At 72.3% G+C, this 112,919-nt stretch carries 109 protein-coding genes, 1 tRNA gene and 1 riboswitch (2 of these 111 cut by a window edge); of the genes, 53 read left to right on the top strand and 57 right to left on the bottom strand.

Going from position 1 to position 112,919, the window contains the following annotated elements:
- Positions 1-589, bottom strand: partial view of an ABC transporter ATP-binding protein gene (locus tag RLT58_RS15970; protein WP_311311053.1) — the 5' portion only. The gene continues 548 nt to the left of window position 1, outside the view; 589 of the gene's 1,137 nt are visible here — the first part of the coding sequence; the start codon lies at positions 587-589; its stop codon lies off the left edge, out of view.
- A gap of 178 nt (positions 590-767) precedes the next feature.
- On the opposite strand from RLT58_RS15970, the gene RLT58_RS15965 reads away from it, so the two are divergent.
- A tRNA-Thr gene (locus RLT58_RS15965) sits at positions 768-841 on the top strand.
- A 17-nt stretch (positions 842-858) separates the two neighbouring features.
- Here the strand turns inward: RLT58_RS15965 and RLT58_RS15960 are convergent.
- Positions 859-1,071 carry a hypothetical protein gene (locus RLT58_RS15960; protein WP_311311052.1) on the bottom strand — a complete coding sequence of 71 codons (213 nt, stop codon included), beginning with the start codon at positions 1,069-1,071 and terminating at the stop codon, positions 859-861.
- Positions 1,072-1,093: 22 nt separating this feature from the next.
- On the opposite strand from RLT58_RS15960, the gene RLT58_RS15955 reads away from it, so the two are divergent.
- Positions 1,094-2,104 (top strand): amidase family protein, encoded by a 1,011-nt coding sequence (locus RLT58_RS15955; protein ID WP_311311051.1) that lies wholly within the window; start codon positions 1,094-1,096, stop codon positions 2,102-2,104.
- Complete coding sequence (locus tag RLT58_RS15950; protein ID WP_311311050.1) at positions 2,101-3,510, top strand: HAL/PAL/TAL family ammonia-lyase; 1,410 nt, start codon at positions 2,101-2,103, stop codon at positions 3,508-3,510. Before RLT58_RS15955 ends, RLT58_RS15950 begins: the two co-directional genes overlap by 4 nt.
- Positions 3,511-3,526: 16 nt before the next feature.
- Here the strand turns inward: RLT58_RS15950 and RLT58_RS15945 are convergent, their stop codons facing one another.
- Positions 3,527-4,927, bottom strand: a complete 1,401-nt coding sequence (locus tag RLT58_RS15945) for an NAD(P)/FAD-dependent oxidoreductase (protein WP_311311049.1) — start codon at positions 4,925-4,927, stop codon at positions 3,527-3,529.
- A gap of 46 nt (positions 4,928-4,973) precedes the next feature.
- Positions 4,974-5,651, bottom strand: coding sequence for a rhomboid-like protein (locus tag RLT58_RS15940; RefSeq protein ID WP_311314534.1), 678 nt, complete (start codon positions 5,649-5,651; stop codon positions 4,974-4,976).
- A 33-nt stretch (positions 5,652-5,684) separates the two neighbouring features.
- On the opposite strand from RLT58_RS15940, the gene RLT58_RS15935 reads away from it, so the two are divergent.
- Positions 5,685-6,596, top strand: a complete 912-nt coding sequence (locus RLT58_RS15935; RefSeq protein ID WP_311311048.1) for an aminoglycoside phosphotransferase family protein — start codon at positions 5,685-5,687, stop codon at positions 6,594-6,596.
- 31 nt (positions 6,597-6,627) lie between these two features.
- Entirely contained in the window at positions 6,628-7,110 is a 483-nt protein-coding gene (locus RLT58_RS15930; RefSeq protein WP_311311047.1) for a GNAT family N-acetyltransferase, read from the top strand.
- A 34-nt stretch (positions 7,111-7,144) separates the two neighbouring features.
- Here the strand turns inward: RLT58_RS15930 and RLT58_RS15925 are convergent, their stop codons facing one another.
- Positions 7,145-8,146 carry a zinc-binding dehydrogenase gene (locus RLT58_RS15925; RefSeq protein WP_311311046.1) on the bottom strand — a complete coding sequence of 334 codons (1,002 nt, stop codon included), beginning with the start codon at positions 8,144-8,146 and terminating at the stop codon, positions 7,145-7,147.
- 46 nt (positions 8,147-8,192) lie between these two features.
- Positions 8,193-9,392 (bottom strand): NAD(P)-binding protein, encoded by a 1,200-nt coding sequence (locus RLT58_RS15920; RefSeq protein ID WP_311311045.1) that lies wholly within the window; start codon positions 9,390-9,392, stop codon positions 8,193-8,195.
- 110 nt (positions 9,393-9,502) lie between these two features.
- Between RLT58_RS15920 and RLT58_RS15915 the strand changes: the two genes are divergently transcribed.
- On the top strand, positions 9,503-10,204 hold the full coding sequence (locus tag RLT58_RS15915) for a pentapeptide repeat-containing protein (RefSeq protein ID WP_311311044.1): 702 nt from the start codon (positions 9,503-9,505) through the stop codon (positions 10,202-10,204).
- A 27-nt stretch (positions 10,205-10,231) separates the two neighbouring features.
- Here the strand turns inward: RLT58_RS15915 and RLT58_RS15910 are convergent, their stop codons facing one another.
- The 3 genes from RLT58_RS15910 to RLT58_RS15900 all read right to left on the bottom strand — a co-directional run bounded on the left by RLT58_RS15910 (position 10,232) and on the right by RLT58_RS15900 (position 12,683).
- A complete protein-coding gene (locus RLT58_RS15910) occupies positions 10,232-10,729 on the bottom strand; it encodes a hypothetical protein (protein WP_311311043.1) in 498 nt (165 codons plus the stop codon).
- A 71-nt stretch (positions 10,730-10,800) separates the two neighbouring features.
- Positions 10,801-11,442 carry a response regulator gene (locus tag RLT58_RS15905; RefSeq protein WP_311311042.1) on the bottom strand — a complete coding sequence of 214 codons (642 nt, stop codon included), beginning with the start codon at positions 11,440-11,442 and terminating at the stop codon, positions 10,801-10,803.
- Entirely contained in the window at positions 11,439-12,683 is a 1,245-nt protein-coding gene (locus RLT58_RS15900; protein WP_311311041.1) for a sensor histidine kinase, read from the bottom strand. Before RLT58_RS15900 ends, RLT58_RS15905 begins: the two co-directional genes overlap by 4 nt.
- A 256-nt stretch (positions 12,684-12,939) precedes the next feature.
- Here RLT58_RS15900 and RLT58_RS15895 point away from each other — a divergent pair, with 256 nt between their 5' ends.
- From RLT58_RS15895 to RLT58_RS15880, 4 genes are all read left to right on the top strand, one after another.
- A complete protein-coding gene (locus RLT58_RS15895; RefSeq protein WP_311311040.1) occupies positions 12,940-13,491 on the top strand; it encodes a GlcG/HbpS family heme-binding protein in 552 nt (183 codons plus the stop codon).
- A gap of 32 nt (positions 13,492-13,523) precedes the next feature.
- Positions 13,524-14,120 carry an ankyrin repeat domain-containing protein gene (locus tag RLT58_RS15890; protein WP_311311039.1) on the top strand — a complete coding sequence of 199 codons (597 nt, stop codon included), beginning with the start codon at positions 13,524-13,526 and terminating at the stop codon, positions 14,118-14,120.
- On the top strand, positions 14,117-15,247 hold the full coding sequence (locus RLT58_RS15885) for a hypothetical protein (RefSeq protein ID WP_311311038.1): 1,131 nt from the start codon (positions 14,117-14,119) through the stop codon (positions 15,245-15,247). Before RLT58_RS15890 ends, RLT58_RS15885 begins: the two co-directional genes overlap by 4 nt.
- A gap of 75 nt (positions 15,248-15,322) precedes the next feature.
- The gene (locus tag RLT58_RS15880; protein ID WP_311311037.1) at positions 15,323-16,753 is read left to right on the top strand and encodes a M1 family metallopeptidase; all 1,431 of its coding nucleotides are present in this window, start codon (positions 15,323-15,325) and stop codon (positions 16,751-16,753) included.
- An 80-nt stretch (positions 16,754-16,833) separates the two neighbouring features.
- Here the strand turns inward: RLT58_RS15880 and RLT58_RS15875 are convergent, their stop codons facing one another.
- Both RLT58_RS15875 and RLT58_RS15870 read right to left on the bottom strand, forming a co-directional pair.
- Positions 16,834-18,417 (bottom strand): M4 family metallopeptidase, encoded by a 1,584-nt coding sequence (locus tag RLT58_RS15875; protein WP_311311036.1) that lies wholly within the window; start codon positions 18,415-18,417, stop codon positions 16,834-16,836.
- Between the two features lie 294 nt (positions 18,418-18,711).
- On the bottom strand, positions 18,712-19,287 hold the full coding sequence (locus RLT58_RS15870; RefSeq protein ID WP_311311035.1) for a TerD family protein: 576 nt from the start codon (positions 19,285-19,287) through the stop codon (positions 18,712-18,714).
- A 180-nt stretch (positions 19,288-19,467) separates the two neighbouring features.
- On the opposite strand from RLT58_RS15870, the gene arfB reads away from it, so the two are divergent.
- Entirely contained in the window at positions 19,468-19,893 is a 426-nt protein-coding gene (gene arfB / locus RLT58_RS15865) for an alternative ribosome rescue aminoacyl-tRNA hydrolase ArfB (protein ID WP_311311034.1), read from the top strand.
- Positions 19,894-19,918: 25 nt separating this feature from the next.
- Here the strand turns inward: arfB and RLT58_RS15860 are convergent, their stop codons facing one another.
- Complete coding sequence (locus RLT58_RS15860; protein WP_311311033.1) at positions 19,919-20,425, bottom strand: flavin reductase family protein; 507 nt, start codon at positions 20,423-20,425, stop codon at positions 19,919-19,921.
- A gap of 313 nt (positions 20,426-20,738) precedes the next feature.
- Here RLT58_RS15860 and cdgB point away from each other — a divergent pair, with 313 nt between their 5' ends.
- The gene (gene cdgB, locus RLT58_RS15855; RefSeq protein ID WP_311311032.1) at positions 20,739-22,376 is read left to right on the top strand and encodes a diguanylate cyclase CdgB; all 1,638 of its coding nucleotides are present in this window, start codon (positions 20,739-20,741) and stop codon (positions 22,374-22,376) included.
- 152 nt (positions 22,377-22,528) lie between these two features.
- Positions 22,529-23,509, top strand: coding sequence for a carbohydrate-binding protein (locus RLT58_RS15850; RefSeq protein WP_311311031.1), 981 nt, complete (start codon positions 22,529-22,531; stop codon positions 23,507-23,509).
- A 75-nt stretch (positions 23,510-23,584) separates the two neighbouring features.
- On the opposite strand, the gene RLT58_RS15845 is transcribed toward RLT58_RS15850, so the two are convergent.
- The 5 genes from RLT58_RS15845 to RLT58_RS15825 form a co-directional block, all read right to left on the bottom strand.
- Positions 23,585-24,436, bottom strand: a complete 852-nt coding sequence (locus RLT58_RS15845) for a class II fructose-bisphosphate aldolase (protein ID WP_311311030.1) — start codon at positions 24,434-24,436, stop codon at positions 23,585-23,587.
- A gap of 59 nt (positions 24,437-24,495) precedes the next feature.
- Positions 24,496-25,431 (bottom strand): 1-phosphofructokinase family hexose kinase, encoded by a 936-nt coding sequence (locus tag RLT58_RS15840; protein WP_311311029.1) that lies wholly within the window; start codon positions 25,429-25,431, stop codon positions 24,496-24,498.
- 163 nt (positions 25,432-25,594) lie between these two features.
- Positions 25,595-26,752 carry an N-acetylglucosamine-6-phosphate deacetylase gene (gene nagA, locus RLT58_RS15835; protein ID WP_311311028.1) on the bottom strand — a complete coding sequence of 386 codons (1,158 nt, stop codon included), beginning with the start codon at positions 26,750-26,752 and terminating at the stop codon, positions 25,595-25,597.
- The gene (locus tag RLT58_RS15830) at positions 26,752-27,645 is read right to left on the bottom strand and encodes an ROK family protein (RefSeq protein ID WP_399131891.1); all 894 of its coding nucleotides are present in this window, start codon (positions 27,643-27,645) and stop codon (positions 26,752-26,754) included. The genes nagA and RLT58_RS15830 overlap by 1 nt, the downstream gene beginning before the upstream one ends.
- 202 nt (positions 27,646-27,847) lie before the next feature.
- Positions 27,848-28,774: an SIS domain-containing protein gene (locus RLT58_RS15825; RefSeq protein WP_311311026.1), complete on the bottom strand. Its 927-nt coding sequence runs from the start codon at positions 28,772-28,774 to the stop codon at positions 27,848-27,850.
- Positions 28,775-29,084: 310 nt separating this feature from the next.
- On the opposite strand from RLT58_RS15825, the gene RLT58_RS15820 reads away from it, so the two are divergent.
- From RLT58_RS15820 to otsB, 3 genes are read left to right on the top strand one after another with little or no spacing between them, the layout of a single operon-like run.
- Positions 29,085-30,308 carry an extracellular solute-binding protein gene (locus tag RLT58_RS15820; protein ID WP_311314533.1) on the top strand — a complete coding sequence of 408 codons (1,224 nt, stop codon included), beginning with the start codon at positions 29,085-29,087 and terminating at the stop codon, positions 30,306-30,308.
- Positions 30,309-30,338: 30 nt separating this feature from the next.
- On the top strand, positions 30,339-30,608 hold the full coding sequence (locus RLT58_RS15815) for a DUF3263 domain-containing protein (protein WP_311311025.1): 270 nt from the start codon (positions 30,339-30,341) through the stop codon (positions 30,606-30,608).
- 55 nt (positions 30,609-30,663) lie between these two features.
- Positions 30,664-31,518 (top strand): trehalose-phosphatase, encoded by an 855-nt coding sequence (otsB, locus tag RLT58_RS15810; RefSeq protein WP_311311024.1) that lies wholly within the window; start codon positions 30,664-30,666, stop codon positions 31,516-31,518.
- Here otsB and RLT58_RS15805 read toward each other — a convergent pair.
- Both RLT58_RS15805 and RLT58_RS15800 read right to left on the bottom strand, forming a co-directional pair.
- Positions 31,495-32,886, bottom strand: a complete 1,392-nt coding sequence (locus tag RLT58_RS15805; RefSeq protein WP_311311023.1) for an alpha,alpha-trehalose-phosphate synthase (UDP-forming) — start codon at positions 32,884-32,886, stop codon at positions 31,495-31,497. The two genes, otsB and RLT58_RS15805, sit on opposite strands and share 24 nt — an antisense overlap.
- Before the next feature lie 53 nt (positions 32,887-32,939).
- The gene (locus tag RLT58_RS15800) at positions 32,940-33,884 is read right to left on the bottom strand and encodes a glucosyl-3-phosphoglycerate synthase (RefSeq protein ID WP_311314532.1); all 945 of its coding nucleotides are present in this window, start codon (positions 33,882-33,884) and stop codon (positions 32,940-32,942) included.
- Between the two features lie 153 nt (positions 33,885-34,037).
- A riboswitch (SAM riboswitch) is annotated at positions 34,038-34,164 on the top strand.
- 17 nt (positions 34,165-34,181) lie between these two features.
- Here RLT58_RS15800 and thrC point away from each other — a divergent pair.
- The 4 genes from thrC (at position 34,182) to groL (ending at position 38,397) form a co-directional block, all read left to right on the top strand.
- Complete coding sequence (gene thrC, locus RLT58_RS15795; RefSeq protein ID WP_311311022.1) at positions 34,182-35,477, top strand: threonine synthase; 1,296 nt, start codon at positions 34,182-34,184, stop codon at positions 35,475-35,477.
- A 29-nt stretch (positions 35,478-35,506) separates the two neighbouring features.
- Entirely contained in the window at positions 35,507-35,785 is a 279-nt protein-coding gene (locus RLT58_RS15790) for a MoaD/ThiS family protein (protein ID WP_311311021.1), read from the top strand.
- 420 nt (positions 35,786-36,205) lie between these two features.
- Positions 36,206-36,412, top strand: a complete 207-nt coding sequence (locus tag RLT58_RS15785; RefSeq protein WP_003967346.1) for a cold-shock protein — start codon at positions 36,206-36,208, stop codon at positions 36,410-36,412.
- 359 nt (positions 36,413-36,771) lie between these two features.
- The gene (gene groL, locus RLT58_RS15780; RefSeq protein WP_311311020.1) at positions 36,772-38,397 is read left to right on the top strand and encodes a chaperonin GroEL; all 1,626 of its coding nucleotides are present in this window, start codon (positions 36,772-36,774) and stop codon (positions 38,395-38,397) included.
- Between the two features lie 87 nt (positions 38,398-38,484).
- On the opposite strand, the gene RLT58_RS15775 is transcribed toward groL, so the two are convergent.
- The 3 genes from RLT58_RS15775 to RLT58_RS15765 form a co-directional block, all read right to left on the bottom strand.
- Positions 38,485-38,967 (bottom strand): hypothetical protein, encoded by a 483-nt coding sequence (locus RLT58_RS15775; protein ID WP_311311019.1) that lies wholly within the window; start codon positions 38,965-38,967, stop codon positions 38,485-38,487.
- A gap of 145 nt (positions 38,968-39,112) precedes the next feature.
- Positions 39,113-39,883, bottom strand: a complete 771-nt coding sequence (locus RLT58_RS15770) for an N-acetyltransferase (RefSeq protein WP_311311018.1) — start codon at positions 39,881-39,883, stop codon at positions 39,113-39,115.
- A 53-nt stretch (positions 39,884-39,936) separates the two neighbouring features.
- The gene (locus RLT58_RS15765; protein WP_311311017.1) at positions 39,937-40,653 is read right to left on the bottom strand and encodes a TetR/AcrR family transcriptional regulator; all 717 of its coding nucleotides are present in this window, start codon (positions 40,651-40,653) and stop codon (positions 39,937-39,939) included.
- Between the two features lie 118 nt (positions 40,654-40,771).
- Here RLT58_RS15765 and RLT58_RS15760 point away from each other — a divergent pair, with 118 nt between their 5' ends.
- From RLT58_RS15760 to RLT58_RS15725, 8 genes are all read left to right on the top strand, one after another.
- Complete coding sequence (locus RLT58_RS15760; RefSeq protein ID WP_311311016.1) at positions 40,772-42,484, top strand: CocE/NonD family hydrolase; 1,713 nt, start codon at positions 40,772-40,774, stop codon at positions 42,482-42,484.
- Between the two features lie 9 nt (positions 42,485-42,493).
- Complete coding sequence (locus RLT58_RS15755; RefSeq protein ID WP_311311015.1) at positions 42,494-43,249, top strand: DUF6333 family protein; 756 nt, start codon at positions 42,494-42,496, stop codon at positions 43,247-43,249.
- Positions 43,250-43,399: 150 nt separating this feature from the next.
- Complete coding sequence (locus RLT58_RS15750) at positions 43,400-45,751, top strand: hypothetical protein (RefSeq protein ID WP_311311014.1); 2,352 nt, start codon at positions 43,400-43,402, stop codon at positions 45,749-45,751.
- Positions 45,752-45,998: 247 nt separating this feature from the next.
- Complete coding sequence (locus tag RLT58_RS15745; RefSeq protein WP_311311013.1) at positions 45,999-48,056, top strand: glycosyl hydrolase family 28-related protein; 2,058 nt, start codon at positions 45,999-46,001, stop codon at positions 48,054-48,056.
- Positions 48,057-48,147: 91 nt separating this feature from the next.
- A complete protein-coding gene (locus RLT58_RS15740; protein ID WP_311311012.1) occupies positions 48,148-48,804 on the top strand; it encodes a maltokinase N-terminal cap-like domain-containing protein in 657 nt (218 codons plus the stop codon).
- A gap of 150 nt (positions 48,805-48,954) precedes the next feature.
- Entirely contained in the window at positions 48,955-49,197 is a 243-nt protein-coding gene (locus tag RLT58_RS15735; RefSeq protein ID WP_311311011.1) for a hypothetical protein, read from the top strand.
- Positions 49,187-49,429, top strand: a complete 243-nt coding sequence (locus RLT58_RS15730) for a hypothetical protein (RefSeq protein WP_311311010.1) — start codon at positions 49,187-49,189, stop codon at positions 49,427-49,429. Before RLT58_RS15735 ends, RLT58_RS15730 begins: the two co-directional genes overlap by 11 nt.
- Before the next feature lie 32 nt (positions 49,430-49,461).
- Complete coding sequence (locus tag RLT58_RS15725; protein WP_311311009.1) at positions 49,462-50,289, top strand: inositol monophosphatase family protein; 828 nt, start codon at positions 49,462-49,464, stop codon at positions 50,287-50,289.
- A gap of 99 nt (positions 50,290-50,388) precedes the next feature.
- Here the strand turns inward: RLT58_RS15725 and RLT58_RS15720 are convergent, their stop codons facing one another.
- The 3 genes from RLT58_RS15720 to RLT58_RS15710 all read right to left on the bottom strand — a co-directional run bounded on the left by RLT58_RS15720 (position 50,389) and on the right by RLT58_RS15710 (position 53,926).
- Positions 50,389-51,918 (bottom strand): PTS transporter subunit EIIC, encoded by a 1,530-nt coding sequence (locus RLT58_RS15720; protein WP_311311008.1) that lies wholly within the window; start codon positions 51,916-51,918, stop codon positions 50,389-50,391.
- Positions 51,919-51,965: 47 nt separating this feature from the next.
- Positions 51,966-52,928: an N-acetylmuramic acid 6-phosphate etherase gene (murQ, locus tag RLT58_RS15715; protein ID WP_311311007.1), complete on the bottom strand. Its 963-nt coding sequence runs from the start codon at positions 52,926-52,928 to the stop codon at positions 51,966-51,968.
- A gap of 80 nt (positions 52,929-53,008) precedes the next feature.
- Positions 53,009-53,926, bottom strand: a complete 918-nt coding sequence (locus tag RLT58_RS15710) for a MurR/RpiR family transcriptional regulator (protein ID WP_311311006.1) — start codon at positions 53,924-53,926, stop codon at positions 53,009-53,011.
- Positions 53,927-54,029: 103 nt separating this feature from the next.
- Between RLT58_RS15710 and RLT58_RS15705 the strand changes: the two genes are divergently transcribed.
- Complete coding sequence (locus RLT58_RS15705) at positions 54,030-54,398, top strand: DUF8819 family protein (RefSeq protein WP_311311005.1); 369 nt, start codon at positions 54,030-54,032, stop codon at positions 54,396-54,398.
- Positions 54,395-54,667 (top strand): DUF4031 domain-containing protein, encoded by a 273-nt coding sequence (locus RLT58_RS15700; RefSeq protein WP_311311004.1) that lies wholly within the window; start codon positions 54,395-54,397, stop codon positions 54,665-54,667. Before RLT58_RS15705 ends, RLT58_RS15700 begins: the two co-directional genes overlap by 4 nt.
- 4 nt (positions 54,668-54,671) lie before the next feature.
- Here the strand turns inward: RLT58_RS15700 and RLT58_RS15695 are convergent, their stop codons facing one another.
- From RLT58_RS15695 to RLT58_RS15670, 6 genes are all read right to left on the bottom strand, one after another.
- Positions 54,672-55,904, bottom strand: coding sequence for a Cmx/CmrA family chloramphenicol efflux MFS transporter (locus tag RLT58_RS15695; protein ID WP_311311003.1), 1,233 nt, complete (start codon positions 55,902-55,904; stop codon positions 54,672-54,674).
- A gap of 109 nt (positions 55,905-56,013) precedes the next feature.
- On the bottom strand, positions 56,014-56,682 hold the full coding sequence (locus RLT58_RS15690; protein WP_311311002.1) for an HD domain-containing protein: 669 nt from the start codon (positions 56,680-56,682) through the stop codon (positions 56,014-56,016).
- Between the two features lie 10 nt (positions 56,683-56,692).
- A complete protein-coding gene (locus RLT58_RS15685; protein ID WP_399131590.1) occupies positions 56,693-57,223 on the bottom strand; it encodes a substrate-binding domain-containing protein in 531 nt (176 codons plus the stop codon).
- Between the two features lie 80 nt (positions 57,224-57,303).
- Entirely contained in the window at positions 57,304-57,852 is a 549-nt protein-coding gene (locus RLT58_RS15680; RefSeq protein WP_311311001.1) for a hypothetical protein, read from the bottom strand.
- Positions 57,849-58,400 carry a hypothetical protein gene (locus RLT58_RS15675; RefSeq protein WP_311311000.1) on the bottom strand — a complete coding sequence of 184 codons (552 nt, stop codon included), beginning with the start codon at positions 58,398-58,400 and terminating at the stop codon, positions 57,849-57,851. Before RLT58_RS15675 ends, RLT58_RS15680 begins: the two co-directional genes overlap by 4 nt.
- A gap of 93 nt (positions 58,401-58,493) precedes the next feature.
- Positions 58,494-60,767: a heavy metal translocating P-type ATPase gene (locus RLT58_RS15670; protein WP_311310999.1), complete on the bottom strand. Its 2,274-nt coding sequence runs from the start codon at positions 60,765-60,767 to the stop codon at positions 58,494-58,496.
- Positions 60,768-61,029: 262 nt separating this feature from the next.
- On the opposite strand from RLT58_RS15670, the gene RLT58_RS15665 reads away from it, so the two are divergent.
- On the top strand, positions 61,030-61,719 hold the full coding sequence (locus tag RLT58_RS15665) for a copper homeostasis protein CutC (RefSeq protein WP_311310998.1): 690 nt from the start codon (positions 61,030-61,032) through the stop codon (positions 61,717-61,719).
- A 329-nt stretch (positions 61,720-62,048) separates the two neighbouring features.
- Positions 62,049-64,697: a glycoside hydrolase family 9 protein gene (locus tag RLT58_RS15660; protein ID WP_311310997.1), complete on the top strand. Its 2,649-nt coding sequence runs from the start codon at positions 62,049-62,051 to the stop codon at positions 64,695-64,697.
- A 42-nt stretch (positions 64,698-64,739) separates the two neighbouring features.
- Here RLT58_RS15660 and RLT58_RS15655 read toward each other — a convergent pair whose 3' ends face one another.
- Positions 64,740-66,812 carry a HelD family protein gene (locus RLT58_RS15655; RefSeq protein WP_311310996.1) on the bottom strand — a complete coding sequence of 691 codons (2,073 nt, stop codon included), beginning with the start codon at positions 66,810-66,812 and terminating at the stop codon, positions 64,740-64,742.
- A gap of 374 nt (positions 66,813-67,186) precedes the next feature.
- Between RLT58_RS15655 and RLT58_RS15650 the strand changes: the two genes are divergently transcribed.
- Positions 67,187-67,375, top strand: coding sequence for a hypothetical protein (locus tag RLT58_RS15650; protein ID WP_311310995.1), 189 nt, complete (start codon positions 67,187-67,189; stop codon positions 67,373-67,375).
- A gap of 26 nt (positions 67,376-67,401) precedes the next feature.
- On the opposite strand, the gene RLT58_RS15645 is transcribed toward RLT58_RS15650, so the two are convergent.
- From RLT58_RS15645 to RLT58_RS15635, 3 genes are all read right to left on the bottom strand, one after another.
- On the bottom strand, positions 67,402-69,045 hold the full coding sequence (locus RLT58_RS15645) for a DNA repair helicase XPB (RefSeq protein WP_311310994.1): 1,644 nt from the start codon (positions 69,043-69,045) through the stop codon (positions 67,402-67,404).
- 160 nt (positions 69,046-69,205) lie between these two features.
- Positions 69,206-69,748: a hypothetical protein gene (locus tag RLT58_RS15640; protein ID WP_311310993.1), complete on the bottom strand. Its 543-nt coding sequence runs from the start codon at positions 69,746-69,748 to the stop codon at positions 69,206-69,208.
- Positions 69,749-69,807: 59 nt separating this feature from the next.
- Positions 69,808-72,252, bottom strand: coding sequence for a helicase-associated domain-containing protein (locus RLT58_RS15635; protein WP_311310992.1), 2,445 nt, complete (start codon positions 72,250-72,252; stop codon positions 69,808-69,810).
- Between the two features lie 75 nt (positions 72,253-72,327).
- Between RLT58_RS15635 and RLT58_RS15630 the strand changes: the two genes are divergently transcribed.
- A complete protein-coding gene (locus tag RLT58_RS15630; RefSeq protein ID WP_311310991.1) occupies positions 72,328-73,374 on the top strand; it encodes a hypothetical protein in 1,047 nt (348 codons plus the stop codon).
- A gap of 264 nt (positions 73,375-73,638) precedes the next feature.
- On the opposite strand, the gene RLT58_RS15625 is transcribed toward RLT58_RS15630, so the two are convergent.
- Genes RLT58_RS15625 through RLT58_RS15610 form a run of 4 tightly spaced genes read right to left on the bottom strand, consistent with a single transcriptional unit; the run spans position 73,639 to position 77,666 of the window.
- Positions 73,639-74,613 (bottom strand): ABC transporter substrate-binding protein, encoded by a 975-nt coding sequence (locus RLT58_RS15625; RefSeq protein ID WP_311314531.1) that lies wholly within the window; start codon positions 74,611-74,613, stop codon positions 73,639-73,641.
- A 1-nt stretch (position 74,614) separates the two neighbouring features.
- Positions 74,615-75,574, bottom strand: coding sequence for an ABC transporter ATP-binding protein (locus RLT58_RS15620; RefSeq protein ID WP_311310990.1), 960 nt, complete (start codon positions 75,572-75,574; stop codon positions 74,615-74,617).
- Positions 75,571-76,659 carry a FecCD family ABC transporter permease gene (locus tag RLT58_RS15615; RefSeq protein ID WP_311310989.1) on the bottom strand — a complete coding sequence of 363 codons (1,089 nt, stop codon included), beginning with the start codon at positions 76,657-76,659 and terminating at the stop codon, positions 75,571-75,573. Before RLT58_RS15615 ends, RLT58_RS15620 begins: the two co-directional genes overlap by 4 nt.
- Complete coding sequence (locus tag RLT58_RS15610; RefSeq protein ID WP_311310988.1) at positions 76,656-77,666, bottom strand: FecCD family ABC transporter permease; 1,011 nt, start codon at positions 77,664-77,666, stop codon at positions 76,656-76,658. The genes RLT58_RS15615 and RLT58_RS15610 overlap by 4 nt, the downstream gene beginning before the upstream one ends.
- A 113-nt stretch (positions 77,667-77,779) precedes the next feature.
- On the opposite strand from RLT58_RS15610, the gene RLT58_RS15605 reads away from it, so the two are divergent.
- Entirely contained in the window at positions 77,780-78,394 is a 615-nt protein-coding gene (locus RLT58_RS15605) for an HAD family hydrolase (protein ID WP_311310987.1), read from the top strand.
- Positions 78,395-78,586: 192 nt separating this feature from the next.
- On the opposite strand, the gene RLT58_RS15600 is transcribed toward RLT58_RS15605, so the two are convergent.
- Positions 78,587-78,838, bottom strand: a complete 252-nt coding sequence (locus RLT58_RS15600) for a hypothetical protein (RefSeq protein WP_311310986.1) — start codon at positions 78,836-78,838, stop codon at positions 78,587-78,589.
- Positions 78,839-79,046: 208 nt separating this feature from the next.
- Here RLT58_RS15600 and RLT58_RS15595 point away from each other — a divergent pair, with 208 nt between their 5' ends.
- Positions 79,047-79,430: a cold-shock protein gene (locus tag RLT58_RS15595; RefSeq protein WP_311310985.1), complete on the top strand. Its 384-nt coding sequence runs from the start codon at positions 79,047-79,049 to the stop codon at positions 79,428-79,430.
- Positions 79,431-79,445: 15 nt separating this feature from the next.
- Here RLT58_RS15595 and RLT58_RS15590 read toward each other — a convergent pair whose 3' ends face one another.
- The 4 genes from RLT58_RS15590 to RLT58_RS15575 are packed head-to-tail and all read right to left on the bottom strand — an operon-like array spanning position 79,446 to position 82,970.
- The gene (locus RLT58_RS15590; protein WP_311310984.1) at positions 79,446-80,312 is read right to left on the bottom strand and encodes a 1,4-dihydroxy-6-naphtoate synthase; all 867 of its coding nucleotides are present in this window, start codon (positions 80,310-80,312) and stop codon (positions 79,446-79,448) included.
- Positions 80,284-80,991 (bottom strand): futalosine hydrolase, encoded by a 708-nt coding sequence (locus RLT58_RS15585; protein WP_311310983.1) that lies wholly within the window; start codon positions 80,989-80,991, stop codon positions 80,284-80,286. The genes RLT58_RS15590 and RLT58_RS15585 overlap by 29 nt, the downstream gene beginning before the upstream one ends.
- 41 nt (positions 80,992-81,032) lie before the next feature.
- Entirely contained in the window at positions 81,033-81,512 is a 480-nt protein-coding gene (locus RLT58_RS15580) for a DUF2771 domain-containing protein (RefSeq protein WP_311310982.1), read from the bottom strand.
- A gap of 27 nt (positions 81,513-81,539) precedes the next feature.
- The gene (locus RLT58_RS15575) at positions 81,540-82,970 is read right to left on the bottom strand and encodes an MFS transporter (RefSeq protein WP_311310981.1); all 1,431 of its coding nucleotides are present in this window, start codon (positions 82,968-82,970) and stop codon (positions 81,540-81,542) included.
- A 418-nt stretch (positions 82,971-83,388) separates the two neighbouring features.
- Between RLT58_RS15575 and RLT58_RS15570 the strand changes: the two genes are divergently transcribed.
- Both RLT58_RS15570 and RLT58_RS15565 read left to right on the top strand, forming a co-directional pair.
- Positions 83,389-84,324, top strand: coding sequence for a DUF3027 domain-containing protein (locus RLT58_RS15570; protein WP_311310980.1), 936 nt, complete (start codon positions 83,389-83,391; stop codon positions 84,322-84,324).
- Positions 84,325-84,655: 331 nt separating this feature from the next.
- Positions 84,656-87,862, top strand: a complete 3,207-nt coding sequence (locus tag RLT58_RS15565; RefSeq protein ID WP_311310979.1) for a sacsin N-terminal ATP-binding-like domain-containing protein — start codon at positions 84,656-84,658, stop codon at positions 87,860-87,862.
- 187 nt (positions 87,863-88,049) lie between these two features.
- On the opposite strand, the gene RLT58_RS15560 is transcribed toward RLT58_RS15565, so the two are convergent.
- Together RLT58_RS15560 and RLT58_RS15555 are read right to left on the bottom strand one after the other, a co-directional pair.
- Positions 88,050-90,533 carry an HAD-IC family P-type ATPase gene (locus tag RLT58_RS15560; RefSeq protein WP_311310978.1) on the bottom strand — a complete coding sequence of 828 codons (2,484 nt, stop codon included), beginning with the start codon at positions 90,531-90,533 and terminating at the stop codon, positions 88,050-88,052.
- 95 nt (positions 90,534-90,628) lie between these two features.
- Positions 90,629-90,904, bottom strand: a complete 276-nt coding sequence (locus RLT58_RS15555; protein WP_311310977.1) for a DUF2530 domain-containing protein — start codon at positions 90,902-90,904, stop codon at positions 90,629-90,631.
- A gap of 187 nt (positions 90,905-91,091) precedes the next feature.
- Here RLT58_RS15555 and RLT58_RS15550 point away from each other — a divergent pair, with 187 nt between their 5' ends.
- Positions 91,092-92,546: an NCS2 family permease gene (locus RLT58_RS15550; protein WP_311310976.1), complete on the top strand. Its 1,455-nt coding sequence runs from the start codon at positions 91,092-91,094 to the stop codon at positions 92,544-92,546.
- Between the two features lie 22 nt (positions 92,547-92,568).
- Here the strand turns inward: RLT58_RS15550 and RLT58_RS15545 are convergent, their stop codons facing one another.
- Complete coding sequence (locus tag RLT58_RS15545; protein WP_311310975.1) at positions 92,569-92,775, bottom strand: hypothetical protein; 207 nt, start codon at positions 92,773-92,775, stop codon at positions 92,569-92,571.
- Between the two features lie 145 nt (positions 92,776-92,920).
- On the opposite strand from RLT58_RS15545, the gene RLT58_RS15540 reads away from it, so the two are divergent.
- Positions 92,921-93,361, top strand: coding sequence for a MarR family winged helix-turn-helix transcriptional regulator (locus tag RLT58_RS15540; protein WP_136328961.1), 441 nt, complete (start codon positions 92,921-92,923; stop codon positions 93,359-93,361).
- Positions 93,362-93,456: 95 nt separating this feature from the next.
- On the top strand, positions 93,457-94,791 hold the full coding sequence (locus RLT58_RS15535; protein ID WP_311310974.1) for an MFS transporter: 1,335 nt from the start codon (positions 93,457-93,459) through the stop codon (positions 94,789-94,791).
- 211 nt (positions 94,792-95,002) lie between these two features.
- On the opposite strand, the gene RLT58_RS15530 is transcribed toward RLT58_RS15535, so the two are convergent.
- Both RLT58_RS15530 and pip read right to left on the bottom strand, forming a co-directional pair.
- On the bottom strand, positions 95,003-95,998 hold the full coding sequence (locus RLT58_RS15530) for an aldo/keto reductase (RefSeq protein WP_311310973.1): 996 nt from the start codon (positions 95,996-95,998) through the stop codon (positions 95,003-95,005).
- A gap of 46 nt (positions 95,999-96,044) precedes the next feature.
- Positions 96,045-97,025, bottom strand: coding sequence for a prolyl aminopeptidase (gene pip, locus RLT58_RS15525; protein ID WP_311310972.1), 981 nt, complete (start codon positions 97,023-97,025; stop codon positions 96,045-96,047).
- Between the two features lie 69 nt (positions 97,026-97,094).
- Between pip and RLT58_RS15520 the strand changes: the two genes are divergently transcribed.
- Both RLT58_RS15520 and RLT58_RS15515 read left to right on the top strand, forming a co-directional pair.
- On the top strand, positions 97,095-97,586 hold the full coding sequence (locus tag RLT58_RS15520) for a hypothetical protein (RefSeq protein ID WP_311310971.1): 492 nt from the start codon (positions 97,095-97,097) through the stop codon (positions 97,584-97,586).
- 68 nt (positions 97,587-97,654) lie between these two features.
- Positions 97,655-98,764 (top strand): endonuclease/exonuclease/phosphatase family protein, encoded by a 1,110-nt coding sequence (locus tag RLT58_RS15515; RefSeq protein WP_311310970.1) that lies wholly within the window; start codon positions 97,655-97,657, stop codon positions 98,762-98,764.
- On the opposite strand, the gene RLT58_RS15510 is transcribed toward RLT58_RS15515, so the two are convergent.
- The gene (locus RLT58_RS15510; protein WP_311310969.1) at positions 98,674-98,961 is read right to left on the bottom strand and encodes a DUF1905 domain-containing protein; all 288 of its coding nucleotides are present in this window, start codon (positions 98,959-98,961) and stop codon (positions 98,674-98,676) included. The two genes, RLT58_RS15515 and RLT58_RS15510, sit on opposite strands and share 91 nt — an antisense overlap.
- Positions 98,962-98,967: 6 nt before the next feature.
- Positions 98,968-99,645, bottom strand: coding sequence for a DNA-binding response regulator (locus RLT58_RS15505; RefSeq protein WP_311310968.1), 678 nt, complete (start codon positions 99,643-99,645; stop codon positions 98,968-98,970).
- A gap of 66 nt (positions 99,646-99,711) precedes the next feature.
- On the opposite strand from RLT58_RS15505, the gene RLT58_RS15500 reads away from it, so the two are divergent.
- Positions 99,712-100,554: an oxidoreductase gene (locus RLT58_RS15500; RefSeq protein ID WP_311310967.1), complete on the top strand. Its 843-nt coding sequence runs from the start codon at positions 99,712-99,714 to the stop codon at positions 100,552-100,554.
- 9 nt (positions 100,555-100,563) lie between these two features.
- Here the strand turns inward: RLT58_RS15500 and RLT58_RS15495 are convergent, their stop codons facing one another.
- Positions 100,564-101,349, bottom strand: a complete 786-nt coding sequence (locus tag RLT58_RS15495) for an SDR family NAD(P)-dependent oxidoreductase (protein WP_311310966.1) — start codon at positions 101,347-101,349, stop codon at positions 100,564-100,566.
- A gap of 94 nt (positions 101,350-101,443) precedes the next feature.
- On the opposite strand from RLT58_RS15495, the gene RLT58_RS15490 reads away from it, so the two are divergent.
- Positions 101,444-102,307, top strand: coding sequence for a LysR family transcriptional regulator (locus RLT58_RS15490; RefSeq protein WP_311310965.1), 864 nt, complete (start codon positions 101,444-101,446; stop codon positions 102,305-102,307).
- A gap of 13 nt (positions 102,308-102,320) precedes the next feature.
- Here RLT58_RS15490 and hemC read toward each other — a convergent pair whose 3' ends face one another.
- Positions 102,321-103,253, bottom strand: a complete 933-nt coding sequence (gene hemC, locus RLT58_RS15485; protein ID WP_311310964.1) for a hydroxymethylbilane synthase — start codon at positions 103,251-103,253, stop codon at positions 102,321-102,323.
- Between the two features lie 107 nt (positions 103,254-103,360).
- Between hemC and RLT58_RS15480 the strand changes: the two genes are divergently transcribed.
- Positions 103,361-104,188, top strand: coding sequence for a carboxymuconolactone decarboxylase family protein (locus tag RLT58_RS15480; RefSeq protein ID WP_311310963.1), 828 nt, complete (start codon positions 103,361-103,363; stop codon positions 104,186-104,188).
- Positions 104,185-105,099 (top strand): DUF1963 domain-containing protein, encoded by a 915-nt coding sequence (locus tag RLT58_RS15475; protein WP_311310962.1) that lies wholly within the window; start codon positions 104,185-104,187, stop codon positions 105,097-105,099. The genes RLT58_RS15480 and RLT58_RS15475 overlap by 4 nt, the downstream gene beginning before the upstream one ends.
- A 4-nt stretch (positions 105,100-105,103) precedes the next feature.
- Here RLT58_RS15475 and RLT58_RS15470 read toward each other — a convergent pair whose 3' ends face one another.
- Together RLT58_RS15470 and RLT58_RS15465 are read right to left on the bottom strand one after the other, a co-directional pair.
- Positions 105,104-105,343 carry a DUF397 domain-containing protein gene (locus RLT58_RS15470; protein WP_311310961.1) on the bottom strand — a complete coding sequence of 80 codons (240 nt, stop codon included), beginning with the start codon at positions 105,341-105,343 and terminating at the stop codon, positions 105,104-105,106.
- Complete coding sequence (locus tag RLT58_RS15465; protein ID WP_399131576.1) at positions 105,340-106,152, bottom strand: helix-turn-helix domain-containing protein; 813 nt, start codon at positions 106,150-106,152, stop codon at positions 105,340-105,342. The genes RLT58_RS15470 and RLT58_RS15465 overlap by 4 nt, the downstream gene beginning before the upstream one ends.
- Positions 106,153-106,260: 108 nt before the next feature.
- On the opposite strand from RLT58_RS15465, the gene RLT58_RS15460 reads away from it, so the two are divergent.
- The 6 genes from RLT58_RS15460 to RLT58_RS15435 all read left to right on the top strand — a co-directional run bounded on the left by RLT58_RS15460 (position 106,261) and on the right by RLT58_RS15435 (position 112,050).
- Positions 106,261-106,659 carry a hypothetical protein gene (locus tag RLT58_RS15460; RefSeq protein WP_311314529.1) on the top strand — a complete coding sequence of 133 codons (399 nt, stop codon included), beginning with the start codon at positions 106,261-106,263 and terminating at the stop codon, positions 106,657-106,659.
- Positions 106,660-106,767: 108 nt separating this feature from the next.
- Entirely contained in the window at positions 106,768-107,763 is a 996-nt protein-coding gene (locus RLT58_RS15455; RefSeq protein WP_311310960.1) for a hypothetical protein, read from the top strand.
- Between the two features lie 94 nt (positions 107,764-107,857).
- Positions 107,858-108,514: a TetR/AcrR family transcriptional regulator gene (locus RLT58_RS15450; RefSeq protein WP_311310959.1), complete on the top strand. Its 657-nt coding sequence runs from the start codon at positions 107,858-107,860 to the stop codon at positions 108,512-108,514.
- Between the two features lie 80 nt (positions 108,515-108,594).
- Complete coding sequence (locus tag RLT58_RS15445; RefSeq protein WP_311314528.1) at positions 108,595-109,194, top strand: helix-turn-helix domain-containing protein; 600 nt, start codon at positions 108,595-108,597, stop codon at positions 109,192-109,194.
- A 330-nt stretch (positions 109,195-109,524) separates the two neighbouring features.
- On the top strand, positions 109,525-110,955 hold the full coding sequence (locus RLT58_RS15440) for a hypothetical protein (protein ID WP_311310958.1): 1,431 nt from the start codon (positions 109,525-109,527) through the stop codon (positions 110,953-110,955).
- Positions 110,956-111,090: 135 nt separating this feature from the next.
- On the top strand, positions 111,091-112,050 hold the full coding sequence (locus RLT58_RS15435; protein ID WP_311310957.1) for a hypothetical protein: 960 nt from the start codon (positions 111,091-111,093) through the stop codon (positions 112,048-112,050).
- 4 nt (positions 112,051-112,054) lie between these two features.
- On the opposite strand, the gene RLT58_RS15430 is transcribed toward RLT58_RS15435, so the two are convergent.
- A complete protein-coding gene (locus RLT58_RS15430; RefSeq protein WP_311310956.1) occupies positions 112,055-112,789 on the bottom strand; it encodes an alpha/beta fold hydrolase in 735 nt (244 codons plus the stop codon).
- An 83-nt stretch (positions 112,790-112,872) separates the two neighbouring features.
- A protein-coding gene (locus RLT58_RS15425; RefSeq protein ID WP_311310955.1) for a MarR family winged helix-turn-helix transcriptional regulator crosses the window boundary here: on the bottom strand, positions 112,873-112,919 show its 3' portion. 394 nt of this gene lie beyond the right edge of the window; 47 of the gene's 441 nt are visible here — the last part of the coding sequence; its start codon lies off the right edge, out of view; it ends in the stop codon at positions 112,873-112,875.

The raw sequence follows: 112,919 nt of genomic DNA, 5'->3' as shown, positions 1-112,919 counted from the left end.
CCTGGTCGTGGGTGACGTACACGGTCGTGATGCCCAGGCGGCGCTGGAGCGAGGCGATCTGCGTACGGGTGGAGACACGGAGCTTGGCGTCGAGGTTCGACAGCGGCTCGTCCATGAGGAAGACCTGCGGCTCACGCACAATGGCACGGCCCATCGCCACACGCTGGCGCTGACCACCGGAGAGCGCCTTCGGCTTGCGGTCCAGGTAGTCGGTGAGGTCCAGCATCTTGGCGGCCTCTTCGACCTTCGCCCGGATGTCGGTCTTGTTCACACCGGCGATCTTCAGCGCGAAGCCCATGTTGTCCGCGACGGACATGTGCGGGTAGAGCGCGTAGTTCTGGAACACCATGGCGATGTCCCGGTCCTTCGGCGGCAGGTGGGTGACGTCGCGGTCACCGATGCGGATGGCACCGCCGTTGACGTCCTCGAGACCCGCGAGCATGCGCAGGGAGGTCGACTTGCCACAACCGGAGGGACCGACGAGGACGAGGAACTCGCCGTCCGCGATGTCGATCTCGAGCTGGTCGACCGCCGGCTTCGTGGAGCCGGGGTAGACGCGGGACGCCTTGTCGAACGTGACACTGGCCATGCTGATTCTTCTCCTCCACCGGCAGGAACGTGCCGGACGATCCGAGTAAGGGAGTGGTCTGGTCCACTTGGGTGAACCTTCAGCGACGCTACCTGGCCATTTCGAATCTGTCAGTAGTTCGACGGGGCCGAAATTCCGGCGCGGACGTGGTGCGGGGTTGGTTACACTGCTCCGGCACGCCTCCTTAGCTCAGCTGGCCAGAGCAACGCACTTGTAATGCGTAGGTCATCGGTTCGAATCCGATAGGGGGCTCTGGAGAAGCCCCGGGATCACTCACCGTGACCCGGGGCCGCCGCCGGCTGCGGCTCCGGAGGCGGACCGGCCGCCGCGCTGCCGGCGGAGACCCGCGCCAGGCTGCTCGCGGACGGGAGCGTCAACCCGTTCGCCTGGCGGGCCGAGGCGAACGCCTGGGCCACGGCGGCGGACCAGCGCTTCCGCTGCGCCACCGCCCTGCGGGCCGCGCGTCCCACGGACGGCGACATCCGGCTGGGCGTCAAGGAAACCGTGGACGTCGCGGGCTTCGCGACCGGGCTCGGGCTGCGCCGTTACCGCCACCATCCCCGCAGGACGGCCGAGGCGGTCCGGCAGCTGCGCGGGGTGTCCGCCCTCACCAAGCTGGTCACCCCCGAGCTGAGCATCGGGCTGGCCCACGGCAGCCGCAACCCGCGCTTCCCGCACCTGGCCCCGTCGGGCTCCAGCACCGGCAGCGCGGTCGCGGTGGCCTCCCATGTGTGCGACATAGCCCTGGGCACCGACACCGTGGCCTCCACCCGGCTGCCCGCCGCGGCGTGCGGCCTGGTGGGCCTGCGCACCACCCACCGGCCGGGCGGGCTCGACGGCGTCTTCCCGCTCTCACCGAGGCTCGACGCCGTGGGCTGGCTGGCCAGGACCGCCGACGACCTCGCCTACTTCCGACGGCCACGACGTGCGGCCGGTGCGCCTCGGCGAGCTGTGGGAGCAGCGGGCGGCCGCCTACGAGCTGTGCGCCCACGAGGCGTGGCGGACCTACCAGGAGTGGCGCGAGCGCTTCGACGACGGCCTGGACGCGTCCACGGTGCGCGCGCTCGACGCCGGTGCGGCGATCGGCGAGGGCCGGTACGCGCGGCTGTGCGCTGCCCAGGACCGCGCCCGCGAGCGGGCCGCCGCCTCGTTCGCGGCGGACGACGCCGATGTGTGGTTGCCGGTGGCCCCCGCCCGCCCCGCAGGGCGGACGCACCTGTGGGAGACCTCGCCGCCGTACCGCACCCCGGGGAGGCGGAGTTCGAGCAGCGCGTCGGCTACTGCCCGGTGGCCGCGTTCGCCGGGCTGCCCGCCCTGGCGCTGCCCGTCGCGATCGACCCGGTCCACCGGGCCTCGGTCACTATGCAGCTGGTGGGTCCCCCCGGCAGCGAGGCCGAACTGATCCAGCTCGCCCGGCACATCGGCCGCGCCGTCGGCGGCCCGGTCTTCCCGCAGGCCGCAGCGTCCGGATGCGGGACGACCTCCTGGCAGGTGGCGCGCCGATCTACGGTGTGACCACCGGATTCGGCGGCAGCGCCGACCATCAGGTCAGCCCGCGCCGGGCGGCCCGCATGCAGCGCAATCTGATCCTGTACCACCTCAACGGCGTCGGCCCCTGGGCGGCGGCCGAGGTGGTCCGCGCCACCGTCCTGATCCGGGCCAACAGCCTGGCGCGCGGCGACTCGGGGGTGCGCCCGCTCGTCGTCGACCGGCTGCTGCGGCATGTGGCGGCGGATGTGCTGCCGAGGGTGCCGGAGCGCGGTTCGCTGGGCGCGAGCGGTGATCTCGTGCCGCTCTGTTATGTCGCCGCCGCGCTGCTCGGCGAGGGCGAGGCGATGACCGGTGAGGGCGCCGTGCCGATCGCCGAAGCCCAGCGCGCGGCGGGCCTCGCCCCGGTCGAACTGCAGGCCAAGGAGGGCCTGGCGCTGATCAACGGCACCGCGTTCACCACGGCCTTCGCCGCCCTGGTGGTGCACGACGCGGGACGGATCGCCACCGCGGCGGAGCTCACCACCGCGCTCGCCTGCGAGGCCCTGACCGGGAACGCCTCGCACTTCGCGGAGTTCATCCACCGCGCCAAACCGCACCCCGGGCAGCTGGCCGCCGCCCGGTCCATCCGCCGGGTGCTGGGCGGTTCACGGCTCACGACGACGTACGAGGAACTGGTCGCGGCCGCGAAGCCGTTGGCCGGAGCGGACCATGTGCGCCAGGAGCGGCGCATCCAGGACCCGTACTCGCTGCGCTGCGTCCCGCAGGTGGTCGGTGTCCTGCGCGACAGCCTCGCCTGGGCCGGCCCCTGGATCACCACGGAGATGAACGCCTCGACGGACAACCCGCTGTTCGCCGTGGACGAGGGCCGGCTGCACCACGGCGGCAACTTCTACGCGGGCCATGTCGGGCAGGCCATGGACGCGTTGAAGGTCGCCGTGTCCAATGTGGCGGACCTGCTCGACCGTCAGCTGGCCCTGCTCGTCGACGAACGCTTCAGCCTCGGTCTGCCCGGGAACCTGGTCCCGCCCGGTGCGGAGGCCGGACTGCACCACGGCTTCAAGGGCATGCAGATCGCCGCGTCGGCCCTGACCGCCGAGGCGCTGAAGGCGGCGGGGCCGGCCACGGTGTTCTCCCGCTCGACGGAGGCCCACAACCAGGACAAGGTCAGCATGGCCACCGTTGCCGCACGCGACGCGCGCACGGTCACCGGACTCACCCGGCAGGTCACGGCGATCTGTCTGCTCGCCGCCGTGCAGGCCGTCGAACTGCGCGGGCCGGAGTCGGCCGGCCCGGCGGCGCGTCGCGTGCACGCCCTGATCCGCGAGCGGGTGCCGTTCACCGATCGTGACCGCCGGATGGACCACGACATCGCGTACGTGGCCGACCGGATCGCTGACGGGAGCCTGGCGCGGGCCGCCGGCCTGGAGTGAGGGGCCGCGCCCGCGGTCAGTGGCGTCCCGCGATGCGGTCCGCCGCCTTCGCGATCGGGTCCGTGCCGGGGCGCGGCGAGGCGGACTCGCGGCGGTCCGCCGCGCGGTAGGCGGCGTACAGGGTGTGGACGCCGAGCCAGCGGAAGGGCTCCGGTTCCCAGCGGCGGACCTTGTGGCCGACCCAGGGGAGCGTGGTCAGGTCGGTGGAGGCGGTCTGGCCGGAGTCCTGCTGGATCAGGTCGCGCAGGGTGCGGGCGGCGAGGTTGGCGGTGGCGACGCCGGAGCCCACGTAGCCGCCGGCCCAGCCCAGGCCGGTGGAGCGGTCCAGGGTGACGGTGGCGCACCAGTCGCGGGGCACGCCGAGGACGCCGGACCAGGCGTGGGCGACGCGGGTGCCCGCGGTGGTGGGGAAGAAGCGGACGAGGAGGTCGCGCAGGGCCTCGATGGTGGCGGGCTGGGTGCGGCCGTCGTTGTCGGTCGCCGAGCCGTAGCGGTAGGGGACGCCCCGGCCGCCGAGCGCGATGCGGTTGTCGGCGGTGCGCTGGGCGTACATGTAGGCGTGGGCCATGTCGCCGAGGGTCTCGCGGCCGCTCCAGCCGATGGTGTCCCAGAGTGCGTCGGAGAGGGGTTCGGTGACGATCATGGAGGAGTTCATCGGGAGCCAGGTGCGCTTCTGGCCCTTGATGCCCGCCGTGAAGCCCTCGGTGCAGCGCAGGACGTACGGGGCGCGGACCGTGCCGTAGGGGGTGACGGCGTGCTTGGGTCTGATCTCGGTGACGGGGGTCGCGTCGTGGAGGGTGACGCCCAGCGCCTCCACCGTGTCCGCCAGGCCCTGGACCAGTTTGGCGGGGTGCAGCCGGGCGCCGTGCGGGGTCCAGGAGGAGCCGACGGCCCCGCTGACGCGGATGCGTTCGGCCGTCTCGCGGGCGCCGTGCAGGGTGCGGTCGGTCTCGCCGAAGGCGGTCTCGGCGGCGTGGAAGGCCTTGAGACGGGCCAGTTGAGCCGGGGTGCGGGCGACTTCGAGGACGCCGCCCCGGTGGATGTCGGCGTCGATCCCCTCCTCGTCGGCGACGCGGACGACCTCCGCGACGGTGGCGTTCATGGCCTGCTGGAGGCGGACGGCGGCGTCGTGGCCGTGGAGTTTCGCGTAGCGGTCGCGGCCGGCGATGCCGTTGTAGAGCCAGCCGCCGTTGCGTCCGGAGGCGCCGTAGCCGCAGAACTTCGCTTCCAGGACGACGATGTTGAGGAACGGGACGGCCTTCTTGAGGTAGTACGCCGTCCAGAGCCCGGTGTATCCGCCGCCGACGATGCAGACGTCGGCCGCGGTGTCGCCGGGAAGGGGTTCGCGGGGCGTGGGGGTGCCCTGGTCCGCGTACCAGAAGGATATGCCGCCGTTGACCGTGCTGACGGTGCTCATGTCGCCCCTGCTGTGTCCGTGTGGCCGTCTGCCTGTGGGCGGGACGTTACTGCTCGGAGGCGGGTTTCGTCTTGTGCCGGTCGTCCCGCGTCAGCGGATGGCATGCCAGCCCGATCAGCGCCGCCGTGAAGTGGCCGACGTCGGTGAAGGTGGGGCTGGTGATCAGGGGGATGCCGTAGATGACGAGGACGGCGAAGAGGTAGACGTACCGCCAGGGGCGCGGGACGTAGTAGGTGAGGACGGCGACGACGCCGGCCAGGGCGTAACTGACGCCGACGTCGAGGGTGTTGGCGGCGGAGGCGGGTGCGTGGCCGTGGCGGATGGCCCAGGCGAGGATGCCCTCGCTGACGAGGGTGGCCAGGACGTGGGCGGCGGCCGCGACCGTGAGCCAGCGCAGGGTGCCCAGGCGGCGTTCGGCGGGGGCGTGGAAGACCGTGTAGAGGACGGCGTACGGGAGCCAGGCGCCGCCGTCGATCCAGAAGGCGCTGCTGATCAGGACGCGTACGGGGTTCTGGGACAGCTCGTGGATGTTGGTGGAGCGCTGGCGGAGGAAGTCCTCCTCGAAGGCGGGTGACATCTGGTGGACGATGACCGTCGTGACGAACAGGGCCGTCAGCCAGAGGTAGGTGCCGGGGGCGCTGCGGACCCATGAGCCGACGCCGTGGAGCCACCGGGCGGGGGAGGTGCGGGGCCGGGTGGGCGGGGCGGGGTGGCTCGGGGTCATAGCCGATTGACGCACGCTCCTACGATCGTGGGCGTGATTGACATTCCGGATGCGCTGATCGCTACTCAGTCCGCATACAACGGGGCCGCCGGGCGGGCGTTCGTCGCCGCGCTGCCGGGGACGGCCGCACAGTTCCTGGAGCGGTGGGGGCTGCGGCGGGACGGCGGGGCGTGGTACGGGGTGTGTGCGCTGGTCCTGCCCGTGGTGCGGGAGGCGGACGGGCGGCCGGCGGTGCTGAAGCTGCAACTGGTGGACGAGGAGACGGCGGGGGAGCCGGTCGCGCTGCGGCTGTGGGGCGCGGCTTCGGCGGGGGCGGTGCGGCTGCTGGAGCACGACCCGTTGACCGGGACGATGCTGCTGGAGCGGCTGGACGCGCACCGTCCGCTGGCGGCGGTCGCGGACGCGCGCGAGGCGGTGCGGGTGGTCGGTGAACTGCTCGCGGGGCTGACGGCCGTGCGGCCGGCCGCCGGGTCCGGGCTGCGGGGGCTCGGGGAGGCGGCGGAGCGGATGGTGACGGCGGCGCCGGACGTGGCGCGGGCGCTGGCGGAGGAGGGGGAGCGGCGGCTCGTCCGGGACTGCGCGGCGGCCGTGCGCGAGGTGGCGGGGGAGCCGGGGGACCGGTTGCTGCACTGGGATCTGCACTTCGGCAATGTGCTGGCCGGGCCGGGCGAGGGGGCCGGGCGGTGGGTGGCGATCGATCCGAAGCCGCTGGTGGGCGATCCGGGGTTCGAGCTGCTGCCCGCGCTGAACGACCGGTTCGACGCCGGCGCGGTCAGGTGGCGGTTCGATCTGCTGACGGAGGCGCTGGGGCTGGACCGGGCGCGTGCGCGGGCGTGGACGCTGGGCCGGGTGCTGCAGAACGCGTGCTGGGGCGTGGAGAGCGGGGAGCGGCGCCTGGTGCCGGAGCACGCGGCCGTCGCCCGCGAGCTGCTGGGCCGGGGGTAGGGCCGGGAACGCGGCTGTCTACGCTGCCCCCATGATTCGTACCGCTGTCCCCGCCGATGTCCCCGTCATCCACGCGATGATCCGTGAGCTGGCCGACTACGAGAAGGCGCTGCACGAGGTGCGCGTGACCGAGGAGCAGCTGCGGGAGGCGCTGTTCGGTGAGCGGCCCGCCGCCTTCGCGCACCTCGCGGAGTCCGACGAGGACGGCGAGCCGGTCGGCTTCGCGCTGTGGTTCCTGAACTTCTCGACCTGGCGCGGGGTGCACGGCATCTACCTGGAGGACCTGTACGTCCGTCCGGAGCGGCGCGGCGGCGGGCACGGGAAGAAGCTGCTGCGGGAGCTGGCCCGGATCTGTGTGGCGCGCGGGTACGAGCGCCTGGAGTGGTCGGTGCTGAACTGGAACGCCCCGTCCATCGCCTTCTACGAGTCGCTGGGCGCCCGCCCGCAGGACGAGTGGACGGTCTACCGGCTCACGGACGGGGCGCTGGCGGAGCTGGGCGGGGCCGGGGCCTGACCGGCCCCGGGCCCGGCGTCGGGGGATCAGGGGATCAGGGGATCAGGACGACCTTGCCCGTGGTGCCGCGGGTCTCCAGCGCGCGGTGGGCGTCGGCCGCGCGGGCGAGCGGATAGCGCTGGACCGCCGGGCGCAGGCGGCCCGCCGCGGCCTCGGCGAGGGCGCGGGTCTCCAGGGCGCGCAGGCCGCCGCCCTGCCGGATCATGGCGGGGCCGAGGACGTTCTCGGAGGTGATGCCCCGGGCGGTGAGTTCCTCCTCGGTGAAGGTGAGGGGCCGGCCGTCGTGGAATCCGCCGCCGGACCAGCCGTAGACGATGTGCCGGCCGCCCCTGCCGAGGAGGTCGACGCCGGCGCGGGCCGTGGTGGAGCCGACGGAGTCGTACAGGACGGTGGCCCGGCGGCCGAGGGTGTCGAGGTGGGTACGGACGTGGCGCGGCCAGTCGGGGCGGGTGTAGTCGATGGCGAGGTCGGCGCCGTTGGCCCGGACGAGGGCGGTCTTCGCGGGGCCGCCGGCGAGGCCGATGACGGTGGCCCCGGCGTTCTTCGCGTACTGGACGAGCAGGGTGCCGATGCCGCCCGCGGCCGCCGTGACCAGCACGACGGAGTCCGGGCCGAGCGGGGTGAAGGCGAGGATGCCGAGGGTGGTGCGGCCGGTGCCGATCATGGCGACGGCCTCGGCGTGGCCGAGCCCCTCGGGCACGGGGTGCAGCCGGTCCGCCTCGGTGACGGCGCGTTCGGCGTAGCCGCCGGGGACGTTGCCGAGGTGGGCGACGACGTCCCGGCCGAGCCAGGCGGGGTCGGTGCCCTCGCCGAGCGCGTCGACGGTGCCGGCGACCTCGCGGCCGGGGACGGTGGGCAGTGGGGTGGGGGCGGGGAACGGTCCGGTCAGGCCCTGGCGCAGGGCGGTGTCGAGGAGGTGGACGCCGGCCGCGCGGACGGCGATGCGGACCTGGCCGGGGCCGGGCACGGGGTCGTCGGTGCGCTCGTGGACGAGGTTCTCGGCGGGGCCGAAGGCGTGGAGGCGTACGGCGTGCATGGTGGGCTCCCCGGGGTGTGGGTCTCGGTGAGCCCACCCTCTGACCTCAAGCGTGCTTGAGGTCAAGTGAGGTGCGGGAGGCCGTGGGGTGTTCGGTGGCCTTCAGGGCGAGCAGCGCCGCCTCGATGCCGCTGTTGAAGGACACCTCGCTCAGGAGACCGGGGGCGGCGACCTGGTCGCCGGCGAGGTAGATGCCGTTGCCGCGGTCGATGGCGGGCCGGTCGCGCCAGGTGGTGCCGGGGTGGTCGACCGCTCCGGTGCGCCCGGTGGCGAGGGCCTCGCGGCGCCGGACCGTACGCTCGCGCCAGCCGGGGAAGCCCAGGTCGAGAAGGTCCTCGGCGCGGGCGATCCCGTCGGCGCGGGGTGCGTCGGGAGCCAGCGGGAACTGCCCCTGGACGAGCTGTTCGCCGGCCGGGGCCAGGGTGCGGTCCTGGGCGGTGAAGCGTTCGATCCAGCCGGGGGCGTCGAGGTCGGAGACGGCGAACGCGTCGCCGCGCCGGGTGCGCAGGGCGAGGTCGACGAGGGCGGTGCGGCCGGAGGGCCAGGTGAGCGCGGGGTCGGCGAGGAGGGTGCGCGCGGAGTCGAGGGAGGTCGCGACGACGACCGGGCCGGTGCGGGCGAGGGTGTCGAGGGCGGCGGCGTCGATCCGGGACGCGGTCTCGATGCGCACGCTGAGGTTCCAGGCGCGGGCGGCCATCCGGTCGACGATCTGGGCCCATCCGCCGACGGGGTAGCGGGCCTCGGGCGGCAGGGCGGCGGCGCGCCGCAGCCGTTCCTGGACGAACGCGGCGGAGAGGCTGCCGGGGTCGTGGTGGAAGAGGGCGACGGCGGCGTAGTGGGCCGCGGCCCGTGCCCCCTCCTCGCCGGCCTGTGCGGTGGCCCAGGTGCGGAAGTCGGTGTCGACGGGGGCGTGGGCGGCGTCGCGGCGGCTGAGGCGCAGGAGGGCCAGGGGCGGGGTGCGGCGCAGGGTGCCGCGGTGGCGGAAGCGGAGCCGGGTGGCTTCGAGGGGAGGCACGGTGACGGTGGGGCCGAGGAGGTTGCGCCGGTCGAGCCAGGCCCAGTGGGGTCCGTGGCGGTAGAGGGCGTGCGGCCCCTCGTTGGTGAGGTAGGGCCCTTCCGCCGTCCTGGCCCGTCCGCCGAGGGTGTGGTGGGCCTCGTGGACGGTGACCAGGGCGCCGGACTCGGCCGCGGTCACGGCCGCGGTGAACCCGGCGAGGCCGCCGCCGACGACATGGATGCGCTGCATGGTCCCGGTCTCCTTCGCTGGAGGTGTGTATGGATACGGGACGGATGCCGGGGGCCCGGATGTGACATCGGCGGTGCCGCGTTGTCAGTGGCGTGCGTCACGATGGGGGCATGGTGCGCAGTGGTGGGATCGGTGGCGGTACGGGCAGGGCGGGCAGGGGCGGGGTCGCCGAGGCGCGACGGCCGCAGGTGCGGCTGCCTCCGCTCGTGGAGTACGAGGGCGGCGGCCTGGAGCCGGACGGGGACTACGACGGCGTGCGGTTCTCCGCCGCGGACCTGGCGGACGAGGCCGGTCCGGGCGCGCGGTTCATGGACTGCGCGCTGGAGGGCTGCTCCCTGGACCGCACGGAGCTGGGCAGGGCCCGCTTCCTGGACTCGGTGCTGACGGGCGTACGGGGCGTGGGCACCGATCTCGCCGGGGCGTCGCTGCGCGATGTGGAGATCGTGGACGCGCGGCTGGGCGGGGTGCAGCTGCACGGTGCGGTCCTGGAGCGGGTGCTGGTGCGCGGCGGGAAGATCGACTACCTGAATCTGCGCGAGGCCCGGCTCAAGGATGTCGTGTTCGAGGGCTGTGTGCTCTCGGAGCCGGACTTCGGGAGTGCGCAGCTGGCCCGGGTGGAGTTCCGGGACTGTGTGCTGAAGCGGGCGGACTTCAGCGCGGTGCGGATGGAGTCGGTGGATCTGCGGACGGTCGCGGAGCTGGACATCGCGCGTGGGGTGGAGCGGCTGGCGGGTGCGGTGATCAGCCCGGTGCAGCTGATGGAGCTGGCTCCGGCGTTCGCGGCGCAGATCGGGGTGCGCGTGGAGGCGTGAGACGCCCCCGGAGGCGGGGGCTGCCGGTCAGAGGCGGGGGAAGCGGGCCTGGAGGTCCCAGATCGCGGGGTTGTCGGCGAGGCCCTCGTGCATGTCGGCGAGGTCGGCGATCAGGTCGTGCAGGAAGTCGCGGGCCTCGCGCCGCAGCACGGAGTGGCCGAAGGTGAGGGGCGCCTCCTCGGCCGGCATCCAGTCGGCCTCGACGTCGACCCAGCCGAAGCGGCGCTCGAAGAGCATCCGGTCGGAGGACTCGGTGAAGTCGAGTTCGGCGAACTGGCGGCGGTGCGAGCGGTTGCCGCGCGGGTCCTGGTCGATCTGCTCGACGATGTCGCACAGGGCCCAGGCGAAGTCGAGCACGGGCACCCATCCCCAGGCTGTGGACACCTCGCGGTCCTCCTTGGTGTCCGCGAGGTAGACGTCCCCGGAGAACAGATCGTGCCGCAGGGCGTGGACGTCCGCTCGGCGGTAGTCGGTCTGCGGGGGATCGGGGAAGCGCCGGGAGAGGGAGTAGCCGATGTCGAGCACGGTTCGATGGTGTCATGCCCGGCGTGTCGCTCCGGACCGGCGGCCCGGAGGGAGGTCCTGAGGCCGCCCGCTCACGGCAGCAGGCGCTGCTCCTTCGCCACGGCGACCGCCCCGGCGCGGGTGTCGACGCCGAGCTTGTCGTAGATCCGGCCCAGGTGGGTCTTGACCGTGGCCTCGCTGATGAACAGGGCGCGGGCGATGTCCCGGTTGCCCAGCCCCCGGGAGAGCTGGCCCAGGATGTCGCGCTCGCGGTCGGTGAGGGTGGGCAGCGGCTTGCGCATCCGGGCCATGACGCGGCTGGCGACGGGCGGGGACAGCGTGGTGCGGCCCTGGGCGGCCGAGCGGATCGCGGCGAAGAGTTCCTCCGGGCGCTCCGCCTTCAGCAGATAGCCGGTGGCGCCCGCCTCGATGGCGCGGGTGATGTCGGCGTCCGTGTCATAGGTGGTGAGGACCAGGACATGGGTGCCGGCGGCGGTGGCCGCGATCCGCCGGGTGGCCTCGACGCCGTCGATGCCCTGGCCCAGCTGGAGGTCCATCAGGACGACGTCGGGGGCGAGCCGGGCGGCGAGCGCGACGGCCTCCTCGCCGCTGCCGGCCTCGCCGACGACCTCGATGTCGGGTTCGCTGCCGAGGAGGGCGAGCAGCCCGGCGCGTACGACGGCGTGGTCGTCGCAGAGCAGGATGCGGACGGGCGGGTGCGCGGCGGCGGTCATGCGGGGTCCTGGGGGATGGGAGGGGCGGCGGGGTGGCCGGGCACGGTGGCGGTCACCACGGTGCCCTCGCCGGGGGCGGACTCGATGGTCAGGTTGCCGCCGAGCTGGCGCAGCCGGGCGCGCATCGCGGGCAGCCCGTGCCCGCGCACCCCGCCCGGCGGACCGGCGGCCGCGTCGGGGGTGAAGCCGTGGCCGTTGTCGGCGATGTCCAGGACGGTCCGGTCGTCGAGGTGGGTGAGGGTGACGGCGGCCTCGGTTGCGCCCGCGTGCTCCGTGACATTGGCCAGTGCGCCCTGGGCGATCCGCAGCAGCGCGGACTGCACCCGGTCCGGGAGCACGGTGTGCGGGGCGCCCTCCACATGGCAGCGGACGGTGAGCCGGCCCTGCGCCTGCGCGGTCTCGCGGGCGGCGAGGGCGTGCAGCGCCGCGTCCAGGCCGCCGCCCTCGGCGAGGTCGGCCGGGGCGAGGTCGTGGACGAAGCGGCGGGCCTCGGCGAGGTTGCGTTCCGCGATGCCGGTGGCCGTACGGACATGGCGGCGGGCGGTCCCCGGGTCGCTGTCCCAGGTGCGGTCGGCGGCCTGGAGCAGCATCTGCTGGCTGGACAGGCCCTGGGCGAGGGTGTCGTGGATCTCCATGGAGAGCCGCTGGCGTTCGGCGAGGGTGCCCTCGCGCCGCTCGGTGGCGGCCAGTTCGCGGCGGGTGCGGAGCAGGTCGTCGATGAGCTCGGCCTGCGTGGCGGCCTGGCGCTGCATATGGACGAAGACGGCGGTGGCGACGGCGGCGACGGCGGGCGGGGCGAGCACGAGGTTGGGGTCGAAGCCGTGCGCGAGCCGCAGCTGCGCGGCGACGACGAACAGCGTGAGCAGCGCGACCAGGGCCAGCGCGGCGCGCGGCGGCAGGATCCGCAGCCCGGTGTAGAAGAGCGGGACCGCGCACCACGCGAAGCTCGGCGCGAGCACGACGAGGACCATCCACACGGCGACGAGCACCCCGAGCCAGACGAGTCTGCGCGGGGTGGGGCGCGAACCGAGGACCGGACCGAGTACGTACAGGGCGGCCAGGGCGACCGACAGGCCGATGATCCACGGGGTGCGGGCCTCGCCCGGGTGCCGCAGCAGGAACCGGGTCAGCGAGGCACCCAGCAGCAGGAAGAACGCCGCGTGCATGAGCAGGGCGAGGGCGCGCGTGCCGGCGTCGTCGGCCCGGCCGGTCTCCCGCGCCGAGCGGCTTCGCTGCTCCACCTTCTACCTCTGCTCCTCACCGGGCCCCGCCGGGGCACCGCGCTGACCTGCACGGACATTCCATCGTCACCCCGAAGGACCCGGTCCGCATCAACCGATCGGCCGATGGGGACATCAGCCGTCCCGCACCCGCTGTCGAGCCGGTACGACGACCGTACGGCCCCGGAAGCGGACCCAGGATGGAACACGGAACGAACGGGCCGCCGGAACCACCCGGCCGCCCCGCCCCACCCGCCCCACCGCTGAGGAGCCCACCATGAAGAAGATGTCGCTGCGCACCCGTGTCCTGACCGGTACCGTCGCCGCCCTCGGGGCCGGCACCTTCGGCGCGATGTCCGCGAACGCCTCCACCCCGGCCGCCGCGCCCGCCACCACCGTCAAGGCCGACACCGCCCACCGCAACCTCCAGCAGACCACGCACCTGACGCTGGACGCCGCCACGAAGGCCGCGCAGGCCTCCCTCGACGCGGCGAAGAAGGAGAACCAGCGCGTCGCCGTCTCCGTCGTCGACCGCAACGGCACCACCATCCTCACGCTGCGCGGCGACGGCTCCGGCCCGCAGGCGTACGAGTCGGCCGAGAAGAAGGCCTTCACCGCCGTCTCCTGGAACGCCCCCACCTCGGAGCTGGCCAAGCGGCTGGACCAGGCCCCGAACCTCAAGGACATCCCTGGCACCCTGTTCCTCGCGGGCGGCGCCCCGGTGCAGGTCAAGGGCGCCCCGGTGGCGGGCATCGGGGTGGCCGGCGCGCCCAGCGGCGACCTCGACGAGAAGTTCGCGCAGGCCGGCGTCGCCGCCCTCGCCAAGTAGCCCAGCGGCAACCACCACTCCGGGAGACCGACATGAACGCCCTCGATCACCAGTTGCTCGACGCCGCGCGCACCGGCGACACCGACGCCGTGCGCACCGCGATCGAGGGCGGCGCCCGGGTGGACGTACGAGACGAGGAGCTGCGCACCCCGCTGCTCCTGGCCGTCCACGGCGACCACGTCGGGGCCGCCCGGCTCCTCGTCGGGGCGGGCGCCGACCCCGACGCGCAGGACAGCCGGGAGGAGAGCCCCTGGCTGGCCACCGGGGTCACCGGCAGCGTGGCGATGCTCCGGGTCCTGCTGCCGGCCGGACCCGATCTGAAGCTGCGCAACCGGTTCGGCGGGATCGCGCTGATCCCGGCCTGCGAACGCGGACACGTCGGCTACGTACGGGAGCTGCTGGCGACCACCGCCATCGACGTCGACCACGTCAACCGGCTGGGCTGGACGGCCCTGCTGGAGGCCGTGATCCTCGGCGACGGCGGCCGGGCCCACCAGGAGATCGTCGCGCTGCTGCTCGCGGCGGGCGCGACGCCCGGGCTCCCGGACGGCGACGGCGTCACGGCGCTGGCGCACGCGGAGCGGCGCGGGTTCACGGAGATCGCGGCGCTGCTGAGGGGCGCCCGGTGAGGGCCCGCCGGGCGGTCCTGACGCTGGCCTCGGCGGCGGTGCTCGCGGGCTGCGCGGCGGAGACGTCCCCCACCGCGAGCACCCCGGCCGCGAGTGCTCCCACCGCGAGTGCCCCGGCCGCGCAGGCCCCCACCGCGGGGGTGAGGACCGGGGCCACCCCCGAAGGCACGCTGCTCGTCGCCGACTTCGGCGGGGACACGGTGAGCTTCGTCGATCCGGAGCGCGGCACCTTCGCCCGGGTCGAGGTCGGTACCGCCCCGTACGGCGTGGCGGTCGGCGCGGACGGCCGGGCCTGGGTGGCCACCGCCGAGGGCGTCGCGGTCGTCGACACCCGCAGCCGCACCCGCCTGGCCCGCATCCCGTACGCGACGCCGACCGGCCCGGTGACCACCGGCGAGTACCGGGGCGGTGGCATGGGCATCGCCCTGGCCCCCGACGGCCGGCACGTCTACGTCGGCGTCAACGTGCCCGACGGCCGCGGGGTGCTGGAGGTCATCGACACCCGGACCCGCGAGGTGACCGGCACCGTTCCAATCGGGCGCCGCCCCTTCGACGTGGACGTCTCGCGCGACGGCCGGGAGGTGTACGCCACCGGCCACGACTCCTTCGACGTGACGTCCGTGCGTACGGACACGCTGCGCACCCGGCGCATGGAGGTCGCCCCCTACGGCACCGAGGGAGGTCTCGGCTCCTGGCTGAAGCCGCACTACGCGGTGGTCAGGGCGGACGGGAAGCTGCTGCTGCCGTTCGAGGGCGAGCGGCTCGCGGTGCTCGACCCGCGCACCGGCGAGGTCGCCGTCGAGCGGATGACGGCCGACACCCATCAGCACGGGGCGGCGCTGACCCCCGACGGCACCCTGCTCGTCGTCGGTACGGGCCCCGTCGCCGCCGGCGACGAGGACGCCTCGCTGACCGTGCGGAAGCCGGACGGCACCGAGCGCGTGGTGCCGCTGGACGGTCCGCACGAGGACGTGGCGGTGTCCGGGGACGGCCGCACGGCGTATGTCACCGGGGGCTTCACCCGGGACGGCTACTGGAACGGGATCACCGTCGTCCGCCTCGACGGGACGTCACCCCCGGTCCGGCTGAAGGCAGGTGAACGCCCGCTGGGGATCGCGGTGCTGTGACGGCCGGGGACCGGTGCGCGCCCCCTGGGGATCCGCGCTCCCGGAGTCCGACATTCCGCACATAGGATCACCGGTGTGGATCATCGACACCCGGCACGCGCCGCGGCCCGCACACCCCGCAGGGCCGCGCACGCCGCCCTGCTGCTCGCCCTCGCCCTCCTCGCGCCCGCCTGCACCGGCGGGGTGGAGGGCAAACCCGGCGCCTCCGGGGTGCGCGACCCGTACTTCCCCAAGCTCGGCAACGGCGGCTACGACGTCACGCACTACGACCTGACGCTCGACGTGGACCCGGACGAGCAGACGCTGCGCGGGACGGCCGCGATCACCGCGCGCGCCACCCAGGACCTCAGCTCGTTCAACCTCGACCTCGCCGGTCTCACCGTGGAATCGGCGACCGTGGAGGGGCGCCCGGCCGCCGTCAACCGGGCCGGCAGCGAACTGACGCTGCGGACCGACGAGAAGGCCGAGAAGCGGCTCCACAAGGGCGAGACCTTCCGTACCGTCATCCGCTACTCCGGCTCCCCGCGCACCCTCACCGACCCGGACGAGTCCGAGGAGGGCTGGCTGCCGACCGACGACGGCGCGCTGGCGCTCGGCGAGCCGACCGGCTCGATGACCTGGTTCCCGGGCAACAACCACCCGAGCGACAAGGCCGCGTACGACGTGAAGGTCACCGTCCCCAAGGGGCTGACGGCGGTCTCCAACGGGGTGCAGGCCGGCCCGCCGACGACCCGGGGCGGCCGCACCACGTACCGCTGGCACACCGCCGAGCCGATGGCGAGCTATCTCGCGGTCCTGGCCGTCGGCCGCTTCGAGACGAAGACGTCCACGATGGCGGGCGGCATCACGGTGTTCACCGCGGTGGACCCGGAGTCGGCGAAGGCCAGTGCGCGGACCGTGGCCCGGGTCCCCGAGGTCGTGCGGTGGGAGGCCGAGCACTTCGGCCCGTACCCGTTCTCCGCGACGGGCGCGATCGTCGACCGGAAGAACGACGCGGGCTACGCGCTGGAGACGCAGAACCGGCCGTTCTTCCCCGGCCCGCCGAGCATCGGGCTGCTCGTCCACGAGATGGCGCACCAGTGGTTCGGCGACTCGGTCACGCCGAAGAGCTGGCGCGACATGTGGCTCAACGAGGGCCTGGCGACGTACGCGGAGTGGCTGTGGGAGGAGGAGAAGGAGGACACCCCGGCCGAGGAGTCGTTCGACGAGGCGTACGAGGACGACGACAACTGGGCGTTCCCGCCCGCCGATCCGCCGAGCGCGGCGGACATCTCCGAGCAGCCCGTGTACGGACGCGGGGCCATGGTCATCCACAAGATCCGCGAGGCGGTGGACGACGACGACGAGTTCTTCGCCCTGCTCAAGGGCTGGACGAGGGCCCACCGGCACGGCAACGCCTCGACGGCGGACTTCACCGCCTATGTGGAGAAGACGACCGGGCAGGATCTGGGCGGCCTGTGGAAGAAGTGGCTGTACGGCAGGAGCCGGCCCGCCGCGGACGGCTGACCGGCTCCCGGAGCGAAGCGGTGGGGGGTTACCTCGTGGTGACGGTCGCTTCGTTTCGAAAGGTCACTTCGCGAGGAAGGTCACTTCACGTTGACGCCGGTCCAGGCGGCGTCCACGGCGGCGAGCTCTTCGCTGTCGGCGCCGTACAGGTCGGTCGCGGCCTTCTCGGTCGCCGTGCGGGCGTCCGCGTAGTCGGTGGTCGAGGTCATGTACTCGGACAGGGCCTTGAACCAGATCTGGACGGCCTTGTCCCGGCCGATGCCGGTGACGGTGGAGCCGTCGGAGGTCGGGGAGTCGTAGTCGACGCCGTTGATGGTCTTCGCGCCGCTGCCCTCGGACAGCAGGTAGAAGAAGTGGTTGGCCACACCGGACGAGTAGTGCACGTCCAGGTCGCCGACGCTGCTGTCCCAGTAGTCGGCCGAGCCGCCGTCCTTGCTGGGCTCGTCCATGTAGCGCAGCGGGGTGCCGTCGCCGTTGATGTCGATCTTCTCGCCGATGAGGTAGTCACCGACGTCGGTGGCGTTGTCGGCGAAGAACTCCACCGAGGTGCCGAAGATGTCGCTGGTGGCCTCGTTGAGGCCGCCGGACTCGCCCGAGTAGTTGAGGTTGGCGGTGGACGCGGTCAGGCCGTGGCTCATCTCGTGGCCGGCGACGTCGAGGCCGGTGAGGGCGCTCTTGTTGTCGGCGCCGTCGCCGTACGTCATGCAGAAGCAGCTGTCGTCCCAGAAGGCGTTGACGTACGCGTCGCCGTAGTGGACCCGGGAGTAGGCGGCCTTGCCGTCGCCGGCGATGCCGTCGCGGCCGAACGCCGACTTGTAGAAGTCCCAGGTCACGGCCGCGCCGTAGTGGGCGTCCACGGCGGCGGTCTGGCGGTCGTTGCCGGTGCCGTCGCCCCAGGTGTTGTCGTCGTCGGTGACCAGGTCGCCGGTGCCGCTCTCGCCCTGGTTCAGGTCGTAGGTCTTGTGGCCGCCGCGGTCGCCGTCGGTCAGCTCGAAGCCGGAGCCGGACTCGGTGGTGGAGAGGTCGACCTTGCCGCTGTACTGGCTGTTGCCGACGCCGGCGGTCTCGATCTCCTCGTAGCTGTGCAGGGTCTTGCCGGTGGTGGCGTCGGTGAGGACGCGCTTGCGGCTCGGGGTGCCGTCCTTCTGCACCCCGGTCTTCACGGACTCGAGCGCGAGGACGGGCTTGCCGTCGCCCGCCCAGATCACCTTGCGGGCGCTCGCCGCGGTCTTGATCTTCGCCGTCGTGGACGGCACGGATATCCGGGCCTTGGTCGCCTTGGTGACGCTCTTGAGCTTGCCGCTCGCGGCGGTGTGGGTGACGAGGTCGCCGCCGAGGACGGGCAGACCGTCGTAGGTGCGCTCGTAGCGGGTGTGGACCGTGCCGTTGGCGTCCTTGATGACGTCACGGACGATCAGCTTCTCCTTGGCGCCGAGGCCGAGCGTCGCGGCGGCGGAGGAGACGTCGGACTGGGCCGACTTGATGGCGGCGGTGCGCGCCGAGGCGCTGCTGAAGGCGGGCGAGGAGGTGCGGGTTGAGGCGGAGGGGGAGTCGCCGGGGGTGTTCGGGTGGGCGTTCGCCGCACCGGTCTGCACTCCGACGACGACCATCGCGGCCACGGCGGCCAGGGCTGCGGCGCGACGGGTGTTCATGTGGGGGGTCATGCGTTCTCCGTTGCTCGTTCCGTGGGGGGTTACGAGCGGAGAGCGTGCCACTGAATGACCGACATTGACGGTGTACTAACAAATGCCTCACATTTCTTTGACCGTTTCTTGTCCGACTGGGGTTCGTCTGTGTCCGCTATCCGGCGGACTTCCATCGATCGGACAACACCGCGTGGCGTTCGCCTTGTTGGCCGCGAGATGTGCTATGCGGGCATGCGGGAGCCCCCGGCCGCAGGACGTTCGGCCGGGGGCTCCCGTACAGATGGGTACTTCAGGTGCTTCAGGTGCTTCGGGTCAGAGGCTGACGCCGAAGTCCTGGGCGATGCCGCGCAGGCCGGAGGCGTAACCCTGGCCCACGGCGCGGAACTTCCACTCGGCGCCGTTGCGGTACAGCTCGCCGAAGACCATGGCGGTCTCGGTGGCGGCGTCCTCGCTCAGGTCGTAGCGCGCGATCTCGCTGCCGCCCGCCTGGTTCAGGATGCGGATGTAGGCGTTGCGCACCTGGCCGAAGTTCTGGCTGCGGGTCTCGGCGTCGTAGATCGACACCGGGAAGACGATCTTGTCGATGTCGGCCGGCAGGCCCGCCAGGTTGACGTTGATCTGCTCGTCGTCGCCCTCGCCCTCACCCGTGACGTTGTCACCGGTGTGCACGATGGTCTGGTCCGGCGTCGACTTGTTGTTGAAGAAGACGAAGTGACCGTCGGAGAAGACCTTCCCCGCGGCGTTGACCGCGATCGCCGAGGCGTCGAGGTCGAAGTCGGTGCCGGTGGTGGTACGGACGTCCCAGCCGAGGCCGACCGTGACGGCGGTGAGGCCGGGGGCCTCCTTGGTGAGGGAGACGTTGCCGCCCTTGGACAGGCTTACTGCCATGGGAAGTCCCTTTCATCTGTCGTGTGCGGGCTTCGTGCCATCACGAAGCTACCGTCACAGTCCATAACGCAGACAGGGGACCGCGAGGTTCCATCCGCCTTTACTTTCTTTACCGAACCGGCGGCCGGGCTCGGCAAAAGAAGGTGACGAACACCCGCTGGGCCGGGGAACATGGGTGTCATGTCCGGGCCCTATGTCATCCGCGGTGCCGTCCTCCTGCCGGAGGCCGAGCTCATGTGGCGTTTCTCGCGGTCCTCCGGGCCCGGCGGGCAGCACGTCAACACCAGCGACTCCCAGGTGGAGCTGCGCTTCGACCTCGCGGCCACCGAGTCGCTGCCCGAGGTGTGGAAGGAGCGCGCGCTGGAGCGGCTGGCGAACCGGCTGGTCAACGGCGTGGTGTCGGTCCGCTCCTCGGAGCACCGCTCGCAGTGGCGCAACCGCGAGACGGCCGCCGTACGGCTCACGGCCCTGCTCGCCGAGGCCACCGCGCCGCCCCCCAAGCCGCGCGTCAAGCGCAAGGTCCCGCGCGGCATCAACGAGCGCCGGCTGCGCGAGAAGAAGCAGCGCGGCGACACCAAGCGCGGCCGCTCCGGCCGCGACTGGTAAAGCCGAGGGGGCGTGGCGGCCGGCCTCAGCCGAGGTGCCGGTAGCGCCCCTTGAAGTACGTCAGCGGTCCGCCGTCGTCGCTCGGCAGCCGCGCGCTCAGCACCCGCCCGATCACCAGCGTGTGGTCACCCGCCACGATCCGCTGCTCCGTCCGGCACTCCAGGACCGCCAGCGCGCCCCCGGCCAGCGGAGCCCCGGTGATCTCCCCGCGTACATAGGGGATGTCCTCGAAGAGCAGCCGGTCGCTGATCCGGCCCTTCATCGCGAAGCGTCCCGCGATGTGCCGCTGGCTCTCCGCCAGGACCGAGACGGCCCACAGCGGCTGCTCCGCCAGCAGGTCGTCCATCCGCGAGTCGTTGCGCAGGCTCACCATGACCAGCGGCGGATCCAGCGACACCGACATGAAGGCGGTCGCGGTCATCCCGACGTCCTCACCGCGCCCGTCCTCGTCGAGCGGCGGCTCCTGGGCGGTGATCAGCACCACGCCGGCGGCCAGTCGGGCGAGGGCGCCGCGGAACTCTTCGTTGCTCACCCCCTCAGCATGGGGGACGGCTTCGTCACGCGGGGCGGGGGGCTTCGTCTGCAACACACCGGGAACGCTAGCCGCGCGCGGCGTGCCCCCGCATCGGGCCAGGGGACCAGCCGGGTCCTAGGACCTGGGCCACGGGTCCGCAAAGCCCCCTTTACCAGTTCTTGTGACTTGAGTCACAGAGCGCAATATTTGTTGACCCTGTGTACCGGGTGCACAGCTCGCTGTGATTCAGTGGCCGTGACACTGCAGTAAGTACGTCACGTACGTCGATATGAAACCTGGAGTGCTGTCGAGGTCTCGGGGAGTGCGAGCAATGGAGGCCGAGTCGGAGCCGTACGTCCGTCTTGCGACGATGCGGCAGCTGCACCAGGCCGTGGCCGATCTCAATACGGCACGGAGCCTGGCCGACACACTGCAGACCGTGGCCGACGGAATCGTCGCCGGTCTCGGCTACGAGCTGGCCTGCGTCAATCTGGTCCGTCCCGACGGTGATCTCGTCGTCGCCGCCTTCGCGGGCAACAGCGCCGCCGAGGCCCTGATCACCGGCCGCGTGGGCTCCCGCACCTCCTGGGACCGCCGGCTCGCCATGGGCGAGGTCTGGGACGAGCTCCGCTTCATACCGCACACCGACGGCTGGGTCCTCCTCGACGACGACGTACCGCAGTGGCACACCGAGGGCCCCGAGCCCCGCTTCGAGGACGAGTGGCACCCGCAGGACCGGCTCTACGCGCCGATGTACGCCTCGGGCGGCGGCTCCGACCTCCTGGGCGTCATATCCGTCGACCGGCCGCGCAACGGACGCCGCCCCGGTGCCTGGGGCCGCGAGGCCCTGCAGATGTACGCGTCCCAGTCGGCCATCGCGATCAGCAACGCACGGCTCCGCGCCAACATGCAGCGGGCCCTGGTCCGCCTGGAGCGCGAGCAGCAGGCGCTGCGGGCCAGCGAGGAATCCTTCCGCCAGGCCTTCGAGTACGCCCCCAGCGGGATGGCCATCGCCGAGATGGGCGGCGACCAGCACGGCCGGCTGCTGCGCACCAACGACGCCCTGTGCCGGCTCCTGGGCCGCCCCGCCTCCGTGCTGCGGCGCTACTCCTTCGCCGATCTGGTCCACCCCGAGGACATCGGCACCCTGCTGCGCACCTCCGCCGAGGGCGGCCGGGCCGAGCTGCGGCTCGGCCGCAGGGACGGGACGTACCTCTGGGTCTCGCTGCGCAACTCCGTGGTGGCCGACACCGCGGACGGGCCGCGCTTCCTGCTCACGCACGTCGAGGACATCGAGGAGCGCAAGCGCCACGAGCTGAACCTCGCGCACCGCGCCTCGCACGACGCCCTCACCGGCCTGCCCAACAGCGCCGAGCTGCGCGCCCGCCTCGGGGCCCGGCTCTGCGCCCGCCCGCACGCGGTGGCGTCCACGGACGTGGAGGCGCTGGACGCGGCGTACGGGGACGTGGACGACGCGCGGGCGGCGGGCTTCCCCTCCGAGGGGCCGGGGGCCGGGCCGTTCGACCACCATGTGCATTCCGTCGCACCCGACACGGCTGCCGACGACGGTTCGAAGGGGCTCGCGGTCCTCTTCTGCGACCTCGACGGCTTCAAGTCGATCAACGACCGCTTCGGGCACCACACGGGTGACGCGGTTCTCATCGAGGTCGCCCGCCGGCTCACCACCTGCGTCCGGGACGGGGACACCGTCGCCCGGCTCGGGGGTGACGAATTCGTCGTTCTCGCGGACGGGCTGGGGGCCGCGGACGCCGCGGACCTGGCCGTACGCCTGCGTAACGCCATCATTCCGCCCATTCGGTTCGACGGCCGGGCGGTGCGGGTCGGGGCGAGCTTCGGCATCGGCTGGGCCGCCTGCGGGATGACGGCGGAAGAGGTGCTGCGCTCCGCCGACCAGCGGATGTACATCGAGAAGCGGTCCCGTTCCAAGGTTCACCGCAGGGCCGGCTGACGTTCTCCGGCGCGTCGTCCCCCTACCCCGCCCCGGTTCCCGCCGCGCCTCCGGCAATTCTTGGCGTGGTCCGTTCGGGGTAGGCTCGGCCGGTCGGCGACGGCTGGCGATATTCGGCGACGGCTGGCGACATGGTGAGGAGTGACCCAGGGATGGCCGGGAACAACGGCGCGAGCACACCCGAGGACGACGATCCGTTCGGCTACCTCTACGAGGACGGGCAGGCGGCCGGTGCACAGCCGCCGGGACAGGGCGGCTACGGCTACCCCGGCCCCGCCGCGCAGCCGGGTGTGCCCCGCACCTCGTACAACCAGGTGCGGACCGTCGGCGAGCGCCAGTACGGGCAGCAGGTGCCGCACCAGGGGTACGGCTACCCGCCCCAGGCGCCGAACGGCCCGTACGGCCAGCCGAACGCGCAGTACGCCGCCCCGGAGACCTACCCCGGCGGCGCCGCGACCGCGCAGGTGCCCCACCAGGGCGGCCGCGGCGGCGCAGGCGGTCCCGGCAAGGGCGGTCCGAACACCAAGGGTCTGCTGATCGCGGCGCTCGCCGTGGTCGCGGTGGTGCTCATCGGCATCGGTGTCGCGCTGCTCACCGGCGACGGCGACAAGGACAAGAAGAAGGACGAGGCGACGTCCTCGGCCGGCCCCGGCGACCAGGTCGAGGAGTCCCCGAAGCCGCAGGAGTCCGCGAGCCCGTCGGCCCCCGCGGAGCTGCCGAAGCAGGACGCCGCGTCGCTGAAGCTCGGCGGCACGGCCCAGCTCGACAACAGCGTCAAGGGTGCCAAGAGCGCCAGCGGCCAGTACATCAACCTCAACGAGGTGGGCCGGTCCGCGACCTGGTCGGTCGAGGTGCCGGAGGCCGGCGAGTACACGCTGTTCGTGACCTACGGCGTGCCGGGCAAGGACGCCAAGACGTCCCTGACGGTCAACTCCGAGGACCCCCGCGACATCAACATGAAGAACTTCGCCAACGCCCCCGAGGGCGATCTGGAGAAGGGCTGGACGACGACGTACGCCTACGTCAACCTGACCAAGGGTCCGAACACGCTGATGATCTCCTGCAACGAGGGAGATCAGTGCGATGCCAACCTGGACCAGCTGTCGCTGAAGGCCGGTCACCAGACCCGCTGACCCGCCAGGCCCGCACGCACGAGATCCGGCCCCCTCGCCTCCGGGCGAGGGGGCCGGTCCGTTGTCGCTCGTCCCTCAGCCCATCAGGGCGAGGAAGCCGGCCACCGTCGCGGCCATGGCCTCGCGGCCCGGGGCGATGTACTTGCGGGGGTCCACGCCGGTGGTGTGCTCGGCGAGGTAGGAGCGGACGGCTCCGGTGAACGCGGTGTTCAGGGCCGTGCCCACATTGATCTTGACCATGCCGGAGGTGGCGACCGCCTGGCGGATCTCCTCGTCCGGGACGCCGCTGGAGCCGTGCAGCACCAGCGGCACGGGCACGGCGTCGCGCAGCCGGCCGATCAGGGCGTGGTCCAGGGCGGCGGTGCGCTCGGTCATGGCGTGCGAGGAGCCGACCGCGACGGCCAGCGCGTCGACGCCGGTGGCGGCGACGTACGCGGCGGCCTCGGCCGGGTCGGTGCGGACGCCGGGGGCGTGGGCGTCGAGCGGGGCCTCGCCCTCCTTGCCGCCGACCTTGCCGAGCTCGGCCTCGATCCATATGCCGCGCTCATGGCCCCAGGCGACCGCCTCGGCGGTGGCCCGGACGTTCTCCTCGTAGCTCAGCTTGGAGGCGTCGAACATCACCGAGCCGAAGCCCTCGTCGTGCGCCTGGTGCAGCAGGTCCACGGACTCGACGTGGTCGAGGTGCAGGGCGAGCGGGGCGCCGGAGGTCCGGGCGACGGCGGCGGCCGCGGCGGCGACGGCGGAGAGCCGGCCGCCGTGGAACTTCACGGCGTTCTCCGAGATCTGGAGGATGGCGGGGGCCCCGGCACGCTCCGCGCCGGTGGCGATGGCCTCCGCGTGTTCCAGCGTGATGACGTTGAAGGCGGCGATCCCGCGTCCCTGCGCCTGGGCGGCGGAGACGAGTTCACCGGTGCTGACGAGCGGCATGCTGACCTCTGATGTTTTCCCCGGGTCCGGCGGGCGGTCCCGGTGCGGGTGCGCGGCGCTCAGGCCGCGCCTGGTGCGTGTTCCTCGATGGCGACGCGCGGCAGCAGCTCCTCGTAGGCCGCGCGGTCGAAGTCACCGGCGGTGGGGGCCAGCACGGTCGCCGTCGACAGTGCCACCGCCCTTCGCAGCCGGTCCGGCCAGCTCAGGCCCTCGACGAGGCCGGACAGCAGTCCGGCCACCGCGGAGTCGCCCGCTCCGGTCGGGTTGCCCTTCACGGGCGCGGGCGGCGCGGCCTGCCAGACCCCGTCCGGGGTCACCGCCAGCATGCCGTCCGGGCCCAGGGACGCGATGACCGCGTGGGCGCCCCGGCGCCGGGCGTCACGGGTGGCGCGCAGCGGTTCGCGGGAGCCGGTGAGCTGGGCGAGCTCGTCGGCGTTCGGCTTGATGAGGTCGGGGCGGGCGGCGATGCCCCGGCGCAGCGGTTCGCCGCTGGTGTCCAGGAGGACCGGGACGCCGGCGGTGCGGGCCAGCCGGACCAGTTCCGCGTAGGCGCCGACGTGGATGCCGGGCGGCAGGCTGCCGCACAGGGCGACCGCGTCGGCCGAGGTGAGCAGTTCTCCGTACGAGCGGAGGAACGCGGTCCATTCGGCGGCGGTGACCTGCGGTCCGGGCTCGTTGAACTGGGTGGTGTCGCCGGTGGCGCGGTCGACGACGGCCAGGGTGCGGCGGGTGTCGCCGGCGACCGGGACGAGCGCGTCGGTGACGGGCGCGGGGAGCGCGGCGAGCAGCTCGCGCAGGACGGCTCCGGTGGCGCCTCCGGCGAAGCCGGTGACGACGCTCTCGTGGCCGAGGGCGGTGAGGACCCGGGCGACGTTGACGCCCTTGCCGCCGGGGCGCTCGGAGAGGTCGGTGACACGGTGGCTGGAGTGCGGGACGAGTGCGGGGACCCCGTAGGTCAGGTCGAGTGCCGTGTTCAGCGTGACCGTGAGGATCACCTCGGCCGCTCCTTCGATCCGTGCTGAGCGCGGACCCCGTGCCAGAACGCGCTTTCCCTGCCTGTTTCCCTGGCGATCATGCCAAAGAGGGGGCGGTCGGCCCAGACCTCGGGGCCAACCGCCGTCTCTTCGTTACGTAGGCAACCTGCCCCGGCACGGGTGGTTATCGGGCGTTCTGCGGCCGAATGATCCACTCGCCCTTGCGCATGACTCCCTTGAGGGTGAAGTCGTCGTCCAGGACGACCAGGTCGGCGTCCTTGCCGGGCTCCAGCGAGCCGACCTTGTCGTAGACGCCGAGGAGCCGGGCGGGGTTGGCGGAGATGGACTGCACCACGTCGTCGACCGGGATGCGGTCGATGGTCACGGCCCGGTGGAAGGCGGTGTCCAGGGTGAGCGTGGAGCCGGCGATGGAGCCGCCCTCGACGAGCCGGGCGACGCCGTCCTCGACGTCCACGGCGAGCGGGCCGAGCTGGTAGCGGCCGTCGCCGAAGCCGGCCGCGTCCATGGCGTCGGTGATCAGCGCGACGCGGTGGGCGCCGGCGTGGTGGTAGGCGAGTTCGAGTGCGGCGGGGTGCAGATGCGTACCGTCGTTGATCAGCTCGACCGTGATCCGCTCGTCCTCCAGGAGGGCGGCGATCGGGCCGGGCGCGCGGTGGCCGAGCGCGGGCATCGCGTTGTAGAGGTGCGTGGCGACGGTGGCGCCCGCGTCGATGGCCTCGACGGTCTGCTCGTACGTGGCGTCGGTGTGGCCGATGGCCGCGATGACGCCGTGCTCGGCGAGCAGCCGTACGGACTCGATGCCGCCGGGCAGTTCGGTGGCGAGCGTGAACATCTTCGCGGTGCCGCGGGCGGCGTCCATCAGCTTGCGGACCTCGGCCGGGTCCGGGTCGCGCAGCAGCGCCTCGCTGTGCGCGCCCTTGCGGCAGGGGGAGATGAAGGGGCCCTCGAAGTGGATCCCGGCCAGGTCGCCCTGCTCGACCAGCTCGGAGAGGATGCCGGCGCGCTCGGCGAGGAAGTCCATCTCGCCGGTGACGGTGGAGGCGACCAGGGTGGTGGTGCCGTGCTCGCGGTGGGTGCGGACACCGGTCAGGACCTCGTCCACGGTGCCGGAGGTGAAGGACGCGCCGCCGCCGCCGTGGTTGTGCATGTCGACGAAGCCGGGCACGATCCAGTGGCCGGACAGGTCGACCGTCTCGGCGCCCTCCGCCCGGCTGCCGGCGATGCGGGTGCCCTCGACGATCACCCGGCCGTCCTCGACGGTGCCGGTGGGGAGTACCACCCGGGCCCCTGCGAGAACGGTGCTGTCTGCGCGTCCGGCCATCAGGCGGATACCTCCGTGGAGAGTAGATCCCAGGCGAGCAGCCCTGCGCCCAGGCATCCGGCGGTGTCCCCGAGGGCCGCCGGGACGATGTGGGGCAGCTTCTGGAACGTGACGCGTTCCTCGACGGCCGCACGGAGTGGTGTGAACAAGGTTTCCCCCGCCTCGGCGAGACCGCCACCGATGATGATCGTGCGGGGGTCCAGCAGGGTGAGCGCGGTGACCAGCCCGGCGGCGAGCGCGTCGACGGCGTTGTGCCACACCTCGACGGCGCGGGGGTCGCCCGATTCGACGGCCTTGGCGCAGTCGGCGGCGTCGGCCTCGGGGTCGCCGGCGGCGGTGGCCCAGGCGCGGCTGACGGCGGAGGCGGAGGCCAGGGTCTCCAGACAGCCGCGCTGGCCGCAGCCGCAGTCCGGGCCGTCCGGCCGGACCACGACATGGCCGATCTCGCCCGCGTAGCCGTGGGCGCCCTCCTCGATGGCGCCCGCGATGCCGATGGCCCCGGCGATGCCGGTGCCCAGCGGGATGAACAGGAAGCGGTCCGCGCCCTTGCCCGCGCCGATCCGGCCCTCGGCGAGGCCGCCGGTCCTGACGTCGTGGCCGAGGGCCACGGGGAGGCCGCCGAGGCGTTCGCCGAGCAGCCGGCGCATGGGGACGTCGCGCCAGCCCAGGTTGCTGGCGTAGACGGCGATCCCGTTCTCGGCGTCGACGATGCCGGGCACGGCGACACCCGCCGCGAGGGCGCTCTCGCCGAAGTGCTCCTCGCCGTGGGCGCGCAGCTCGGCGGCGAAGGAGAGGATCGACTCCACGACGGCGTCGGGACCGCGCTCTCTGCCGGTCGCGCGCCGTGCCTCGTGGAGCAGGGTGCCGTCGGCCCCGACCAGTGCGGCCTTCATCCCGGTGCCGCCCACATCGAGGGCGATGACGTGTTTCACGGGAAACAGTTTCGCCCGACGAACCCCAAAAGGTCTAGTCCACTATCGCTGTTTGTTGCGCATCCATACAAAATCCGGGGCGCAACCCGGCGGCAATCCGCCGACATCAGGACGCAACCGCCCGACGGTTTTCCGCCGGGCGGCCGTCCTTCGGGCAACGACGTCAGTTCGACGGCACGCCCTGGCCCGGCAGGATCACGCTGCGGGACAGATTGCGTGGGTGGTCCGGGTCGTACCCCTTGGACTCGGCGAGCACCACCGCCAGTCGCTGGGCGCGGATCAGGTCGGCCATCGGGTCCGCAGACGGGTGCGCGACCAGCGTCCCGCCGACCCCCGCGACCTCGCCCGCCAGCCCCTCGGGCAGGGTGCCGAAGACCCATGCCACCCGGTTCGGTCCGGTGATCGCGATCGGCCCGTGGCGGTACTCCATCGCGGGGTACGACTCCGTCCAGGCGCCGGCCGCCTCGCGCATCTTCAGCCCGGCCTCCTGTGCCAGGCCGTAGGTCCAGCCGCGCCCCAGGAACGTCCACTGCTCTGCCGCGACCACCGTCTCGTCCAGCGGCTCGGTCACCGCGAGCTCCGCGTCGACGGCGGCCTCGGCGACCGTCTTCACGCCGGCCGGAAGCGGGCCCGCCGCCTCCAGTCCGGCCCGCAGGAAGGCGAGCGCGGTGGTGGCGAACCGGGTCTGGACGACCGACTCCTCGTCCGCCCAGTCCAGTACGGCCACCGCGTCGGCGGCCTCCATCACCGGTGTCTTCGGGTCCGCGGTCAGCGCGACGGTGGGCGTCGTGCCGCGCAGCTCGCCCAGCAGCGCCAGTACCTCGCTCGTCGTACCGGAGCGGGTGATCGCCACCACCCGGTCGTAGCGCCGCCCGGCGGGGAACTCCGAGGAGGCGTACGCGTCCGTCTCGCCCTGTCCCGCGGCCTCCCGCAGCGCCGCGTAGGCGATGGCCATGAACCACGAGGTGCCGCACCCGGTGACGGCGACCCGCTCGCCCGGACGCGGCAGCCCGTCGAAGGCCGCGCCCGCCTGCGCGGCACGCCTCCAGCAGCTGGGCTGGGTGGCAATTTCAGATGCGGTACGGGACATGCGGGACGGCTCCTTGCGGCTGGGCGGTGGCGGGGAGACTCGGCGATACCGTAGACGTACGCATAAAGGTCTGGACCAATAAGGCCCTTACGTCGAGACCTACTTAGCAGTCGCCCGGCGTCGCGTGCAATGCTGCTGCGTTGCGGAAGCGATATCCCAGTGGTGTAGACCTCGCTGGGAGAGGTGGGGGAAAATCGCAGCTCACCCGGGAGGTGCCACGAGCACGTGGTGGCCGGGGGTGACGTAATCGACGAGGACGGACTGGGCTGTGCAGCGGCGCTACTTGGGACTGACGGCGGCTGTCGCCGCCATGGGGATGACGGCAACGCTGTCCGGCTGCGGCGGTGGCAGCGGCTCGGGCGACGTCACGCTGAAGGTGGTCGCGGCCGATTACGGCACGAGCGCGGCGAACAAGTCCGACAAGTACTGGGACAAGGTCGCCCGGAGCTTCGAGGCCTCCCACCCCGGCATCAAGGTCGAGGTGACCGTCCTGCCGTGGACGGACGTCGACCGCAAGGTCGCCGAGATGGTGAAGGCCGGCAAGGCCCCCGACATCGCGCAGATCGGCGCGTACGCGGACTACGCCAAGGCCGGCAAGCTCTACCCCGCCGACCAGATGCTCAGCATCCCCACCCAGGCGAACTTCCTGCCGAAGCTCGCGGACGCCGGGCGGGTCAACCGCATCCAGTACGGGCTGCCCTTCGTGGCCAGCACCCGGCTGCTCTTCTACAACAAGAAGCTCTTCAGCCAGGCGGGCCTCCAGTACCCGAAGACCTGGGCCGACATCGCGGCCGACGCGACCGTGCTCAAGCAGCGCGGGGTGACGTACCCCTTCGCGCTGCCGCTGGGCCAGGAGGAGTCCCAGGCCGAGACGCTGATGTGGCTGCTCAGCGGTGGCGGTTCCTACACCGACGACATCGGCTCGTACAACATCGACTCCCCGGAGAACGTCAAGACGTTCGACTGGCTGAAGTCGCACCTCGTCGACAAGGGCCTCGTCGGCCCGGTCGCCCCCGGCAAGCTCAACCGGGCGCAGGCCTTCGAGGCCTTCACCAAGGGGAAGGTCGGCATGCTCAACGGCCACCCGACCCTGATGGAGGAGGCGGAGCAGCAGGGCGTGGACGTCGGCATGGTGCAGCTGCCCGGCCCCGACGGTCCCACCAAGGGGTCGATGGGTGTCGCCGACTGGATCATGGGGTTCAAGCAGAACGGCCACCGGACCGAGATCGGCAAGTTCTTCGACTTCATGTTCAGCGACAAGAACGTGATCGAGTTCGCCGACACCTACGACCTGCTGCCGGTCACGGACAGTGCGTCGGCGTCGATGGAGGACGACCCGAAGTACAAGCCGCTGCACAAGTTCCTGGCCTCGCTGACCAACGCGGACTTCTACCCGTTCGGCAAGACGTCCTGGGCCCAGGCGAGCGCGTCGATCAAGGAGAACATCGGCAAGGCGGTGGAGCCGGGCGCGAACCCCGAGACCGTGCTCGCGCACATAGCGCAGGAGTCGACGGCGGCCGAGAGCGCGGAGTAGCCGTTGCCGGCGCCCCATATATTGGCTGATATGACCGCCCTCCCCCCGAACGGCCCCGACGGCCCCGACGAGCCCGCCCCGCTGTCCGACCGGGACCGCGCGGTCCTGGCCGTCGAGCGGCAGTCGTGGGCCGGGCCGGGGGCGAAGGAGCGGGCGATCAGGGAGCGGCTGGGGATCTCCCCGACGCGCTACTACCAGCTGCTGAACGCTCTGCTGGACGACCGGCGGGCGCTGGCGGAGGACCCGGTCACGGTCAACCGCCTCCGCCGCGTCCGAGAAGCCCGCCGGGGCCGCCGCTGACCCCGGGGTCCGGGGGCGGCGCCCCCGGGGACGCCCCCGCCGATAGGCTCGGGGCATGGGCAGCCACCCGCACACCCCGTCTCTGCCGGACCCCACCACCCCCGCCGGAAGCGAGGGGCTCGCCGCGCTTCTCGCGAGGCCCGAGAAGGCCGTCGTCGCGCTCGATTTCGACGGCACCCTCGCCGACATCGTCCCGGACCCGGAACAGGCCCGCGCACACCCCGGCGCCGTCGAGGCGCTGGCCGCGCTCGCTCCTCGGGTCGCCTCCGTCGCCGTGATCACCGGCCGCCCGGCCGGCGTCGCGGTCCGCTACGGCGGCTTCGCCGGGGTCGCGGGCCTCGATCACCTCGTCGTCCTCGGCCACTACGGCGCCGAGCGCTGGGATGCCGTCTCCGGCACCGTCCACGCCCCCGCCCCGCACCCCGGCGTCGCCGCCGTACGGGCCGAACTCCCGGGCGTGCTGGACCGGTTCGACTCCTGGCACGGCACGTGGACAGAGGAGAAGGGCCAGGCGCTCGCGGTCCACACCCGCCGCGCCGCCGACCCGCAGGCGGCCTTCGAGGCGCTGCGCGGCCCCCTCGGCGAGCTTGCCGCCGCGCACGGGCTGATCGTCGAACCGGGCCGCCTGGTGCTGGAGTTGCGCCCGCCCGGCATGGACAAGGGCGTGGCCCTCACCGAGTACGTGCGCGAGACCGGCGCCGAGTCCGTGCTCTACGCGGGCGACGACCTCGGCGACCTCGCCGCGTTCGCCGCCGTGGAGAAGCTCCGCACCCGGAGCCCCGGCGTCCCCGGCCTGCTGATCTGCAGCGGCAGCGCCGAGGTGCCCGAACTGGCCGAGCGCGCCGATCTCGCGGTGCCCGGCCCTGGGGCCGTCGTGGAGTTCCTGTCAGCCCTGGCGCAGCGCCTCTAGCTGGTCCAGGAACCACTGCTGCGGCGGCAGCGCGGTGGCCGCCGCGGCCAGCCGCTTCGAGCGGGCGGCCCGTTCGTCGTCGGCCATCGTCAGCGCCTCGTGCAGGGCGTCGGCGGTGGCCGAGACGTCGTACGGGTTCACCGTGACCGCGTCCTCGCCCAGCTCCTCGTGCGCCCCGGCCTCCCGCGACAGCACCAGCGCGCAGCCCTGGTCGGAGACGACCGGGACCTCCTTGGCGACCAGGTTCATCCCGTCCCGGATCGGGTTGACGAGCGCCACGTCCGCCAGCCGGTAGGCCGCGAGGGAGCGGGCGAAGTCGTCCTTCACATGGAGGACGACCGGCGTCCAGTCCGGCGTCCCGAACTCCGCGTTGATCCCGTCCGCGACGCGCTGGACCTCGGCGGTGTAGTCCCGGTAGACCGCCAGGTCCTGCCGCGAGGGGTAGGCGAACGCGATGTGGACGACCTCGCCGCGCCACTCGGGCCGCTCGTCGAGCAGGGCGCGGTAGGCGTGCAGCCCGCGGACGATGTTCTTCGACAGCTCCGTACGGTCCACCCGCACGATCGTCCGGCGGCCCGGACCCACCTGCTCCCGCAGGGTCTCCATCCGCTCGTCCACGTCCGCCTCGTGCGCCCGGCGGCGCAGGAAGTCCGCGTCGGCGCCGAGGCCGTGCACCCCGATCCGGGTGCGGCCGGTGCCGCCCAGCAGCTCCGTACAGCAGCTGATGAAGGCGTCGGCCCAGCGGCGGGTCAGGAAGGCGGCCCGGTCGGCGCCGAGGATGCCGCGCAGCAGCTGCTCGGCGATGTCGTCGGGCAGCAGCCGGAAGTAGTCGACGGGCGCCCACGGGGTGTGCGAGAAGTGGCCGATCCGCAGGTCGGGGCGGAGCTCGCGGAGCATGCCGGGCACCAGCGACAGGTGGTAGTCCTGCACCAGGACCGCCGCGCCCTCGCCCGCCTCCTCGGCAAGGGCCTCGGCGAAGGCCCGGTTGTACGTCTCGAAGGAGGCCCACTGGCGGCGGAACTCCGCGTCGAAGACGGGCTCCAGCGGGGTCTGGTAGAGCAGGTGGTGGACGAACCACAGCACGGAGTTGGCGATGCCGTTGTACGCGTCGGCGTGCACGTCCGCGTCGATGTCGAGCATCCGGACGCCCGGCTCGCCGACCCCGCGCCGCACCGCCTCGCGGTCGCCGTCCCCGAGGGCCGCGCACACCCACATCTTGTCGTCGACGGCGCTCAGGCCGGAGACGAGCCCGCCCCCGCCCCGCTTCGCGTCGAGGGCGCCGTCCTCACGGAGGGTGTACGACACCGGGCCGCGGTTGGACGCGACGAGAACCTGGGCAGCGGGCTGGGGGGCGTGCTCGGAGACCATGGGCGGAATCTAGCCCGATCGTGATCCGCCCAAACGTACGAAGCCGTCCGGGCTCATGCCGCGCGGCGCGCGACGTACTCCTCGATCTCCCGCATCGGCGGACGCTCCTCGGTGTCCACCGGGTAGGTGTGCGGGACGAAACCGTCCTCGCCGCGCTCGAACTGCGTCAGCGAGGGGCGCACCAGATGCCCCCGGGACAGCCGCAGCTGCGCCGTCCGGTAGATGGCCGCGGCCATCCGGCCGAGCGCCTGGCCGTCCTGGTGGCGGTGTTTCCTGACCCCCACGTCCACCTGGGCGAGGGCGTCGAGGCCGACGGTGTGCAGGGCGTCGACGAGCAGGCCCAGCTCCACTCCGTAACCGACCGGGAAGGGCAGCCGCTCCAGCAGCGAGCGGCGTACCGCGTACTCGCCGCCCAGCGGCTGGACGAAGCCGGCCAGCAGCGGCCAGTGCAGATTGAGCAGCGGGCGGGCCACCAGCTCGGTCACCCGGCCGCCCTGGCCCGCGGCCTCGCCGAGCGGGCGGTCGTACATCGCCTTGACGAACTGCACGTCCGGGTCGGTCAGCAGCGGGCCGACGATGCCCGAGACGAAGTCCGCGGAGAAGTCCTTGAGGTCCGCGTCGATGAAGCACACGATGTCGCCGCCGGTCACCAGGAGCGACCGCCACAGGACCTCGCCCTTGCCGGGGACGGCCGGGAGGCGGGGCAGGATCGCGTCCCGGTGGACCACCCGGGCGCCCGCCCGGCGGGCCACCTCGGCGGTGGCGTCCGTGGAGCCGGAGTCGATCACCACCAGCTCGTCGACCAGGCGGACCTTCTCCATCAGCTCGCGCCGGACCGTCGCCACGATGTCGCCGACCGTGGCCGCCTCGTTCAGCGCGGGCAGCACCACGCTCACGCCCGGCCGCCCGGGGCCCGGGGCGAGCGGGAGCCGTTCCAGCGGGCGGTCGGCGGCGGACCAGGAACGCCTGGTCAGCCAGCGTTCGACCTCTTCCAGCACGGTCGATACTCCCTGCATGTGATCCATCTCGCGGTACGGACGACTATCTCAACAGTCCGGTGCTTCGGTTACAGTCTTGAACAACGCAGACGGCCATCGCATGCCGGGGTCCGTCCGCCGACAAACGCCTGGATCCATGATCCAGTGCCACAGCGCTCATCCAGAGGGACTGAGGGAACGGCCCGTTGAAGTCCCGGCAACCCTCCTGCCGACCGCGAGGTCAGGTGGGGAAGGTGCCAATTCCGTCTTGTGGCGAAATGCGTCACAAGGAAGATGAGGAGAAAGGGCCTCGCCATCATGGCTGTTGAGACTGTTGCAGCAAACACCGATCTTTCCGTGGACCTCGGTCCCGCCGCGGCGCTTTCCTGCCGCGAATGCGGAGAGCGATTCGCACTCGGACCCCTTTTCGCCTGCGCGTCCTGTTTCGGGCCGCTCGAAGTGGCGTACGACCTGCCGAGCGGCTCCCCGGACGAGCTGAAGAAGCGCATCGAGGCCGGCCCGAACAACATCTGGCGCTACGCGCCGCTGCTGCCGGTCCCCTCCGATGTCGCGGACAAGCCCAACATCAACCCCGGCTTCACCAAGCTGGTCAAGGCCGACAACCTCGCCCGTGAGCTGGGCGTCACCGGCGGTCTGTACGTCAAGGACGACTCCGGCAACCCGACGCACTCCTTCAAGGACCGCGTCGTCGCGATCGCCGTCGAGGCCGCCCGTGCCTTCGGATTCACCACCCTCTCCTGCTCCTCCACCGGCAACCTCGCCGGCGCGGTGGGTGCCGCCGCCGCCCGCGCGGGCCTGCGGTCCTGTGTGTTCATCCCGCACGACCTGGAGCAGGGCAAGGTCGTCATGGCCGCGGTGTACGGCGGTGAGCTGGTCGGCATCGAGGGCAACTACGACGACGTCAACCGCTTCTGCTCCGAGCTCATCGGCGACCCGCTCGGCGAGGGCTGGGGCTTCGTCAACGTCAACCTGCGGCCGTACTACGGCGAGGGCTCCAAGACCCTGGCGTACGAGATCTGCGAGCAGCTCGGCTGGCGGCTGCCCGACCAGATCGTCATCCCGATCGCGTCCGGCTCGCAGCTCACGAAGATCGACAAGGGGCTCCAGGAGCTGATCAGGCTCGGCCTGGTCGAGGACAAGCCGTACAAGATCTTCGGCGCCCAGGCCGAGGGCTGCTCCCCGGTCTCCGCCGCCTTCAAGGCCGGCCACGACGTCGTGCGCCCGCAGAAGCCGAACACCATCGCCAAGTCCCTGGCGATCGGCAACCCGGCCGACGGCCCGTACGTCCTGGACATCGCCCGCCGCACCGGCGGCGCCGTCGAGGACGTCGACGACGAGCAGGTCGTCGATGCGATCAAGCTGCTGGCCCGCACCGAGGGAATCTTCGCCGAGACCGCCGGCGGGGTGACGGTCGGTGTGACGAAGAAGCTGATCGACGCCGGTCTGCTCGACCCGGCGCTCACCACCGTCGTCCTGAACACCGGTGACGGCCTCAAGACGCTGGACGCGGTGGCCGCCACCTCGCAGGCGACCGCCACGATCCGCCCGAGCCTGGACGCCTTCCGCGCCGCCGGCCTCGCCACCACCAGCTGACCACCCGAGACTTCAGGAAGGCACCCACCATGAGCGTCAAGGTCCGCATCCCCACCATCCTCCGCACCTACACGGGCGGCCAGGCCGAGGTCACGGCCGAGGGCGACACCCTCTCCCAGGTCATCGCGTCCCTGGAGCAGGACCACCCGGGCATCGCCGCCCGCGTCCTGGACGACCAGGGCAAGCTGCGCCGCTTCGTGAACGTGTACGTCAACGACGACGACGTGCGCTTCGAGGGCGGCCTCGAAGCGGTCACCCCGGACGGTGCCGGCGTCTCGATCATCCCCGCCGTGGCCGGCGGCTGCTGATCCGCTTCGGCTCCACAGCGTCACCGGAATTGCCCCCTCTGCGAGAGAAGCGGAGGGGGCAATTCTGCATGGTTGAGAGGGGTAGAGTGAGGGAAGTCCCCATCGCTGCCCGTGCCGCCCGCATATGAGAATGCGCCCGGCCGCGACAAGAAGCAGCCAAAGTGACCGATCCCCTTGCGCCATAAGTCGCCTTTGCCTGGCCCGACTTGCCCTGCAATCTCGTGAATTCCTCATATTCGGGCGATCGGTGCTGCCCAGAATTCTCGTCCGATTGACCTGTTGCAGAGGGCAGTTGGGCAGATACATTCGGCCGCGGTCGACGCGTTCCGGCGCACGCACCCTCTCCTGTCGGAGGGTGAGTTCTGACCCGGGTCCGCGAAGTGCGGTCCTGTGCAAGGGCCAGTAATAGGGGAGTTAGGCATGGCTCAGGGCACCGTCAAGTGGTTCAACGCGGAGAAGGGGTACGGCTTCATCGCGGTCGACGGTGGTGCGGATGTTTTCGTCCACTACAGCGCGATCCAGATGGACGGGTACCGCACCCTCGAAGAGGGTCAGCGAGTTGAATTCGAGATCTCGCAGGGCCAGAAGGGGCCGCAGGCGGACATGGTCAAGCTCGCCGTCGGCTGAGCCCGGCCGGGCGCGACGCGGTAGGCCGACGACACTACTCACGCACGAAGGGTCCGTACCCCCGGGGGTACGGACCCTTCGTGCGTCCCGGGGCCGGGTGTCCCGGGTGTCCCGGGTGTCCTGAACGGTGCGCCCGGCCCCCGCTCCGTCCACACTCCGGAGGGGGACGCTTGCACTCTCGGGGGTCGAGTGCTAATCATTGGGCTTAGCACTCTCCAGGTGAGAGTGACAGAAACTTGGACCGGGCCGGTGAGGCCCGCAGGCGTGGCGGGGCAAGGAACCGCCAGGCACGCAGGCCGTCCGTCGCGGGCGCCACTCGGTCCGGAGAAATCCACCCCTGTCCGGGAGGACCACTTCACATGGCCAAGATCATCGCGTTCGACGAGGAGGCCCGGCGCGGTCTCGAGCGCGGCATGAACCAGCTCGCCGACGCCGTCAAGGTCACCCTTGGCCCCAAGGGTCGCAACGTCGTCCTCGAGAAGAAGTGGGGCGCCCCCACGATCACCAACGATGGTGTTTCCATCGCCAAGGAGATCGAGCTGGAGGACCCGTACGAGAAGATCGGTGCGGAGCTGGTCAAGGAGGTCGCCAAGAAGACGGACGACGTCGCCGGCGACGGTACGACCACCGCCACCGTTCTCGCTCAGGCGCTCGTCCGCGAGGGCCTGCGCAACGTGGCCGCGGGTGCGAACCCGATGGCTCTCAAGCGGGGCATCGAGAAGGCCGTCGAGGCCGTCTCCGCCGCCCTCCTGGAGCAGGCCAAGGACGTGGAGACCAAGGAGCAGATCGCTTCGACGGCCTCCATCTCCGCCGCCGACACCCAGATCGGCGAGCTCATCGCCGAGGCCATGGACAAGGTCGGCAAGGAAGGCGTCATCACCGTCGAGGAGTCCCAGACCTTCGGTCTGGAGCTGGAGCTCACCGAGGGTATGCGCTTCGACAAGGGCTACATCTCGGCGTACTTCGCCACGGACATGGAGCGCATGGAGTCGTCCCTCGACGACCCGTACATCCTGATCGTGAACTCGAAGATCAGCAACGTGAAGGACCTCCTTCCGCTGCTCGAGAAGGTCATGCAGTCCGGCAAGCCGCTGCTGATCATCGCCGAGGACGTCGAGGGCGAGGCCCTGTCGACCCTGGTCGTCAACAAGATCCGTGGCACCTTCAAGTCCGTCGCCGTCAAGGCCCCGGGCTTCGGTGACCGCCGCAAGGCCATGCTCGGCGACATCGCCATCCTCACCGGTGGCACCGTCATCTCCGAGGAGGTCGGCCTCAAGCTGGAGAACGCCGGTCTCGACCTGCTCGGCCGCGCCCGCAAGGTCGTCATCACCAAGGACGAGACGACGATCGTCGACGGCGCCGGTGACAGCGACCAGGTCCAGGGCCGCGTCAACCAGATCCGTGCCGAGATCGAGAACTCCGACTCGGACTACGACCGCGAGAAGCTCCAGGAGCGTCTGGCGAAGCTGGCCGGCGGCGTGGCCGTCATCAAGGCCGGTGCCGCCACCGAGGTCGAGCTCAAGGAGCGCAAGCACCGCATCGAGGACGCGGTGCGCAACGCCAAGGCCGCCGTTGAGGAGGGCATCGTCGCCGGTGGTGGCGTGGCTCTGCTCCAGGCCTCGGCCGTCTTCGAGAAGCTGGAGCTCTCGGGTGACGAGGCGACCGGCGCCAACGCCGTCAAGCTGGCGCTGGAGGCCCCGCTCAAGCAGATCGCCGTCAACGGTGGTCTCGAGGGTGGCGTCGTCGTCGAGAAGGTGCGCAACCTGCCGATCGGTCACGGCCTCAACGCCGCGACCGGCGAGTACGTCGACATGATCGCCGAGGGCATTCTCGACCCGGCGAAGGTCACGCGCTCCGCCCTGCAGAACGCCGCGTCCATCGCCGCGCTCTTCCTCACCACCGAGGCCGTCATCGCCGACAAGCCGGAGAAGGCCGCTGCCGCGGGCGCTCCGGGCGGCATGCCGGGCGGTGACATGGACTTCTGATCCTGACGGATCAGCAGCTCCTGCACAGCTGTACACGGCACCGGCCCCCGGGGACTCGTCCCCGGGGGCCGGTGCCGTTCGCGTCCGTCATCGGCTGAACACCATCTCCGGGAAGCGGGCCGACGGACCGTCCAGCAGATGGTCGTTGTGGCCGCGCAGCCAGCGGTCGAAGAACGACAGCTCATAGGCCCGGCTCGCGGCGGCCCCCTCCGGGCCTCCGAAGTGGGCGGCCGCCGCGGCGGTCATGTGCGGCACCGGGCGCCCGGGCCCGCCGGGCGCGGCGGGGTAGCGGACGGTGATCATCAGCTCGCGGTACGGGGAGGCGTCCGGTGCCCATGGCTCGGGCCGGGAGCGGTCGACCAGGCGGAGGGTGGTGGACCCGACGCCGAACGGGCCGGTGGGGCGCGGCAGCCGGGCGGCGGGCGCGCACTGCGCGGCGGGGGTGCGGGCGCCCCCGCCGCCGGACGCGACGGACGGCACGGCGGAGGCGGCCAGCAGGGCGGAGGCGGCGAGCCCGGTGACGACCAGCTGCCGGCGGTCGTGGGTGCGCGGACGCGGGACTGTGGTCACCTGGGACTCCCCGTTCGGGCGGCTTCGCACACGGTGTGCGGCGGACGCTTCGAACGATGCCCGTCCGGGGCCGGTGGGCGCGTGATACCCGGGTGCTCACCGGGCCGGGCGGCCCCTGGCACCTGGGTATGACAGGGCGTCCGGGTCAGCCGGTCCGACGGCCCGTCCGGTGCCGGATCCAGACGTTCGGTTCGGCGTAGACCGCGCGGTCGTGGGCGAGTTCGCACCGTACGGGCACGAGCGCGCCCGGCACCTCGGTCTCGCCGTCGCGGTCGAAGGGCAGGCCCGTCCACTCCCGCCACTGCGCCAGCGAACCGCTGACCGTCATCGAGGCGGGGGCGACCTTCTCGACGGTGCCGCCGTTCCTGACGTGCACCCGCAGCCACGGGTCCTCCGGCAGCCCGTCCTCGCGCAGACGGCCGACGTACTCGGCCATCGGAACGCCCGGGTGCAGATGCTTGGCCGTCGGGCGCACCGGCGCGACCAGCGCGTCGTGCCCCTGCCCGGCGGCGGCGTCCCGCAGCGCCTCCAGCATCCGGTACGAGAGCCCGCGGCCCAGGTACGCCTGGTCCACGGTGATCTCCAGCGCGCTCGCCGCCGTCACCGACCGCCCGCTCCACCGGTCCTGGAACGCCCAGCTCAGCACCCGGTCCCAGCCCTGGTCGGGCATCTCCTCGCGGCTCTCGCCGGTGCCGTCGAAGGGGACGGCGAGGCCGCGCGCGACCACCCGGTCGCCGTCGGTCGCCACCACGCAGTACGCGGTGAACTCCCGCACCACCAGGCCCAGCAGGGCGCTGCCGACCAGGTCGTGCGGGACGAAGGCCGGCCAGGTGTCGTCGATCTCGTAGACCCGGGGGATCAGGGCGGGCCGCTCGGCGAGCGGGGTGATCAGGATGGCGTCGTGTGCGGTGGTCACGGTCCCGCACTGTGCCACAGCCACCGCGTCGCCCGCCAGGGTGTTTCTCCTGGTCAGCCCATGTCCAGACCGTCGACGAGCCGGCTCAGGAAGCGCTCGAACGTGGCGTCGGGGGTGCCCGGCCGCCCGGCCGACGCGAGCGCCTCGGCCAGCTCAGGGTGGTGGCCGTCGGCGGCGACCTCGGCGAGGTAGAGCGCCTCGGCGGCGGCCTGTTCGGGCGCCTGCGCGGCCCGGGCCCGGCCGATCTCGTAGGCCGTGTGGCCCGCCACGAACGCGGTGAGCTGGGCGAAGATCTCCAGCCGCGCGGCCCCGTCGAGCCCGCTGGGGCGCAGGGCGGCCAGGGCGTGTTCGAGGAAGGCGAGGACATGGGGGCCGAGGGTGCGGCGGTCCTGCACGGCGGCGGGCAGCCAGGGGTGGCGGAGCATGTGGGCGCGCTGGAGCCGGCCGATGGCCTTGAGGTCGGTGCGCCAGTCGCCGGTGAGGGGGCCGGTGGTGGGGAGTTCGCCGCTGACGTGGTCGATCATCAGGTCCAGCAGTGTCTCCTTGTCGGGGGCGTAGCTGTACAGCGACATGACGCCGGCGCCCACCTCCGCCGCGACCCGGCGCATGGTGACCGCCTCGATCCCCTCGGCGTCCGCGAGCGCGACGGCCGCCGCCGTGATCGCCTCGCGGCTGAAGGCGGGCCTGCGCCCCCGGCGGGGCCGGTCCGGGTGCAGCCAGAGCTCTCGTGGGTCGACGCCGGTGGCGCCGGGCCCGTCGGCACGGGTCACGGCCTGCCCTTCCTTCCTCGCGTCGGTACCGCCTGTGTAGGCCATCCAAGCATCCACTATTCTCGTACGCAGTACGAGAATGACGGTACGAGCATCCCGCGACCGATGGAGGCGAACGATGACACCACCCGCGCACGACGCCCTGCCGAGGCCCGCACGGACGACATCGGCGGCGAAACCGCCGCTGTCGTCCCGGCTGATGAGGGCGGCCTGGCGGAGTCTGCCGGCCGCCCGCTTCCGAGTGGGCCGGGAGCCGGGTCTCACGGTGCCCGCGGCCGACGGCAGCCCGCTGGTCACCGACCACTACTTCCCGCGCGCCGAGGGTGACTTCCCGACGCTGCTGGTGCGCTCGCCGTACGGAAGGGGCCTGCCGTGGTCCCCGCAGTACGGGATGCTCTTCGCCGAACAGGGCTTCCACGTCGTCCTCCAGAGCTGCCGGGGCACCGGCGGCTCGGGCGGGGACTTCCATCTGTGGCGCAACGAGAGCGCCGACGGCCTGGCCGCCGTCGCCTGGCTGCGCTCACAGCCCTGGTTCGACGGCCGGCTCGGCACAGTGGGGCCCAGCTACCTCGGCCATGTCCAGTGGGCCCTGGCGCTCGACCCCCCGCCGGAGCTGAAGGCCATGGTGGTGCAGGTCGGGCTGCACGACCCGTACGCCCTCTTCCACACCGGCGGGGTGCTCCATCTGGAGACCGCGCTCGCCGTCGGCGCCGGCATGACCCACCAGCACCGGGGCATGGGGCCGTTCCTCCGGGCGGCCCTGCGGCTCCAGCGCCGGATGCGCTCACTCGTCACCGCACGGCCGCTCCTCGGGGCGTACGGGCCCGCGCTCGGCGGTGAAGTGCCCTGGCTGGACGAGGTGATGACGCACCCGGACCCGGACGACCCGTACTGGCGGGGCGCGTCCGCCGGGGAGGCGGCGGACGGGTCGGCCGTCCCCACCGCCCTCGTCACCGGATGGCACGACGCCCTCCTCGACCAGACCCTCGAGCAGTACGGCCGGCTGCGCCGGGCGGGCCGCGAGCCCGCGTTGCTCGTCGGCCCCTGGACCCACACCTCTGCCCTCCAGAAGGGCTGGCCCGAGGTGTTCGCCGAGTCCCTCGGCTGGCTCCGCGCCCATCTGTGCGACGACCCCTCCGGCCTGCGCCCGACCTCCGTACGCGTGCACATCGGCGGTGCGGACGCGGCCTGGCGCGATCTCGACGCCTGGCCGCTCGGCCCGGCCACGGCCTCGTGGTTCCCCACGGCGGACGGCCATCTCACCGCGCAGCCGCCCACGGACGCCGCGCCCCTGGCGTCCGTCCGCCAGGACCCGGCCGACCCCACCCCGTCCGTGGGCGGCCCCCTCCTCTCCCGTACGGCGGGGCCGCGCGACAACAGCGCCCTGGAGGCGCGCGCCGACGTACTGACCTTCACCGGCCCCGTCCTGACCGAGCCCCTCACCCTGCTCGGACCGGTCTCGGCCCGGATCGGCGCGGCCACGGACACCGGGTACGGCGACGTCTTCAGCCGCCTGTGCGATGTCGACCCGCAGGGGCGCTCCACCAACGTCTGCGACGGGACTGCCCAAGTGCGCACCACCGCCGGGGACCCTGTGCGGGTGACCGTGGCGATGAGCGCGACCGCGTACCGCTTCGGAGCCGGCCACCGCGTCCGCTGGCAGATCAGCGGCGGCGCGCACCCGCGTTTCGCGCCGAACCCCGGCACGGGTGAAGCACGGTCCACGGCAACGGAGTTCGTGCCCGTACGCCTCACCGTCCACGCGGACTCGGAGCTGATGCTGCCCACCGGCGGCCCGGGGCCGGTTGCTCCGCAGGAGGGCCCCGCCTAGGGTCGTCCGATGGCTTACGACGACCTCTGGGAGTACGCGCCGGACGAGGGCATCGCCCGGCACGGGGAGTTCAGGCTGACCGTGGTCGAGCAGCCGTTTCCCGACGGCACCGGCGCTCTTCCCGCCCATGACCCGGTGCGGGCACGGGAGTTCGCGGCCTCGCTCGGCACGGTCGACGCCGTGGTCGAGGAGGCCGGGCGGATCGAGGCGGTCGAGCGGATGCCGTTCGCCACTCGCGCGGACCTCGACCTCGTCGGTGTCGGGTGCTGGGGGAGGGTGACCGAGGTCAACGATCCGGCCCTGGTGACGGCCGGGGGGTCCTTCCCCCTGGCCGAGCAGGCGGACGCGCTGGCCGCGCGCTTCCCCGGCGCGGTCGTCATCGGCTCGGCCCGGATCGACCACGGCGTGGCCTACCGCGCCCAGGTGATCCACCACCCCGACGGTGTACGGCTGTTCGCGGCGGGGTGGAGCGGCGAGAACGACTGGGACCGGGACGGTTCCGTGCGGGAGGTCGCCCGGGCGTTCGGGATCGGCGCCGGGGATCTGGCGGGTGCGGGCCTCGAACTCGACGATTCCGACGGGGACTTCGACTGGGAGGGCCTGGCGCGGCTCGCGCTGCGGCGGGTCGGGCCACTGGCGCGCGCCGGGCGCACGCTCTCCGTGTTCCGGGTCCGGCGCACCGAGGAGGCCGCCGGGGATCTGGAGGACACCTGGATCGGGGAGCAGGAGGACGCGTCCGACGACGGGTTCGACGAAGAGTTCTGAACGTAACGATCCGAACATGAGGAGATTTGGCGGGGACATGCCGAATTAACCCCTGGATCTCAACGGACTCGCCCCTAGATTGAACAACGGGCGGCGCACTCACATCAGTTGGCCTCGGAACCAACGGCGCCGCCTCACGGGGAGAAGTCAGTGAGTATCCGAATACACCCTCCTGCGCGCCCTCGGCGCGTATGGTCACGCCTCGCGCTCGCCGTCACCGCTGCGGCCGCTCTGACCCTGACCGGCCTTCCTGCCCTTGACCAGGCGGATGCCGCGAAGGCGCCGAACGTCAAACCGGTCCGGTGCGACGAGAAGTTCCTCAAGAAGACGTACCCGTCCACACCGGCCAACTCCGGCCCGCCGGACAGCCTTCCGTACGACGCGTGGCCGAACGACGAGAACTACACGTACGACAACCCGGCCAAGGCGTACGACGGGGTGCAGCCGCCGACCGAGGCGCAGCGCAAGACCGCGGGGACCAACTACCGCAAGTGGCAGCGCGCGTACAACAAGTCGAAGAACCCCGCGGACAAGGTCATGGAGATCTACGCCCGCTACAACAGCCAGTACAACAAGGCCAAGGGGATCAAGGACTTCCGGAGCTATCTGGATGTGCGCTACATCGGCAACCACGGCAATCCGCGCCGGGGCGAGGCCTTCGAGGCGCGCATGGTCAAGAAGTACAACATGATCGGGCCGGACTGGTGGTGCCAGGACCCGATCGAGTACAAGGACCCGGAGACCGGCGAGAAGCGCACGCGTGTCGTGGACGCGCACAACCGGCGCACCGAGCGCAAGGTCGAGATGAAGTCCAACGGCAAGATCGAGAACGATCAGCTCAGGGCGGACCGGCAGATCGCCAAGGAGCGGCCGAAGTCCACGTTCCGCTATCTGACCGGGGCCAGGACCGAGGACTCGACGCGGAAGAAGATCGCGCAGTTCGACGAGGACCTGAAGCGGGACCGGGGCACCGCCCGCACCCAGGCGGGTGTCAACGAGCGGCGCTCCAACGCCATCGAGCGCACCCAGAAGCCGAACGTCTACACGAAGTACGACCCGCGCTTCAACCCCGACCCGCTCAAGGGCGGCCGGGGCCCGATCATCGACCAGGCCCTGCGGTCCGGGAAGACGGTCGAGGAGGCGCGCCGGCTCCAGGCGCTCTACAACCAGAACAACCGGGGCGGCTACTTCGGCCGGGGGCCGGGCGGCATCGACTTCTCCACCATGGAGATCAGCTACGTCGGTACGCCGGTCAAGGGCAAGGGCCTCGACTACTCGATGAAGGCCGACTACGTGAAGGACCCGGACGCCGCTCCGGGGTACGGCGGTGACGCCAAGCTCCAGCTGGCCTCGGACGCCTTCTTCACCTGGCTGGCGCTGACGCCGGACAAGTTCTGGGTCAACCTGAACCCGGTCCGGCCCGACCTGATCATGGACAAGGACTTCGCGAAGACGGATGCCGGGCGCGTCCTGCTGGAGGCCGACCTGATCCTCAAGCACGACTACGCGGATGCGATGAACCCCGACAAGTACGAGCGCGGGGAGCGGTTCTGGAAGGCGGCGCCGCGTACTCCGGAGGGCATGCCCTGCCTGCCGATCATCCGGCAGTGGATCACTCCGAAGCCCGCGAAGATCCGCGAGCAGGACGGCGGGATCTACATCCTGGACGCCCCGCTGAAGGTCAACATGGAGGTCCCCACGGGCCCCGATGTGCCCGCCTCCTCCTGCAAGCTCACCGACACGCAGACCAAGCAGGCCGAGGAGCTGATCCTCTCGACGATCCAGCCCGAGCTGGAGCGCCGGGTCAACGACGACGCCTCGTACGCCGATCTGCGCCGCGTCTACTCCTCGCGGGTGGCCGCCGAGTACATCCGCCGCAAGGACGCGGTGGACGCGACCGACTTCCGGAAGATCATCAACAGCAATGACGTGAAGCGGTGGCCGCTCAGGGGCGAGAACAAGAACTGGGACAAGAAGACCGTCTACGACAAGTACGTCGACTCGTTCAGGAACGGCGACTACAAGTTCGAGCGGGTCTACGACGGCAAGGTGTGGATCCTGTCCATGGGCGGGGTCGACTTCTCCAAGGCGCCGAAGAAGAACATCACCCGCACCCAGTTCAACACCGAGCACCGGGGCCTGGACAGGACGACCAGGACGTCCGTGCAGGCCGAGGTGACCTACCGGGACAGTGAGACCGCCTACCTCGGCGGGAGCACGGCGGACCAGCCGACGAGTCCGGAGGACCCGAAGCCGACGCCGACGCCGACGGGTACGGGCGGCCCGAAGCCGACCGACGGCCCGTCGAGCCCGGCGCCGAGCGCGTCCGCGCCGGGCGGCGGCGGTCACACCACCCCGCCGGCGAAGGACCCGGAAGGCGACCTCGCCCACACCGGGAACGATCTGCCGGTCGGTCTGATCACGGGGGCGGCCGCGGGCCTGGCCGTCGTGGGCGGCGCGCTGACGTGGTGGATGCGACGCAGGAGGGCCCCGGGTCACTGACCCTGTCTCTCCTCCGCCTGCACGCTGTCCCCCGCACCCGCTCGTGTCCTGGGTGCGGGGGACAGCTTTTGCGCTCGGTCACGCAAAAAAATGACGAGACAACGCAGTTGGGAGTCAGTCGGGAGAAAACTGCTCGCAGGAGTCTTGTGGGCCGGGATGTACGGGTCCTACTGTCGCCTCACCTCATGGCGGCGGCGACTCCCCACGCGCGCCCGGCCGTTCACCCCTTCAGAGAAACGGGCATGCGATGTCACGGAAGTTCACCGGCGCGGAAGCGGGGCCGCGAAGACCGCGGCGGACGGTCCGGTTCGCGGCGGCCGTCGCCTCGGCGACCGCGGCCGCCCTCGGCCTCGGCCTGCTGGGCGGCGCGCCCGCGCTGGCGCAGCCACGCGCCGCCGCCCCGGCCCCCGTCGTCACCCGGGCCGCCCTCGATCCGGCCCTGGTCGCCGGCCGGGGCGCGAAGGTGGCGTTCGCCGAGCAGGAGGCGGAGAACGCGGTCACCGACGGCACGGTCATCGGCCCCGACCGCGACGCCTACACGCTGCCCTCCGAGGCGTCGGGCCGCAGGGCGGTCAGGCTGACCCCGGGCCGGTACGTCGAGTTCACGCTGCCTGCCGCCGCCAACGCGATCACCGTGCGCTACAGCATTCCGGACGCCCCGGACGGCGGCGGGATCACCGCACCGCTCGATGTCGCGGTGAACGGCGCCAAGCGCTCCACCATGACGCTGACCTCGCAGTACTCCTGGCTCTACAACCAGTACCCGTTCTCCAACGACCCCGGCGCCGGGCTGCTCCACCCGGACTGGTGGATCACGGAGTGCTCCTGCGTGCCCGACGCGACGACGCCCGCCCCGGAGATCGCCAAGCCGTTCCGGCCCAGCCACTTCTACGACGAGCAGCGGCTCCTGCTCGGCCGGACGTACCGCGCGGGCGACACCGTACGGCTGACCGTGCCGGCCGGCAGCAAGGCGGCGTGGACGGTCGTCGACCTGCTGGACTCGGAGCTGGTCGGCCTGCCGCACGTCGAACTGCTCGCCGCCAACGTCCTCGCGTTCGGCGCCGACCCGACCGGCCGGCGGGACTCGGCGGGCGCGATCGACAAGGCCGTCGCCTTCGCCCGGCTCACCCGCCTCAAGGTGTACATCCCGCCGGGCACGTACCGGGTCGACCGGCACATCGTCGTCGACGACGTCACGATCACCGGTGCCGGCAACTGGTACACGAAGATCAAGGGCCGTGAGGTGGCGCTCGACAAGCCCGCCGCCGACGGCTCGGTCCACACCGGCGTGGGCTTCTACGGCAAGGACGCCGCCCGCGGCGGCAGCCGCAACGTCCATCTCTCCGGCTTCGCCATCGAGGGCGACGTACGGGAGCGCGTCGACACCGACCAGGTCAACGCCATCGGCGGCGCGCTGAGCGACTCGACCGTCGAGGGGCTGCACATCAGCCACACCAAGGTCGGCATGTGGTTCGACGGCCCGATGAAGAACCTGCGGATCACCGGGAACACGATCGTCGACCAGATCGCCGACGCCGTCAACTTCCACACCGGCGTGACCGATTCCCGGATCTCGCACACCTTCGTGCGCAACTCCGGCGACGACGGCCTCGCCCTGTGGTCCGAGAAGACCGCGGACGCCCGCAACACCATCGACCACAACACCGTCCAGACACCGGTTCTGGCCAACGGCATCGCGCTCTACGGCGGCACCGACACCACCGTCTCGGACAACCTGGTCGCCGACCCCGTCCGCGAGGGCAGCGCCCTGCACATCGGCTCCCGCTTCGGCGCCGAACCCTTCACCGGCAAGCTGAACCTGACGGGCAACACGACGGTCCGCGCCGGTACGTACGAACTCAACTGGAACATCGGGCTCGGCGCCCTGTGGATCTTCGCCCTGGACCGGAGCATCGACACCGCCGACATCCGGGTCACCGGCAACGACTTCCTCGACAGCACGTACAACGCGATCATGCTGGTCTCCGACTGGGGGGTGAAGGACCAGTACGTCATCAAGAACGTCCACTTCAAGGACATCAGGGTGGACGGCACGGGCACCTCGGTCCTGAGCGCCCGTGCGGCGGGCGACGCCACCTTCGAGAACGTGGACGCGCGCCACGTGGGCGCGGTCGGCGTGAACAACTGCGGCTCGTTCAACTTCCCGGCGACGGGCTCGGAGTTCTCCCTCACGGACCTGGGCGGCAACGACGGCGGCTGGCTCGCCCCCTGGCTGCTGCCCAACACGATCACCTGCGACGACCGCCCGGAGGTGACCCCGCCACCGGCGCCCGGCGCCTGGTGACACGCTTCCGCCGCACCCGGCGGGCCCGGCCCGGGCCCGCCGGTGAAAGGGTGGGACGGTCCGCGTCCGATCACAGGGGAGATCCTTCGGTATGGCCGTCATCCATCGCACCACCCTCCAGCCCACCAAGCTGGAACTGCTCACCTCCTGGCTCCCCGCCCGCCCCTGGTACGGCGGCGCGGGGGAGCCGGAGTTGGTGAAGTCCGGCGGGTTCCGGCTGGACGATCCGCAGGGCGAGGTGGGCATCGAGTTCATGGTGGTCACCGACACCTCGGGGCCCCGCCCGGCCGCCTATCTGGTACCGCTCACCTATCGCGCGGCTCCGCTCGACGGGGCGGAGCACGCCCTGGTCGGCACCATGGAGCACGGGGTACTGGGTCCGCGCTGGGCCTACGACGGGGTCCACGACCCGGTGCTGGTCGCCCAGTTGCTCGCCCTTATCGAGGGCCGCGCCCAGGCCCAGGCGCAGAGCGTCAGCGACACCCCGGACCGGGACATCGCCCGCTCCTACGCCGGTACGGGACCGCTCCCCGGCACCGCGACGGCCACCGACGACCCCGAGGGCACCGCGCTGGCCACCCCGGACGGCGGTCTTCTCCGCCTGAGCCGGGCGCTGCGGCCCGCCGAGCACGGCGCACCCGCCCTCCCCAAGGGGGCCGCAGGCCATGTCTCGGGCGTCTGGACCCTGCCCGACGGCACCCCGGCCCGGGGCCTGTTCGCGGTACTCCACCCGGCCTCTCCGGCCTAGGGGCACGTGGGCGTGGAAGACCGTTGGGCCCTGGCATGACAACTCCCCGTGGCGTGCACGTGGTTGCCGGAACTGCACCTCTTCCAGGCTAAAGAGAGAATGGCCACGCTGGGTATGCATTGACATTACTCAGCGTGGAAGGAATGGATCATGACGACTACGGAACGGCACAGGGCGGCGGCAGGCGGAGTGCGGGAGGCCGAGGAGGCGGTGGTGCGGCTGCGGGAGGGGTTCGCGGGGGTCGGGGTCACGCTGCCGTCGCTGCGGGTCGACCCGGTCTCGTGCGCGGGCGACGCGTCGGCGGTCCTCGTCGACCTGGGGCGCTGCAACCTCGAGACGGCGCTGCGGCTGAGCCGGGCGCTGGCCGGGAAGGCGGCCGGTCATGGTGGGTGAGGGAGGCGGGTTCGAGGCGTGTGCGCCGGAGCCGGGTTCCTTCGCCATGGATGCCAGGGACGGGCGGGTCGGCCGGGTGACCGGGCGCGCCGGACCGTACGTGCGGCTGCGCCCGCCCGGCGGCGGCGCGGAGTGGGACTGCCCGCCCGACTGCGTCCGCCCGGCCCCGCCGGGGCTCGTCCTGCGGGCGCGGGTGACGGAGGTCAACCGCGAAGGACAGCTGCCGAGATGAGGGCGGGGGAGGGCCGACGATAGCCTGCGGGCATGGTGAGCATGAACACGGAAACCGATGCCCAACTGGCCGTCAGGGCGGCGCGGGCCGGAGCCGAGGTGGTACGGGAGCTGTACGGGACCTCGCTGGAGAGGTTCGAGAAGTCCGCCGGTGACTTCGCGACGACCGCCGACCTGGCGGCGGAGAAGGCCGTCCTGGACGTGCTGCGGACGGCCCGGCCCGATGACGCCGTGACGGGTGAGGAGAGCGGGGCGGGCGGCGCGGCGGGCGCGGAGCGCCGATGGCTGGTCGATCCGCTGTGCGGCACGCTGAACTACGCGGTGCGGAACATGCTGGTCGCGGTGAACGTCGCGCTCCGGGTGGGGTCCGCCGTCACCGCGGCCGCGTCGGCCGACCCGTTCGGCGACGAGGTGTTCTGGACCGACGGCGCACAGGCGTGCGTGCGGACGGGCGACGGGTCCGACGAGAAGCTGGCGCCCTCGGCCGGCTCGCGGCTGGTCGACGTCAACCTCGACCCGCCGTTCCCGCACGCCCGCGCCTTCCGGGGGGTGGACCTCCTGGCCGCACCGGAGTTCGCCGGGCGCTTCCGGCCGCGCGTCGTCTCCAGCACCCTGGCCGTCGCCTGGGTCGCCGCGGGCCGCAGGGCCGCGTACGTCACCGACGGGGGCCCTGGCCTGCGCCTCGACAGCGTGCACTTCGCCGCGGGCATCGCCCTCTGCGAGGCCGCCGGCTGCGTGGTGACCGGCATCGACGGCCGGCCCGTCCACACGGGCGAGGGCGGCCTGATCGTGGCGGCCGACCGGGAGACGCATGACGCGCTGCTGGACCTGGCCGGAAAGCGGGCCACGCCCGGGCGGTGAACGGGAGCGGTGTCCGGTGCGCCGCTCACACGACCGCGGGACACCGGGAGAAGCGGCGGCCCCCGCAGGGTGCCGCCGCTCTTCTGTGCCGGTGTGGGGTCAGACGGACGCGGGTTCCTTCGCCGGGGTGTCCGGGCCGGCGGCCGTCGTGGCCGGGGAGGCGGCCGTGACGGGCGAGGACGTCGGTTCCCGGGAGACGTTGAACTCCGCCAGCAGGTCCTTGCCGAAGCCGAAGAAGTACGTGGCGAGGAAGCCGGTCAGATAGCCGACGAGCAGGCCGCCCGCGTAGATCGCGATCGTGGCGCCCAGGCCGTGGTTGCCGTCCAGGAGGGGGAACAGGGCCCAGCCGGACGGGCCGATCGCGGTGGAGCCGACCGCGTCGCCCAGCTGGTTGAAGAAGCCGACGAACGCGCCGCCGAACGCACCGCCCACGCACGCCGTGACGAACGGGCGGCCCAGCGGCAGCGAGACACCGTAGATCAGCGGCTCGCCGACCCCCAGGAAGCCCGCGGGCAGGGCGGACTTGATGGTCCGGCGGATCGACTCGTTGCGGGGGAGACGGAAGTACACCGCGAGGGCCGCACCGACCTGGCCGGCCCCGGCCATGGCGAGAATCGGGAGCAGGACCGTGTAGCCCTGCTGCTCGATCAGCGTGGTGTGGATCGGGATCAGCGCCTGGTGCAGACCCAGCATGACCAGCGGGAGGAAGAAGCCGCCGAGGACGAGACCCGCGCCGGCGCCGCCGTTGGAGAGCAGCCAGTCGGCGAACGTGCCGATCGCGGTGGAGATCTCGCCCGCCACGTACATCAGGCCGAAGATGGTCACCAGGCCGGAGATCAGCACCGTCAGGGTCGGGGTGACCAGGACGTCCAGCGCCTCCGGGACCCAGCGCCGGCACCACTTCTCCACGTACACCGCGAGCACCGCCGCACCCAGGGCGCCGAGGACGCCGCCCTGGCCGGGGGAGAGCTTCTGGCCGAACGCCTCGATGTTCGCGACGCCCGGGAAGACGATGATGGCCGCGACCGCGCCGCCGAGGATCGGCGTGCCGCCGAACTCCTTCGCCGTGTTGTAGCCGACGAAGACCGCGATCAGCGCCATGAAGCCGGACGCCATCGCCGCCAGGGCCGGGGTGACCGAGGTCAGCCAGCCGAGGTTCACCAGCAGGCCGTTGAGCCCGGCGATGATGCCGCAGCCGATCAGGGCCGGGATCAGCGGCACGAAGATGTTGGCGATCCGGCGCAGGAACAGCTTGAACGGCGTGGCGTTCCTCGCCTTCCTGGCCGCCCGCATCTCGGCGCCCTGCGCGGCCAGTTCCTCCGCCGTGAGCGGGGCGGCGGACGCGGCCGGGGCGGGCGCCGAGTCCCGCTCCTCCTCGACGAGCTTCTCGAACTCCGGGGTGACGCGGGCGACCGTACCGGGACCGAGCACGATCTGGTACGTGTCGTCCTCGACCACGCCCATGACGGCGGGCACGGCCTTCAGCGCCTCGTCCTGGACGAGCGAACGGTCGTGCAGACCCAGCCGGAGCCGGGTCATGCAGTGGGCGATGGAGCGGACGTTCGCGGCGCCACCGACGAGCGGAAGGATCGCGGCGGCGGTGGCGCGGTTCTTGTCTTCTGTAGCCATGGTGCGTGGTGCCTTGCTGTGCGGGGGAGCGGGGTGGAGCCGGGGGGTCAGGTGGTGCGGGCGGCGGCGAGCGCGGCGCGCAGATGGCCGTCCGACGCGGACAGGAGGGCGGCGGCGGTGGGGCCGTCGACCTGGCCGAGGATGGTGAGGATCGCGTTCTTCACCTCGCCGTCGGTGGCGGCGAGCGCCGCCTCGATCTCCTCGTCGGAGGCACCGGTGGCCAGCGCGACGATCCGCCGGGAACGGGCGCGGAGCTTCTCGTTGGAGGCGCGCACGTCGACCATGAGGTTTCCGTACGTCTTGCCGAGCCGGATCATCGTGATCGTCGAGAGCATGTTGAGGACGAGCTTCTGCGCCGTGCCCGCCTTGAGCCGGGTGGAGCCGGTGAGCAGCTCGGGGCCGACGACGACCTCCAGCGGGTGCTCGGCGGCGGCGCCCAGCGCGGAGTCCGCGTTGCACGACAGACCGATGGTCAGCGCGCCGCCCGCGCGGGCGTGCTCGACTGCGCCGATCGCGTACGGCGTGCGGCCGGAGGCGGAGATGCCGACCACCGTGTCGTCGGCGGTGAGGCCGAGGGCGTCGAGGTCGGCGGCGGCCAGCTCCTTGCTGTCCTCGGCTCCTTCGACGGCCGTCACCATCGCGGACGGGCCGCCGGCGATGAGGCCGATGACGTCCGCAGGGTCGGTGTTGAAGGTGGGCGGGCACTCGCTGGCGTCCAGCACGCCGAGCCGGCCGGCGGTGCCGGCGCCCGCGTAGATCAGCCGGCCGCCGCGCGCCATGCGGGCGGCGGTGGCGTCGATCGCGGCGGCGATCTCGGGGAGCCGGGCGGCCACGGCTGCGGGGACCGTCTGGTCCTCGCCGTTCATGATCCGGGCTATCTCGGCGGTGGCCAGCCGGTCGATCTCGGCGAGCTCGGGGCGGAAGGCCTCGGTGGTGAGGGTGGCGAGCTGGGCGCGCAGCTCGCCGTATCCGTCGGGAGTGGTGGCGTCGGCGTCGGTGAGGGAGGTCATGGAGAGCGGCTCTGCTTTCTTGAACTCGTACGGTTCTGCGGGTGCGGGTGCCTGAGTGGTCTGCGGTCTGCGGTCTGCGGTCAGCGGGTGCGCGGGTTGTGGCGGTGGGCCAGCGCCTCGTAGGAGGCGGCCAGGGCCGGGGCCGCCGTCTCGTACGTACGCTGCGCGACTCCTATGAACAGGCAGTCGACGACCAGGAGCTGGCTGGTGCGGCTCGACATCGCGGCCGGGCGCAGCTCGCTCTCCCGGGCCGTGGACGTGGTCAGCACGTGGTCGGCGTACTGCGTGACCGGTCCGTCGGGGCGGCCGGTGATGGCGACCGTCGTCGCGCCCCGGTCGAAGGCGACGCGCAACGGCTCTATGACGTCGCCCGTGGAGCCGGAGTGCGTGATGGCGATGGCCACGTCGCCGGAGCGCAGCTGCACGGCGTTGGTCACCGCGAGGTGCGGGTCCATGTGGGAGTGCGCGATCAGGCCGATCCGGGACAGCTTCTGGGCGAGGTCCTGGCCGACGAGGGAGGAGGCGCCCACCCCGTAGATGTCGATGCGGCGGGCGGTGGCGGCCGCGGCGACGGCGGCACCGAGCTGCACGGTGTCGAGCCCGGCGGCCGTGTCGGCGAGGGTCTGCTGCTCGTCGTAGGCCAGCTTGGCGACCACGTCGGCGATCGGGTCGTCGACCGCTATGTCCGCCGTGACGGCGGGGGCCCGGCCGGACTCCTGGTGGGCGGCGAGACCGGCCAGCGCGAGGCGCAGGTCGCGGTAGCCGGGGTAGCCGAGGAGGCGGGCGGTGCGGACCACGGTGGCCTCGCTGGTGCCCGTGAGCTCGGCGAGACCGGTGACCGTGAGGGCGGCGCAGCCCGCCGGGTCGCCGGCGACGGCCTCGGCGACCCGCTGCATGGAGCGGGTCATGGACGGGGCGAGCGTCCGCACCTTGGCGGCCAGGGCTGCCGGGGCCGGCGGCGAATCGGCGCTGAAACTTTCCTTCAGGTCATTGGTCACCTTTGAAAGATATTTTCAACCCCGGGGTCCGTCAACCCCCCTTTGGTCCCGACCTCTGGCAGGACGCTCCCGGGCTCCGCGCGGGCAGGTGGACAATGGCTCCATGGAGCCGAACCGACTGGAGCAGGTGCTGCACACCGCTCGCGCACTCGTCATGGCCGACCTCGCCGCCGGAGACGTCGCGGAGGCGCAGATCGTCTCGCTGGTCGAGGACGCGGTGACGCACCGGCGCTGGTGGGTGGAGCAGTGGCCGGAGGGAGTGGAGTTCGTCGTCGGCCTGGTCGCCCAGGACGTGCAGGACGCGCTGCTGGAGCGCTACGGCCGCTGGCCGCTGTGCCCGGTCTGCGACGCGGGCGATCCGCACGCGCTGGATGTCGAGCCGGAGCTCGGCCCGGACCCGCACTGGGTCTGCACCAAGGCCACCGTGGCGGTCGCCCCGGTCGGCGCGCTCGCCGGGATACTGCGGCGGTGACCCTCTACATCGACCCGCCGGACTGGCCGGGGCACGGGCGGCTCTGGTCGCACCTGGTCAGCGATGTGTCGTTCGAGGAGCTGCACGCCTTCGCGGCGTCCATCGGCTGCCCCGAGCGCGCCTTCGAGCGCGACCACTACGACGTACCGCAGTCGCGGTACGAGGACGCGGTACGCGCCGGGGCCCGGCCCATCGGCTCCAAGGAGCTGGTCCGCCGGATCACGGAGGCGGGCCTGCGCCGTCCGAAGGGCCGCCCCGCCCCGGGCTGAGCGCTCAGGAGCCGGTCGTGGGCGCGCACACCTCGACCGCGTCGCGCGACGCGGCGGCCGGCGCCCCCGCCACCAGCCGGGACGCGGAGGTGCGCGAGCGCTGGAGCCGCAGCGAGAACACCACGGCCACCAGAGCCAGCACGGTCATCGCCGCCCCCGCCCACGCGGTCGCCGCGAACCCGAAGTCCGCGTCGATCACCGAGCCGCCCAGCCAGGGGCCACCGGTGTTGCCCAGGTTGAACGCGGCGGTCGTCGTCGCGCCCGCCAGGGTCGGGGCGGCGCCCGCGACATTGAACATCCGGGCGTTCAGCGCCGGCGCCGTGTAGAACGCCGACAGGCCCAGCAGGAACGACAGCGTGACCACGGCGGCCTGGTTCGAGGCGAACAGCGCCAGCGCCGCCAGGAACACCGTCGAGGCGGCGATCCCGCTCAGCAGCACCCCGAAGAGGTGCGCGTCCGCGACCCGGCCGCCGATCGTCGTACCGATCAGCGCACCGACCCCGAACAGGGCGAGCACCGTCGGCACCCAGCCCGAGTCGAGCCCGGCGACATCCGTCAGCAGCGGCGCCAGATAGCTGAACGCGCAGAACACCCCGCCCGCCGCGAGCGCGGTGATCACGATCGACAGCCACACCTGCCGGTCGCGGTAGATGCTCATCTCCCGCCCCAGCTGCGGCTTCTCGTCCGGCAGCGGGATGCGCGGGATCAGCGTCGCCACCCCCACGAGCGCCACGGCCGAGGCCGCTCCGACCGCCCAGAACGCCGAACGCCAGCCGAGGTTCTCCCCGAGGAAGGCGCCCAGCGGCACCCCCAGCACATTGGCGATGGAGAGCCCGCCGATCATCACGGCCATGGCGCGGGCCCGCGCGTTCACCGGCACCATCGCGATGGCCACGGCCGCGCCGACCGCCCAGAACCCGGCGCACGCGAGGGCGCTGACCACCCGGGACGCGAAGAGCACCTCGTACGTCGGCGCGAGCGCGCCCGCGACCTGCCCGAGGCCGAAGACCGAGATCAGGGCGATGAGCGTGGTGCGGCGCGGCAGCCGGAGCGTCGCCACGGCGAGCAGCGGGGCGCCGATCACCATGCCGATCGCGAACGCGGATATGAGGAGTCCGGCACGCGGGATCGACACGTCCATGTCGTCGGCGATCGGTGGCAGCAGTCCGGAGAGCATGAACTCGCTCGTACCGAGAGCGAAGACCGAGAGGCCGAGTATGTATACGGCCAGGGGCATACGGGAACGGCTAGCGGCAGAGTCGGGCATGACAGGTGCCAACAGCGCGGACGTCCCTGGCATTCCCCGTGTCCGGGGGCCGTGTACGGGGTCCGCGTCCGGGCACCGCTCAGCGCGCGAGCAGCTCCAGCTCGGTCAGCAGGTTGTGCCGCGCCCCCGGCTCCCACTCCGCCGCCCCGTGCGGCGTACGGAACAGGCGCGGCAGCTCCAGGAGCTGCCGCAGCACGGCGGCCCGCCCCTCCCGGAACGCCTCGTCCGGCACGAAGCCGTACTCCTCGCGCACCCGGGCCGCGTACCGCGCGTACTCCTTCGGCCCCGCCGCGAGGATCGCCAGGTCCGCGTCGCACAGCACCTCACCGTTGGTGTCACCGGCGGCCGGGTCGTGCGAGACGGTGAGCCGGACCAGCCGGGCGACCTCCGCCGTGACGCCGGCGGGCACCCCGGCCTCGGGCAGCGCGCGCTCGGCGAGGACGGCGCTGCGCTCCTCGTTCTCCGAGCGGTCGGGCCGGTAGACCGCGTCGTGGAACCAGGCCGCCAGCCGTACGGCGTCCGGGTCCGCTGCATGACCGGCGAGCGTGTCGATGTGGTCGAGGACCGCCGCCAGATGGGCCGTGGTGTGGTACTCGCGCTGCGGCTCGGCCCAGCGCGCCAGGAGGTTGTCGGCATACGGCAGCGGGTCGGGGTCCTCCGCGCCGCCCCGGACCGCGACGAGGCAGTCGTACCAGCGGTCGCGAAGGGTGCCGTCCGTGCCGCGCGCGCCCTGGGCCATGTCGTCCATGCCCACGAGGTTAGAGCGTCCGCCCCGCGCCGCGCGGGGCCGGGAGTTCGCCGGAGCCGCGCGGCACGAGGCGGGTCTCGACCATGAGGGTGCGGCTGCGGGAGCGGTCGCCGTCGAGGCGTTCGACGGCGAGGGCCCCCGCCAGCTCGCCCATGGTGGCGGGTTCCTGGGCGACGACGGTGAGCCCCGGCTCCAGGATCGCGGCCATGGGGACGTCGTCGAAGGCGACGACCGCGACATCCTTGCGGCGGCTGCGCGAGACCTCCGTCAGCACCCCGTCCGTCATGACGTTGTTCCCGGACAGCAGGGCGGTCGGCGGGTCGGGCAGGGCGAGCAGCCGGGCCGTCGCGTCGGCGGCGCCCGCCGGGTCGTGGGCGTCCGCGACCAGCGCCCGGTCGTGGGACAGACCGGCCTCGGCGAGGGCGGCCCGGTATCCGGCGAGCCGTTCACGGCGGGTGTACAGCCGCGCCGGCAGATCGCCGATGAAGCCGATCCGGCGGTGCCCGTGCGCGATCAGACCGTCGCTGCGGGCCCCGGGCAACCCCCTCGGGGGCAACGCCGACACGTACGAGATCACCGCCCCGTTCGACGTGAGGAAGACGAGCGCCGCCCGCTTCGGTGTCAGACGGCTGCGGGCAGCCCGAAGTAGTCGGCGACGATCCGCATCGTCACGCCGCCGTCCGCGTTGAACCCGGGCTCCGCCTCGTAGCGCGGCGTCTCCCGGCCGACGATGCCGGCCTCCAGCAGCTCCCGTACCAGCACGTCGCCGTACCGGCGCGACTCGCGGCGCCGCCCCACGTTGAAGTACGTCTGCGCGAACCCGCGCCGGCTGTGGATGAAGTGGAACGGATGCAGCTCGCAGTGCGGGACCGCGTAGTTCTGCCCGTGCGGACAGGCGCACGCCGGGGTCGAGGCCAGGAACACCGTCTCCACGGGGTTGGGCCGGCCGAACCGCTCCTCGTAGCGGAACCCGGTGAGATGGCCCGCCAGGTCCGCGACCTCGCCGCCGCGTCCGCCGGCCGCGTCGTGCGTCACCCAGACCCAGCCGTCCGAGGCCCCCTCCGTACGGGCGGGGTGTCCCGCGTCGGCGTAGATCCCGCTGAGCGCGGGCAGGTCCAGGCCCCTGGCGTAGGTGACGAACGTGTCCGGGGCGATGAAGGGCGTGGTCACGGTGCCGTCACCGCCAGGGCGAGCGGGGGCGACGGCAGGGCGAAGGCTTCCGCTATCGCCCGCGCGATCCGGATCTCCCGGTCGGACTCGTGCTCCTCGTAGCAGTCGTGGCCCTCCTCCGTCTCCCACTCGGTGCACTCGGACCCGGGGCCTATGAGGCCCGCGGCGAGCAGCTCGGCCGACAGGTAGTCGGGGTTGTCACCCCCGCGCTGGCTCAGATCCTCGAAGCTGAAGGAGAGCGTCCACCCGCCGTCACGCAGATAGGAGAAGCCCGGCCCGTGCGCCTTGGCGCTGCACGGCTCGGTCACGAACACCACGACCTCGGCGCCCTGCGGGCAGACCTGCGGGTAGTCGACGTTCTCCCAGTCCTCCAGCTCGTCGTTCACCATGTCGTGCACCGCCCACACCCAGCCGCCCGCCTCGCCCTCGGCAAGCGGCTCGCGGTTCATCCCGCGCAGGCCCGAGGTGAGTGCGGACAGGGGCAGGCCCCGGGCGAACACGAGACTCACCTCGTGCCCGGGAAACGCGTCGTACAGCAAGTCGCTCATGACGGCAGCGTAGGCGCGGGCACTGACAACGGGGCCGCCGCGCTCGAAGAGCGCCTCGCCCGAGGGCGGGGCGCTCCCTGGGGCTGATCCGGCCTACACCCCGGCCCGGAACCCGCGCAGCCGCAGCGAGTTGCCGACCACGAACACCGACGAGAACGCCATCGCCGCCCCCGCGATCATCGGGTTCAGCAGCCCCGCAGCCGCCAGCGGCAGGGCGGCCACGTTGTAGGCGAAGGCCCAGAACAGGTTGGTGCGGATGGTGCCCAGGGTCCTGCGCGCCAGCCGGATCGCGTCCGCCGCCGCCCGCAGGTCCCCGCGCACCAGGGTCAGGTCACCGGCCTCGATCGCCGCGTCCGTCCCCGTGCCCATCGCCAGCCCCAGATCGGCCTGGGCGAGGGCGGCCGCGTCGTTCACCCCGTCGCCGACCATCGCCACCGAACGGCCCCGGCCCTGGAGCCGCTTGACGACGTCCACCTTGTCCTGCGGCATGACCTCCGCGTACACCTCGTCGATGCCGACCTCGGCCGCGACCGACTCGGCCACCGCCCGGTTGTCGCCGGTCAGCAGGATCGGGGTCAGCCCGAGGGCGCGCAGCCGCACGATCGCCTCGGCGCTCGTGTCCTTCACCGCGTCGGCCACCTCCAGCACCGCGCGCGCCTCGCCGTCCCAGGCCACCGCGATCGCCGTCCGGCCCGCGGCCTCCGCCTCGGCCTTGCGGCGGGCCAGTTCGGCCGGGAGACGTATCTCCCACTCGGCCAGCAGCTGTTCCCGCCCGACGAGCACGGCATGCCCGTCGACGATGCCCTGGACGCCGAGCCCGGGGATGTTGGTGAAGTCCTCGGGGGTGGGGTGGGGGGTGCCGGTGAGGTCGGTGGCTGCGGTGGCGATGGCTTGGGCGATGGGGTGTTCGGAGGCGTGTTCGAGGGCGCCGGCGAGGCGGAGTGTGTCGTGTTCGGTGGTGCCGGGTGTGGTGTGGATGGTCTGGAGGGTCATGCGGCCGGTGGTGACGGTGCCGGTCTTGTCCAGCACGATGGTGTCGATGCGGCGGGTGGTCTCCAGGACTTCGGGGCCCTTGATGAGGATGCCGAGCTGGGCGCCGCGTCCTGTGCCGACCATGAGGGCGGTCGGGGTGGCGAGTCCGAGGGCGCAGGGGCAGGCGATGATCAGGACGGCGACGGCCGCCGTGAACGCCGCCGTCGGGCCCGCCCCGTCGGCCAGCCAGAAGCCCAGCGTGCCGAGCGCCAGCGCGATCACGACGGGGACGAACACCGCCGAGATCCGGTCCGCCAGCCGCTGCGCCGCCGCCTTGCCGTTCTGCGCGTCCTCGACCAGCTTCGCCATCCTGGCGAGCTGGGTGTCGGCGCCGACGCGGGTCGCCTCGACGACGAGCCGGCCGCCCGCGTTGAGCGTGGCGCCGGTCACCGGGTCGCCGACGCCGACCTCCACCGGAACGGACTCGCCGGTGAGCATGGACGCGTCCACCGCCGAGCTGCCCTCGACGACGAGCCCGTCCGTGGCGATCTTCTCGCCCGGCCGCACCAGGAACCGGTCCCCGGTCCGCAGGTCCGCCGTGTCCACGGTCGTCTCGCGCCCCTCGCGCAGGACGGTGACCTCCTTCGCGCCGAGCTCCAGCAGCGCCTTCAGCGCGGCGCCCGCCTTCCGCTTGGAGCGGGCCTCGAAATAGCGCCCGGCGAGGATGAAGGCGGTGACCCCGGCGGCCACTTCGAGATAGATGCTCCCGGCGCCGTCGCCGCGCCCGACGGTCAGCTCGAAGGGGTGGGTCATGCCGGTCATCCCGGCGGTGCCGAAGAACAGCGCCCACACCGACCAGAGGAACGCGGCGGAGGTGCCGAGCGAGATCAGCGTGTCCATCGTGGCCGCGCCGTGCCGCGCGTTGGTCCACGCGGCCCGGTGGAAGGGCCAGGCGGCGTAGGTGACGACGGGGGCCGCGAGGGTGAGGGAGAGCCACTGCCAGTTGTCGAACTGGAGCGCGGGGATCATCGCCATCGCGATCACCGGCACCGCCAGCACGACCGCGGTGAGCAGCCGCTGCCGCAGCGGCAGCAGCTCGTCCGCCTCCGCCGGGCCCGTCGCGGCCTCGTCGTGGTCACGGACCGGGGGAGCGGGCTCGTGCGCGGTGTAGCCGGTCCTCTCGACCGTGGCGATCAGATCCCGTACGGAGACGTCCTCGTCCCGGAAGCTGACCCGGGCCTTCTCGGTGGCGTAGTTGACGGTGGCCTCGACCCCGTCCATCCGGTTGAGCTTCTTCTCGATCCTGGCCGCGCACGAGGCACAGGTCATGCCGCCGATGGCGAGCTCGACCTCTGCGGTGCCGGTACCGGCGGTGGCAGTGGTGTGCGTGGACACGGGGCCTCCTCATGGACGGGACGGACGGTGAGCCTTGATACCCCCAGGGGGTATCTTCTCCTCCCCCAGGTATACCCCCACCCCCTATCCAGAAGCAAGGGTGATCCGCTGCGGCGGTGCGGGCGGGGCGCGTCCGGTTGCCTGCCGTGCGTTTGACCTCGCGTATCTTCACGTTCACGGTGAGGCTGCGCGCCCGGCCTACCGACCCGTAGGCTGGTCATTGGACTAGACCTATAGCTGCTTCCTGGAGGATTGGGATCCCATGAGCAACCGTGCAGTCCTGGAGGTGATCGCTCTCGACGCGGAGGACGCGGTCGCGGCCCAGGCGGGTGGTGCGGACCGGCTTGAGCTGGTCACCGACATGGCGGCGGACGGCCTCACCCCGTCCTGTGCGACCTTCGCGGCGATCCGTGCCGCGGTGGACATCCCGCTGCGCGTGATGCTCAGAGTCGCCGACGGCTTCGCGGCCGGCGACGTCGACGTCCTCGTACGCAAGGCGCGCGAGCTGCGCGCCGAGGGGGCGGACGAGTTCGTGCTCGGTTTCCTGGACGAGGACGGCAATCCCGACCTGGTCGCGGTCGAGCGGATCGTCGCCGAGCTGGGCGGCTGCCGCTGGACGTTCCACCGCGCGATCGACCGCGCCGCCGACCGGGACGCCCTGCGCAAGTCCCTCGCGGACCTGCCGGGCCTGGACACGTATCTCACCGCCGGTTCGGCCGCCGGTGTGGACGAGGGCATCCCCACGCTGGTGGTCGAGGCGGCCCGCCGGGGCGAGCCGGGCTACGAGCCGCAGATCCTGGTGGGCGGCGGCCTGTGCCTGGAGCACCTGCCGGAGCTGCTGGACGCGGGCATCGACGCCGTGCACATCGGCGGCGCCGCGCGTCCGCACGGCTGGTCCGGTCCGGTGGACGCGGCGGCGGTAGGCAAGTGGCGGGACACGCTCGACGCGTAGGGCGGGAAGCGCCTCGGGGGTGCTGCCCCCGAACCCCCGCTCCTCGATCCCCGGAGGGCTCGGAACCACTCGGCCCCGCCGGCGTTCGAGGCGCGGGGTCCGGGGCGGAGCCCCGGTTGCGGGGAGGGGCGGGGAGGGGCGGTCCCGCCCCGGGCGCACCCCTCGCCGCCCCACTCTGTCTTGTCATGGCCCTGGCGCAACAATCGCCCCGCCCCCCACAATGACCCAACGGCGTGGGAACGCTCCCACATTGCCTCCCCATTTATCGATCCCAGAAATGGGAGCGCTCCCGCACCCGCACGCCGCCGCCCCCAACCGAAAGGCCCCCGGTGAACGCCTCTTCGCCCCCGTCCCCCACCGGCCGTGCCCGCGTCCGGCGCCGTGTGTCCGGGGCGCTGGCCCTGGCCGCGCTCCTCGGCGGCGCCCTCACCGCGCCCGCGGCCGCGGCCGACGACGAACCCGCGCCCGCCCCGGAGCAGATCACCAACGGCGACTTCTCCGCCGGGACGGCCCCCTGGTGGTGGACCGCCAACGCCTCCGCCGCCGTCACGGACGGCCGCCTCTGCACCGACGCACCGGCGGGGACCGCCGACCCGTGGGACGTGATCGTCGGCCAGAACGACATCCCGCTCGTCGCCGGGGAGACGTACACGCTCACCTACACCGCGACCTCCACCGTCCCGCTCTCCATCCACACCAATGTGCAGATGGCCACCGATCCGTACACGAGCGACCTCTCCGCCACCGACCGGATCGGCACGGACGCGGTCCCCGTCACCCATGTCTTCACCGCGACCACCGACCGCGACGCCGCCCAGCTCGCCTTCCAGATCGGCGGCGGCGACCGGGCGACGACCTTCTGCCTCGACGACGTCTCCCTGCGCGGCGGCGCCGAGCCGCCCGTCCACGAGCCCGACACCGGCTCGCCCGTCCGTGTCAACCAGGTCGGCTACCTCCCGCAGGGGCCCAAGACCGGCACCCTGGTCACCGACGCGACCACCCCGCTGCCGTGGACCCTCAGGGCGGCCGACGGATCGGCCGCCGCTACCGGCACCACCGTCCCGGGCGGCGTGGACCCGACCTCGCGGCAGAACGTGCACACCTTCGACTTCAGCGCCGTCACCGCCACCGGGGACGGCTACACCGTCGAGGCGGACGGGCAGGTCAGCGAGCCCTTCTCGATCCGCGCCGACCTGTACGACACCCTGCGCGGCGACTCGCTGGCGTACTTCTACCAGAACCGCAGCGGCATCGCGATCGACGCGGACCTGGCCGGCGAGCAGTACGCGCGCCCCGCCGGGCACCTCGGCGTCGCACCCAACAAGGGCGACACGGACGTGCCGTGCCAACCGGGCGTCTGCGACTACCGGCTCGATGTGCGGGGCGGCTGGTACGACGCCGGCGACCAGGGCAAGTACGTGGTCAACGGCGGCATCGCGGTGGCCGAACTGATGGACACCTACGAGCGGACGCTCACGGCCGACGGGGCGGAGTCCGCCGAACTCGGTGACGGGGCGCTGCGGGTGCCCGAGCGCGGCAACGGCGTCCCGGACATCCTCGACGAGGCGCGCTGGGAGCTCGACTTCATGATGCGCATGCAGGTCCCGGCCGGGAAGCCGCTGGCCGGCATGGTCCACCACAAGGTGCACGACGCCCAGTGGACCGGCCTGCCGATGATGCCCCACCTCGACCCGCAGCAGCGCGAACTGCACCCGCCGACCACCGCCGCCACGCTCAACCTGGCCGCGGCCGCTGCCCAGTGCGCCCGGCTGTTCGCCCCGTACGACGCGGACTTCGCCGCCCGCTGCCGTACGGCCGCCGAGACGGCGTGGACCGCGGCGAAGGCCCACCCGGACGTGCTCGCCGACCCCGCCGACGGCACGGGCGGCGGGACCTACGAGGACAGCGACGTCACCGACGAGTTCTACTGGGCCGCCGCCGAACTCTTCACCACCACCGGCCAGGACACCTACCGGCAGGCGCTCCTCGCCTCCCCGCTGCACGGCGACACTGACGCGGTCTTCCCGGCCGACGGCGGCATGTGGTGGGGCGAGACCGCCGGACTCGGCGTGCTGACCCTGGCCACCGTGCCCAACGGCCTGCCCGCCGCCGAACTGGCCCGGGTCCGCTCCGTGGTGACCGCGGCCGCCGGCCGCTACGCGCGGCAGACCGAGGACCAGCTGTACGGCGTGCCGTACGCCCCGGCCGGCCAGAACTACGTCTGGGGCTCCAACAGCCAGGTGCTCAACAACATGATCGTGCTGGCCACCGCCGCCGACCTCACCGGGAAGGCCGAGTACCGCGACGCGGTGCTGCGCGGCGCCGACTACCTCTTCGGCCGCAACCCGCTCAACCAGTCCTATGTCACCGGCTACGGCGAGCGCGCCTCGGAGAACCAGCACCACCGGGTCTGGGCCCACCAGAGCGACCCCGCCCTGCCGCACCCGCCGCCCGGCTCCCTCGCGGGCGGGCCCAACCTCACCGCCCCCACCTCCGGCGACCCGGAGGCCGCGGCGAAGCTCACGGGCTGCGCGGCCGCCATGTGCTACCTCGACGACAACGGCTCGTACGCCACCAACGAGGTCGCCATCAACTGGAACGCCCCGCTGGCCTTCGTCGCCTCCTATCTGGACGACGCCGGGGACGGCGCGGGCCCGGCGCGCACCTGCCGCGTCACGTACGCCTCGCACCCCTGGAACACCGGCTCGACGACCACGGTCACGGTGAAGAACACCGGCACCGAGGCGGTCGCCCCCTGGTCCCTGACCTGGCTGCTCCCCGGTGACCAGCGGCTCGGCCACACCTGGAGCGCCGAACTCGCCCAGTACGGACGCACGGTGACGGCCGCGCCGCTGTCCTGGAACCGCACGCTGGCGCCGGGCGCCTCGGTCGACTTCGGGTTCAACAGCAGTGTCTCGGGCCCGGCGGCCGACCCGGGAACGGTCAAGCTGAACGGGAGGGCGTGCACGGCGGGCTGATCCGGGGCGGTGCACAGGGCCGGGCCCTGTGCACCGCCGCCCTCAGACCAACTCCTTCGGCAGCGGCGCCGCGTGAAGGACGATCAGCCCCGACACCGCACGGGTCAGCGCCACATACAGCCGGCGCAGCCCGGTCCGCTCGTCCGGCTCCCCGTCGACCACCGCCGCCGGTTCGTCCAGGACCACGTAGTCGTACTCCAGGCCCTTGGCCAGCGACGCCGGGACCAGCGTCAGCCGGGACTCGGCGGAGGTCTCCTGGCCGGGGGAGAGGTAGGAGTGGCCCGCCGCCGTCAGGGCCTCGGCCAGGGCCGGGACGCGTGCGTCGGCGGCGATCAGACCGGTCGAGCCCTCGTGCGTGAGGGACTCCTCGCAGGCCGCGACCACGGCCGCGTCCCGCACGTCCGCGCCCGCCACCTCCCGTACGGACAGCGAGCCCGGCGACTCACGTACCGACTCCACCGCCGCGAGGCCGGGGGAGATCACCGGCAGCAGCCGGGAGGCGTACGCGATCACGTCGCGCGGCACACGGAAGCCGGCCGTCAGCTCCTCGACCACCGCGTCGGACTTGCCCAGGTGGTGCAGCGCCTGCTCCCAGCTCTGCGTGGACCAGGGCGTCGTGCCCTGCGCCAGGTCGCCGAGGACGGTGGCCGACCCGGTCGAGCAGCGGCGGCCGACCGCCCGGTACTGCATGGGGGAGAGGTCCTGGGCCTCGTCGATCACGACATGGCCCAGTGAATGCGTACGCGCCACCAGGTCGGCGGCCTCGTCGATGAGCACCGCGTCCGCCGCCGACCACTTCGCGGACTTCACGCTGCGGGCCGGCCTGGTCCACAGGATCGTCTTCTGCTCGTCCTCGCTCAGCAGCCCCTCCGCGTGCGCCGCCAGGAACTCCGGGTCCGACAGCAGCCGCAGTACCAGTTTCGACGGGTCGACCGCGGGCCAGATCGCCTTCACGGCCGCCTTGACGGCGGGGGTACGGGCCACGGCGTTCTGCACCCGGTCGTCGGGGGCCTCGCCCGCCTCCTCCATCCGCACCAGCACGGCGTGCGCGATGCGCTGCGGCAGCGCCTCGTGCGCGGCCCCGTACCGCATGTCGCGGGCCAGCAGCTCCCGGACCATCTCCTCGATCTCGTACGCGGGCACCCGCCAGCGGCGCGAACCGCGCACCACCATCACGGGTTCCACCGGCATGGTCACGTGCGAGCGCAGCGCCCGGCGCAGCACCTCGGCCATGCGGGCGTCGCCCTTCACGACGGCGGCCGGTGCCTCGTCCGTGCCCCGGACCTCGACCTGCGCGGTCACCAGGTCCTCGACGGTCGCCTGCTTCACCTCCAGCTCGCCGAGGGCCGGGAGCACCTGCTCGATGTAGTGCAGGAAGGAGCGGTTCGGCCCGATGACCAGGGTGCCGGTGCGGGCGAGGCGGTCGCGGTGCGCGTACAGCAGATACGCGACCCGGTGCAGGCCGACGGCGGTCTTTCCGGTGCCGGGCCCGCCCTGCACACAGACCGTGCCGCCCAGCTCGCTGCGGACGATCTCGTCCTGCTCGGGCTGGATGGTCGCGACGATGTCGCGCATCGGGCCGACGCGGGGCCGCTCGATCTCCGCCTGGAGGAGCTTGCTCGTCCGCTCGGTCTCCGTCGGGTCGGAGAGGTGCTCGTCCTCGTACGCGGTGAGGTCGCCGCCGGTGTAGCCGAAGCGGCGCCGCCGGCCGACGTCGAGGGGGTCGTTGCGGGACGCGCGGTAGAAGGGCTGGGAGACCGGCGCGCGCCAGTCGATCACCATCGGGTCGCCCTCGGCGTCGTGGACGTGCCGCCGCCCGATGTAGAACTGCTCTCCCTCGGCGCCCTCGGCCTGTTCCGCGCCGACGGCGTGGAGGTAGTCCAGGCGCCCGAAGAAGAGCGGGGTGTGCGCGAGGTCGGCGAGCGACTTGATGCGGTCGGTGATCTGGGCCTGGAGCACTGCGGCGTTGACCCAGTTCGCCGTGACATCGCGGATGTCGAGGGCCTGGGCGTCCTCGCGCATCGCGCGCAGCGCGGCGCGCGATGCGGCGAGATGGGCGCGCTCATGGGCGAGGGGGTCGGTGGTGGTGTCGCTCTCGTGTGCGTGCGCGGGCACGGTGTTGCCTCCGGCATTCAACGCAGGACGGCGGACCGCACATCGTCCCCGGCCGTTGCTTGGGGGGCGATGCGGTCCGCTCGGGGATCGATCACGGGTACGTACGGGGGCGTACGTACGGCTGTCGGCCGGTTTCCGTCCGGTCGGCGGCGCTCCCCCGGCTGCCGGCGCGGGCCCTTGCGGGCCGCCGGTACCACGGTGCGGGAGGCGGGCAGACCGGCGATTGTATAGACCGGCTCCACTCCGCGCCAACGAATATCGCGGGGGTCCACCCCGTAGGGGACGCCGTGCGACCCGAGGCGTACGGGCACCGTCCCGGGCTTCCGTCTGCGGGGCGACGCGGTGACGGGTGTGTGCGGAGCACCATGGAAGACATGAGCACCGTCACCCTGAACCCCCGAAGGACCGGCCCCGCGCACGGCGCGACCGCGGCCACCGGTCATCCCCACCGTCACCGTGCCGGTGACGCGCTGCGCGCCGTCCGGGTCTTCGCGCGGGCCGCGTTCGGCGTGGTCGTCCTCGGTGAGTACGCGGAGGAGGCGGGGGTGCGCCGCACGCGCTGAGCGCGCCGCGCCCCCGCCCTCGTCCGTCAGCTGTCCGACAGCAGCTCGTCCGCGTCCACGATCCGGTACGCGTAGCCCTGCTCGGCCAGGAAGCGCTGGCGGTGGGCCGCGAAGTCCTGGTCGATCGTGTCGCGCGCGACCACCGAGTAGAACCGCGCCTCGTGCCCGTCCGCCTTCGGCCGCAGTACCCGGCCGAGCCGCTGGGCCTCCTCCTGGCGCGAGCCGAAGGTGCCCGACACCTGGATGGCGACGGTGGCCTCCGGGAGGTCGATGGAGAAGTTCGCCACCTTCGAGACGACCAGGACGTTCAGCTCGCCCTGGCGGAAGGCGTCGAAGAGCTTCTCGCGCTGGGCGTTGCTCGTCTCGCCCTTGATCACCGGGGCGTCCAGATGCTCTCCCAGCTCGTCGAGCTGGTCGATGTACTGCCCGATGACGAGGGTCTGCTCGCCCTTGTGCTTGCGCACCAGGGCCTCGGTGACCTTCCGCTTCGTCGCGGTCGTCGCGCAGAACCGGTACTTCTCCTCGGCCTCCGCGGTCGCGTAGGCGAGCCGTTCGGAGTCCGTGAGATTGACCCGTACCTCGACGCAGTCGGCGGGGGCGATGTAGCCCTGCGCCTCGATCTCCTTCCACGGGGCGTCGAACCGCTTGGGCCCGATCAGCGAGAAGACGTCCGACTCGCGGCCGTCCTCCCGCACCAGGGTGGCGGTCAGCCCGAGGCGGCGGCGGGCCTGGAGATCGGCGGTGAACTTGAAGACGGGCGCGGGCAGCAGATGCACCTCGTCGTAGATCACCAGACCCCAGTCGCGGGAGTCGAACAGCTCCAGGTGCGGGTAGATGCCCTTCCGGCGGGTCGTCAGCACCTGGTACGTGGCGATGGTGACCGGCCGGATCTCCTTCCGGGTCCCGCTGTACTCACCGATCTCGTCCTCGGTCAGCGAGGTCCGCTTCACCAGCTCGTGCTTCCACTGCCGGGCGGAGACGGTGTTGGTGACCAGGATCAGCGTGGTCGCCTTGGCCTGCGCCATCGCGCCGGCCCCGACCAGCGTCTTGCCGGCGCCGCAGGGCAGCACGACGACGCCCGAGCCGCCGTGCCAGAACCCCTCGACGGCCTGCTGCTGGTAGGGCCGCAGCGCCCAGCCGTTCTCGTCCAGCTCGATGGGGTGCGCCTCGCCGTCGACGTACCCCGCGAGGTCCTCGGCGGGCCAGCCCAGCTTCAGCAGCGTCTGCTTGACCTGCCCCCGCTCGGAGGGGTGCACGGCCACGGTGTCCGGGTCGATCCGGGCGCCGACCAGCGGCTGGACCTTCTTGGACCGGAGGATCTCCTCCAGCACGGGCCGGTCGGTGGAGGTCAGCACCAGGCCGTGGACCGGGTGCTTGGACAGGGTGAGGCGGCCGTAGCGGTCCATCGTCTCGGCGATGTCGACGAGCAGCGCGTGCGGTACGGGGTAGCGCGAGTACTTCACGAGCGCGTCGACGACCTGCTCGGCGTCGTGCCCCGCGGCCCGGGCGTTCCACAGCCCGAGCGGGGTGAGCCGGTAGGTGTGGATGTGCTCGGGCGCGCGCTCCAGCTCCGCGAACGGCGCGATCACACGCCGGCAGGCGTCGGCCTGCTCGTGGTCGACCTCGAGGAGGAGCGTCTTGTCGCTCTGGACGATGAGGGGTCCGGTCACGCGCTCGGCCCTTTCTGCTGCGGGGTGGCCGTGTACCGGCCAAACGTCCAGTGTGCCGCATGCGGGGGCGGTACGGGTTTGCCCGGTGCGGGCCTGTTGGTGCGGGTGCCCCGCACCGACAAGCCCGTCCGGCGGCTGAGGACGGAACCCCGGGCCCGGGTCAGGGTGAGCGGCGGTGGCCCCGGCCCTCGGGGCGGCGGCCCAGGTGGACCGCGGCGTGGGCGGTCCGGGCCAGCTCGCGGGCGTCCTGCGTGAACGTGTCGACGCGGATGCTGCCCCCGTCCCGGAGCTTGATCACGCACGCGAAGCCCATGCCGCGCGCCTCCGCCAGCGGGCGTCCGTCGTCGCCGTGCGCGCCGACGGACGCGATGTCCTCCCACGGGATCAGGGTCGCCGTGCCCGCCACCCGGTGCGTCAGCCCCCGTTCGTGGACGTCGAAGCACTGCTCACGCGTACGGAGCCCCTGCACCAGCCGCCAGATCCCCAGGCCCAGCCCCACCAGCCCGACGCCCAGGAGCAGACCGGCCAGTTCGGGGGCTCCCTCGGTGGTGCCGACGGACGCGACCGCCACGGGTATGCCGAAGGCCAGGCCCACCGCCCCGACGCCCAGCATCACGCCGGCCTGTACCAGCCGTCTGCCGCCGTCCGTGCGGTGCTCCCGGACGAAGCCGCCCAGCTGTCTGGCCGCGTCGGTGCGTCGCATGAGTTCCCCCCCAGAGTCGTGGACACGCCAAAGCGTGCCAGACGCGGCCGACGCCTTGGCTACTCCTCCGCCAGCTCCGCCACGCCCGTGATCCGGTGCAGGGGGTACGTGCGGACCTCGTCCGCCGTGTGGTCGTACGCGGTCACATAGCCGCCCTCGACGCGGACCGGGGCGATCACCCGCTGGCTGGCCGCGCCCTCCGCGTTGACGTAGCCGATCCAGACCGCGGAGCCCGTCATCGCGGCCGCCTGGACCGTGACCAGGGTCTCCGCCGACGTGGTGCGGGGCAGGGCGCCGGGCGCCGAGGCGGGGCCGGTGTCCTTGTGGACGACCGTGGCGGCCGTGTCCCCGGCCCGGATCGCCCGGACCGCCGCGCCCAGCAGCGTGGGGTCGGGCACGGGCGGGCCCTCCGGCACCGGCACGGGCGCCGCGCGGGGCGGGGTGCGGCGGGCCCCCGCGCGGGTGATCAGGACATCGCCGTCGGCGGACTCCGCCGCAGGCGCGTACCCCATCTCGCGCAGCCCGTCGAGCAGCGAGGCCGGGTCGATCTGCGCGGCCAGCGCCGTCGGGGCGAGCCGGCGCAGCCGCAGCGTGGCGGAGCGCTTGTCGGCGAGGATCTCGTTGAGCACGGCCTCGTCGTCGCAGCGTACGTACGCGGACGCGGCGCCGATCCGCAGATGGCCGTGGCGGCGGGCCACGTCGTCGATGAGATAGCTCAGCGGCTGCGGCACCGGCGTACGGCTGTGCGCGGCGAGGAAGGCGTGCAGATCGGCGGCGGACTGCCCGGCGTCCAGCGCCCGCCGTACGGACCCGGGCGTGAACCGGTAGACCGTCGCACCCCCCTTCGACTCGATGTCCGCCAGCGCGGCGAGCATGTCGGCGAGCGGGCGCTCCAGCGGGCCGGGCGCGACGGCCGTCAGGTCCGCCTGGAGCAGGACGTGGTCCAGGGGTTCCGGGATGAGCGGCGCGAGCCGGGCGGCGGCCTCGGCGGGCCCGTCGGAGAGCAGGGCGCGGGTCTGCGAGGCGAGTGCGCCGCGCCCCGTGATGCCGAGGAGCTCCGACTCGTTCAGCGTCCACAGGGCGATCCGGGACCGCAGATCGGTGGTGTCCCCGGCGGACGCGGAGGCCCCCCGCAGCGGCCGCTCCCAGCGCAGGCGGGCGAGCACGCTCTCGGGGTCCGGGGCGGTGCCGGGCGGCAGCGCGGCCAGCAGGGACAGCACCCGGTGGCGGACCTCCGGCGCGGCGGAGCGGTCCAGGTCGGGGCCGAGCGTGGACAGCGCCCGCCCCTTGGCGTCCTGCCCGCCCACCAGCCCGGAGGTCCGGGTGGCGGCGAGCCAGGCGGCGGCGAGCGAGACCCAGCGGTCCTCGGCGGGCAGCTCGGCCCAGTCGTCGTACGCCGGGGTCGGCGCGTACCGCTCGTCCGCCTCCCCGTCGGAGGCCAGCAGCCCGGCCGCGTAGGCGAGTTCGATCCAGAACGCGGCGACGGGCTCCGACACGTCCAGCGCGGCGGCGGTCTTCTTCAGCTCGCGGACGCTGAGCCCGCCGGCCCGCAGGATCGCCGGGCCGCCGCCGTTCCAGCTCTTCAGCAGCTCCTCGACGGTGGCCACCGCGAGGAACGCCTGGCCGGCCGCCGCACTGTCCACAGCCTGTGGATCGCGTTCGGCGACGGCCCGCACGGCCGGGGGCCGGGGCTCGGGCACACGGTGGGCGCGCCCGGCCCGCAGATGCAGCGCCGCCTCGCGCGGCAGGACGACCGTGCGCGTCGACACGGGCAGCAGCAGCCCGCGGTCGCGCAGCCACTTCACGGGCGGGGTGGGGTTCGGCGTCACCTCGCCGTACGGCGGTCCCCAGACGAGGCGGTCCAGCACCGACAGCGCCTCCATGGGCGCGGTGTCGAGGAGTTCGCCCATCCGGGTGCGGTCGGTGAACAGCGCCGTCAGCGCGTTCACCGCGGAGACCGGATCATGCGTGGCGGGCAGCCCGGCCGCCGCCAGGATCTCCTGGAGCCGGCCCGGCGACATGCCGGCGGTGGCCTCCGAGACGGTCGGCCCGAGGCCGGTGGGGGAGGGGTGCTGCGGGGACGGCGACAGCAGCTCGCGCGCCGTGCGCACCAGCCGCAGCCGGTCGTTCTCACCCCAGACCAGGGCCTGTTCGCGCAGCACCGCGAGGGCACCGGGCAGCGCGGCCACGATCGCGGCGCCCGCGTCGTCGCGGTGCTCGCCGTCATCCTGGCCGTCCCCCGTGAGCAGGGCGAGCAGGGTCTCGTACGGAGCCGGGTCGGGCGCGACCGCCAGCGCTTCGGCGGTCTGCAGGGCGAACCGGTCCAGGTGTTCCAGGGCGCGTACGACGGAGGCACGGGTGCCGGCGCGCGTCGCGAGCTGGGTGATGTCGCCGGGCACGGGGGTGAGGAGATCGGGCCGGGCACGCAACAGCCCGGCCAGTGACTCGTCGTCCCGGGCGCGCAGAGCCTCGGCGAGCGTCCGCGGTGGTGTGGTCATCCCCATCCGTCCCACGGTAGTCGCTCCGGACAGCCCCGAGGGCGCTACCGTCGGTGCAGGGCGGTAGAGGGGAACCAACGCGTGGGGATCGAGAGCGACCAGCTCGTCTACGACTACCTGAGCCGGGTCGGGGACCTGGCCCAGCAGCAACACCTGTCCTCGGGCACCCGGATGAGGCTGGTGGCGGAGCTCCGGGACGAGATCGACCGGCAGCGCGTACGCCAGGCGGCGGACACGCCCGCCGCGGTGCGCCGCATCATCGGCACCCTCGGCACCCCGGACGAACTGGTCGCAGCGGCGGCCGACGGAACGACACCGCCACCCCCACCACAGGCGCCCGACGCCGACGGACCTCCGGGCATCCCCCGCCCGCGCCGCTCCCGTCTCCGTAAGCAGAGCAGCACGGCGACGCCGAAAAGAAGCCCCCGGAAACCCGGTTCACGCAAGGGCGAGTCGGAGCCGCCCGCAGAGGTGCCGGCACCGTTCGCCGACTCCTCGTCACCGCACCGGGCGGGCACGGACGAGCTGGGCCCCACCGACGGGACGGAGTGGTGGAGCGTCGCCCCGGGCCCGTTCGGCGAGTTCGGCGCCGGAACCCAGGTCCCGGGTTTCCGGGGCGGGGTGGAGATCCCGGCCGTGCTGCGCCCACCGGTGGCGGACGAGGAGGAGGAAGAGGGCGAAGAGGAATACGAGGACGAGGAAGCGGAGCAGGTGGAGCAAGAGGCAGCCGGCCTCCGCCGCCGCCGCTGGCTGCCGAAACTCCGCAGAGCCGAGGACGCACCTCCCCGAGGCTTCACCCACCCCCTCCTCCTGCTCGCCGCCGCACTGCTGGTGACGGGCGCGGTACTGGGGTCGCTGCCGCCCCTCGCGGGCGGCTGGCTGCTCGCCTACAGCTCACGCAAGCTGTCGCGCGCGGAGGCGAAGTGGGCGGTGCTGGGCCTGCCCGGCCTGGTCGCGGCGGGAGCGGTCGTCTGGCTGTGGGGCAGGATGGAGGGCCGCTGGGGCGCCGCCATCCCGGAACACGGCATGGCGGACGCGCTGAGCGAGGTGTGGCCGGTGACGCTGCGCACAGCGGCGGTGGCCTCCGCCCTGTTCCTGATCTGGCGCTCCCGCCGCCGCCCGGAGTAGCCGGGACCCGCAGGCGCGAGGACGGCCGGGTGGGGGCGTGCAGGGGAGTCCCCGCAGGAAATGGCGTACGACCCGGGTCCCTCGCGGACCCGGGTGAACACGCCATTTCCGAGGAGTCTCCCCGGAGGGACCCCACCCCCACCCACCGGACAGAGCGCCCCCACGGGCAACCCGCACCATCAAGCCTGTCCGGCGATTGAGGACGGAACCCCGCACCCCCGGAACCCCGCACCCCCGGAACTCCGCACCCCCGGCACCCCGCACCTACGTCAGATCGGCCACCAGCTCGTCCAGAATCCTGTCCGCCGCCGTGTACCCGATCCCCTGGATCCACAGCTGGTCGTCAACGGCGAAGACCCGGCCGCTCTTCACCGCGGACATGTTCTTCCACAGCCCGCTGCCGGTGGTCCGCGTCTCCTTGGCCTTCACCGGATCGCCGTACGTCGAGTGGAACAGCACATCCGCGTCCGCGAGGTCGATCCGCTCGGGGCTGACGTCGTACGAGAACCCGTCCTTGGCCTTGTCCGTGATCGCCGGCCGCCCGAGCCCCACGTCCGCGAGGACCGTCCCGATGTAGTTCTGCTTGCCGTAGATCCGGATGTCCGCGCCCTCGATGAACCGCACCACGCCGACCTCGGTCGCGGCGGCCTTCTCCTTGCCGCCCAGCGCCTTCGTGACGTCCGCGACATGCGCGGCGTACGCGTCGGTCACGGCCTTCGCCTCGGCCTTCTTGCCGAGCGCGTCGGCGTGGACCCGGAAGTTCTCCTTCCAGGGGTACCCCGTGCTCTCCGTCATGACCGTGGGCGCGATCTTCGCCAGCTCGGCGTACTTGTCGCCGTGCCGGACCTTGCTGGTCAGGATCAGGTCGGGATCGAGCGCCGCGATCGACTCCAGGTTCGGCGTCAGCATCGCGCCGACGTCCTTGATTCCGGCGACCCGGTCCTTCGGCAGATAGTCCAGGAACCCCGACTTGACGTCCGCGTGCGTCGCGCCGACCGGCTTCACCCCGAGGGTGAGCGCGGAGTCCAGCTCGGCGGTGTCCAGGACGACGACCCGCTTCGGCGCGTCGGGCACCTCGACGTCCCCCATCGCGGTGCTGACGGTGTGCGTACCGCCCGAGGCACCGCCCGAGCCCTTGCCGGAGGAGTCCGACGACCCGCAGCCGGACAACGCGAGGGCTGCCGTCAAGGCGAGGGAACCTAAAAGAAGAGCAGACCGGTTGCGCGCAATACCACTCATGTCATGCCTTTCGATCAACAGAGACAGAATCAGAACGGACAGAACGGCCCCCGGCAGAACCGGACCCCCCGTCCCCCGGGCCCGAAGGGCTCCACGGCGCCCCCGGTACGACAAGCGGCGACCCCGTCACCGGATCCGGGACGATCACCGCCTCCAGGCCGAAGACCTCCCGTACCAGCTCGGCGGTGACGACGTCCTCGGGCCGCCCCTCGGCGACGATGCGGCCCGCCTTCATCGCGACGAGGTGGTCGGCGTACCGGGCGGCCTGGTTGAGGTCGTGCAGGACGGTGACCACGGTCCGCCCCCGGCTGCCGTCGGCGGCCGGCGCGGCCAGCCGCCGCACCAGGTCGAGGACCTCCACCTGGTGGGCGATGTCGAGGTACGTGGTCGGCTCGTCGAGCAGCAGCAGATCGGTGTCCTGGGCCAGGGCCATCGCGATCCAGACCCGCTGGCGCTGCCCGCCGGACAGCTCGTCGACCGAGCGGGAGCCGAGCGCGGTGATGTCGGTGCGCTCCATGGCCTCGGTCACCGCCCGCTCGTCCTCCGACGACCACTGCTGCCACCAGTGCTGATGCGGCTGCCGGCCGCGCGCGACGAGGTCGGAGACGGTGATGGCCTCGGGGGCCACCGGGGTCTGCGGGAGGAGCCCGATCGACTGGGCGATCTTCCTGGTGGGGATCCTCGACAGCTCGGTGCCGTCCAGCAGCACCGCCCCGCCGCGCGGCTTGAGCAGCCGGCCCAGGGCCCGCAGCGTCGTCGACTTGCCGCAGGCGTTGGGGCCGACGATGACGGTCACCTGCCCGTCGGGCACGGCGAGGTCCAGCCCGTGGACGACGGTGCGCTCCTCGTACGCGAGCGTCAGCCTCCGCACGGTCAGCCGACTGCTCACGGCATCCCGCGCCCCGCGCACGCCCCCCGAACCCTCCGCGTCCCGCTTCGCGTCCCGCTCGGTCGTGGTCATGAGTTGCCTCCCCTGCGGCCACCGTGACCGCGGATGATCAGCCAGATCAGATACGGGGCGCCGACCGCCGCCGTCAGGACGCCCACCGGCAGTTCGGTGGGCGAGAAGAGCCGCCGGGCCAGCAGATCGGCGAAGACGACGATCACCGCACCGAGCAGGGCCGAGCAGAGCAGCGGGATCTGCGCGGTACGGGTCATGCGGCGGGCGATCTGCGGCGCGAGCAGGGCGACGAAGTCGACCGGTCCGGCGGTTCCGGTCGCCACCGACGCGAGGACCACGCCGAGCGCGACGAGCCCCAGCCGTACGCGGCCGAGCCGTATGCCGAGGGCGGTCGCCGTGTCGTCGTCCATGGAGACACCGCGCTGCGCTCGGGCGGCCCACAGGACGGCGGGCAGCAGGACCAGCAGCGTCCAGCCGATGGGCGCGGCCTCGTCGTAGCCGCGGCCGTTGAGCGAGCCGGTCATCCAGATCTGCGCCTGCTGGGCGACGAGGTAGTCGCCCTTGGTCAGGAACAGGGTCGTCACCGACCGCAGCGCGATGGCGAAGCCGATGCCGATGAGGACGAACCGGGTGGCGTGCAGCCCGCCGCGCCAGGCGAAGGCGTAGACGAGGGCCGCAGCGGCGACCCCGCCGATGACCGACAGATACGGCAGCACGGTGTACGAGGTGATGCCGAAGGTCATCGCGCCGACGGTGAGCGCGCCCGCGCCCTGGCTGATCCCGATGATGTCCGGGCTGGCGAGGGGGTTGCGGGCCACGGTCTGGATCAGGGCCCCGGCGATCCCGAACGCGAGGCCGACGAGCAGACCCACGACCATGCGCGGCAGCCGCAGCGTACCGACGACGAGTTCGTCGGCGGACGGCCGCCCGAGGACGACCTTCACCACTTCCCCGGGGGCGACGAAACTCTCGCCGACGCACAGGTAGGCCACACAGACGACGGCCAGCAGCACGGCGAGAAGGGCGGCGACGAGGGCGGCCCGCCGGTGCAGCAGGAACCGCCCGCGCGCCCCTATCCGTACGAGGCTGTAGCCGGCGGGCCGCACGGCGGCTGCGGCGGACGTGGCGGCCGTGGTGGCGCTCACGCGGGCACCGCCTTCCGGCGCACCAGCGTGACCAGGAACGGCACCCCGATCAGGGCCGTCATCACTCCGGCGGGCACCTCGCTCGGCGGGAAGACGACGCGGCCGACGACATCGGAGACGAGCAGCATCACGGGTCCGATCAGGGCGGCCATCGGGAGCACCCAGCGGTGGTCGCTGCCGACGATCGCGCGGGCGATGTGCGGGACGGCGAGCCCGATGAACGCGATCGGCCCGGCGGCGGCGACCCCCGCGCCGGTGAGCACGGTGGCCCCGACGCCGCCGACGATGCGTACGGTCGCGATCTTCTGGCCGAGCCCCTTGGCCATGTCCTCACCGAGCGCCAGGGCGTCGAGGCCACGGGCGACCGAGAGCACCAGGACCGTCCCCACCAGCAGGAACGGCCAGATCTGCTGGGCCACCTGGGACTCGCGCCCGGCGATCGAGCCGACCTGCCAGAACCGGAACTCGTCCAGCGCGGACGCTTTTGTGGTCAGTACGGCCATGGTCACCGACACCAGCAGCGCGTTGATCGCTGCCCCGCCGAGCGCGAGCTTCACCGGGGTGGCACCGCCGCGCCCGCCGGAGGCGACGGCGTACACGGCGACGGACGCGACGGCGGCCCCCGCGAAGGCGAACCACACATACCCGGTGAGCGTGTGCACGCCCACGTACGCGATGGCCAGCACCACCCCCACGGACGCCCCCTGGCTGATCCCGAGGATGCCGGGGTCGGCGATGGGGTTACGGGTGATGCCCTGGAGCACCGTCCCGGCGAGCGCGAGCGCGGCACCGACCATCAGCCCGATCAGGGTGCGGGGGACCCGCATGTTCCGGATGACCTCGGCGGCGTCGGAGTGCCCGCCGTGCAGCAGGGCGTCCAGGACGGCGGACGGGGCGATGGTGCGCGCCCCCACGGCAAGGCTGAGCAGGACCGCCACCAGCAGCGCGGCGACGGCCGCCGCCGTCGCGAGAGCGCGTCTGGAGCGGCGTGGTGCGGCGGCTGACATCGGACCCAATCGGCGAGCGAAGCGAAGTAAGGCGGACCTAAGTCTAGGCGCCGCCCGTGCGCCCGGGTCCGGGGGCCGAGGGGGTCTTGCACCGTCTCGGCACAATGGACGTCATGACTTCGCACCCCCTGACGGTCGGCTTCGACCTGGACATGACGCTCATCGACTCCCGCCCCGGCATCAAGGCCACGTTCCTCGCGCTCGCCGCCGAGACGGGCGCGGTGATCGACACCGACCTGGTGGTCAGCCGTCTGGGCCCGCCGCTCGACCAGGAACTCGCGCACTGGTTCCCGGCCGCCGAGATCCCCGCGATGGTCGCCCGCTACCGGGAGATCTACCCCTCCCACGCGATCACCCCGTCCCTGGCCATGCCCGGCGCCCGCGAGTCGGTCGAGGCGATCCGCGCCCTGGGCGGTCGCACGATGGTCGTCACCGCCAAGTACGAACCCAGCGCGAAGCAGCACCTCTCCCACCTGGGCATCGAGGCGGACGTCATAGTCGGCGGCCTCTGGGCCGAGGGCAAGGCCACGGCCCTGCGCGAACACGGAGCCGCGGTCTACGTCGGCGACCACACGGGCGACGTACGCGGCGCCAAGGCGGCCCAGGCCCTCTCGGTGGCCGTCACCACGGGCCCGTGCGACGCGCAGGAACTCCGCACAGCGGGCGCGGACGTGGTCCTGCCGTCACTGACGGACTTCCCGGGGTGGCTGAAGAGCTATACGGCGTAGCCGCCGTCCAGGTGTGCGCCGGTGCGGCCTGGTCAGAGGCGGTTGGTCACGTCGAGGCCCAGGCCGTCCTCGTCTGCGTCGTCGGTGGAGATGCCGTAGCCGACGGCATGCCCGAAGCAGGTCGGCTCTCCGGGCTCCGGTACCAGGCCCCGACGTGTCTGGGCGCGCGCATCAGAGTGGACATGGTCCTCCCTACGCCCCCGGCACCTCTGCCCGCCCCGTCCGCCCCGCCCGCCCCGCTCTGACCGAGCGGATCACGCCCGCCGCCGCGATCAGGAAGCCGACGCCCATCAGCATGCAGAGGGACCAGGCGATCGGTGGCAGGGGGTGGGTGCCGAGGAAGAGGGGGGCCATGGTGGCGAGGGTGGAGAGGGCGCCGATGAAGAAGACGATCGCGCCGATCCGGACCAGCCGGTCACCTGCGCCGGAAGAGGGAGTACTCACCCCGTCAGGGTAGTTCCCGGCGGGGGTGATCCGTCCCGGCAGGGGCGGGGGTGAAGGAAGTGCCGTTTCCGGACAGAGTCCGGATGACCAGGCTTGACGAGGGGTACTTCACCTGTGGAGGCTTCTGCCAGCAGGGGAGCACGACCACAGGACGGCCTGACCTGCTGAGGCTTTGTTCCGGCATACGGGTTGAGATGGGGTGCGTGCTTTGCCGACTGGCAAGGTCAAGTGGTTCAACAGCGAGAAGGGCTTCGGCTTCCTCTCCCGCGACGACGGCAGCGACGTCTTCGTGCACTCGTCCGTGCTCCCGGCCGGGGTCGACGCACTCAAGCCCGGTCAGCGCGTCGAATTCGGTGTGGTCGCGGGGCAACGTGGTGACCAGGCGCTTTCCGTGGCGATCCTCGACCCCACCCCGTCCGTCGCGGCGGCCCAGCGCCGCAAGCCGGACGAGCTGGCGTCGATCGTGCAGGACCTGACCACCGTGCTGGAGAACATCACGCCGATGCTGGAGCGCGGACGCTATCCGGACAAGGCGGCCGGCGCCAAGATCGCCGGGCTGCTGCGCGCGGTCGCGGACCAGCTCGACGTGTAGCGGTCGCAGCGGTCGTCAGGGGAAGGACAGTGCGTCGGGGGCGAGGGGCGGGACCAGTCCCTCGGCCGCCGCGCGCGTCAGCAGGCCGCGGATCGCCGCATAGCCGTCCTCGCCGAGGTCGGCGGTGAACTCGTTCACGTACAGGCCGATGTGCTGGTCGGCGACGGACGGGTCCATCTCCTGCGCGTGCTCCGCGACGTAGGGCCGCGAGCTCTCCGGGTCGTCCCACGCCATCCGTACCGATGTGCGCACCGACTCGGCGAGCAGCTTCAGCGTGTCCGCGCCCAGCGACCTCTTCGCGATGATCGCGCCGAGCGGGATCGGGAGGCCGGTGGTGTCCTCCCAGTGCTTGCCCATGTCGGCCAGGTTGTGCAGCCCGTAGTTCTGGTACGTGAAGCGCGCCTCGTGGATGACGAGGCCGGCGTCCACCTTGCCGTCCCGTACCGCCGGCATGATCTCGTCGAACGGCATGACCACGATCTCGCCGACCCCGCCCGGCACCTGGTCCGCCGCCCAGAGGCGGAACAGCAGATATGCGGTGGAGCGCTCGCTCGGTACGGCGACGGTCTTCCCCGTCAGGTCCGTGCCCGGCTCCTTGGTGAGGACGAGCGGTCCGCAGCCCCGGCCCAGCGCGCCGCCGCACGGCAGCAGCGCGTACTCGTCGAGGACCCAGGGCAGCACCGCGTACGACACCTTGAGGACGTCCAGCTCACCGCGCTCGGCCATGCCGTTGGTGAGGTCGATGTCGGCGAAGGTGACATCGAGCGCGGGTGCGTCGGGGACCCGTCCGTGCGCCCAGGCGTCGAAGACGAACGTGTCGTTCGGGCACGGGGAGAAGGCGATGCGCAGCGCGTCAGCCGGCGGCGGTGTCGTCTCGGTCATGGGGGGTCCAGCCTTCCAGTACGGGTATGAGCTTCCCGAACGCCTCGGTGAGCGCGGCCAGCGCGTCGCCGATGCGCCAGGCGTCGCGGTCGCGGGGGCCGACGGCGTTCGACACGGCCCTGATCTCCAGGACGGGTACGCCCGTCCGGTCGGCCGCCTCCGCGACCCCGAAGCCCTCCATGGCCTCGGCGCGGGCGCCGGGGTGCGCGGCGAGGAGTGCGGCGGCGCGCTCGGAGCTGCCGGTCACCGTGGAGACGGTGAGGATGTCGCCGGTCGCCGCACCGGTCGCTCCGGCCGCCGCGCGGACGAGGGAGCGGGGCGGGTGGTGCCAGACCCGGCCGAAGCCGAGGTCGGTGACCGGCACGAAGCCGGCGGGGGTCTCGGCGCCCAGGTCCGCCGCGCCGATGCGGTCCGCCACGACGAGGGAGCCGACCGGGGCGACGCCGGGGAAGCCGCCGCCGATGCCCGCCGAGATCACCAGGCCGTAGCGGTCCGAGGCCAGGGCGTACGCGGCCGAGGCCGCCGCCGAGGCCGGTCCCGCGCCGCCTGCGAGGACGTCGAGCGGGCCCGCGCGGTGGATCTCCGCGCCCGGTACGTGGTGCACGGGGACCCCGGCCCCGTACGCACGCGTGACCGCGTCCCGTTCCACCGGGACAGCGGTCACGACAAGCACGCGCACGAGGGCGGTCCTCCGAGGTCAGGAGGGGGCGGGAGGGGGCGTCAGTCGGTCTTCTTGAGCTCGAAGTGCCAGATGCCCAGCAGGTCCTTGCCCTTGGTCTCCACGATGCTGATCTGCGTCTTGTTCGTGGTCTCGCCGGTCTGGCTGGAGAAGAAGGCGCTGCCCGGGATGGACCGGTAGGTCTTCTTGTACGGCTCCTGCTCGGCCTGCTGGCCGTTGATGAAGAGCGTCCAGCCGTGGTCCGCGATCTCGGGGTCGACGCCGAAGCGGACCTTGTCGTCCATCGCGACCTTGACGGTCTTCTCCGCCTTCTTGTTGAGGCAGCTCTTGTACTCGGATTCCTTGAGGGCCTTGCCGTCGTTGTAGCAGGCGGCCTCGGTACTCACCGAGTTGTCGCCGACCGTCACGGTGGCGAGCGGCGTCGGCTTGTCGCAGGCGGAGAGGACAAGGAGTCCCGCGGACACGGCACCAAGAGCGACGCCGATTCGACGGCCCTTACCGGAGAAGAACGCAACGGTCATGGGCCGAAGGCTATCGGTCGCTCCGGCTCACGCCACGCGGGGGTGCGGCGAGCCGCGCCGCGCGGCGCCCAGCAGACCCCGTACGGAGGCGGCTGCGCCGAGCCCGAGGAGGCCCGCGGCGACCGACATGCCCAGTACGCCGTTGAGGGGGAGGGCGATCCCGATCGCGCCGCCGGCCACCCAGGCCATCTGGAGCAGCGTCTCGGAGCGGGCGAACGCGGAGGTCCGCACCTCCTCCGGCACATCGCGCTGGATCATCGCGTCCAGCGACAGCTTCGACAGGGCCTGGGTGAACCCCGCCGTCGCCGCGAGCGCGGCCACCATCACCGTGCTGAAGAAGACGGCGGCCAGGATCGCGATGCCCAGGGCCAGGCCCAGCACCGAGGCGATGATGATCTCGGGGCCGCGCGCCCTGAGCCAGGAGCCGACGGCCGTGCCCAGCGCGTTGCCCACGCCGGCCGCCACGCCGACGATGCCGAGCGAGATCGCGGCGCTCTGCCCGGCGAGCGGGTGCTCGCGCAGCAGGAACGCCAGGAAGAAGATCAGGAACCCGGAGAGCGCCCGGTGCGAGGCGTTGGCCTGGAGACCGTGCAGGACGGACGGGCCGACCGAACGCAGTCCGGGCCGTTTCTCGCCGCCCTCCTTCCGCTTCTCCTTCGGCCTGCCCTTCTCCTTGGACCTGGCCGGTTTCGGCAGCGGCTCGGGCGCGCCCTCGCCGTGCGGCGACACCAGGCGGGCCCTGCGCTCGCCCTTCGCCGAGTCCACCTTGTGCGGCAGGGTGAACGCGAGGACCGCGCCCCCGACGAAGATCACGCTCGCCCCGTACAGCGGCCACGGCGGGCCGATGCTCTGGAGCCCCGCCCCGATCGGCGCGGCGGCGCCGGTGGCCAGCAGGCCGGCCAGGGTGACCCGTGAGTTCGCCTTCACCAGGGAGAACCGCGGTGGCAGCAGACGCGGGACGACGGCGCTGCGCACCACCCCGTACGCCTTCGAGCAGACCAGCACGCCCAGCGCGGCCGGATACAGCTCCAGGCCGCCGGTCGCGACCGCGCCCGACATCGTGAGCGCCAGCAGCGCACGGGCCAGCATGGAACCGGCCATCGCGGCGCGGCGGCCGTGCGGCAGATGGTCCAGCAGCGGGCCGATGACCGGGGCGAGCAGGATGAACGGCGCCATGGTGACGGCGAGGTACAGCGCGACCCGGCCGCGGGCCTGGTCCGTCGGTACGGAGAAGAACACGGTCGACGCGAGCGCGACGGTGATCATCACGTCGCCCGCGCCGTTGACCGCGTGCAGCTCGATCAGCTTGCCGAGTCCGGACTCGCCGGCGCCGTGCGCGTGCGTCGCCTTGCGGATGGAGCGGGCGGTGCCGGTGAACGGGGTCTGCAGGGCATGACCGATCGACCGGCCCGTCCTGCGGAGCGGGCCGGATCCGTCGTGCGACCTGGCAGAAGCCACTTGGTCATACTGCCCCAGTCCCGGCCGATGCGAACCGGGATCGGCGCGGGGCGCGGTGTGTACCGCCCCGTCGGGTCAGCGATCGGGCAGGTGGCAGGGGGTGCGGACCGGCCGATCGGGGTGGATGGCCGGTTCTCGGTGGACGGGACACGGCGCCGGATACGGCGTCGTTTGGGACGGGCAGGTGGGCGGGGAGCGGCGGAGAGGGTAGCGTGCGTAGCGCGCCACCGGCGGTTGTTCTTGGCCGCGCGCCTCTCGGCGATCCCGCAGAATGGGTCGCGGAAGGTGTGCCCGAGGCAGGCACACGGGTGTGAACGTCGACGCGGCCCCCAGGTCCGCTCCGTCCGCAGCCGTATGGCCGAAATCGATGGATGTGCTGGCGCGCTCGTGAGACTGGCGTAGGAGAGAAGCGAGACCTGTGAGTGCTGCGACGACGCGAAGCCGTACGGCCCGTACCCCTGTTCCCGACCGTTTGTGCGCCGAGGCGGTAGATCTCGCCCGCGCGGCGGCCGAGGAGGCAGCCGCGCCAGGGGTCGTGGGTGAGCATGTGGCCGTGGTCTCCGAGGGGGACCGGGTCGTCACGCACTACTTCGAGTGCAAGGACCCGGGCTACCGGGGCTGGCGCTGGGCGGTGACGGTGGCGCGGGCGTCCCGCGCGAAGAACGTCACGCTGGACGAGACCGTGCTGCTGCCGGGCGGCGACGCGCTGCTCGCGCCGGAGTGGGTGCCGTGGAGCGAGCGGCTGCGGCCGGGCGACATGGGCCCGGGCGACCTGCTGCCCACCGACGCGGACGATCTGCGGCTGGAGCCGGGGTACAGCGGCGAGGACGAGCTGCCGCCGAACTCCGCGGTGGCCGCGGTCTCGGGCGAGCTGGCCGACCTCGTCGAGGCGGAGGACGCGGAGCTGACGACGCGCCCGGAGCCGCCGCGCCGGGGTTCGATCGCGGCGGTCGCGGACGAGCTGGGCATGCGGCGTGCGCGGGTGCTGTCGCGGTACGGGCTGCATGAGGCGGCCGACCGCTGGGACGAGGGGTTCGGCGCGAAGACGCCGATGGCCCAGGCGGCGCCGGCGACCTGTGTGTCCTGCGCCTTCCTGGTGCCGCTGGCGGGCTCGCTGAAGCAGGCCTTCGGGGTGTGCGCGAACGAGTTCGGCCCGGCGGACGGGCATGTGGTGTCCCTGTCGTACGGGTGCGGTGGGCATTCGGAGGCGGCGGTGATGCCGAAGCCGCCGAAGCCGGCGCCGCATGCGCTGGACACGATGCGGGTGGATGAGTACCCGCTGCGGCCGGCGCGGGACTCCGGCTCCGTGCCGGTGGAGGCGGACGAGCCGTCGGAGGACCTCGGCCACTCCTAGGCCGGCCTGCGGGGCTCCCGGGGGGCGCGGGCCGCTCCGGCGTACCGGCTGCGTCCTCAAGCGCCGGGCGGGCTGGAATTGGCTCGGGCCGCCCGTCGCGCCGGCTGCGTCCTCAAGCGCCGGACGGCTGGGATGTGCCGGCCGGTCGCGCCACCTCGAGCCCGTCCTGCGCTTGAGGACGGAAGCCGACGGGTGGGGGCCGGTGCCCAGGGATGGCCGGTTGGCCGTGGGCGCTCAGGTCCACCCCGTCGGGACCCGGTAGCTTCGGGCGCACACTTGGCGCAGGGGTACGCGTCAACCGGAAGCCGGCAGAGGGAGTCAGGGCGTGGGCATGAATGCGACCGAGGGGGCCGACCCGTTCGGAACCGCGCGGCTGCGGCGCGGCGTGCTCGACGCCTGGGGCGCCGGCCCCGCCCGCTTCCGTGAGGACGCCAACGCCGAGGAGGACCTCGCGCTCGGCGGCTACCGTGACCGTCTCGTCGTCGAACTGGCCCAGAACGCCGCGGACGCCGCCGCCCGCGCCCAGGCGCCCGGCCGGCTCCGCCTCACCCTGCACCCCGCGAAGGGGGACGCCCCCGCCGTCCTCGCCGCCGCGAACACCGGCGCCCCCCTGGACGCGACCGGCGTGGAGTCGCTGTCCACCCTGCGTGCCTCCGCCAAGCGCGAGGGCCACGAGGGGGCCGTGGGCCGGTTCGGCGTCGGGTTCGCCGCCGTGCTCGCGGTGAGCGACGAACCGGCCGTGATCGGCCGGCACGGCGGGGTGCGCTGGTCCCTCGCCGAGGCCCGCGACCTCGCCCGGGAGGCCGCCGTCGGCAGCCCCGGCCTCGGGGACGAGCTGCGCCGCCGCGACGGACACGTACCGCTGCTGCGGCTCCCGCTGCCCGCCGAGGGCACCGCCCCGGACGGCTACGACACCGTCGTCGTCCTGCCGCTGCGCGACGGGGTCGCCGAGGACCTGGTGGGCCGGCTGCTCGCCGCCGTGGACGACGCGCTGCTGCTCACGCTGGCCGGGCTCGACGAGATCGTCGTCGAGACGCCGGACGCGGTCCGGACCCTGCGCCGCTCGCAGCACGGCCCGTACACCCACGTCGAGGACTCCGCGCACGGCACGAACCGCTGGCGCACCGTCACGCACCACGGCCCCGTCGAGCCCGGCCTGCTCGTCGGCCGTCCGCTGGAGGAGCGGCTGCGCCCCCACTGGTCGGTGACCTGGGCGGTCCCGGTGGACGCGGAGGGCGCCCCGGTCCGCCCCCGTACCGCCCCCGTCGTGCACGCGCCGACGCCCACCGACGAACCTCTTGGCATCCCCGCCCTGCTCATCGCCTCGCTGCCGATGGACACCACCCGCAGGCACCCCGCGCCCGGCCCGCTCACCGACTTCCTGGTGCAGCGCGCGGCGGACGCGTACGCGGAGCTGCTCGCCGACTGGCAGCCGGTCTCCGTCGCCACGATCGGCCTGGTGCCCGGGCCGCTCGGCAAGGGCGAACTGGACGGCGCGCTGCGGGGCGCGATCCTGGAGCGGCTGCCGCGCGTCGCGTTCCTGGAGCCGGCCGCCCCGCGCGATCCGGCCGCCGAGCCGGACCGCTGGGACGGCTGGGACGCGGGGGAGCAGAGCGCCCGCAAGGCCACCACCGCGCTGCGGCCCCTGGAGGCGGAGGTGCTGGAGGGCGTCGGCGCCGAGACCGTCTCCGTGCTCGCCGAGGTGCTGCCGTGTCTGCTGCCCGCGGGGCTCGAGCGCCGCGCCGAACTGCGCACGCTCGGCGTCGCCCGGGTCCCGCTGGGCGAGGCCATCGACCGGCTCGCGGGCCTGGAGCGCGACCCGGCCTGGTGGCGGCGGCTCTACGACAGCCTGGCCGGGGTGGACCCGGACCGGCTCTCCGGCCTTCCGGTGCCGCTCGCCGGTACGGAGTCCCGGGGGCCCGGCCCCGATGCCCCGGCGGTGCCGCGCACCACGATCGGTCCCCGGCAGATCCTGCTTCCGCTGCCCGACGCGCTGACCGGCCCCGTCCTGGACCGGCTCGGCCGGCTCGGGCTGAAGGTCGCCCACCCCGAGGCCGCGCACCCGCTCCTGGAGAAGCTGGGCGCCCTGCCCGCCACCCCGCGCGCCGTGCTGACGACCCCGCAGGTGCGGGCCGCCGTCGCCGGTTCGCTGGACGCGGGCGAGATCTGGGACGAGGACGCGCTCGACGGCGACGAACTCGTGGACACCGTCCTGACCCTGGTCCGGGACGCCGCGCTGGAGCCGGGCGACGAGCCCTGGCTCGGCGCGCTCGCGCTGCCCGACGAGGACGGCGAACTCGCCCCGGCCGGTGAACTGGTGCTGCCCGGCAGCCCGTTCGCGGCCGTGATGCGCGAGGGCGAACTCGCCCACTGCGACGCGGAGCTGGCCGGGCGCTGGGGCGAGCAGCCGCTCACCGCCTGCGGGGTGCTCGCCACGTTCGCGCTGGTCCGGGCCACCGATGTGGTGCTGGACCCCGACGAACTGGAGCCCCGCGACAGCGACTTCGCCGAGCCCGACGACGCCGGGCTGCTCGATGCCGTCGACGTGTGGTGCGAGGACATCCTCGACCGGCTGCCGGACAGCCCGGTGCCGCCGGTCGCCACCGAGATCGTCGCCGTACGGGACCTCGACCTGGTGGACGACGACGCCTGGCCCCAGGCGCTCGCCCTCCTCGCCCGCCCGCCGCTGCGCGACGCGCTGACCCAGCCGGTACGGGTGCTGCTCCCGGACGGCACGACGCAGTCCGTGCGCCCGTACACCGCCTGGTGGCTGCGCGACCACCCGGTGCTGGACGGCCGCCGGCCGGCCGGACTGCGGGCCCGGGGCGGCGACTCCCGGCTCGCGGGGCTGTACGACGCCGTGGACGCGACCGGCTTCGACGACGCGGAGGTGCTGCGCGCCCTCGGCGTACGGACCTCGGTCGACGCGCTGCTCGCGGAGCCCGGCGGGGCGGCCGAACTCCTGGGGCGGCTCGCGGACGAGGACCGCCCGGTCGGTTCCGTACAGCTGCACGCCCTGTACACGGCCCTGGCCGAGCTGGATCCGGAACAGGTCACGCTGCCGGACGAGTTGCGGGCGGTCGTCGACGGCGAGGTGCGGGTCGTGGACGCGGCGGACGCGGTGATCGCGGACGCCCCGGACCTGCTGCCGCTGACCGGGGGGCTGCCGCTGCTGCCCGTCGCCCCGGTGAACGCGGCGGAGCTGGCCGAGCTGTTCCAGGTGCGGCGGCTCGGCGAGAGCGTCGAGGCCGAGGTCACGAGCGAGGGCGAGGAGCACCGGGTGCCGGAGCCGGTCCGTGTGCTGCTCGGGCCCGCCACCCCGGACACGTACATCGAACACGGCGAACTGCGCGCGGGCGGCGTCGAGCTGGACTGGCGCCGCACCCCGGACGGTGTGGTGCACGCCGCCACGCTGGAGGGCGTCGCGGCGGGTCTGGCCTGGGCGGCGGGGCAGTGGCCCCGGCGCTTCGAGGTCGCCGCCCTGCTGGAGGACCCGTCCCGCACGGAGGAGCTGGCCCGGGACCGCTGGTTCGACTGACGGTCCGGGCCCCCGGACGGCGGCCGGGGGCCCACTGTCAAGGGCTGGCTCTCCCGGGCCCACTTCGACGACCTGAAGTACCACGGCTACACCGCCCAGCCTGGGCAAGCTGCAGTTCCGGCCGTCACCGCCACGGGTGACTACGTCGACGTGAAGTAGACCGCGGCCCCGGGCCGCCGCTTCCCCGTCACACCGGGAAGCGGCGGCTCACCAGGCGCCAGACGTACTCCAGGGCCGCCGAGGCGAGCACGGCGATGCCCACCGCCATCCACGGCATCCGGGCGCCCACCAGCTTCAGCGCGAAGAACTCCTGGAGCCACGGCACCACGAGCACGATCAGGAAGGCCAGGCCCATCGCGGCCACCAGGCAGATCCGCCACCAGGTGTAGGGGCGGGCGATGATCGCCAGGACCCACATCGAGACCAGGAACAGCGTGAGCGTCGCCGCGCTGGTCTCCGCGTCCAGGGCGCCCGTGCCGGAGTAGTGGTGCCGGGCGATCAGATACGTGGCGAAGGTCGCCGCCGCCGCGATGACGCCCGACGGGGTCGCGTACCGCATGACGCGGCGCACGAAGTGCGGGTGCGCGCGCTCCTTGTTGGGGGCCAGGGCCAGGAAGAACGCCGGGACGCCGATCGTCAGCGTCGACAGCAGGGTCAGATGGCGCGGCAGGAACGGGTACTCGACCTGGAAGCAGACCACCAGGACCGCCAGCAGCACCGAGTAGACGGTCTTCGTCAGGAACAGCGTCGCGACCCGGGTGATGTTGCCGATGACCCGTCGGCCCTCGGCGACCACGGACGGCAGCGTGGCGAAGCTGTTGTTGAGCAGCACGATCTGGGCGACCGCGCGGGTGGCCTCGGAGCCGGAGCCCATCGAGACGCCGATGTCGGCGTCCTTGAGCGCGAGCACGTCGTTGACCCCGTCGCCGGTCATCGCGACGGTGTGGCCGCGCGACTGGAGGGCGGCGACCATCTCCCGCTTCTGCTGCGGGGTGACGCGGCCGAAGACCGCGTTGTCCTCCATGGCGGTGGCCATCTCGTCCGGGTCGGTGGGCAGCCGGCGCGCGTCGAGCGGGTGCTCGGCGCCCGGCATCCCGAGCTTCGCGGCGACCGCGCCGACCGAGACCGCGTTGTCGCCGGAGATCACCTTGGTCGCCACCCGCTGGTCCGCGAAGTAGGCGAGCGTGTCCCCGGCGTCGGGCCGCAGCCGCTGCTCCAGGACGACCAGCGCGCTCGGCTCGGCCCCCTCGGCGCTGTCCGGGGCGTCCAGTTCGCCCCGTGCGCGGGCCAGCAGCAGGACGCGCAGCCCCTGTTCGTTGAGCTGTTCGATCTCGGTGAGCGCGGGGTCCCCGTCCGGGAGCAGCACATCGGGCGCGCCGAGCAGCCAGGCCGACGCCCGCCCCCCGTCCTCGTCGAACGCGGCGCCGCTGTACTTGCGGGCGGAGGAGAACGGCAGGGTCCCGGTGACCTTCCAGCCCTCGCCGTCCGGGGCCGGGTAGGCGTCGATGATCGCCTGGAGGCTGGCGTTGGGCCGGGGCTCGGAGGCACCGAAGGCACCCAGCACCCGGCGCAGATACGGTTCCTCGGTGCCGCTGAGCGCGCGGACCTCGGTGACGTCCATGCCGCCCTCGGTGAGCGTGCCGGTCTTGTCGAGGCAGACCACGTCGACCCGGGCCAGGCCCTCGATGGCGGGCAGCTCCTGGACCAGGCACTGCTTGCGGCCGAGCCGTACGACACCGATCGCGAAGGCGACCGAGGTGAGCAGGACCAGCCCCTCCGGGATCATCGGGACGATGCCGCCGACGGTCCGGGCGATGGAGTCCTTGAGGTTGTTGTCCTTGACCACGAGCTGGCTGATGACCAGGCCGATCGCGGTCGGCACCATCATCCAGGTGACGTACTTGAGGATCGTGGAGATCCCGGTGCGCAGCTCGGAGCGGACGAGGGTGAAGCGCGAGGCCTCCTCGGCGAGCTGCGCGGCGTAGGCCTCGCGGCCGACCTTGGTGGCGGTGAAGGCCCCGCCGCCCGCGACGACGAAGCTGCCGGACATCACGGGATCGCCGGCCCGCTTCAGGACCGGGTCCGCCTCGCCGGTCAGCAGGGACTCGTCGACCTCCAGGCTGTCGGCCTCGGCGACCGTGCCGTCCACGACGACCTTGTCGCCGGGGCCCAGTTCGACGAGGTCGCCGAGGACGATCTCGGAGGTGTGGATCTCGGCGGCCTTCCCGTCCCGCCGGACGGTGGGTTTCGCCTCACCGATGACCGCGAGGCTGTCCAGCGTCTTCTTGGCCCGCCACTCCTGCACGATGCCGATGCCGGTGTTGGCGATGATCACGAAGCCGAACAGGCTGTCCTGGATCGGCGCGACGAACAGCATGATCAGCCAGAGCACGCCGATGATCAGGTTGAACCGGGTGAAGACGTTGGCCCGGACGATCTCGGTCAGCGACCGGGACGAGCGCACCGGTACGTCGTTGACCTCGCCCCGGGCGATCCGTTCGGCGACCTCGGCCGCGGTGAGTCCGCGTCCGGCGGGTGCGTCCGGCAGCTTGACCGGATGGACCGGGTCGAGCTCCGCACCGGCGTCGATCGTGGCCGGCCGCCCGGCGCCGGAAGGCCCGGAGGAACCGGGTCGCTGCTCCCCGGAGGGATCGAGTGCCCGCTGAGTCATGGTTCCGACGGTACGGGCGGAACGTCCGGTTCACCCGCCGGGCGGTGCGAAGATCAGACCGGGGGAGGAGAGGAATGGTCCCGTGGTCGTACGGGTCAGCCGGCGCTCTCGCCCCGGCCGGAGGCCTCCGCCGCCGCCCGCTTGAGGGCCGCGTCGCGTCCACGCACGTACCAGATGCCGATCAGGCCGAGGCCGGCGCCGGCCAGGCAGGTCCAGACCCACCACAGGTGTCCGTGGTCGTCGAACCAGCCGTAGAACGGGAGCTGGACGAGGAAGAGGACGAACCAGAGGATCGTGCCGCCGGTGATGGTCGCGACGACGGGCCCCTCCAGGGGCTCGGGTGCCTCGTGTTTCGGTGTCCACTTCGCCATGCCGTCAGTGTATGCGGCGCCCGCGCAGGTGCCGCCGGGCCAGTCGGCCCAAGGGTCTACGCGCGGAGATAGCGATCTTTGCCTTATGTATTCATACTGAATCTGCTTACGACTGGCTCGAATTATTCGTGTAAACGTCCAAAGCTGACCATATTTAGCCCCCCTCTACGTACGACTGAGGTCATACATGTCCCCCTCGGCCACCGCTTCGGTCGACTCCACGCCGCCCCCGGCTCCGCAGCCCACCGGTGGCGTGGACCGTTTCTTCAAGATCTCCGAGCGGGGGTCGTCGGTCGCCCGCGAGATCCGTGGCGGATTCGCGACCTTCTTCGCGATGGCGTACATCATCGTGCTGAACCCGATCATCCTGGGCAGCGCGAAGGACATCAACGAGCACTACCTCAACCATGGCCAGCTGGTCACCGCGACGGTGCTGACCGCCGCGTTCTCCACGCTGCTCATGGGCGTCATCGGCAATGTGCCGATCGCGCTGGCCGCGGGCCTCGGCGTCAACACCGTCGTCGCCCTCCAGCTCGCCCCCCGGATGACCTGGCCGGACGCCATGGGCATGGTCGTCCTCGCGGGCATCGTGGTCATGCTGCTGGTCGCGACCGGGCTGCGGGAACGCGTGATGAACGCCGTACCGGGCTCGCTGCGCAAGGGCATCGCGATCGGTATCGGCTTCTTCATCCTGCTGATCGGCCTGGTCGACTCGGGCTTCGTCTCCCGGATCCCGGACAAGGCCGAGACCACCGTCCCGCTCCAGCTGGGCGCCGACGGTCACCTCACCGGCTGGCCGGTCCTGATCTTCGTCCTCGGCGCGCTGCTCACCCTCGCGCTGATCGTCCGCAAGGTGCCGGGCGCGATCCTGATCTCCATCGTGGCCATGACGGTCGTCGCGCTGATCGTCAACGCGGTCGCGGACCTGCCGGGCGAGGCCTGGGGGCTGACCGTCCCGGAGTGGCCGGGCAATCCGGTCTCCTCGCCGGACTTCGGGCTCCTCGGTGAGTTCAGCCTGTTCGGCGGCTTCCACAAGGTCGGCATCCTCACCGGCATCCTGTTCGTCTTCACCGTGCTGCTGTCCTGCTTCTTCGACGCGATGGGCACCATCCTCGGCGTCGGCGACGAGGCGAAGCTGACGGACAAGAGCGGCAACTTCCCCGGCATCAACAAGGTGCTGTTCGTCGACGGTGTCGCCGTCGCCGCGGGCGGTGCGAGCTCCTCGTCCGCCTCGACCTGCTTCGTGGAGTCCACGGCGGGGGTCGGCGAGGGCGCTCGCACCGGTCTCGCGAGCATCGTCACGGGGCTGCTGTTCACGGTGGCGCTGTTCCTCACACCGCTGGCGACCATGGTCCCCTCGCAGGCGGCCACTCCGGCGCTGCTGGCGGTCGGCTTCCTGATCATCGCGGGCTCGGTGCGGGACATCGACTGGAGCGACTACACGCTCGCGATCCCGGCCTTCCTCGCCATGGTCATGATGCCGTTCACGTACTCGATCACCAATGGCATCGGCATCGGCTTCATCGCGTTCTCCGTGCTGCGGCTGGCCGCCGGGCGGGGTCGCGAGGTGCCGGTGGCCATGTATGTGGTGTCGGCGGTCTTCGTCTTCTACTACGCGATGCCGGCGCTCGGCCTCACGTGATTTCAGGGGCCGGCCGAGGGGGTCAGGTGACCTCCTCGGCCGGCACCCCTTCCGCTCCGTAGAACTTCTCCGTCTCGTCGACGGCCGCCTGGAAGCGCTCGTCGAAGTCGTCGCGAATGAGCGTCCGGACCACATAGTCCTGGACGCTCATTCCGCGTTTTGCGGCGTGCTGCTTGAGCCGGTCGAGCAGCTCACCGTCTATGCGCAGGCTGAGCACTGTCGATCCCATGGCATGCAGGGTTACGTCCCCCGGGCCCGCCGCGCGTGACTTTCCGGAACGGACTCACTCGTTTGGGTGATCGATTGGTGATACGGCTCTCGCGCGTGTACCACCGAGTGGTCTTTAGGGTAGGTAATGAGTTAAGCTAACAAACATGCCTGACCTGATCCACGACAGCGACAGTGCCGCCGCCGTGAGCTCCCTTCGTTCCGCCGTCATGCTGCTCGGCCGGCGCCTGAAGCACCAGCGCGTCGACGAGTCGCTGAGCCCGACAGAGATGTCGGTGCTCGCCACACTCGCCCGTTGCGGATCGGCCACCCCCGGTGAGCTGGCCCGCAAGGAGCATGTGCAGCCGCCGTCGATGACCCGCATCGTCGCGCTGCTGGAAGCCAAGGGTCTTGTCAGACTGGAACCGCACCCCGATGACCGTCGTCAGAAGATGGTCAGCCAGACCGAGCAGGCCGAGGCCATGCTCGCCGAGAGCCGCAACAAGCGGAACGCCTGGCTGACCACCCTCGCCGAAGGCCTGGACGAGGACGAGTGGGAGACGCTGCGCAACGCGGCGCCCGTGCTGGAGAAGCTCGCCCACCTGTAGCGGAGCGGGCCGCGCCGGACAGCGACCGGCGCACCGCCCCACCGCCGCATCCCCGTCAGTCAGCTCGATGTCCACGCCCGAGGAGGCGAACCCTTTTGAGTACGGGATCCGGAGCAGACTCCGCCCCCGCACCGACTTCCACCCACGAGAGCAAGCCCGGCGGGACCTTCTCGTCGCTGAAGATCCGCAACTACCGCCTGTTCGCCACGGGCGCCGTGATCTCCAACACCGGTACCTGGATGTCCCGCATCACGCAGGACTGGCTCGTCCTGAGCCTCACCGGGTCCGCCGCCGCCGTCGGCATCACCACGGCACTCCAGTTCCTCCCCATGCTCCTCTTCGGCCTGTACGGCGGCGTCATCGCCGACCGGCTCCCGAAGCGCAAGCTCCTTCTCATCAGCCAGGCGGCACTCGGCCTGTGCGGGATCGCGCTCGCCGTGCTCACGCTCTCCGGTGTGGTCCAGGTGTGGCACGTCTACCTGATCGCGTTCGTGCTCGGCATGGTCACGGTCGTGGACAACCCCGCCCGCCAGTCGTTCGTGTCCGAGATGGTCGGCCCCGCGCAGCTGCGGAACGCCGTCAGTCTGAACTCGGCGAACTTCCAGTCCGCCCGGCTCATCGGTCCCGCCGTCGCGGGTGTGCTGATCACCTCGGTCGGCAGCGGCTGGGCCTTCATGTTCAACGGTCTGTCGTTCCTCGCGCCGCTGGTCGGCCTGATGATGATGCGCACCGGTGAGCTGCACAAGGCCGTCGTCGTGCCGCGCGCCAAGGGACAGCTGCGCGAAGGACTGCGCTATGTCTCCGGCCGTCCCGAGCTGATCTGGCCGATCGTCCTCGTCGGCTTCGTCGGTACGTTCGGATTCAACTTCCCGATCTGGCTGACGGCCTTCGCGGACGAGGTCTTCCACGGCGGTGCCGGGATGTACTCGTTCTTCAACATCCTCATGGCCGCGGGCTCCCTCGCGGGCGCCCTGCTCGCCGCCCGCCGCCGCTCCTCGCGGCTGCGGATGCTGGTGGCGGCCGGTACGGCGTTCGGCCTGCTGGAGATCATCGCCTCCGTCTCGCCGTCCGTCTGGCTGTTCTCGATCCTGCTGGTCCCGATCGGCATGATCGGCCTGACGACCAACATCAGCGCGAACACCAGCGTCCAGATGGCGGCCGACCCGGCCATGCGCGGCCGGGTGATGAGCCTGTACATGATGGTCTTCGCCGGCGGTACGCCGGTGGGCGCCCCGATCGTCGGCTGGATCAGCGACGCGTACGGCGTCCGGACCGGCATGGCGGTGGGCGGCGCGTTCTCCCTGATCGCCGCGCTCGGCGTCGGCTTCATGCTGGCCCGCGTCGGCGGGCTGCGGCTCAAGGTCGACCTGCGGCCGGGCCGCCCGCACGTGCGGTTCGTCCCGCGCGAGCAGCTGGCCACGGCGGCCTGACGGCCACCGGCACCAACGCGACACGGCCCCGACCGGGAACCCCCGGTGCGGGGCCGCGTCGCGTTCACGAAGGCCGGGGCGGTTACGCTCTTCGGGTGGACCCCAAGACCAGAAACCGCATCATGGCGGCCGTGCTCGTGCTGATGTTCGTCGTCGTGGCAGCGGCGGCCGCCCTCGGCTGATCCGCCGGGGACGGCCGGACTCCCGCGTCCTACCAGGCGAAGTTCTCCGGCGAGGGCCCCGGTCCCGGGAAGATCTCCTCCAGGGCCGCCAGCACCTCCTCCGAGAGCTCCAGCTCCACCGCACGCAGTGCGGAGTCGAGCTGTTCCCGCGTCCGGGGACCGGAGATCGGGCCCGTGACACCCGGCCGGGTCAGCAGCCAGGCCAGGCCCACCTCGCCGGGCTCCAGACCGTGCTTGCCGAGCAGGTCCTCGTACGCCTGGATCTGGGCCCGCACCTTCGGGTCGGCCAGCGCGTCGCCGGAGCGGCCGGAGGTGGAGCGGGCGCCGCCGCCCTCGCGCTCCTTGCGGATCGCGCCGCCGAGCAGCCCGCCGTGCAGCGGCGACCAGGGGATGACCCCGAGGCCGTACTCCTGGGCGGCCGGGATGACCTCCATCTCGGCGCCGCGCTCCATCAGGTTGTAGATGCACTGCTCGCTGACCAGCCCGTAGCTGCCGCGCTGCCGGGCGACCTCGTTGGCCTGGGCGATCTTGTAGCCGGCGAAGTTGGACGAGCCCGCGTAGAGGATCTTGCCCTGCTGGATCAGTACGTCGATGGCCTGCCAGATCTCCTCGATCGGGGTCGACCGGTCGACGTGGTGGAACTGGTACAGATCGATGTGGTCCGTCTGGAGCCGCTTGAGGCTCGCGTCGACGGCCCGGCGGATGTTGAGCGCGGAGAGCTTGTCGTGGTTGGGCCATGCCTCGCCGTCGGCGCCCATGTTGCCGTAGACCTTGGTGGCGAGCACGACCTTGTCGCGGCGGTCCCCGCCCTGCGCGAACCAGGTGCCGAGGATCTCCTCGGTGCGGCCCTTGTTCTCGCCCCAGCCGTAGACATTCGCGGTGTCGAAGAAGTTGACGCCCGCGTCCAGGGCGGCGTCCATGAGCGAGTGGCTGTCGCTCTCGTTGGTCTGGGGGCCGAAGTTCATCGTCCCCAGGACGAGGCGGCTGACCTTGAGTCCGGTACGTCCGAGCTGCGTGTACTTCATGGACCCCAAGCCAACTCCTTCGAGCGCGCTCGAAGCAAGCGCCGTCTCACCCGCGCTGCGCGAACCGGTCCAGCGCCGCCAGCACCGCACGGCTCGTCGCCGCCCCGCCCAGGTGCCCCGCGTCCTCGATCACGGTCAGTTCCGCGTCCGGCCACGCCTTCGCCAGCTCCCAGGCGGTGGCCAGCGGCCCGCCCAGGTCGAACCGGCCGTGCACCAGCACCCCCGGGATCCCGGCCAGCCGCCCCGCGTCCCGGATCAGCTGCCCCTCCTCCAGCCAGGCGCCCTGTGAGAAGTAGTGGGCGCAGATCCGTACGAGGGCCTGCCGCGCCCGGTCCGGCCGGCCGCTGTACGGGGGCGGGCCGGTGTACGCCTCCTGGGAGAGCACCGCGTCCTCCCAGGCGCACCAGTCGGCCGTCGCCCGCGCCCGTACGGCCGGGTCGGGGCTCTCGGTGCGCCGGGCGTACGCGGCGAGCACGTCCGGGGTCGCGTCGCTCGCGGCCTCCGGCACCCCCGCCCGGAAGAGGTCCCACGCCTCCGGGAAGATGCGCCCCACGCCCCGGTACAGCCAGTCGATCTCGGAGCGGCGGGTCGTGGTGACGGAGGGGATCACGATCTCGCTGACCCGCTCCGGGTACTGCTCGGCGTACGCGAGGATCAGCGTCGAGCCCCAGGAACCCCCGTACAGCAGCCACGTCTCGACGCCGAGGCGGACCCGCAGACGCTCCATGTCGGCGATCAGCCGGTCCGTGGTGTTGAACCGCATCTCGGTGGCCGGGTCGCTCGCGTGCGGGGTGGAGCGGCCGCAGCCGCGCTGGTCGAAGAGGATCACGCGGTAGCGCTCGGGGTCGAAGTACTGCCGTGGCCCCGCGGTGCACCCCGAGCCCGGCCCGCCGTGCACCACCAGGGCGGGCTTCCCGGCCGGGTTGCCGCACGCCTCCCAGTACACGAGGTTGCCGTCGCCGACATCGAGCATGCCCTGCTCGTACGGTTCGATCGGCGGGTACTTCTCGTCGGGCCGGCGTTCCATGACAGGGGCTCCCTCGCTCGGTGGGCGGGCAAAGGGATGACCCTAACCCCCCGGCGTAGCCTGACCGGTGTGAACGCCACTCCCGAGATCCTCGCCGTGCTCGACGACCTGCTGACCGCCGCGGCGCCCGACGCGCGGGGCGCGCTGTGGCAGCTGGACCGGCAGGGCCGTGAGCTGGACGCGAATCTGGTGCGGCTGCCGCCGGGCGCGGAGGTGGGCGAGCACCGGGAGGACGTGCTCGACGTCCTGCTGGTGGTCCTCGCGGGCGGCGGACGGCTCGTCCCGGCGGACGGCGGCACCCCGCTCGACCTCACCCCCACCACGGCCGCCTGGCTGCCCCGCACCTCCCGCCGCGCGCTCGTCGCGGGCCCGGAGGGACTGGCCTATGTGACCGTGCACCGCCGCCGCCCGGGCCTGACGGTCAAGCCCGCGGTGCCCGCGCGGGAAGGCGGCGAGGCGCCCTGCTCGCTGGACCGGGTGTGCCCGGCGTGCGGGCGGATGTCGGCGGAGCCGGCGCCGAAGTACTGCGGGGAGTGCGGGGAGCGGTTCCCGGAGCGCTGAGCCCCGCGAGGGAACTGCCCGCCCCGGCGGCCCGTCCTGATCAGGGCAGGCCGACGGGACGGGAAGTCATGGTGCAACGGACGGACAGCGGTGCGGCGACCTCGACGACGGGGCGGGCCGCTTCCCGGTGGGCGTGGGAGCGCGAGGGGCGGTGGCGGCGGGGCCGGATACCCGCCGGGCTCGCGGCGCTGACCGCGCTGCTGCTCGTCTTCCACCGGGCGGTGCCCAACACCCCCGGCCACCTGGGGAGTCTGCTGGAGGCGTTCCTGCCCTGGCTGGGCCCGGCGCTCGTCCCGCTGCTCACGGCGGCCGTGCTGCGCCGCTCGCTGCTCGCGCTGCTGTCCCTCCTCCTGCCGGTGGCGGCCTGGACGTACTCCTTCGGCGGGCTGCTCCTGCCCGGGGAGGACGCGGGGGCGCGCGATCTGGTCGTGGTGCAGCACAACGTGAGCGACGTGAACACCGAACCGGTCCGCACGGCCCGTGTGCTGGCCGCCGGGGGCCCGGACCTCATCGCGCTGGAGGAACTGCTCCCGGCGGCCCTGCCCTCGTACGAGAAGGAGCTGGCCGCCGCCTATCCCTTCCACGAGGTCCGGGGCACGGTCGGCCTCTGGTCGAAGCACCCGCTCTCCGGCACCCGGACGGTGGACATCAGGCCCGAGGGCATCGAGGAGGGCTGGAGCCGGGGCCTGCGGACGGTGGTGAGCACCCCGTACGGCGAGGTCGCGGCCTATGTGGCCCACCTTCCGTCGATGCGGATCGGGGCGGGCGGACTGGGTTCGTCCCCGCGGGACGGGAGCGCCCGCCTGCTGGGCCGGGCCGTGGCCGCCGAGAGGACCGGCACGGTGATCGTCCTGGGCGACCTCAACGGCACGGTCGACGACCGGGGCCTGTCCCCGCTGACCTCACAGCTCGACGTCTCCGACCGGGGCTTCGCACTCAGCTTCCCCGCGTCCTTCCCGCTGGCCCGCATCGACCAGGTGATGGCCCGCTCGGCGACGGTCGGCCGCGTCCGCACCCTGCCCGCCACCGGGAGCGACCATCTGCCGGTGACGGCGCGGGTCACGCTGGACCGAGGGCACGCGGCGCGTCAGAGGCGGACGGTCGTCTCCACGGTGACGACGTCTCCCGCCACGAGCTTCAGCGGTATGCGGACCGCGTTCTTGAGGGGCAGCAGATAGCCGCCGTCCTTCGGGAAGAGCGAGGTGGTGAAGGCGGTCCCGCCGATCCGGGCCTCCACGGGGATCACACCCCAGCCGTACGAGGCGAGCGCGGCGACCTCGCGGATGTCGGCGGCCTGTTCGTCGGGCACCCGGGCGAAGTAGTACGGCGCGGGGCCGCGCCATTCGATCACGCGGCTGCTGAACACGACTCTCACGGCCGGTCAGCCTACCGGGCGGCCCCGCAGCCCCCACGCCCCCGCCCGCAGCCCGGCCTGGAAGCGGGAGTCGGCCTCCAGAGCGGTCATCAGCTCGGCCACGCGCCGCCGGTAGGTGCGCAGCGAGATGCCGAGCCGGCGGGCCGCCGAGGCATCGGTGACGCCCGAGGCGAGGGCGTCCAGGACGGCGCGGGCACCGGCGCCGAGGTGCGGGGCGTCGCCGCGCACATAGGTCTCCAGGTCGGGGGAGTCGTCCCAGAGCGCGGTGAACAGCGAGTGGACGCCGTCGATCAGGGTCCTCGACGTCGTCACGGTGTACTCGCGCCCGGCGGGGGTCTCCCGGCCCGCCAGGATCATCACCCGCCGGTCGATGATGATCGTCTCGTGCGGCAGCGCGGAGCCGTTGATGCGGACCTGCGCCCCCTCGCCGCGCACCAGCCGCAGATGGTCGCGCGACTCCTCCTCGGTCAGCGCCACCGGGCTGAGGAGCTTGCGGGTGGTGAGGTCCACGGCCTCCGAGGCCCGCAGCCGGCGGCGGACCGCCGCCCTGGCCGAGGGCTGCGACCAGGTCCTGAGGTCGCGGGCGGCACACAGGAACTCGGTGCGCACGGACTCGAAGAAGTGGCCGGTGCGGGCCAGCAGCTCCAGGTCGCCCCGGACGGAAAACATCTGTTCGCTGCGCATGCCTCCAGTCTGGCAGCAAGCTGCCACGCGCTGGCCGGGCGCGGGGGCGGGGGCAAGCATGGACGCATGACGAACCCCACGTTCTCCCTCGGCGGAGACCTCACCGTCAACCGGCTCGGCTTCGGCGCGATGCGCCTGGCCATGGGCACCTTCGACGGCCCCACGCGTGCCCCGGAGACCGGCATCGCCGTGCTGCGGCGGGCGGTGGAACTCGGCGTGGACCACATCGACACGGCCGCCTTCTACGGCAGGGGCGAGGTACGGGCCAACGACCTGATCCGTAGGGCGCTGAGCCCCTACCGGGAGGGCCTGGTGATCGCCACGAAGGTCGGTCCGCTGCCGGGCCCGGACGGCGTGCCGAGCGGGCAGGCCACCGCGGACCGGCTGCGCGGCCTGGTCGAGGCCGATCTGCGCGCCCTGGGCCTGGACCGGCTGGACCTGGTCAACCTCCGGGTGGGCGGACTCGGCGGGCCGGGCGGCGAGTCGGTCGCCGAGCGGTTCGCCGTACTGGCCCAACTGCGCGAGGAGGGGCTGATCCGCCACCTGGGCGTCAGCAACGTCGACGCCGCCCAGCTCGCCGAGGCCCGCGCCATCGCCCCCGTGGTGTCGGTGCAGAACCACTACGCCGACGACCTGGAGCTGCTGGCGGAGTGCGAGGAGGCGGGCATCGCGTACATGCCGTTCTTCCCGCTCGGCGGCGGGCGGGACCCGCTCGACACCCGGCGCCTGGAGAAGGTCGCGGCCCGCCTGGGCGCGACGGTCGCGCAGGTCCAGCTGGCCCGGCTGCTCGCGTCCTCCCCGGCGATGCTGGTCATCCCGGGCACCGGGACCCTCGCCCATCTGGAGGAGAACGTCGCCGCGAAGGATCTGGTGCTCACGGAAAAGGACCTGGCCGAGCTGCGGGGGTGACGGGCGGGGTCACCAGGGGACGACGCCGTCGTCCTCGAAGAACGAACCCGTCGGGCCGCCGTCGGGCAGGGTGGCGAGCCGGATCGCGGTGGCCGCGCCCTGCTCGGGGGTACGGGGCCCGTGGAAGCCGGTGAAGTCCGTCGCGACCAGGCCGGGGCAGGCGGCGTTGATCAGGATGCCGGTGCCGGCCAGCTGCCGGGCGTACTGCACGGTGACGGCGTTCAGGAACGTCTTCGTCGGCGCGTAGGCCGCCATGACGGGCCCGATCTCGATGTCCGGGTCCGCCTGCCGCGTCAGCGAGCCGACGGAGCTGGAGACGTTGACGACGCGGGGCGACGGGGAGCGCCGCAGCAGCGGCAGCAGGGCGTTGGTCACCCGGATGACGCCGAGGACGTTGGTGTCCACGACCGTGCGGACCACGTCGAGGTCGAGCGTGGTCGGGTCCTGCTCCCACCCCGGGCCGGTCGGGCCCGAGATCCCGGCGTTGTTGACGAGGACGTTCAGCCGCCCCGCCAGCCGCTCGACCAGTGCGGCGGCCTCGGTGACGCTGCGGTCGTCGGTCACGTCCAGCGGTACGCCGAACGCGTCCACCCCGGCGGCGCGCAGCTTCTCGACGGCGTCCTCGCGCCGGGCCGCGTCGCGGGCGCCCACGCCCACGCGGTGGCCGAGGGCGCCGAGCCCGGCGGCGATCTCGTAGCCGATCCCCTTGTTCGCGCCGGTCACCAGCGCGGTCCTCGTTCCGTTGCTCACGGATTCATTGCTCACGGATTGGTTGCTCACGGTCTCGTTGCTCATGCCTCGATCGTCACGCGGGGGCGGGTACCGGGGCCAACACCGATGCGGTCCGCTGTGATACTCGCCGGGTATCACCCGGGAGTACCCTGCACGCATGGACACCCTGGAGACCCGTGAGCTGAGGTACTTCGTGGCCGTCGCCGAGGAACTGCACTTCGGCCGGGCCGCCGAGCGTCTCGGCATGGCCCAGCCGCCGCTGTCACGGGCCATCCAGCAGGTCGAGCGGCGCCTCGGCGTCTCCCTGCTGGAGCGCAACCGCAGGGGCGTCTCCCTGACGCCCGCGGGCGAGGTGCTGCTGTACGAGGGCCGCGCGGCCCTCGACGCGACGGCGGCCGCCGCCCGCCGCGCCCGGCGAGCGGGCGGCGCCGACGGGCCGGACGGCTCCGGCAACCGCCTGGTGCTGGCGGTGAAGGCCGCCGGCTCCCACGAACTCCTGCAGCGGCTGCTCGGCGCCTACGCGGCCGAGCCCGGCGCGGCGGAGATCGAGGTGCTGCCGTGCGGGCTGTGCGAGCAGGAGGAGCTGCTGCGGGACGGCCGGGCCGACGCGGCGCTCATGCACACGCCGTTCAACACCCTCGCCGGGTTCGAGAGCGAGGAGCTGATGAGGGAGGGCCAGGTAGCCGTCCTGCCCGCCGGCCACCCGCTCGCCGCGCGCGACACGCTCTGCATGGCCGACATCGGCGACGTGCCCGGCCTCCCGCCCGCGCGCTGGGCCCGCCACGGTACCTATCCGCCCGGCCCGGGCCCCGAGGTCCGCGACCAGACACAGCTGGCCCAGCTGATCGCGCTGGGCCGCACCCTGGCCGTCTTCCCCGAGTCGGCCCGCGCCTGGCTGTGGACGGAGCACGCCGCCGTGCCCCTGACCGACGCGCCGCCCGTCGTCACCCACATCGCCTGGCCCGCGCACAGCCGCTCCCTGGCCCTGGCGGGCCTGATCCGCACGGCCACCCGGCTCTGAACCGGGGCCGCCCTCAGTGCGCGATGCCGTCGATCAGTTCGCGCGCCCCCTGGCGGAGCAGGGCGACGGCGACGGACGTGCCGAGGGTGGCGGGGTCCAGCCGGCCCGCCCACTCGTGGGCGTTCAGGACCGTCTTGCCGTCGGGCGTGAAGACCTTGGCCCGCAGGGCGAGTTCGCCATTGCCCTCGACCTGGGCGTACCCCGCGATCGGGCTGTTGCAGTGCCCCTGGAGGACGTGCAGGAACATCCGCTCGGCCGTCGTCTCGCGGTAGGTCGCGGGGTCGCCCAGCGCGCTCACCAGGTCGATGAGCTCGGTGTCCCCCTCACGGCACTGGAGGGCCAGGACCCCGGCGCCGATCGGCGGGCACATCACCTCGGGCGACAGGATCTCGGTGATCACATCGGTCCGGCCGATGCGCTCCAGCCCGGACACGGCCAGCAGTAGCGCGTCCGCCTCGCCGGCGGCCAGTTTCTCCAGGCGCCGGTTGGCGTTGCCGCGCATCGGTACGCAGTCCAGATGCGGGTGCGAGGCGGCCAGTTGGGCGATGCGCCGGACGGACGAGGTGCCGATCCGGGTCCCGGGCGGCAGCTGGTCCAGGGTCAGCCCGGCCGGGTGGATGAGCGCGTCCCGGATGTCGTCGCGCTTCAGGAACGCGGCGAACGTCGTACCGGCGGGCAGCGGCCGGTCCGCGGGCACGTCCTTCACGCAGTGCACCGCGAGATCCGCCTCGCCCGCCAGCAGCGCCTGGTCGACCTCCTTGGTGAACGCGCCCTTGCCCTCGACCAGCGAGAGGTCGCCCATCCACTTGTCCCCGGTCGTCCTGACCGGCACCACCTCGGTCCGGATGCCGGGGTGGAGCGCGGCCAACTCGGCGCGGACACGCTCCACCTGGGCGAGCGCCATGGGCGAGTCACGGGACACGATGCGAATGAGGTCTGCGGTCATGCGGCCACGATAGAGGGCGCACGGGGGCGCATCGCGCAGCCCGGCTGCGGGCAGCGCGGGCGACCCCGCTTGCGTTGGAGTTCACTCGAAGTCCTATGTTCCGTGGCATGAACAACGAACAGCGCGAAGCCACCACCCCCACCGGCACCGACGACCGTTACGAGCGTGGTCTCGCCGCCCTCCGGCAGGTTGGCGGCGAGGAGCGGCCGGCGGTCCTGGACAGCCTCGCCGACATCGCCCCGGACCTCGGCCGGTACACCGTCGAGTTCGGCTACGGGGACATCTACTCCCGCCCCGGGCTCACCTACCGCGAGCGCCAGTTGAGCACCGTCGCCGCCCTCGCGGCCATGGGCAACGCGGCGCCGCAGCTGCGCTTCCACATCGGGGGCGCGCTGAATGTCGGCTGCACCCGCCGGGAGATCGTGGAGACCCTCGTCCACGTCTGCGTCTACGCCGGATTCCCCGCCGCGCTCAACGGCCTCGCCGCCGCCCGCGAGGTCTTCGGCTCCCGCCCCGACGACGCCCCCGCCACGCCCGCGTCCGCCCCCGAGGGCGGCGACCGTTTCGAGCGGGGCAAGGCCGCGCTCGACCGCATCGACGGGCACGCGGGCCGGCAGGTCATCGACTCCCTCCAGGACATCGCCCCGGACCTGGCCCGCTACCTCATCGAGTTCTGCTTCGGCGACATCTACTCCCGCTGCGGCCTGGACCTGAAGACCCGCGAACTGGTCACCGTCGCCCTCTGCACCGCCCTCGGCACGGTCGGCCCCCAGCTCCGGGTGCACCTCCACGGTCTGCTCAACGTCGGCGGCACGCGGGAGGAGGCCGTCGAGGTCATCATGCAGATGGCGGGCTACGCGGGCTTCCCGGCCGCGCTGAACGGCATCGCGGCGGCCCGCGAGGTGTTCGCGCAGCGGGCGGGGGAAACGGCGTGAGCGACGCGGCGGGCGGGTCCCGTACGACTCCGCCGCGCCCGCTCGACGTGGAGGCGCTGTTCCCGGAGGTCGCCGCCTTCCGCAAGGAGACCGTGCGGCTGCATCCCCGGGCCGGGAACCCTGGGCCGGGCGACAGCTCGATGGGCGGGCCCGTGCGGTGGCCGCGTGCGGAGGCATGGCCGCACTGCGAGGACGACCACCCCCGTACGGACCTCGCCCCGGCCAAGGGGAGCGGTCCGCTGCCGCTGGTGCCCGTACTCCAGCTGTACGCGGCCGATGTGCCCGAACTCCCCTTCCCGGCCGGTACGGACGTCCTCCAGGTGCTGTGGTGCCCGTTCGACCACGAGGCCGGCTATGTGCCCCGCCCGGAGCTGTACTGGCGCGACAGCTCCGCGTGCGACGAGGAGCCCGCCGTACCGCCCCGGCCCGAGGGCGCCCCGGACGACTACCTCCCCGACCCTTGCGTCCTGCACCCGGAACGGGTCACCGAATACCCGAACTGGGACCTGCCGGACGACATCGCCGAACCCCTGGAGGAGCGGTTCGAGGAGATCGAGGAGGAGACCGGCTGGTCGTACTGGTCCCACCTGTCGGTGGCGTCAGGCGCCAAGGCCGGCGGCTACCCGACGTGGACGCAGGACCCCCACTGGCCGGACTGCCCGGCCTGCGGCCACCGCATGGACCACCTGCTGACGATCAACAGCGCGGAGTTCGACGGGGAGTCGTGGCGCACCTGGCTGCCCGTGGAGGACATGCCTGCCACCGGCACGGTCCTGGACCTTCCGTACGAGGAGCGCAGCCGCGTCCAGCGCGCGCCGGGGCTGATGCTGGGCGACATGGGAGGGCTCTACCTCTTCGTGTGCCCGCACTGCCCCGACCGGCCGTACGCGTGCCACGCGGACTGCTCGTAGCGCCTCAGGCGGCGGCGTACTGGAGGAAGGCGGCCCAGGCGTCAGGGGAGAGGGCGAGGGCGGGGACGGCGGTGTCCTTGGAGTCGCGCACGTGGACGGTGTGCGGGCAGGTGGCGACCTCGACGCAGTTGCCGCTGTCATCGCTGCTGTGGCTGGACTTGGTCCAGGCGAGGGCGATCTCGACGCAGTTGCCGCCGTCGCTGCCGCTGTAGCTGCTCTTGAACCACTTGAGGTCAGTACTCATAGTCCTTCTGCCATCTTCTCGATCAGCTCGCGCGACTCTTCCACCCCGAGAGCCTGGGTCCGCAGCATGCCATATTTGGCGAACAGGTCTCCCAGGTGGGGCTGTTCGCTGACGAGGAAGTTCCGCGTCTGGACTTCCAGGTACGCCAGTCGACGCCGGTCGTCGGTCTCCAGCAGGACGAACGGCCCGCTCAGGCCGACATGTGTCTCCTGCTGTGGCGACATCACCTGGATGTGCACATGTCTCAACCGGCTGACCTCAAGAAGGTGCCGGAGCTGCGCTCGGTGCACACCTCGTCCGCCGATCGGGCGAGAGATCGCGCTGAGTTCCAGCACAAAGCTGATGTCCGGAATCGGTCTGCGGGTCAACAAGGCCTGCCTGGCGAGACGACCGGCGACCAAGGCCTCGATCTCATCGTCATCGAGCGGCGGGCACTCGCCCCTGAACAAGGCGCGTGCGTGATCCTCGGTCTGCAGCAGTCCGGGCATGACGCTGGACTCGTACTCGTACCGCGCCCTGGCCTTCCCTTCTTCCTCGGCGAACGGCTCGAACCAGGAAGCCAGCCGACTGAACGTCAACTTCGCGGCGGCAGCGATCAGTGCACCGCTGGCACCGAGCGCGGCGTCTGCCTGCGGGGTGAAGTCTCCCTTCGGCGGGCGCTGCCCGCGCTCCACCATCGCCACCTGCGACTTGGAGAAGCCGATCTTGTGGCCCAACCCCTCCTGCGACAGCCCTGCCCGTTCCCGGTAATGCCGCAACAACGCCCCGAACATCTCGGCGCTGCCGCCCCCGCCACCACTCGTATGCACAGCCCGACCTCCAAGTGCACAGCAGTGCACAGATGCCTTGTGTCCCTGGTCACCGTACGTGCGGACGCCGACGCTTTCCGTATGGAACCGAAAACTTCACTGGACCTGATGCCCTCGTGGATTCCCGCGAGCGGCCACGCCCTGCGCCACGCGGGGATTCACTTCGACGCCGTACGGATCGTCGGCATTCTCGGCGAACAAGTGGCCTACGAGATCATGCAGTTCACGGATTTCCAGGCGGGCCCGATCGTCCGTTCGCGGGTCGGCGCGCGGAGCATGTACTTCCTCGTGCCGCCCGGCACGGCCCGTGCGCACCGCTGGCCGGCCGGGGCCGAGGCGCTCGTGCGCGAGAAGTCGGCGTTCGTGGGGATCCCCGCGCTGTACGGGATGACGTACCCGCTGGACTGGCGTTCTCTGCCGACGGATCAAGATCCGTTCGTGGAAACGAAACTGCTGTTCGAGCTGCTGATGAAGGTGGTGAACGACGAGATTTCTGCTGTACGGTGATCGCGTCATTACGCTCCGTGCGCTTCTGCGCATGGGGCGGCCCCCGGGGGTGCTACCAACACCGGACCGAGGGCCTTCACCCCACGATGGATCAGAGGTCCACCGAGAATGCTCTGGCATGTTATCTCGCCGTCCTACGGCTATGTGAAGGCCGCGCACCACATCGTGCGCCATCCGAAGCTCGGCAGCGACGCGAAGATCTTGATCACGTACGTACAGGGCCTGCCCGAGAAGCGTGCGAGCAAGGCGCTGAGTGACCATGCGAAGGCGCTGGGGATCACGGGACGTGCGTACCAGCGGGCCAAGGCCCAGCTGAAGGAGAACGGCTTCGTCCACGAGTGGCGGCGGCAGGGTGAGGGCGGGCTGTGGGTGACCGACCAGCTTTTCTCGAACGTCGGGCTGACGGACGAAGAGGCCAGGCGCATCAGGGACGCGGGCCGGGGCCGGGGAGACCAGCCGAGTGAACGGTCTCCGACGGTCGGTCGACCGGGGGGTCGGTCGGCCGGTGGTTATGAACCGGAGGTGGAAGAACGGGAGAAGAACTCATCCCACCCACCCTCCGAGCCGCCTGCGGCCGAACCACCGGCCGAGCCCTCGGCCGAACCCGTCCCCCCGGACCCCGAAGTCGCGGAGGCGGAACGCGTGTTGCTGTCACTGCGGCACGCGAGCCCGCAACTGCACCTGGGGGTGCGGGAGGCGCGCAGCCTCTCCGGTGCGGCGGCGGACTGGCTGCGGCGCGGGGTGAAGGCGGCGGAGCTGCGGCTGGCGCTGGTGAGTGAGTTGCCGGCGGAGGGGGTGCGGTCGGCGGTCGGGTTCGTACGGCACCGGCTCGTGCAGAAGCTGCCGGAGGAGCCCGCGCCGGTCGCACGGGCGCCCGAGGTGCGGCCGTACGTGCCGTGCGAGGGGGAGGGGCCGGAGCATGTGTTCCGGCCCCGGGCGGACGAGACGGTGTGCCGTTCCTGTGCGCAGGGGGCGGCTGAGGCGGCGCACTGGGCGAAATGGCCGCGGTCCCGGCCGGGCGACGGCTTCGAGGAGGAGCGCGATCCGCTGCCCTGGCGGGAGCGGGTCGCGGCGATCCTCGAACAGGACGCCGGGAGACGGTGAGGCGTACGGCCGTTCGCTGGTGTGGCGGTTCCGCCGTAGGCGCGGTGGAGCGAGGAGAGTGGGCGTGGGGGCCGGGACGGACTGAGGAGGACCCGTGGTGGATGCCGTGGTGGAGCTTTGGGACGGAGTGCGGACGAGGGACCCCGCGTGGTGCCGTGCGCAACTGATGGCGGCGGGGCGCACGTTGTTCGCCGTGTACGGCTACGCCCGTACCTCCGTGGAGGATCTGTGCGCGAAGGCGCAGGTGGAAGTGCGGGACTTCCACCGGGAGTTCGAGTCGCGCGAGTCGCTGCTCGTCGATCTGTACGACGAGGTGGCGATCGGCGGGATGCGGGCGGCGGAGGCCGAGCTGTCGGAGGAGGGCATGGAGACGTGCCCGACGGAGGAGCGGGTGCGCAGGCTGTTCGACGCGTATGTGCGGGCGGTGACGCGGGATCCGCAGGCGGCGCGGGTGGCGTTCGTCGAGGTGCTCGGGGTGAGCAGGCAGATGGACGACCACCTGACGCGGTGGCGGTCGGTGTGGACGGAGTTCCTGACGCACGAGGCGGAGCGGGCGCGGGAGCGCGGGCACGGGGTGGACGGGGACCTGACGGTGGTGGTGAAGGTGCTGACGCGGTCGGTGGACGAACTGCTCGCGCACCATGGCCGCCGCCCGCGCCAGGTGCCGCCTGCGTGGCTGACGAGCGAGCTGACGAGGCTGTCGATGGCGATGATCGGCCCGGCGGCGGGCCGGTCCGATGGGTCGGATTGACAAGGCGGCTTGCCGGTCCGGCAAATGGAACCATGACGGAGAACGAGAACGGAACGGCCGCTGGAACCGAGGGCGGCACGATGGGGGACGACGAGCTGGCGTCGGTCCTGACGGGCGTCGGCCCTCGGCTGCGGGCGCTGCGGACGGAGCGCGGGACGACGCTGGCGCAGCTGAGCGAGACGACGGGGATCTCGCTCAGCACGCTGTCCCGCCTGGAGTCGGGCGGCCGCAGGCCCACGCTGGAACTGCTGCTCCCGCTGGCGAAGGCGTACGGGGTCCAGCTGGACGAACTGGTGGGCGCGCCGGACACGGGCGACCCACGGGTCACGTTCCGCCCGTTCAAGCGCCACGGGATGACGTTCGTCCCGCTGACGCGGCACCTGGGCGGGGTGAACGCGTACAAGCAGGTCATGCCGGGGGCGACGGCCCCGTCGGGCCCGGTCGAGCAACGGGTGCACGAGGGCTACGAGTGGCTGTACGTGCTCTCGGGCCGGCTCCGCCTGGTCCTGGGCGACCACGACCTGGTGCTGACGGCGGGCGAGGCGGCGGAGTTCGACACGCACACCCCGCACTGGTGGGGCGCGGCGGGCCCGGAACCGGTTGAATTCCTCAGCCTGTTCGGGCCGCAGGGGGAGCGGATGCACGTACGGGCGAAGCCGACACGAGGCGAACGTGGCTGAAGACCCGACGCCCTGACGACGGGCCGCTTGGCGGTGTCTACGTTGGGCGAGGCGTTTCCTGGGCGGATGTGAGGGGCGGGGTGCGGTAAATCCGTTGTGCGGCAAGGCCGTTGACCGCCATCCGGCTGACAGGGGAGTGCCCTTCGCCGTACGATGTTCAGTCCTGTCGGCGACCGGATGGCGGAGACGACGATGGCGAGTATCGCGCTCGGCCCCGCTGAGACCGGCTACGCCTTACCGGCGACATCCCCACGCACTCTGCCGGGTCCGGCACCGCTGCCCCGGCAGGTCGCTGCGCCTCCCTGCGCTCAGCGTTCGAAGGCGTGGTCGGTGCTCGTGAATGAGCTGAGAGCTCCGCTGGTCGACGAGTTCTCCGATTACTGCCGTGATCTCATTGCCGCAGACGCCGCCTTATGCGGGATAAGCGCACGCGATTTCGATATCCAATTGCGGTTGCACGCGCCATCGGTCCTGGCGGGTGGGGATTTCGGGTCGTACGGGGAGCTCTACAGTGAGCTGCGGCCGCAGTTGATCGCCCGGTGCAGCAGGATAGCGAGTTACATCAAGGACACGGATCTGCTGGCCAATAGCTCGCTCCTGTTCGGGGGTGGCGAGGTCCGTCGTGATTTCACGGTCAGGCGTCCCGACGGTTCGTCCGTAGGGGTGAAGTTCGATCTGGTGGCGCCTGGTGTCGGGCACCTCTACCAATCCAGGCTCCACTACATGCTGAGTGCGCGGGCCGACACCATGGTGGAGGCCGGCTGCTACCTCCAGGGGGCTTCGCACCCCCTTACCTACCTCGCCTTTTCCCTGTGCGACCGGCCCGGGATCATAAGGGCCCTGCGCCTCCAGGGAATTCCCGCCGAGCGCGGTAACGTGCTCGTACTCACGCGGGCGCTGGGGCTATCGGGTGCGGCGCACAATCTTATGAGCTTTACTATGGGGCAGGCGGTAAGGCGTCTTCGTTCCGTAGGATGCAAGTTCATCGTGACGGCATTCAACCCCCTGCTCGGATTTACTGGATCAGCGCTTCACGCGACTAATTTCATCCCCTTCGCCACTGCTCCGGTTGCCTACTGCTATGACCAGTACGGCGGCTATGTGACGCGGCGGCAGTCCACCTCCAACAACTACGCAGACCGATGTGCCGGCACCTACCGCAACTTATTGGTGGTGCTGGGTACGGACAGTGCGGCGAGAAGAGAAATCCGCAAAGTGAACACTCTGCAGCAAGTGGCAGAACCAGCGAACGAGAGCGACCCGGCCCGTCTCCCCGCGCTCGACCCCGAGGAACTGCGTCGCTTCCGGCGCCGTCTGGAAGGCGCCTGGTCGCCCAGTACGGCGCATCCCAGCTATGCGCGGGAGCCCCTGTCGTCCAAAGGGCAGTGCGGTGTCAGCTCGGTCTGGCTGGCCCGTGAACTGCGGCGTCGCGAGATCGAAGCCACGTACTGCTACGGCAGGTTGCAATTCGACGATCCGGCCATCTCGTCCGTCGATCACCATTGCTGGATCGAGATCGGTTCGCCTTCGGACGGTGCGCGGCAGATCATCGATCTGACCTGTGACCAGGCCGATGGATTCGAACAGGACGTGATCTACCACCGGCACGACGAGCTCGCGCGCAAGGGCATCCACTACGAGCCGGTGACGCGTCTCGCCTTCGACGAACTGCCGAACGACCGTGTCTGGCCACGTTATACGCAGCTGGAGGAGTCCATGCGGGCGAAATGGGGCATGCAGACGCTGTACGAATCGGTCTGAGCAGGTAAATCCGGCTCGTGGGGGGACGGCGTGAGCAACCCGGAAGAGCGGCCGCAGGTTCTGCTTCTGTCATCGAATCTGCGGCGTCGGTATGCCGAAGACATTCTCACAGCGCTCGCTCTTCCTCAGGGCGCGATGATCCAGTTCCGCTACGAGGCGCAGTACGTGGCCCCACCTCTCCAGCAGAAGGTGGCCAACAAGGAGATCATCGGGCAACGCGCGCTGATCGGATTCGTCGCGGACGCCACGTCGCCGGACGACGCATTCCTGCTCCCGGTCAGAGTGGCCGAGATCGTGGCCGCCGAATGCGTCGCCGAGGTCTTCCTCTTCAAACTGCGCGTCACCGAGCATGTCGACCTGGACGACTACTCCCTCGCACGCGCGGACATCGGTGTCCAGAGCCGTAAGGCCATAGACAAGATCATCGAAGGAAACAGCGGCTCCTATTACCCGGCCGTGCTGAAGTACCCCGCCCTTCCCATACGCACCGGCGGGGATCAGGCACAGCTGTGGATCAGCGTCGCCCGGCGGCTCGCGCTGCATCCCACCTTCGAGAATTCCTACTTCATGCGCGTCGACCAGCCCGCGCACCTGGCCGGCCCCGGCGCCTTCCCGTTCGAGCCACAGGGACGACTCAGCCTGGGAGACCTGAAGCCCGCGCGGCTCCCGGTCAGCTTCTACTCGCAGCGCTACGCCGAGACGCCGAAAATCACCCTGACCTGCTCCACGGACGGCCGCTTCCTCCGGGTCTCCTCGGACGCCTCCCACGACGTGGCGCTGCGCTACGACTCGACCGAATTCTGGCTGCAGCCCGACGCGTCCTCCTTCGACGCGCTGACCCACGTGACCATCCGGCTGGGTCCGGAGGAGGCCGGTACGACACCGGTGGCATCAGTGCGGTTCTCCGTGATCATCAAGCACTCCCGGGTGCGTCTGCTCTCCCGTGTGATCATCAGCGCCGCGGGAGCGATCCTCGTAGCGGCCCCGGCCATCCTCGGCCCCTCGTCCTCCCTCTCCCTGCGCATCGTCCTGGCGGTGGTCGGCTCGGGATTCCTGAGCGCGGCCACGATCGTGATGGGCCGGCCCCGCAGCTGAGCGCTCAGGCGCGTGCCGGCAACTGCTGGGCGAAGCGGCGGATTGCGTCGGTGAAGGCCTTGGGGTCGTCGAAGTTCGCGAGGTGGCGGGCTCGGGGGATCAGTTCGATGCGGGCGTTCGGGTGGGCTCGGGCGAAGGCTTGTTCGCCGGAGCGGAAGACCGTGTCCTTCTCGCCGTTCAGGATGAGGACCGGGGCCGTCACATGGCGCATCGAGCCGGCGTCGTAGCGGCCCAGGACCTCGCCCCAGGCGGCCGGGAGGGTGTGGAAGGCGTAGCCGGAGCGGATGGTCGCCCCGACCACCTCGGGGGGATACGTGCGGCGCAGCAGCCGGTCGTTCCAGCGGGTCAGGCGGTCCGGCGGTAGGCGGGGGACGAGCCCGGCGATCCAGCGGTACGGCGTGGCCCACCGGCCGCGCGTCGAGGCGCTGGCCCCGGCGAGGACCAGACCTCGCAGTCGGGCGGGGTGGCGCCGGGCGAACTCCAGGGCGGCGTATCCGCCGAGCGAATGGCCGACGACCAGGGCAGGTCCGCCGTCCAGCGTGTCCACTGCCGAGGCGATGATCTCCGTCGCCGCGTCCAGGCTCCAGGGCTGGGCGGAGCGGGCACCGTGGCCCGGGAGGTCGATGGCGGTGGTGCGGAAGTCGGGCTGGAGCGCCGTGAGTTGCGGGCTCCACTGGCCCGCGCTGAAGCGGGTTCCGTGGACGAAGACGATGGGTGGTGTGTTCGTCGCGTCGGTCATGATCCCCCCAGATCCAGGCTCTGCTCGGACCGACCCTACCGGCGGGCCGGCCCCGGCGATGCGTACCGGTCGGGGCGTGGACGTCAGCTCCGGGCCGTGCGCACGGCCTGGACCGTCGTGGCGAGTTCGG

The organism is Streptomyces sp. ITFR-16, from assembly GCF_031844705.1.
Classification (GTDB): Bacteria; Actinomycetota; Actinomycetes; order Streptomycetales; family Streptomycetaceae; genus Streptomyces.
This window is presented reverse-complemented; position numbering and strand designations above follow the sequence as displayed.

Coding starts and splice junctions, on each gene's coding strand:
- RLT58_RS15960 (WP_311311052.1), bottom strand. CDS start 1,071: ATGTCGCCGTCCGTGGGACGCGCGGCCCGCAGGGCGGTGGCGCAGCGG.
- RLT58_RS15945 (WP_311311049.1), bottom strand. CDS start 4,927: ATGAGCACCGTCAGCACGGTCAACGGCGGCATATCCTTCTGGTACGCG.
- RLT58_RS15940 (WP_311314534.1), bottom strand. CDS start 5,651: ATGACCCCGAGCCACCCCGCCCCGCCCACCCGGCCCCGCACCTCCCCC.
- RLT58_RS15930 (WP_311311047.1), top strand. CDS start 6,628: ATGATTCGTACCGCTGTCCCCGCCGATGTCCCCGTCATCCACGCGATG.
- RLT58_RS15925 (WP_311311046.1), bottom strand. CDS start 8,146: ATGCACGCCGTACGCCTCCACGCCTTCGGCCCCGCCGAGAACCTCGTC.
- RLT58_RS15920 (WP_311311045.1), bottom strand. CDS start 9,392: ATGCAGCGCATCCATGTCGTCGGCGGCGGCCTCGCCGGGTTCACCGCG.
- RLT58_RS15915 (WP_311311044.1), top strand. CDS start 9,503: ATGGTGCGCAGTGGTGGGATCGGTGGCGGTACGGGCAGGGCGGGCAGG.
- RLT58_RS15905 (WP_311311042.1), bottom strand. CDS start 11,442: ATGACCGCCGCCGCGCACCCGCCCGTCCGCATCCTGCTCTGCGACGAC.
- RLT58_RS15895 (WP_311311040.1), top strand. CDS start 12,940: ATGAAGAAGATGTCGCTGCGCACCCGTGTCCTGACCGGTACCGTCGCC.
- RLT58_RS15890 (WP_311311039.1), top strand. CDS start 13,524: ATGAACGCCCTCGATCACCAGTTGCTCGACGCCGCGCGCACCGGCGAC.
- RLT58_RS15875 (WP_311311036.1), bottom strand. CDS start 18,417: ATGACCCCCCACATGAACACCCGTCGCGCCGCAGCCCTGGCCGCCGTG.
- RLT58_RS15870 (WP_311311035.1), bottom strand. CDS start 19,287: ATGGCAGTAAGCCTGTCCAAGGGCGGCAACGTCTCCCTCACCAAGGAG.
- arfB (WP_311311034.1), top strand. CDS start 19,468: ATGTCCGGGCCCTATGTCATCCGCGGTGCCGTCCTCCTGCCGGAGGCC.
- cdgB (WP_311311032.1), top strand. CDS start 20,739: ATGGAGGCCGAGTCGGAGCCGTACGTCCGTCTTGCGACGATGCGGCAG.
- RLT58_RS15850 (WP_311311031.1), top strand. CDS start 22,529: ATGGCCGGGAACAACGGCGCGAGCACACCCGAGGACGACGATCCGTTC.
- RLT58_RS15845 (WP_311311030.1), bottom strand. CDS start 24,436: ATGCCGCTCGTCAGCACCGGTGAACTCGTCTCCGCCGCCCAGGCGCAG.
- nagA (WP_311311028.1), bottom strand. CDS start 26,752: ATGGCCGGACGCGCAGACAGCACCGTTCTCGCAGGGGCCCGGGTGGTA.
- RLT58_RS15830 (WP_399131891.1), bottom strand. CDS start 27,645: ATGAAGGCCGCACTGGTCGGGGCCGACGGCACCCTGCTCCACGAGGCA.
- RLT58_RS15825 (WP_311311026.1), bottom strand. CDS start 28,774: ATGTCCCGTACCGCATCTGAAATTGCCACCCAGCCCAGCTGCTGGAGG.
- RLT58_RS15820 (WP_311314533.1), top strand. CDS start 29,085: ATGGGGATGACGGCAACGCTGTCCGGCTGCGGCGGTGGCAGCGGCTCG.
- RLT58_RS15815 (WP_311311025.1), top strand. CDS start 30,339: ATGACCGCCCTCCCCCCGAACGGCCCCGACGGCCCCGACGAGCCCGCC.
- otsB (WP_311311024.1), top strand. CDS start 30,664: ATGGGCAGCCACCCGCACACCCCGTCTCTGCCGGACCCCACCACCCCC.
- RLT58_RS15805 (WP_311311023.1), bottom strand. CDS start 32,886: ATGGTCTCCGAGCACGCCCCCCAGCCCGCTGCCCAGGTTCTCGTCGCG.
- thrC (WP_311311022.1), top strand. CDS start 34,182: ATGGCTGTTGAGACTGTTGCAGCAAACACCGATCTTTCCGTGGACCTC.
- RLT58_RS15790 (WP_311311021.1), top strand. CDS start 35,507: ATGAGCGTCAAGGTCCGCATCCCCACCATCCTCCGCACCTACACGGGC.
- RLT58_RS15785 (WP_003967346.1), top strand. CDS start 36,206: ATGGCTCAGGGCACCGTCAAGTGGTTCAACGCGGAGAAGGGGTACGGC.
- groL (WP_311311020.1), top strand. CDS start 36,772: ATGGCCAAGATCATCGCGTTCGACGAGGAGGCCCGGCGCGGTCTCGAG.
- RLT58_RS15760 (WP_311311016.1), top strand. CDS start 40,772: ATGACACCACCCGCGCACGACGCCCTGCCGAGGCCCGCACGGACGACA.
- RLT58_RS15755 (WP_311311015.1), top strand. CDS start 42,494: ATGGCTTACGACGACCTCTGGGAGTACGCGCCGGACGAGGGCATCGCC.
- RLT58_RS15745 (WP_311311013.1), top strand. CDS start 45,999: ATGTCACGGAAGTTCACCGGCGCGGAAGCGGGGCCGCGAAGACCGCGG.
- RLT58_RS15740 (WP_311311012.1), top strand. CDS start 48,148: ATGGCCGTCATCCATCGCACCACCCTCCAGCCCACCAAGCTGGAACTG.
- RLT58_RS15735 (WP_311311011.1), top strand. CDS start 48,955: ATGACGACTACGGAACGGCACAGGGCGGCGGCAGGCGGAGTGCGGGAG.
- RLT58_RS15730 (WP_311311010.1), top strand. CDS start 49,187: ATGGTGGGTGAGGGAGGCGGGTTCGAGGCGTGTGCGCCGGAGCCGGGT.
- RLT58_RS15725 (WP_311311009.1), top strand. CDS start 49,462: ATGGTGAGCATGAACACGGAAACCGATGCCCAACTGGCCGTCAGGGCG.
- RLT58_RS15720 (WP_311311008.1), bottom strand. CDS start 51,918: ATGGCTACAGAAGACAAGAACCGCGCCACCGCCGCCGCGATCCTTCCG.
- murQ (WP_311311007.1), bottom strand. CDS start 52,928: ATGACCTCCCTCACCGACGCCGACGCCACCACTCCCGACGGATACGGC.
- RLT58_RS15705 (WP_311311005.1), top strand. CDS start 54,030: ATGGAGCCGAACCGACTGGAGCAGGTGCTGCACACCGCTCGCGCACTC.
- RLT58_RS15695 (WP_311311003.1), bottom strand. CDS start 55,904: ATGCCCCTGGCCGTATACATACTCGGCCTCTCGGTCTTCGCTCTCGGT.
- RLT58_RS15690 (WP_311311002.1), bottom strand. CDS start 56,682: ATGGACGACATGGCCCAGGGCGCGCGCGGCACGGACGGCACCCTTCGC.
- RLT58_RS15675 (WP_311311000.1), bottom strand. CDS start 58,400: ATGAGCGACTTGCTGTACGACGCGTTTCCCGGGCACGAGGTGAGTCTC.
- RLT58_RS15665 (WP_311310998.1), top strand. CDS start 61,030: ATGAGCAACCGTGCAGTCCTGGAGGTGATCGCTCTCGACGCGGAGGAC.
- RLT58_RS15650 (WP_311310995.1), top strand. CDS start 67,187: ATGAGCACCGTCACCCTGAACCCCCGAAGGACCGGCCCCGCGCACGGC.
- RLT58_RS15640 (WP_311310993.1), bottom strand. CDS start 69,748: ATGCGACGCACCGACGCGGCCAGACAGCTGGGCGGCTTCGTCCGGGAG.
- RLT58_RS15635 (WP_311310992.1), bottom strand. CDS start 72,252: ATGGGGATGACCACACCACCGCGGACGCTCGCCGAGGCTCTGCGCGCC.
- RLT58_RS15625 (WP_311314531.1), bottom strand. CDS start 74,613: ATGAGTGGTATTGCGCGCAACCGGTCTGCTCTTCTTTTAGGTTCCCTC.
- RLT58_RS15620 (WP_311310990.1), bottom strand. CDS start 75,574: ATGACCACGACCGAGCGGGACGCGAAGCGGGACGCGGAGGGTTCGGGG.
- RLT58_RS15610 (WP_311310988.1), bottom strand. CDS start 77,666: ATGTCAGCCGCCGCACCACGCCGCTCCAGACGCGCTCTCGCGACGGCG.
- RLT58_RS15605 (WP_311310987.1), top strand. CDS start 77,780: ATGACTTCGCACCCCCTGACGGTCGGCTTCGACCTGGACATGACGCTC.
- RLT58_RS15590 (WP_311310984.1), bottom strand. CDS start 80,312: ATGACCGAGACGACACCGCCGCCGGCTGACGCGCTGCGCATCGCCTTC.
- RLT58_RS15580 (WP_311310982.1), bottom strand. CDS start 81,512: ATGACCGTTGCGTTCTTCTCCGGTAAGGGCCGTCGAATCGGCGTCGCT.
- RLT58_RS15565 (WP_311310979.1), top strand. CDS start 84,656: ATGAATGCGACCGAGGGGGCCGACCCGTTCGGAACCGCGCGGCTGCGG.
- RLT58_RS15560 (WP_311310978.1), bottom strand. CDS start 90,533: ATGACTCAGCGGGCACTCGATCCCTCCGGGGAGCAGCGACCCGGTTCC.
- RLT58_RS15555 (WP_311310977.1), bottom strand. CDS start 90,904: ATGGCGAAGTGGACACCGAAACACGAGGCACCCGAGCCCCTGGAGGGG.
- RLT58_RS15550 (WP_311310976.1), top strand. CDS start 91,092: ATGTCCCCCTCGGCCACCGCTTCGGTCGACTCCACGCCGCCCCCGGCT.
- RLT58_RS15545 (WP_311310975.1), bottom strand. CDS start 92,775: ATGGGATCGACAGTGCTCAGCCTGCGCATAGACGGTGAGCTGCTCGAC.
- RLT58_RS15540 (WP_136328961.1), top strand. CDS start 92,921: ATGCCTGACCTGATCCACGACAGCGACAGTGCCGCCGCCGTGAGCTCC.
- RLT58_RS15530 (WP_311310973.1), bottom strand. CDS start 95,998: ATGAAGTACACGCAGCTCGGACGTACCGGACTCAAGGTCAGCCGCCTC.
- pip (WP_311310972.1), bottom strand. CDS start 97,025: ATGGAACGCCGGCCCGACGAGAAGTACCCGCCGATCGAACCGTACGAG.
- RLT58_RS15515 (WP_311310970.1), top strand. CDS start 97,655: ATGGTGCAACGGACGGACAGCGGTGCGGCGACCTCGACGACGGGGCGG.
- RLT58_RS15505 (WP_311310968.1), bottom strand. CDS start 99,645: ATGCGCAGCGAACAGATGTTTTCCGTCCGGGGCGACCTGGAGCTGCTG.
- RLT58_RS15500 (WP_311310967.1), top strand. CDS start 99,712: ATGACGAACCCCACGTTCTCCCTCGGCGGAGACCTCACCGTCAACCGG.
- RLT58_RS15495 (WP_311310966.1), bottom strand. CDS start 101,349: ATGAGCAACGAGACCGTGAGCAACCAATCCGTGAGCAATGAATCCGTG.
- RLT58_RS15490 (WP_311310965.1), top strand. CDS start 101,444: ATGGACACCCTGGAGACCCGTGAGCTGAGGTACTTCGTGGCCGTCGCC.
- hemC (WP_311310964.1), bottom strand. CDS start 103,253: ATGACCGCAGACCTCATTCGCATCGTGTCCCGTGACTCGCCCATGGCG.
- RLT58_RS15480 (WP_311310963.1), top strand. CDS start 103,361: ATGAACAACGAACAGCGCGAAGCCACCACCCCCACCGGCACCGACGAC.
- RLT58_RS15470 (WP_311310961.1), bottom strand. CDS start 105,343: ATGAGTACTGACCTCAAGTGGTTCAAGAGCAGCTACAGCGGCAGCGAC.
- RLT58_RS15460 (WP_311314529.1), top strand. CDS start 106,261: ATGCCCTCGTGGATTCCCGCGAGCGGCCACGCCCTGCGCCACGCGGGG.
- RLT58_RS15455 (WP_311310960.1), top strand. CDS start 106,768: ATGCTCTGGCATGTTATCTCGCCGTCCTACGGCTATGTGAAGGCCGCG.
- RLT58_RS15445 (WP_311314528.1), top strand. CDS start 108,595: ATGGGGGACGACGAGCTGGCGTCGGTCCTGACGGGCGTCGGCCCTCGG.
- RLT58_RS15435 (WP_311310957.1), top strand. CDS start 111,091: ATGATCCAGTTCCGCTACGAGGCGCAGTACGTGGCCCCACCTCTCCAG.
- RLT58_RS15430 (WP_311310956.1), bottom strand. CDS start 112,789: ATGACCGACGCGACGAACACACCACCCATCGTCTTCGTCCACGGAACC.